Genomic DNA, 114,610 nt, shown 5'->3' on the forward strand with positions numbered 1-114,610 from the left:
GTCATACATGGAAAGAAGCACCTGCGCCGTCTTGCGTTCGGTCCAGGGCACCAGCTTGAGACTTTCCGGGATCGGCCAGCAGACGCCGTCCTTGTCACCCGTTTCCAGATGCATGCCGGTGGCTTCCACCTCACGTCCCCAGACGTCGAGACCGAACAGCGAATAGGGAAAGGCGACGCCCTGTTCGAAGACCTTTTTCAGGGCCTTGCCTGGCAGCCACTTGCCGCGCAGAACACCATTGGTGTCCGGCAAGACAACTTCGAGCGTGTCGAGATCGGAATGTTCAGCCAGAAAGGCGTCAAAATCCACCTTCCATCCGGGCTCCGCCGGATGTTCCAGTATCTGGTGGGGTAGTTCGTTCATCTAGCGCGCTTGTCGCCCCTGGGTTCAGCCGAGTTGCCCGGTCCCATCGTTTCACCCGGCTCTCAGCTTTCGTTTGCGTCCTTGCCAAAAATGTGATCACTTTCTGTGAGCCTGTCAAGGCGGATCGCTTGTGTTGAGAATTTGTAATGGTTGGGAGACCCTGTTGGCGGCCCGGTATTCTGCTCTGACAAACAGCCCGACGGGCAATGACACCGAGGCCCCTTCGACGCGCGGGGCAACACGCGGACAGGTGGACGCCGCGATCCGTTCCGGCCTGCTGACCGGGCAGTTCATTCCGGGAAAGGCCGTCACGATCCGCGGACTTGCCTCGGAACTCGGCGTCAGTCCGATGCCGGTGCGCGAAGTTCTCCAGAGGCTCGCGGCCGAAAACGCGCTGGAAGTGAAAAGCAACGGCCGCGTCCAGGTGCCGGACATGACGCCGGAGCGGTTTGACGAAGTCTTGAAAGCCAGGCTTCTGCTGGAGCCTGAACTCGCCGAACGCGCACTGTTCAGTCTGACAAAGCAGGACGTCAAGACACTCACCAGGATCGACGACGAGATCGACGCCTGTATCGTCAGCGGTGACGCGGAAGCCTACATGCAACTCAACCACGCCTTCCACTTTCACATCTACGCGGCGTCAGGTTCTCAGGTCCTGCTTCCGCTCATCGACAGTCTCTGGCTTCAGTTCGCTCCGTTCATGCGCACGGTCTACGGGCGCGTGGGCACGGTCAATCTCGTGGATCAGCACAAGGAAGCCATCCGCGCGATCGAGCAGAAGGATGCGTCGGCGCTGCGAGCTGCCATCTCCGGCGACATCACCGACGGGATGGGGCTGCTCGGCAAGGAAATCCTCCAGAACACGACAAGTGGTTGATCCGGCCTGCAGTCCGTGTCATTTTGTGATCACAAAATAGCCACGCCGTTGCAAACGGGACCTCAGCCAGCGTCCACTTTGCCGGTGTGAAAGTCCCGACCCAGGCCAACCTGCCAGACCTTGAAAAGACCCCGGAGCCTCTCGTGAGTGATCAGACGCCGACCAACACCCGTCCCAATGCAGCCGAGAGTTTGCGCGGCGTGCCAGACGGCGATGCGGCGCGCGAGTGGCTGCATGCGCGCAACATCGAGGATATCGAGTGCATCGTTCCCGATATCGCGGGCGTTGCGCGCGGAAAGATGATGCCGGTGGAGAAGTTCTTCTCCGGGCCCGTGATGACCATGCCCGCGTCCATCTTCGCGCAGACGATTTCCGGCGACTATCCGGACGACGACGACCGTTTCCAGCACAATCCGACCGACGGCGATCTCTATTTCCGGGCGGATTACAGCACGCTGACCTCGGTCCCGTGGGAGAGCGATCCGACCGCCCAGCTCATCCACGACGCCTATACGCGCCAGGGTGCCCCGGTCGAGACTGCGCCCCGCAACGTTCTGAAACGCATTTTGAAGCTTTACGAAGACAAGGGCTGGAAACCGGTCATCGCACCTGAAATCGAGTTTTACCTGGTGCGGCCGAACACCGATCCGGACTACCCGCTCGAACCACCGACGGGCCGCTCGGGCCGCCCCGAAGTCGGACGCCAGTCCTATTCCATTTCCGCCCTGAACGAGTTCGACGAACTCATCGACGATATCTACGACCTGTCCGAACAACAGGGTCTGGAGATCGACACGCTGATCCACGAGGAAGGCGCCGCGCAGATGGAAATCAACCTGCGTCACGGCAATCCGCTCGCCCTCGCCGACCAGGTCTTCCTGTTCAAGCGCACGATCCGTGAAGCCGCCCTCCGGCACGACATGTACGCTACCTTCATGTCCAAGCCGATGTCGCACCAGCCGGGCTCGGCGATGCATATCCACCAGTCGGTGATCGACATGGAAACGGGGCAGAACATCTTCGCCGGCGAAAACGGTGAAGAGACCCCGGCGTTCCTGTCCTTCATCGCCGGGCATCAGGTCTACCTGCCCAAAGTGACCTGCATAATGGCACCTTTCGTGAACTCCTACCGCCGGTTTTCCAAGACATCGACATCGCCGGTGAATGTCTACTGGGGTTACGACAACAGGACCGTCGGCCTGCGGGTTCCCTATTCCAGTCCGGAGGCACGGCGGCTGGAGAACCGCATTCCGGGATCCGACGCCAATCCCTATCTCTCGATCGCCGCCAGCCTTGCCTGCGGATATCTCGGCATCGTCAACGAACTCAAACCGGACGCGCCTCGGAGCGATGACTGCACGGAGCTTGCCAAATCGCTGCCGCGCGGCCTGCCGGAAGCGGTTGCCCAGTTCGAGACTTCCGAAGAGATGATCGAGGTGTTCGGCGAGACCTTCGTCGCCACGTACCGCGCGATCAAATACGAAGAATTCGAAACCTTCATGTCCGTGATCAGCGCCTGGGAGCGGGAATATCTCCTGCTCAACGTCTGATCCGTTCCCCACTTTCCGGAGTTCATGCCATGACGGCCCATTCCAACATCTACCCGACAAAGGCCCTGCAGGAGATCGATGCCGCCCATCATTGGCACCCGTTCTCGGACATGAAGTCCCTGAACGCGGAAGGCAGCCGCATCGTCACGTCGGCCAATGGCGTCTGGATCACGGATTCCGACGGCAAGAAGATCCTCGACGGAATGGCAGGCCTGTGGTGCGTCCAGGTCGGCCACGGGCGGACCGAGATCGCCGATGCCGTCTATCGCCAGATGAACGAGCTTGCCTATTACAACACGTTCTTCAAGACGACGCACCCGCCGGCGATCGCGCTGTCGGAAAAGCTGGCGCGGCTCGCGCCCGACCACATCAACACCGTCTTCTATTGCTCGTCGGGTTCGGAAGCCAATGACACGGTTTTCCGCATGGTCCGCACGTACTGGGACAAGATGGGCAAGCCGGACAAGAAGGTGATCATCGGCCGCTGGAACGGCTATCACGGATCGACCCTTGCCGGTACGAGCCTGGGCGGCATGAAGGCGATGCATGCACAGGGCGACCTGCCGGTGGCGGGCGTCCATCACATCGACCAGCCCTACTGGTTCGGCGAAGGCCAGGACATGAGCCCGGAGGACTTCGGGCGCCAAGCGGCGCGCAAGCTGGAAGAGGCGATCGACGAAATCGGCGAGGACAATGTCGGCGCGTTCATCGCGGAACCGATCCAGGGCGCAGGCGGCGTAATCATTCCGCCGGACAGCTACTGGCCGGAAGTGCGCCGGATCCTGGACGAACGCGAGATCCTGTTTGTCTCCGACGAGGTCATCTGCGGCTTCGGACGCCTTGGTGAGTGGTTCGGATCTACCTATTTCGGCATGAAACCGGACCTGATGCCGATCGCGAAGGGCCTCACGTCCGGGTACCTGCCGATGGGCGGCGTTCTCGTGTCCGACCGCGTCGCGGAAGGTCTGATGAATGCGGGCGACGATTTCAACCACGGCTACACCTATTCCGGCCATCCGGTCTGTGCGGCAGCCGCCCTTGCCAATCTTGAAATCATCGAACGCGAGGGCCTCGTTGAGCGCGTAAAGTCAGATATCGGACCCTATCTTCAGGAGCGCTGGCGCAGGCTTGGCGAGCATCCGCTTGTCGGTGAAGCCCGCATGACCGGACTGATGGGCGCCCTGGAACTCGTGCCGGACAAGACCGATCTGAAAAAGGCGTTCCCGGACGTGGGCACGGTCGGCACGATCTGCCGCGACATCTCGTTCCAGAACGGCATGGTGATGCGCGCTGTCCGCGACAGCATGATCATTTCGCCGCCTCTGGTGCTCAGCCACGAGGAAGCCGACGTCCTCGTCAAGACGGCGGAAAAGACCCTTGATGATACCTATCAGGCCCTGAAGAAGGATGGCTGGCTCTCCTGAGCCAGCTTTGCGGCAGTGCGGTCAAGCAGGTCCGAAGGACATGATTCGCTCGATCAGCCAGAAGCTTGAGAGACTGCCGATCGCGTAGGCCATCATCAGGCTGACAGGCCGGTAGGCCAGCAGCGGCCCTTTCAGGAGCAGTCTGGAAATCAGCGTCAGCACGGCCAGGGCCGCCACGACGAATGCAAGCTGGCCTGCTTCCACACCGACATTGAAGGCAAGCAGGGCGAGCGGGATGTCCGACTGCGGCAGCCCGATCTCCTTCAAGGCGCCCGCGAAACCGAGGCCGTGCAGGAGACCGAAGGCAAAGGTCACCAGCCAGGGAGCCGATTGGGACAGCCGTGCCCGGCCATCGCCGCTGAGCGCGATTTCGCTCGCCAGGAAGACGATCGACAGGGCAATCACCGCCTCGACCGGCGCGGGCGGCAAGGCAATCCAGCCGAGCGTCGCCGCCGCAAGCGTCAGGCTGTGCGCGACGGTGAACGCGGTCACGGCACCGACCATTCGCCAGAAGTCACGGATAAGCACCAGCAACGCAAACAGGAACAACAGGTGGTCCCATCCTTCGAGGATGTGCTCGAAACCGAGGCCGACATAGGCGGTAAAGACGTCAAGCGAACTCGGATTTGCGGGCACGATCGCGGCGGGTTCGGCGGCAGTCAGGCGAAGCGAGACCGTCGTGCTTTCCATGGGCGAAATCCGCACGAGAACATCCGTCCGGGTTTTCTCAAGCCCCGGAATGGATACGGTGCCGCCTGCGAATGGCCCATCGCAAACAGCGGTCCACCATGCCTCCCAGGCCCCTTCCCGCGCGGTTGCGAGAGGTCCCGTCTGCGGCGCACATCCGGCGGGAAGCGACAGATCAATCGGCATGGGCCGCCCGGAGACGTCGGGTTTGCGCCAATAGACCTGCCAGGTGTTGTCACCAACCTGTTCCAGCGACGCGTAGCCGGGCTGGAGGGCATGGCCGTAGGCAGCATCTTGCGCGCCGAGGCAAGCGAAAAACAGAGAAAGGACCAGGGAGATCCGCCGGATCATCGTTCAGCCTCCGGCAGGACAACACGATACCGTTGCCGCATGGCTTCAAGCGCGTCCGCCCTGATGTCCTGGGCCCTCTTCTGCGTCCAGTCGGTCACGACATCTTCCCTGACGGTGTCGAAGGAAAGCAGTTCCGGCGGCTGGTACTCGGTGACGCGCACCAGATGCGCGCCATATCCGGATTTGACCGGACCCTGCCACCCGTTGCGCGGCAGCCCCTCCAACCGTTCGAAAGCCCCCTCGCCGAGGAGACCCTCGATCCGCGCCTTATCGGAAAGGCGCACCCGGAACGGCAACAGCGTGCGTTTGCCCAGCCGTTCCGGGTTCGCGCCTGTGCGCAGGCTCTCCCGGAGTTCGTCAACGAGTTCTTCATCCACGGCCGGACCGAGAAAAACCTGTTCAAAGGCGATGCGTCCGGGCCGGCGGTAATAGGCCTCGTTGGCCGCGTAGAAGTCCTTCAGATCCTGTTCCGCCGGTTGCTGCGAACGGGCGGCGGAAGTCGCCAGGAAGTCCATTTTCTGCGCAAGGCGACGGCGAATGACCGTATCTCCCTGGTCCAGACCCAGCCGGAGCGCTTCGCGAACCAGGATTTCCTCGCGGATGTATCCGTCGATAAGCGCCTCTTTCTCCTCAGGCCCCGGTGGGCGCTGCCATGTGGCGTGGTATTCCTCAATCAGCCGATCAAGCTGCTGCTGCGTCACAATAATGTCTTCACCTGGCTGTTCGGGCTCGGTCTCCGAGCCCGGTGCAACAAGGCCATAGGCGGCGAAGATGAGCGCGCCAAGCAGCATAAAGTGCAGCAGCGGCTGACGAAAGAACTGACGAAGACCGGACATCACTGAACTTTCACCAACCCCATCTGTCTCATTGCACCGGCGATTTGCCCGATTCCGTTTGTCTGTGGTTCACGCGCGCCTGCGCAACATAGGCCGCCACGACCAGCTTGCCGCCCGATGACAGGTTTCCGCCGGTTTCAAGGAAGGCCTCGAGGCTGGCGCCGAACGCCCAGTTCCGCCTTTGCGAAAACTGCCGGGCGATCAGAACGGACCCGCCCGGTCGATTTCCGGCAAATTCGGTCAGGACATCGAACACCGCTTCCCGGATGGCGGGCGAACCGGCACCGTGATGTATCGCCATTGCCTCGACGATGGATTCCAGCTTTTCCAATGGCTGCCCGGGGTCGGTCAGAAACGGTTCGAGCCTGGCAATTCCGTTTACGCCTTCCTGTTCTATCAGCGCTGTCGCGAACGGTCCCAAGTGTTCCGCCCATTGCCAATCGAGGGAGCGGTCGACAAAGTCGCGGATGAAAGCTTGCGCTTCGGCCGACCTGTGCAGCCCAAGAAGAAGGGCGACAATGGGCCGGTAGGCATAGGCCTCGCGCGAGCGCAGCAGGTCCGTCAGATACGCGACCGGAACCTGTGGGTTTAGCCGGCGAAGGAGCGCATAGGGTGCGCGGTCGATCTCAAGCAGGGCCAGCTTGCTCAGCTCGGGATCCGGATGTCCGAGATATGCCGAAAAACGCTCGATCCGTTCAGGATGGTAGTCCTGGTCGCGCCATGCCCGCGCTTTGGCAACAACCTCGTCGAGCGCCGTCCGATAGTCTTCCTTCACATAGGCGATCCGGACCCAGGACCCGGTCGCGTTCAGCCCGAAAAGAACGGTGTCATTCCGGTTTTGAACCAGCTTCGCACGCGTGGCGCTGTCGATCAGAAACGGTGGGGCCTCTATTCCGGCATCCCCGCGCAAAACCTGCGTGACCTTGTAGGAAAACCGGTTTTCAGGATCGGGCCGTGCAAGCACCGCAGCCTGTCCGGTCAATACCCAGTCCACCGCCGTCCGGGCCGGAACGTAATTGTGGAAGGAGCATGCAGCGGCGCTGCCCGCCCAGAAGACCGCGACCCACGTGGCTGCCACGCAGTTGAACAGGACCGACCCTCTTTCAAATCGCCGAAGCGGACGAAATCGCATGATCGCGTGGCGCATTCAGGTCACCTTCGTGGGCTGGCCGACTCACGGCCCTTTTTTCTTGACGCTGTCCAGAAACACCAGCGCGAGGTTGAAGACGCCGAAAACAAGGATGGCACCGAAGACGAGGACACCGAGCTGCTTCGTCCCCATTCCGACCGGAAGATTGAACGCCATCACGATCATGCCGAACAGCGCCAGGAGCATGATCACCGGGAAAATCGTGTCTTTGAGTTTCATGCAGGGGCTCTCCTGTCTGTGACCGGGTCTGGCGGGGTCGAAACGGCCCAGCCGGTCTCATCATACCCCGAGCAAAATGCGCCGCAACGACATGCCTCAAGGAGAGCCCGGCCCGCCTTCTGCATGATCACGATTCCGGCGTGAACCAGATCGGAGAGGTGTAGGCCCGTTCCTGCTGCGCCGTCGGTGCGCCTTCGGGGATGCCGACACCGTAGCGGAATGCATCATAGACGTACCAGGGCGGTGTCGGGATCTCCAGGACACGCGCATAGTAGAAGGCGCGCTCGGCCGGATCGAAATCCGGATCGGTCCAGATCGTCGCCAATTCCGAGGCCCCGATCGAGTTGGTCCAGCTTGCGCTCGCGACGTCGACGGTGTTGCCGACGGCAGGCAGCTTGCCGTCGCTTCCCGGCTGGCGGCCATCGGACCAAGCCACGTCATAGACCTTTTCCTGCGTGTTGCCGTCGGCATCCAGCCAGCCTTTGACGATCTGGATCCGGTCGAGGTTCGCCCCGACCGCGTCGCGCAGCGCGTAGACCATGAAGGACGGTGCCTCGGCCGCGTCCGGTTTCGGCATCAGGTCGCCGCCCATGGGCACGCCCTTGCGATATCCGAGCAAGGCCGGATTGCGGGTCTGCATGTCCTGGTCGGTGAATTCCCAGCCGCCGAACAAACGCACCATGATGCGCGGGCCGGTCGTCGCATAGACTTCCTTGCGCTGCATCGCGTCGAAAATGGATTCGCGCGTGTTCTCTTCCGCCCACACGCCCGTAATGCCGGACGATACCATCTGCCAGGCAAAAAGCTCCCCGTTCTCGGTCTTCACGAACGGATGGGTCAGCCGCTCCGGCGAGGGTTCGTAACCGGTGTGCTTGCCGAAGAAGTTTTCCTCCTCGAACGTTGCCAGTCCCGTGTGACTGTCGGTGGCGCCGGAAAAGCCGAACTTGTAAGGGTTCGTGCCGAATTTTTCCTCCAGCAGGAAGCCGTTCTTGAGTGCTTCGCGCGCGTATTCGCCCGCAAGCATGTCGTTGGTCTTGGCGGTGGTCAGGTCGAGATTGCCGGCATCCCAGTTGTAGTAGTCCGCAAACTCGTCATTCGGGGACAGGAACGGATGCGCCTCACCATCCCCCTTGATCTGGGTGATCTCGTAAAGCGGTTCCCACTTGGCGCGCTTTTCAACATAGTCCTGGTCCAGCGCCTTGCCCGTGAATTGCTTGTCGATCGGGAACATGACGCCGTTGGAGAGGTTGCCGTTATGCGCCAGCGCAAGCACGGCACCATTGGTCCTGTCCTCGTAAGTCTGCATCCACTCGTAGAGGTCGAGCGGATCGGGGCTTCCGAAGGGCGGGGTCATGGTGAAGGGCACGACCTGCCCGGCCCTTTCCGCGCCATCGCGGAAAATCACGTTGCGGTGCAGGTTGTTGCCCTTGTCGAGCGACGTCCATTCGAACCCGATCAGTGCCGTGAACCGCCCCGGTTCGTTGAAGGCGTCCGCCGTTCTGACATTGTCCGACCAGATTGATGCGAACCGGCGCGCGCCCGGCTGGTACTGGGCGAAAAGCTCCGGGTTGACTTGCCCCTGGCTGAACTGCGTGATCAGGTCGATCGTCGCGGCCACCGCTTCCTGTCCGCCGGCCCTGTAGCCCTCCGACCACTTTCGGCCCTGCTCGTATTTGGTCACGCCGGGAGCGGCATCCAGAATGTCGGTGATCAGCCCCATCCCGTCCGAGTGTTCGGTAATCACGAGCCAGTCCAGAGGCCTGTAAAGGCGCACAGGCTGCCCGGACGACGCGGTGATTTCCTCGCCGCGCGCGAAGCGCCACGCCTGTTCTTGCGTCAGCCTCGCACCGAACCCGCCCGCATCCATGGACTGTCCGGTATGCAGATGCGTGTCGCCCCACAGCGGATGCTCCGGAAAGTTGCGGCCCGCATATGGCGAATAGGCTTCGCCGGGGTAAACGTCCTGGAGCTGGTCCTCGTTGACGTCGAACTCCTGCGCCGAGGGCACTGAAGCCACGGAAAAGCAGGCCAGAATTGCAAGGGTAGCGGTACGCATCAAAGTTCTCCCACAAAGAACGCCGCGGAAAGTAATGCATATTCCTTGGGGCTGGAGAACCTTGCCAATTTTAGCGATGTAATTGAGTAACATCGCTTTTTTCGTTTTTGCTGGCCAGATTTCCCTCGCCATGCCCCACGCAATTTTCTTAATTGCCTGGTGTCGGATATGCTCGGGCCGGAACGTTCCTCGGTCATCGATCCCGTAAACCCGGAGACCAAAAAGATGCTGTTTTCCGTGCTGATATATGCCAGCGAAGATATCATGGATGCCGTTTCGCCGGAGGAGCATGCCGAGATCATGAGCCACCATCGCGCCTTTCACGAACACACCAAGACAAGCAAGAGCTTTGCAGCCGCGACCAAGCTGATGTCGACCGGGACCGCCGTGACCGTCAACAAGGAGAACGACGGCTACCTGGTGACCGACGGCCCGTTCGCGGAGACAAAGGAGCAATTCATGGGATTTTATCTCATCGATTGCGCGTCGCTCGAAGACGCCATCGACACGGTGAAGCTGCTGCCTCTCGAATATGGTCGGGTCGAGGTGCGTCCGGTGGAATATTTCGAGGGAGCCGATTTCAAGAATGGCGAACGCCTGGTTATCGACGCATCTTAGGGCGGCCCGCCCGCGTGCGCTGGCGGCCCTGAACCGGGTGCTTGGCGATATCGATCTTGCAGAAGACGCCTTTCAGGAGGCCTCGCTCAAGGCACACAGAACGTGGCAGCGGGACGCGCTCCCCAAGGATCCGACCGCGTGGCTGATCGTTGCCGGCCGGAATGCCGGCATAGATGCCCTTCGCAAGAAGCGGCGCGAAACGCTGGCGTCGCCGGAAGACCTAGAGGCTCACTTCGACAATACAAACCCGGAAGAAGAGTTGACGACGTCGCTGGACCGTTCGGTTTACAGGGATGAGTTCCTGAGGCTGCTGTTTACCTGCTGCCACCCTGTTTTAAGGCGGGACCAACAGATCGCTCTTGCTTTGAAGATCGTTGCCGGACTGTCGGTCGACGAGATCGCACGGGCCTTTCTCATACAGCCCAAGACGATGGAGCAGCGGATCACGCGTGCGAAAAAACGTCTGCAAGCTGCAAAACTCCGTTACGAGGAACCGGATGAAAAAGGCCGCGCCGAGCGGTTTTCAGCCGTCGCCAACGCAATCTATCTTCTGTTCAACGAGGGCTACTCTGCCTCGAAGGGGTCTTCGCTCATTCGGGTCACCTTGTGCGAGGAAGCCATTCGCCTTTCACGCCTTCTCGTCCGCCTCTATCCGGAAGAACCCGAGTTGCGCGGGCTTCTGGCGCTCTGCCTCATCCAGCATTCCCGCCGGCACGCGCGCGTGTCAGATGACGGGGCGGCGATCACGCTCGAACATCAGGACCGGACCAAGTGGGATCGACGAAACATCGCCGAAGGCACGGTTCTCCTTGAAGCCGCCCTGCGCAAGGGAACCCCCGGCCCTCTCCAGATCGAAGCCGCCATTGCGGCAACCCACACGCGGGCCGAGGCCTATGCCGATACGGACTGGGCCGAGCTCAACAGGCTCTATCTTGCGCTTGAACATATCCGCCCATCACCGATCGTGTCATTGAACAGGGCGGTTGTCGTTGCAAAACTGAAGGGTCCGAGAGAAGCGCTTGATCTATTGGAACTCCTCTCTGCCCCGCTGGAACGATATAGCAGTTTTCACGCGACAAAAGCTGCCTTTCAGACAGATATTTTGCTAAATCTGGAAGCATTGAAGTCTTATAACCTTGCACTTCGCCAAGCAGGAACCGAGATTGAGCGTAAATACATAAGATCAAAAATTCAAAAATTAAAAGAAAGTCTTTAGATTGAAAATTTTTTTACAACACCTATATTAATATTGTGACTAAAAGAATTCATGTGGGAGATAATATAGTGGAGACGATTGAAAAACTTCTTTCTATTCCTCTGCCCGTCTGGATCGGGCTCCTGGTGGGCGTCACGCTTCTGGTCATGTTCCTGAGGGCAACAAGCCTGAGCAACGTGAAAGGCGACTACAAAGTCTCCAAGCCGGAAAGACCTTTGGCCAACGGATCGCCGCATGGACACGGTCGGGACATGCATTTCGATGGGCTTGAGTTTCCAGGAAGAGTCCGGGAGAACCCGGCAGACAGAAAATCCCACTGAAACAAGGCGTTGTTGCATCCATCGTTTCTTTGGAACCGCCCGGAAGCGGCTCCTCTCGGCAGCGCATCAGACCGACCGCGTGATGCCGCCATCGACGCGGATGTTCTGGCCCGTGATGTAGCCGGCGCCATCCGATGCGAGAAAGGCGACGACCGATGCAATCTCTTCTAACGACTTTCCGTAGCGCCCCATCGGTATCCGCACGCGAAACTCCTCCTTTTCCGGCAAGCTGTCGATAAAGCCCGGCAGGACGTTGTTCATGCGGATGTTGTCAGCGGCGTATCTGTCGGAAAACAGTTTGGCATAAGCCGCCAGGCCGGCCCGGAAAACGCCTGATGTCGGGAAAACCGGGTCCGGTTCGAACGCTGCGAAGGTGGAAATGTTGATGATTGCGCCGGACTTCTGCTTCTGCATGACAGGTGCAACAAGGCGCGTCGGACGGACGACATTCATGAAATAGACGTCCAGCCCCGTGTGCCAGTCTTCATCGCTCAGGTCCAGAACCGGTGCACGCGGACCATGACCCGCGCTGTTGACCAGCACGTCCACCCGGCCCCATCGCTCCAGTGTCAGATCCACGAGCCGCTTGAGATCGTCGTTGGATTGATTGGACCCGGACACGCCGATGCCGCCCAGTTCGGCGGCAAGCGCCTCCCCCTTTCCGGACGAGGAGAGAATGGCGACCTCATGGCCGTCCCGTGCCAGCTTGCGCGCACTGTCGGCTCCCATGCCGCTGCCGCCGGCCGTCACGATCGCCACCTTTGTTTCCGTCATCACCAACCTCCAGGTTCTGAAAAATTCTGATACGAAGCTAGACGCGCCGGACCGGCTTGACCAATCATTTCCGAACCGCTTAGACTATAGAAAAACTACTGTCTTGACACCAATGCGCGCACCGAAACTCCAACACATCAAGATGTTTGATGCCGCGGCCCGGCATCTGAATTTTCGGCTTGCCGCTGAAGAACTCAATCTCACGCAGGGCGCCGTGGCACAGGCTGTCCGTTCGCTGGAAGCTGATCTCGGCGTCATGCTGTTCGACCGCAGAGCCCGCGGACTATCGTTCACGGAAGCGGGCAGACGCTACCACGGCGATACGTCAAAAGGCCTTGAAATCATCAACGAGGCTACAAGAAACTTACTACCTTCCATCAACAGGGTCTCCATCAGTGTGCCGCCGTCCTTTGCCTCGAAATGGCTGGTGCCGCGGCTGCCGCAATTCATGGAGATCAACCCGGATATCGATGTCAGGATCATTGCCAGCGAACACCTGACGGATTTTCAAACGCAAGATGTCGATATTGCGGTCCGGCAGGGACGACGCCCATTGGACCGGAAACTTGCCATCCACCTCCTGGCACCGATCGACCTGGGCGCCTATTGCGGCCCGGCGATCGACCTGCCTCGTGGTGCACCGCGCACCCTTGCGGATTTGACCGGCCTGCCGCTGATACAGGATGGGCACAGGTACTGGGAACACTTGCTGGCGGAACACGACCTTCCTTGCCCGCAGCCGGTCCTCCAGTTCAATCAGACGTCGCTGGCACTGGACGCGGCGGCAAACGGGCAAGGCATGGCGGTCGCGCCCAAGCTCATCGCGCGTGCCGACGTGAAATCCGGGCGCCTGCAAGAAGTCTGGCATGACGACAGCGAGAGGGACCTCGGTTTCTGGTTGCTTCGTCCCGCGGGCAAATCGGCCAATCAAGACGCTTCGACAGCGCTGACCGACTGGATCCTCAACGAGATCCGCTGACACTGCGGGCTGACCTACACTGCCTTGCCCCCCAAAAAAACTTTCACACCTGTCGGATCTGACAAGTCTCCCGCGTCCTCCGATCACCTGGCCCGCCCAGGCAGATCATGAACCTTGAGGATGGAAAACATGAGCAACCCGATGCAAACCCATGGTGCGTTCAGCTGGATGGAACTTCACAGCGGTGACGGCGCAAAGGCGAAGGAATTTTACACCGGTCTCCTCGGCTGGGGCCTGGAAGACATGGAAATGCCGGGCATGACCTACACGGTTATTGCGAACGGCGATGACAAGATCGGCGGATTTCCGCCCATGGCGGCCGAGGCGCCGCGCTGGTTGCCCTATGTCACCGTGGATGATGTGGATGCACGGGTGGAAAAGGCCAAGGCACTGGGCGCGACCATTGCCGGCGACCCCATGACCGTTCCCGGTGTCGGGCGCATGGCAACGCTGATCGATCCGGTCGGCGGGGTCATCGCGCTCATAACCTATGAAGCACCGGCCGAGAGCTGATCCCCGACAACATCTCTTCAGACCGCCGGCGGTGCGCCTGCGTTCCGCAACCGCCGGCCGTATCCTCCGATGCTCCAGAAATGGGAGAGCCCAACAATGGAAATCCTTTCCGCGCTGCCCGTCACAATCGTTTTCGTTGCCGTTTTCGCGCTGATACAGATCCCGATGACAGTCGCCGTCGGACTTCGCAGGCTCCAGACCGACGTCCAGTTCATGGACGGCGGCGACAGCGTCCTGCTTCAGCGGATGCGCGCGCATGGCAATTTCACCGAGACCGTGCCGATCGCCCTGCTCGCGATGGCGGCAGCGGAACTTGCCGGTGCACCCCAGGTACTGCTGTGGGCCGGCGGGACCGCGCTTCTGCTCGGACGTCTCATCCACTATGCAACGATCGTCACCACGGGGTTCGGCATAGGGCGTGCAATCGGCATGCTTCTGACCCTGTCGTCGCTCGTCCTGTTTCCGGGCTTCGTGCTGCTCAAGACCACCGGCCTTGCCACCTGAACACCGCGTTGCAGGCAGCCGGTGCCGGAACGGGATCCGGCACCGGCTGCCTGCAATCCCGGCATGACAGTCCGCGATGCCGAAACTGCGCAAAATCTGCACAGCGACTGATACCGGGCTGCAAGGGTCTCCGGCAAAAGGGCTAGGGTACGGACTCATAAATGAGACTGAAATGGCATGGGAAATGGCGAGATCCCGTTTGGAAGGGTGCGCGGAGCGGGCTTTCTGCCCGGTCAAGCACGCTGACGACACGGGGTGAAGCCATTTCCGCCTCATTTATGGGTCCGTACCCTAGAGTCCCGCTTGTCAGGAGAACAGTTCAGATGCCTTTCCTTATGCGTTACTTACCAGCCAGGATCAGCCGGTTAATGCGAAAGCCACCGGATATCGTCCGCAAGCCTTGCCGCAACACGCTTTTGTTCATGACGGCTAGGGTTGACACCTCGCTCCCCCGTTCGTTGCGCAGGGACGGCTGGTGGCTGGAAACATGAAACGGCCCCGGTTGTTTTTTAACTCCCTGCGTTGATAGTCATATGCGCAGACACATCCGCATGCTGTGCGGGAACTCTCATGTCCGGACCGGTCCATTGCAGTCAAAAACCATTCTTGTCGTCGACGATGATCCGAATATCCGCGAGGTGATCTGCTTCGCGCTCCAAAAGGCATCCTATCGCCACGAGATCGCGACCGACGGCAAGGACGCGCTCGACAAGGCAGCACTTCATGCGCCTGCACTGATCATCCTGGATATCGGCCTGCCGGAGATGGACGGCCTGGACGTTTGCCGGGAGCTCAGGAAAAGATCCGAAGTGCCGATCCTGTTCCTGTCGGCGCGCGACGATGAAATCGACCGGATCATCGGGCTCGAACTCGGAGCCGACGACTACGTCACCAAACCTTTCAGCCCGAGGGAACTGATTGCAAGGGTGGGCGTCATTCTGAAGCGGTACGGGGCGCCGCAGACCGCCCAGGCAGCGGAGCCCCCCCTGCGTCAACACGGCCTGCTTGCGCTGGAAAAGGAAGAACGGCAGGTGAGGGTCCAGGACACCGAGATCAGTCTGACGGCCATCGAATTTGAAATCCTGTCCGCGCTGATGGACCGGCCCAAGATCGTCTATACGCGGGAACGTATTCTGGAGAAGGCCTACAAGGACAATATTCACGTTTCGGATCGTACGATCGACAGTCATATTCGCAACATCCGCGCCAAGCTTGCCGCGGCCGGATGCAGCGATGCCATCGAGACGGTGCACGGTGTCGGTTTCCGGCTCGGCCCCTGTGAAGACACCAGCTGACCCTGAAACCGGATGAAAATTTCCAGCTCATTCCGCGATCGTTGGCGCCCCTCCATCAGCTTGGTCATAGCGATGGTGCTCGCAATCATGCTGCTGGTCCCTCTCGCGGGGATCGTGTTTTTCCGTGTCTACGAAAATCAGCTGATCCAGACCACGGAAGGCGAGCTCATCGCCCAGTCTGCCGCGATCGCGGCGATCACGGCGCAATATCTGAAGCAGCATGACGGCGACACGCTTCCCCTGGGCCCGGTTGCCCGTCCCCCCTCGCCCTATTCGACGGACCCGCTGTCCCTGGCGGTCAGCAGAAGATACGACACGAAGCCTGCGGGAGACTGGACACCGCAATTGCCGGTTCTCGATCTCAACAAGACCGCCGTGCTGCCGTCCCGTCCCGATCCGCGCACGTCCGAGCATGACATCCATCCGGCCCATGCAGCGGCGGGAACGGCCATCGGGCAGGTGCTGAAGGACACACAGAAACTGACGCTTGCCGGTTTCAGGGTGCTCGATCCGAACGGGACAATCATTGCCGGACGGGACGATACCGGGCTTTCGCTTGCGCATGTTGCGGAGGTCAAGAACGCAATGGCCGGCCGGTATTCCAGCGTCCTGCGCGAACGCGTTGTCCAGAACCCGCAGCCGATCTATTCCATCAGTCGGGGCACCAGCGTGCGCGTGTTTGCCGCTCTGCCGATCCTGATCGACAACCGGGTCGCGGGTATCGTCTACGCCTCGCGCACACCGAGCAATATCCTCAGGGAAATGTTCCTCAAATGGGAAACCGTGGTTCTGGTTCTGGCATTCGTGCTAAGCGCGACATTCGTGGTCGGTTTCATTTTCGCACGCGGGATCGCGGGCCCGATCAAGGCGCTCACGGACCGCTCCCTGAAAATCGGCCGCGGTGACCGCGACGCCCTGAAACCGCTGCGCATCCACGGCAACCGGGAGATCCATGCGCTGTCGACCAGCATGCTGGAAACCTCACGGAAACTGTTTGACCGGAACGAATATATCAACACCTTCGCCAACCACGTGACCCATGAACTGAAGACCCCGCTGACCGCGATCCAGGGCGCGGCGGAACTGCTCCGGGACGGCGGGAACGAGCTGGACGTCACCGAACGGGAAAGGTTCCTTCGAAACATTCTGGCGGATACCGAGCGCGCCTCCAGGCTGCTGAACCGCCTCAGGGAACTGGCGCGGGCGGACAGCGTGGAAATCGGAGGAACGAGCCGGCTATCGGAGGTTCTGGACGAGATCCGAAGCCGGTTCAGGCGGATAACGATAGAAGCGGATGGCGACTGCGCGATCCCCATGTCCGCGGAAAACGCCCGGATCGTCTTCGAAAACATGATCGACAATTCCGTCCGGCACGGTGCCGACCGGGTCATGTTTTCAGCCCAGGGGACGGCAAACGGCCTGTCTCTGATGATTTCGGACAATGGAGACGGCATCTCGGAAGGAAACCGGGACCAGATATTCGACCTCTTCTTCACGACGCGCCGGGACAGCGGCGGCACGGGGATGGGTCTCGGCATCATCCAGGCTCTGCTCAAGGCCCACAACGCGTCGATCGCACTGGTTCCGCGCGATGGCGGTGCCTGCTTCGAAATCGACTTTCCGCACACGCGGACGTGACTGATACGGCGCATGTTTCCTTATTCTTAAGCACGTCTTTTATGCGTTGCTTAACTCGACCTTCGTAGTCTCCACCCGGGTATCTTAGGGGAAAGACACGATGCAGCAGACGCAGCAAACTTCGCTCCCGGCGAACGAAGGTGGTCAATTCGGCGTTGCCATTCCGGTTCTGCAGGTTTTTGCGGGCACACTTTTCCTGAGCGCTTTCCTGCTGTTTTCGGTCCAGCCGTTCTTTTCCAAGCTGGTCCTGCCAAAGCTTGGCGGGTCTCCCGGCGTCTGGTCCGTGGCCATGGTCTTTTTCCAGAGCGTTCTGCTCCTCGGATACACCTATGCGCATTTGCTGACCCGTTACCTCAAGACAAAGCATGCGATCCTCGTGCACACGCTGGTGCTGCTGTCCGCCTGCCTGTTCCTGCCGCTGGGTATTGCCAGCGGCTGGGATACACCGCCCGCCGAATACCAGGAGATCTGGCTGCTGGGCCTGTTCGCCGTTTCCGTCGGCCTGCCATTTTTCGCGGTCTCCGCAAATGCGCCCCTGCTGCAGGCCTGGTTCACGCAAACCGGCCACAAGCACGCATCCGATCCGTACTTCCTCTATGGTGCAAGCAATATAGGCAGTTTCGCCTCGCTCTATCTCTACATCCTCGTATTGGAACCGGCTCTCAAGCTCGGCACCCAGTCCCTGTTGTGGACGGCGGGATATTTCGGCCTCGTGATCGCGATCCTGCTGTGTGCTGCCGCGGTCCTTCGCCGTCCGCAGGCCGAAGCGGCCGGTCAGTCGGGTGACAACGACAGGGAAGAGCCGTCCCCGGCGACACCGATTTCGGCGAAGCAGATTTTCGTCTATCTCGGCCTCGCTGCCGTTCCCTCAGCCCTGACGATCGCGCTTACTGCACATATCGCGGTGGACATCGCCTCCGCACCCTTCATGTGGGTGGTGCCGCTGTCGCTGTTTCTGCTGACCTTCGTCATCGCGTTCAAAACCAAGCCGCTGATTTCCGTCGAGTTTCTGTCGAACATCCTGCCGTTTGCGGCGATCCTGGCCACCGCCGTGATCTTCCTGCCCAAGATCCTGCCGCTGACATTCGGACTGGGCGCCAACCTGCTGATCTATTTCATAACGGTGCTCTACTGCCATGCCCGGCTCTATCAGCTGCGCCCGCCTGCGAGCCAGTTGACCGCGTTCTATCTGTGGATGTCGGTCGGGGGCGTTCTCGGCGGCATCTTCGCAGGCCTGATTGCACCGAACGTCTTCAACTGGGTTGCCGAATATCCGATGCTGATGCTGACAGCGCTCTTCCTGCTGCCGCTCAAGAACGGTGCCACGGCCAATTCCGTGTTGAAGACCATCCTCTTCGGTGCCGCACTGACCCTCCTGTTCTGGATCGGCCTCACGCGCGGCTGGATTCCCGAGGTCGAAGGTCATGAAGTCGTCATGGTGTCGATCATCGCCCTTGTGGCGCTTGCCGCACTGGCTCAGCTGAAGTGGCAGTCCATCTCGCATGTCCTCCTGATCCTGACCGTCCCGCTGGTGCTGGTGCTTCAACTTCACCCGAGCGTCGTTCACACCGAGCGGTCGTTCTTCGGCGTGGTGAAGGTCAAGGACACGGATGACGGCACGTATCGCCGCATGGTGCACGGCACGACCGTGCACGGCAGCATCGCAATGAGCGCCTTCGAGCCGGAAATCGGCGAAGGCTCGCCGGAACCGCTCGCCTACTATCATGAAACGGGCGAGATGGCGGCGACGCTTTTCGCTGCACGCGCATCTGCCGGCGGCGATCTCGGCCATGTCGGCGTTGTCGGCCTCGGCACCGGCAGCTTCCTGTGCCACCGCGCCCCCGGCGAAACCTGGACAGTCTACGAGATCGACAAGTCGGTGATCGATGTCGCTTCAAATCCGTCCTATTTCCGGTTCATCTCCGACTGCGGGCCCGACACGAAGATGGTCCTGGGGGATGCCCGGCTCACGCTGGAAGCGGAACCGGACAGCAAGTTCGACTACCTCCTGATCGATGCATTCTCGTCCGACTCCATCCCGGTGCACCTGATGACCCGCGAGGCCATCGATCTGTTCTTCTCGAAAATCGGGGAAAACGGCCTGCTGGCAATGCATATCTCCAACAGGTACCTGGAACTGGCGAGCGTCCTGGCCGCCATCGCGGAGCTGGACGGATACGAGATCCGGTTCGCCTCCTACAAGCCGGGAGACCGCCAGGAGAGGCCTGATCAGGTCTTCGCCTCGAATGTCATGGTGTTTGCTCGGAACGACGCCGACCTCGGACCGCTGCTCGACAACGAAAGATGGGAAACGGTTGCCTCGGACGGAACTGCACCGTGGACGGACGATTATTCCAATATCGTCGGCGCCATCATCAGACACGAATTCAACAAGGACTGACGCACAAAAGGCCCGGCCACAGCGAGCTGCAACCGGGCCTTCCACCAGATAAAGCCGGCGAAGGAAACGGGACGCGTTGTTTCCGCAACGCCGGGCTCTTGGGTCCTGACCCTAGACCGACGCCTACTCGGCTGCGACGGCGACGTCTCTGAAGGAGCGGCGAGCCCAGGGGCGCGTGCCGACCGGTATTTCGTCAACCGTGCCGACAGGCTGAAGATACTTGGTCACTTCCGGCCATTCGCCGGCCTTGAGCGCTTTCAACACTTCCGGCTTGGAAATCTCGAACGAAGACACACCGCATCGGCGCGCCAGCGGCACCTGGTCGAGAATGTATTTTCCGGCGGCGCGAATGTCGCCCTGGTACCCGATCTGCTCACGCAGGACACGCGCTGCCGAAAATCCGCGCCCATCCGCGAAACTCGGAAAGTCCACGGCAACATAGGCCAACCGGCCGAGATACGGCGCGATCTGTTCCACGTCGTCGCCGGCTTCGACAAGAACGGCCGTTTCGGCGTCGCGGCTCAGATAGTCTTCCACCGCTTCCAGAAACAGGCTCTGCGGTACCAGCGCGTCGCCGGCAACAGCGGTGCCGGTCTCGGCATCCGCCCTGGTCCAGTTCTCTTCGACGAATTCGCCGTCCTTAAAAATCGTGGTCATGTTCTGCGTCCTCATTTGCGTTAAGTGCAGCGGTCAGATGCCGCTGCCGTCGATTTCCTTGCCATGGGTCGGCCAGTGAATGCCGCATTCGGTCTTGTCCTGACCGCGCCAGCGGCCGGCCCGCGGATCCTCGCCCGCGGCCACCTTGCTCGTGCAGGGCAGGCAGCCGATGGACGGATAGCCCTGCGCGACGAGTGGATGGGGCGGCAATTCATGGGTCCGGGCGTAGTCGAGCACCTCGGCGGCAGACCAGTCGGCCAGCGGGTTGACCTTCACCCGCCCGGCTTCGATCTCGAAGTGTTCCAGACCTGCCCGTGTCGAACTCTGGTGGCGCTTGCGGCCGGAGATCCAGGCCTCGAACCCACCAAGGGCCCGTTCCAGCGGCACGACCTTGCGGATGTGGCAGCAGGCGTCCGTATCGGACATCCACAACATTCCCGCAGGGTCCTTTTCGGCGAGGTCTTCCCGGGTCGGCTTGAAGGTGCGCACGTCGGTCAGGCCAAGCTTTTCGATCAGCTCTTCGCGATACAGCAGCGTTGCCGGGAAAAGCTTCACCGTGTCGATGAAGAGCACGGGCGTCGACGGATCAATCTGAGCGACCATGTGCAGAAGCACGGCCGAGTCGGCACCAAAGCTGGAGACCATGGCGATGTCACCGGCAAACTGGTGCCGGATCGCTCCCATCAGGATCTCCTGCGCCGAGGTATCCTCGTATTGAGAATTCAGAGCGGCAACTTCCGCCTGCAGTCCCAGTTCAGGATCCACGCCCAGAGAGAAGGTCTCATGCAGCGCCATAAAGGGCCTCCTTGAACGGCGCCTCCCCAACCCGGCGATACGCCTCCAGGAAGGTTTCCTCGTTCCCGGACCGCAGTCCGAGATAGGTGTCGACAAGGTTCTCGATCGCGTCGACAACTTCTTCGGATGAAAATCCGCGCCCGACGATTTCGCCGATGGACGCGTTTTCGTTGGCCGAACCGCCGAGGGTCACCTGGTAGAATTCCTCGCCCTTCTTCTCCAGGCCGAGGATGCCGATATGGCCGACGTGGTGATGGCCGCAGGCGTTGATGCAGCCGGAGATCTTGATCTTCAGCTCGCCGATTTCCGCCTGACGTTCCGCCGTGCCGAAACGTTCCGAAATACGCTGAGCGACGGGGATGGAGCGCGCGGTGGCCAGAGCGCAATAGTCCATTCCCGGACATGCGATGATGTCGGTGATGAGACCGGCATTGCCTTCGGCGATCTCCGCGGCCGCGAGCCTGTCGTAGATTGCGGGCACATCCTCCAGCTTCACATGGGGCAGAATGACGTTCTGTTCGTGGCTGATACGGATTTCGTCGTGGCCGTACTGTTCGGCAAGGTCTGCGATCACTTCCATCTGTGCATCGGATGCATCTCCCGGGATACCGCCGATCGGCTTCATGGACAGCGTCACGGACGTATAGCCCGGTACCCGGTGCGGGTTCAGGTTATGCTTCAGGAACTGGGCGAAGGCGGCATCGGTTTCACGGCGCGCTTCAACCGCGGCCGAGACAACCGGGCCGACCTCAAGCGGTGGCGGTGCAAAATATGTCTCGATACGCCGGACTTCCTCGTCCGGAAGACGCAGGACGCCGAAGCGGATCTTTTCAAATTCCGCCTCGATATCCGCCTTCAGTTCCTCAAGACCCGTTTCGTGCACGAGGATCTTGATCCGCGCCTTGTACTTGTTGTCGCGCCGGCCGTAGCGGTTGTAGACCCGCAGGATCGCTTCGGAATAGGCCAGCAGGTCTTCTTCGGGCAGGAAGTCACGCACCTTGCGGCCGATCATGGGCGTGCGGCCGAGGCCACCGCCGACATAGACGACGAAACCGATCTCGCCGTCATCGTTGCGAGCCAGCTGCAGACCGATGTCATGCACCTGCACCGCGGCACGGTCATTCGGCGCGCCGGTGATCGCGATCTTGAACTTGCGCGGCAGGAACGAGAATTCCGGATGCAGCGACGACCACTGCCGCAGGATCTCGGCATAGGGACGCGGGTCGGCAATCTCGTCCGCCGCTGCCCCGGCAAAATGATCCGCCGTGACGTTGCGGATGCAGTTTCCGGACGTCTGAATGGCGTGCATCTCGACTTCCGCAAGCTCTTCCAGGATCTTTGGCGTATCTTCGAGCTTCGGCCAGTTGAACTGGATGTTCTGGCGCGTCGTGAAGTGGCCATAGCCCTTGTCATAGGTGCGGGCAATATGGGCCAGCTTGCGCATCTGACGGCCGTTCAGTGTTCCATAGGGGATTGCGACCCGGAGCATGTAGGCATGAAGCTGGAGATAGAGCCCGTTCATCAGCCGGAGCGGCTTGAACTCTTCCTCGGACAGCTCGCCTGCCAGACGGCGGCGGACCTGGTCCTTGAACTGTTCGGTGCGCTGATTGACAAAGCTCGCGTCAAATTCGTCGTAGCGGTACATCGGTCTTCTCTCCTGTCGGGCGCTGCCGGTATGCTTCCTGCCGGCGCTGCCCTGATCGCTTTTCCGTTCAGGCGGAAACCGCCTGGGCCTGTTTGCCGAAGTGCGGATGGGTGGTCGGTCCGGCGGCACGAATGCGCTCACGCAGGCGGACGGGAACAAGCACGCCGTCTTCCAGCGTCACGTCCGTCTCGTAGACGCCGACGACTTCCTGGTCCTTTTCGGCCTGCTGCCCGATCGCAAGCCCTTCGGCGACCTGATCCTTGCCCTCGAAAGTGCGGGCCAGCGTGACGCGCTCGACCCAGTTGCCGTTTTCTCCGAGCCAGACAACGTCGCCGTTCAAGAGACGATTGGCGGTGATGACCTTCATTTCGACTACTCTCTTTCGTCAGGCGACCGCCGCATGCGCAACTTCAAGCGGCGCCAGCGGTTCAGCCTTGTTCAGGGCGGCGTGGCCGACGGCCTCGCCAACGACTATGAGGACCGGGCCCTCGATTTCCGCCCGGTTCGACAGGACAGCGAGTTCGGAAAGGGATCCGGCAAACAGGCGTTCGTCGGCATGCGCCGCATTTTCGACCACCGCGACCGGGGTCTCGGGACGAAGCCCCGCGCCGATCATCTTGTCGGCAACGGCAGCGGCAACAGTCCGGCCCATGTAGACGGCAACGGTCGCGCCCTTGAGGGCAAGCCCGGCCCAATCGGGCAGTGTTTCGGACTTGGCGTTGTGCCCGGTCGCAAAGACGAGGTTGGAGGCAACGCCGCGCAGGGTCAGCGGGATCTGGGCCGAGGCCGCGGCGGCGAAGGCTGCAGTCACGCCCGGCACGATCTCGAATCCGATCCCGCCCGCGCGGAGTGCCTCCATTTCCTCTGCTGCCCGGCCGAAGATCATCGGATCTCCCGCCTTGAGACGCACGACTTTCAAACCCTTGCCGCCCAGTTCCACAAGCAGCTCGCAGATCTCGGATTGCGGCACGGAGTGTGCGCCCTTGCGCTTGCCCACCGAAATGCGTTCCGCGTCGCGCCGGCCCATGGCGACAACGCTCGCGGGAACGAGGGCGTCGTGTACGATGACATCCGCTTCCTGGAGAAGACGCTGTGCCCGCAAGGTCAGGAGATCTTCGGCTCCGGGACCGGCGCCGACCAGCCAGACAAATCCCGGCTCGTCCGCCATGCCGTTCAGGAGGCGTTGCGCCTCGGCACGTGCGATCTCCGGCTTGCCGGCATAAAGGTTCGTTGCAACCGACCCGGAGAAAAACCGCGCCCAGAAATTCCGGCGCAGGGCGCCGTCGGAGATCACCTTGGTCGCCGCATCGCGGAAGCTCTCCGCAAGCCGCGCCAGTTGACCGGTCGCGCGCGGCAGCATTGCCTCGATACGCGCCCGGATATGCCGGGACAGGACCGGGCCGACGCCGGTCGAGGTGATGGCGACGGCTATCGGCGCTCGGTTTACCAGCGCGCCGGTGTAGAAGTCGCAGAGCTCGGGTTTGTCGACGGCATTGACGGGCACACCCATGATCCGGGCCGCATCGACAACGGCCTTGTCGAGATCCCAGTCCTCGCGTGCCGAAAAGACCAGGGCGGCACCCGTCAGGTGCGCCGGCCGGAAGTCCTCGGCGACGTGCTCTGCCTGGAACAGCTCGATTGCTTCGCCCAGGTCGGGCTCAATCTCCTTGCCGATGACGACGATTGCCGCATTGGTCTCGCCGAGCAGACGCACCTTTGCCGCTGCTTCGCCGCCATGCCCGACCACAAGCACGCGCCGTCCCGCGACTTTCACGAATGCGGGAAATACATCGAGCCGGTCTTCGGGCTTTTTCAGCGTTTTCACAATGTCACCGCGGCGGCTGGCCATCCTGCAGGGTCTCCAATCCCAGTTTGATGGCTCTAATGTAATTTGCCGATCCGAGAAGTTCCGGGCACCTGTTTTCAAAGCTCAGCACGGATGAGGAATAGTTTTTTGCAGACGCGCCGAATGACCGATTCCGGTTCCGGCCGGGGTGCAATTTACGGTATCCATTGAAAAAAACGCCTTCAGGCCGCATCATGGCACATCGACTCGTCGTGGGGGACCTGTCACCGGCAGTCTTGATTGCCTGAGCGCCAGACGCACAGACAAATGAAGGCCTCATGACTTCCCTGAAGCAATCCCTTCCGGCTGCATTCCTTTTCTGCCTGCTCGGCTTTTCCGTTTCTGCGACCGCACAGGACGCGGCCCAAAAATCAGACAAGGATGTCCTCTGGCAAACGCGCTGCGTTGGAGCATCCAGAACGTCCGACGCCCTGATCTGCGAATCCTCACAGAGCGTCCGGGCCCAGGAAAACGGCCGGCTGCTCCTCAAGGTCGACATCATCTACCCGGCAAACAAGGCGGCCCCGGTTCTTCAGATGGTGCTGCCGCTCGGAATTCACATTCCCGGGCAGGTCAAGCTGTCGGTCGATGGCACAGCCATGGGCGATTTTGCGGTCGGCAGCTGCAACACGCAGGGGTGTTTTCTTTCTGCGCCGGCGTCACCCGGCATGATCGATGCCATGAAGGCGGGAGCGAAACTCAAGGTGGACTATGCACCGATGGCGGGAAAGCGGCAGGCGATCGAGATTCCCCTCACCGGGTTCAGCCGCGCGATGGCGGCAATCCAGTAGAGCGGCAGGTGTTGGAAGGCGGTTCGTCACGCTGTCCGGGCTTTGACCCGGGCCGGCGTGACGCAGCTTTTCAGTTCCCGTTTCTGTAGGCCCTGATCGTGTCCAGGAGGCGGTGACTGTCGGTTTTCAGGCACCAGGCCGCGATCAGGACATGGGTTGGTCCCGCAGACTTTCGCGATGCCTTGAGCGCCTTTTGGGAGAGGGAGAACGGGTAGGACCTGGCGTATTTCCTGCGCAGGGTCAGCGACACATACTCCCCCTTGCGCACGACGTTGCTGATCTCGCTCCACGGAATCCAGACGTTTCCGGCCCGAAAATCGGCAAAGCCTTCCGCGTTTATCCGCACGGGCGGCCCCCAGGGAACGAAGCACCTGTAGAGAACGAAAACAGACAATACCGAAAAAACGGGCAGCATGATGAAAGAGGCGTTTCGAAAACGCCGGTCATAGTAACCATCCGGTTCCGTCAGCACGCCGTAGAGGGACGCGGCAACGATCCCGACGCAAATGACAAGCAGTGCGAGCGTTCGCCCCCAATCCCGCCTGATGTGTGTCTCACCGTTTGCCGGCAGTGCCTCGTCGTTACCCGTCTGCTCGGTCATCTACTGCAACGGCTTCTTGTCTGTGCGTTGGTTCCTCATCTCCGATACGCTGGCATGTTCCGTACAACTTTCCAACACGCAATAAAGAGTGGGTCGGCTTTGGTCCGCTTCGCAAGGAAGCCGGGTCTTGCGCGGCGCCCTCGTCCGGTTGCACTTGCCATCCTGGCTGGAGCGCGGCTGAAGGCCGGAAAACAGCAAATGCTTGCTTCCCGTTTTCAACCTGATCAGACCGAGCACCGGGCTCTCCGGTCCCGGCCCGCGCTGCGCATGGCCGGGATGACGATGGCGAGGGTGTACCAGGATCTCACGGTGTTCACGCGGGGTGGCGGCGGATGTTGTTACGTTCACCCGTCGTCATTCCAGACAAGTGAGGCGGAGCCGAACGCCGATCTGGAATCTAGAGATCTGCGTGAGCGCAGCGAACACTCTTCCCGATGCCGCTATGATAAGCCGCGCCTTCGGTGCGAAATACTTCTGGTTCCGGATCGGCGCGCAGCTTGCGCTGCACGGGTCCGGAATGACGGTTTCTTCCAGCCTTCGCCATCCCGGACGCAGCGACGCGGAGATCCGGGATCGGAGAGGCACAGAGTTGGTGGTCAATCCGGGAAACAGTCTCGTGGCCCGGTTTGGAACAAGACAAAAAAGCCGGCGGAAGCCGCCGGCTCTTTCGTTGGAGGTCTTTCAGTGCCTAGCGCATGGCCTGCATGACCGAAACGAAGTTGGCAACCGCGGCGCCGCCCATGTTGAAGATGCCGCCGATTTCCGCGTCCTTGACCTGGATGTCGCCGGCCGAGCCGGTGAGCTGCATGGCGGTCAGGACATGCATGGAAACGCCGGTTGCGCCAATCGGATGACCCTTTGATTTCAGGCCGCCGGACGGGTTGACCGGGAGCTTGCCGTCCATCTCGGTCCAGCCTTCCAGAATGGCCCTGGCGCCCTCGCCTTCCGCCGTCAGACCCATGGCTTCGTATTCGAGCAGTTCGGCGATGGTGAAACAGTCATGGGTCTCGACGAAAGACAGATCGTCGAGGGCCAGATTGGCATCGCCCAGCGCTTCGCCCCAGGCCTTCGAGCAGCCTTCGAATTTCAGAATATCCCGGCGCGACATCGGCAGGAAATCCTGCACATGCGCCATGCCGCGGAAGGCAACCGCCTTTTTCATGCCGAGCGCCGTTGCCGGATCGGTCAGGACAAGTGCCGCCGCACCGTCGGACACGAGCGAGCAGTCCGTCCGTTTCAGCGGACCGGCCACGAACGGGTTCTTTTCGCTTTCCGCCCGGCAGAACTCGAAGCCGAGGTCCTTGCGCATCTGGGCGTAGGGGTTGCCGGTGCCGTTCTTGTGGTTCTTTGCGGCAATCTTGGCAAGGGCGTCGGACTGGTCACCGAATTTCTGGAAATAGGCGTCGGCGATCTTGCCGAAGACACCGGCGAAACCCGCCGGGATGTCGCCCTCTTCCTTCAGATAGGAGGCTTTCAGAAGGTTCTTGCCGATCTCGGGACCGGGCGTTGTGGTCATCTGCTCCACGCCGACGACAAGGACAATGCGCGCATCGCCGGAGGCAATCGCGCGGACACCCTGATGAACGGCGGCCGAGCCCGTCGCGCAGGCATTTTCGACACGCGTCGCCGGCTTGAAGCGCAGAGCCGGATCGGCCTGAAGTACCAGTGAAGCCGTGAAGTCCTGGGCCGAGAAGCCTGCATTGAAGTGACCAAGCAGGATTTCGTCGACGTCTTCGGGTCCGATGCCCGCGTCGTGAATGGCATCGACCGCCACCTTGACGATCATGCTTTCAACGGTTTCTTCCGCATGCTTGCCGAAGGGCATATGCGCCCACCCAACCATTGCCGCCGTCATGAGATTTCCTCCAAATGCATCCTGTGGCAAAGAAACGCGTCCCGCAGCCGTTTCAAGCGCGGCAAACAGCCTTTCCCTTACCATATGGGAACTTCGCTGCACCGGACACTCCCAGCTTCAAACACGTATTGCAACAGGAAATTGACCTAAACGTCATTGTTTTTATTTTTCATCATAAATTTCAATATCTTGAAGTTTCAAAAATCTAATCTCTTGCCCAGCAAGCTCTCCTTCCTGTCAAAACGGCAGTTTTTTAATATTTTGTTCACGCGACTGTCATGCCGATCGCTTAGCAGTGCCTTTGTTCAAAACAATTTCTTCTTTTGAGGCAATTACGTCGCGTTTCGCCGGTCCTGGTAACAGGGCCGGTTTTTTCTTTTCAACCGCGTCAGGCGGCTCAAGACGCAGAATCTTGTCCCCTGAACACGACTTTTCGTGCGTTGTAACTTGACCTCGCGATCCGCGGCATATAGCCATTCAAAGCGCTTTGAATTCACATCCCGCAAGACGCGGAACGGAGACCGGCAATGTTTGAAGAAGCCGAAACCGGCCAGGAGGCCGTCATGCCCGAGGAAACGATCGGAGATCGGGACTGGTGGCGGGGTGCGGTGATCTACCAGATCTATCCGCGCTCCTTCAACGATTCCAACAATGACGGTATCGGCGATCTCAACGGCGTCACCGAACGCATGGATTACATCGCCTCGCTCGGGGTCGATGCCATCTGGCTGTCGCCGTTCTTCACTTCTCCCATGGACGATTTCGGGTATGACGTCTCCGACTATGAAGATGTCGATCCGATGTTCGGATCGCTCGCCGATTTCGACCGCATGACCCGCGCCGCACATGAACGCGGGCTGAAGGTCATGATCGACCTTGTCATCTCGCACACGTCCGATCAGCACGCGTGGTTCAAGGAAAGCCGGTCTTCGAAGGACAATGCCAAGGCGGACTGGTATGTCTGGGCCGACAGCAAGCCCGACGGGACACCGCCCAACAACTGGCTTTCGCTGTTCGGCGGACCGGCCTGGGAATGGGACAGCCGCCGCTGCCAGTTCTACATGCATAATTTTCTGACCAGCCAGCCTGATCTCAACTTCCACAACAGGGACGTTCAGGACGCGGTTCTGGATGTGGCCCGGTTCTGGCTCGATCGCGGCGTGGACGGCTTCCGCCTGGACACGGTGAACTTCTATTTTCACGACGCGGAATTGCGGGACAACCCGCCGCTCAGCTCAGACGAGACACCATCCACCGTGGATCCGACCAACCCCTACGGGTTTCAGAACCACATCTACGACAAGACCCGGCCGGAAAACCTCGCCTTTCTCGAACGGTTCCGGGCGCTGCTCGACAGGTATCCGGGTGCAACATCCGTTGGCGAGATCGGCGCGGACGGTCAGGCCGTGGAACTGACGGCGTCCTACACGGAAGAGAACAAGCGCATTCACATGGCCTACAGCTTCGATCTGCTGACGCCGCAGCACTCGGCGGCCTATATCCGTCGGATCGTCGAGGAAATGAATGCCGGGATCGGCTCGGGCTGGGCCAGCTGGGCGCTGTCCAATCACGATGTCCAGAGGGTCGCCAGCCGCTGGGGAGACGGCAAGGACCTTGCCAGGTTCGCACCCCTGGGAGCGGCGCTCTGCGCAAGCCTGCGCGGCACGCCCTGTCTCTACCAGGGCGAAGAGCTTGGCCTGCCTCAGGTCGAGGTGCCGTTTGAACAGCTGCAGGACCCCTACGGCATCCGCTTCTGGCCGGAATACAAGGGCCGCGACGGCTGCCGCACGCCGATGCCATGGGTGAACAACAACGCCAATGGCGGGTTTTCCGAGGCCGACCCCTGGTTGCCGGTCGCCAGCGAACATCTGCAGCTGGCCGCCTCCGAGCAGGACAAAGACGCAGGCTCGATCCTGAACCGGAACCGTGCCTTTTTTGCCTGGCGGCAGAACAGGATGCCGCTCAAGAAGGGCGACATGGTCTTCCTGGAAAGCCCGGACGACACGCTGGTCTTCACCCGGAGCTTCAAGGACGAGACCACCCTGTGCGCCTTCAATCTGTCGGCAGACCCGGCGACCATCACGCTGGACGGACTTGCCCTTGAAAACCTCGAAGCGCCCGGTTTCACCGGAACCGCCGAAGGCGGCATGATCTCGCTCGGCGGACTGGATGCATGCTTTGCTAGGGTGAAATCCTGAAATCCCTGCTTCAAATCGCCTTCCGGTGCGGCTAAAAAGGCGCACCGGACATCCTCCGGCCCCTGTCGACACCTTGCCGGACCCTGAATGACCGACCGCCTGCCCCTGTCCGCGTTCATCATTTCCAAGAACGAAGCCGACCGGATCAGCCGGCCGATCCGGAGCGTCGTCGACTGGGTGGACGAGGTGATCGTCGTCGACAGCGGCTCCACGGACGACACTGTGGCCGTTGCCGAAAAGCTTGGTGCGCGGGTGGTGCACCATGACTGGAAGGGATACGGCCCGCAAAAACGCTACGGCGAAGAGCAATGCCGTAACGACTGGCTGCTCAACCTCGACGCGGACGAGGAAGTCACGCCGGAGCTTGCAGACGAAATCAAGTCGAAATTCGCCGACGGCAGCTACGGGACGGCCGACGGCTGGCGGATCATGATCCGGGACATGTATGCCCACGAAGAGGCCCCCGCGCCCTGGGCCTACGGCTATCACCAGATCCGCCTTTACGACCGCCGGAAGGGGCGTTTTTCCGCATCGACCGTTCACGATACGGTGCGCCCCGAAGACGGTGCAACGATCGACAACCTGGCCGGGATCATGGCGCATCGGTCCATCCGCTCGCTCGATTTTCAGGTCGGCAAGTACAACCGCTATTCGGGCATGCAGGTGGAAGACATGCGCGCACGCGGGCGCAAACTGCCCCGGAGCCGCCTGCTGACGGAGTTTCCGGTGAGTTTCTTCAAGGCGTATTTCGTGCGCAAGTACCGTAAATACGGCTGGTGGGGGTTCATCCTGTCCGTGAATTACGCGCACGCGCGGTTTCTGCGCGTCGCGAAAGCGTACGAAGCAGAATTGCTGGAGAAGCAGGGAGAGTAGACTTTGCGCAGGCGGCCCGGACGCCTTCTGTCTCCAGACCGTGCCCAGCCCTACCCCGTCGCGCCCAGTGCCTCCTTTGGCACCGCATGCCGTTCGACCCGGATCGGCTGGCGCACGCCCGTGGTGTGGTGGAAGTGTTCCAGGCGGCGGATGGTCGTCGGTGTCAGGGTGTGATCGCGGGACAGGACAAGTTCGTGGCTGGTCTCCGTAAGCACATCATCGACCAGAATATCGCCGGGCCGGAGCGAGTGGATGTTGCACTCCGAAATCTGCCCGCTGCGGTCCTCCAGCCCCTCTTCCAGAAGGACCTTTCTGGCGATTTCCAGAAGCTTCTGGTCATATTTGGTCCGCTTGATCGCCAGCGCCTCGAAGGCAGCGGCATCCGGCCCGCCTTCCGGACTGGCATACCACAGGTCCGTCAGCAGCTTCAGGATGCGCGAGATCATGGGAATGTCCTCGCCCGTGGGACCGTCTTTCGGGAAGCCGGACCCGTCGAAGCCGCGCGCGGACAGGTAGAGAAACTCCGATACCTTCTCCAGATGCGGAATGTTCTGCAACAGGTCACGGGTCTGCACGGGCGAGCGGTCCAGCACGTCGCGTTCCTGCTCCGTCAGGCCGCGCGCGGCGCGGTAACGGGCCAGGATCTGTTTCGGCAGAAGGGCTTCCCCCAGCGGTGACAGCATGACCGCCATCTCCAGTTCCCAGGTTTTGCGGATGCCGACTTCCTGCGCGATCTTGAGCGCCTGTTTGCGCACGATCCCGGTGCGCCGGAACGCTTCGGGATGGAACAGCGCCAGCATGTCGATCAGCAGCTTGACCGACCCAGCAAGGGTGCGTTCCAGGAGCAGCCGGTCCTTCGCCTGCTGCCTGTGATGGGCCAATGCGGTTTCAAGCGCGCTGGCAAGCTCTTCCTGCGGACAGGGCTTTTCAAGATAGATGAAGGCATGCGCCTCGTTGAGCGCCTTTTTGATGGCCTCCGCGGACGTCTCGCGTGTCAGCATGACACGCGCCGCCTGTGGAACAATCATTTCCGATGCGCGCAGGAAGGCCGTCCCGCCCCGGCCCGGCAGGTGGTAGCAGGAAAAGATCACGCAGGTGGCCGGATTCTGCTTGAGAAAACGCAGAGCTTCCTCGGATTCGGCAAAGCAGGCCACCTTGTGATGGTCGCCGAAAAGGCGTTCGAAGCCACGCCTGACGGCTTCGTCATGATCTGCAACGACAATCAGGTCGCCTGGCTCATCCATGAAACACTCTTTCGCCGGTGCCCGGCCGGTCGCCCGCCGGGCTCTGGTTGTTTCCCGTTTCATGGTCTCACGAGAGGGATAACAAAAACTTGCCGGGCCGTGCCGAAACGGTGCGGCTGCGGGTGCGAAAGGTGATGAGCGGTTTGCAAGGCCATTCAGGTGTGGCGTTGTGAACGCAAGTCGCCCTATAAGGCGGCATGCTTGATGTCCTCGTCATCGGAGCCGGACCGGCCGGCCTTTACGCGGCCGACCGTTTGGCGGCCGCGGGCCTTAAGGTTGAGATCATCGACCGGATGCCGTCGCCTGCGCGAAAGTTCCTGATGGCCGGGCGCGGCGGGCTCAACATCACCCACAGCGAAGACCTGGACACGTTTGTTGACCGTTACCGCGAGGCAGCGCCGTTTCTCGCCCCCCTGATCGAGGCGTTTCCGCCCAAGGCCCTGACTGACTGGTGCCACGGGCTCGGGCAGGACACGTTTGTCGGTTCAAGCGGCCGCGTCTTTCCCGTCGCGATGAAAGCGTCCCCCCTGTTGCGCGCCCTCCTCAGACAGCTTCAGGATCGCGGCGTTTCACTCAAGACCCGGCAGTCGCTCACAGGACTGTCCGCGTCAAACATGGCAATCGTTCAATCGGAAAACGGAGAGACATGCGAAATCGGAGCACGCGCCATCTTGCTCGCCCTGGGCGGCGCCAGCTGGCCGAAACTCGGATCGACGGCGGCCTGGGTGCCGCTGCTTGAGAAACGCGGCGTGAAGGTGACGCCGTTCCAAGCGGCGAATTGCGGCTTCGAGATTGCCTGGAGCCCGTTTCTGAAAGACAGGTTTTCCGGCTCTCCGCTAAAACGGATCGGCCTGTGCCTTGCCGGCCACCACGTGCTTGGCGAAGCCATTCTTTCCGAAAAGGGGCTGGAGGGCGGTGCAGTCTATGCCCTGTCCGCCGAAATCCGGGATACCATCAACCGTCTCGGTTCGGCGGAACTTGAAATCGACCTGCGTCCCGGACTGTCAGCCGGCCAGCTTGCGGAAAAACTTGCCCGTCCCCGGGGAAAACAGACATGGTCCACGTTCCTGAAAAAGGCACTCAGACTGAAGCCCGTCGAAATTGCCCTGCTGCATGAAACCGGTCCGCTGCCGGATGATCCTGCGTCCCTTTCAGATCGAATCAAGCGCGTGAAACTGACCAGCAAGGCCCCCTATCCGATCGATCGCGCGATTTCCTCGGCGGGTGGTATCGCGCTTGACGAGCTTGAGGACACACTGATGCTCAAGAAGATCCCCGGTGTCTTTGCGGCCGGGGAAATGCTCGATTGGGAAGCACCGACCGGCGGTTATCTGCTGCAGGCCTGTTTTGCAACGGCGCATCGCGCGGCTTCGGCAATCACGACCTATCTGAAAACAGACAAAGCAGGACACAAGCCATGACGGTCCTTTTCGTGGACGCGGATGCCTGCCCGGTGAAGGACGAAGCCGTCCGGGTCGGCGAGCGGCACAAGGTCGAAATAAAATTCGTTTCAAACAGCTGGATGCGGCTGCCGGAAGGCGACCTTATCGAGCGGGTCGTCGTCCCCGAAGGACCGGACGAGGCCGACAACTGGATCGCCGAACGGGCGAAAGAAGGCGATGTCGTGGTGACGGCGGACGTGCCGCTTGCGGCGCGTTGCGTCAAGGCGGGGGCCCTGGTGATCGGTCCGACCGGGAAACCATTCCGGGAAGACGGTATCGGCATGCGCCTCGCCATGCGCGATCTCAACACGCATCTGAGGGAAACCGGCGAAATCCGCGAAGGCGGTCCGTCTTTCACCAAGGCCGACCGGTCAAGGTTTCTGAATCAGCTTGAAACCATCATGCGCGCTGCCAGGCGCATCTCCGGGGCAAAATAAAAACTCCCTGCAAGGTTGGGAGGAGACCTTGCAGGGAGACGCCGGGGGGCACTTTGTGCCGCATCTGAACCGGCTGAGTCGCATTGTCCTTGTTCGGCGGGAGCCGGCGATCCGGCTCCGCAACCTTCAAAACCTTAGCGGCAGAACTTGTACTGACCGGAATAGGCCAGGAAGTAGCCAGTGTTCGGGTTGAACGAACGATATTTCGCGTGGCAGTAGTTGTACCAAGCCGGGGTCCACGGAGCCGGACGGTAAGTGACGACCGGAGCCGGTGCCGGGTAGTAGGCCGGCGGCGGAGCAACGTAGGTCGGCGGTGCGTAACGGGGCCGCGCCAGGGCGGAACCGATGATGGCGCCAGCGGCGATACCGCCTGCAATGCCTGCACCGACGCGCCAGCCGTTTCCAGCTTCGGCAGTGGTTGTCTGAGAGGTAAGAACAACACCGGCAACGAGAGCGAGGGCGGTGGTGGTGGTAGCGATTTTCTTAAACATTCTAAAGTCCCTTCATGGTTGCGAGGCCCTGAATGTTTCCCTGCCTCAGCTCATGAAAAGACCATAGCGCTGACCCTCGACCAGCTCTGTGACCGGGGTCACAAGGTGTCACATTTGCCTTTTTTCCGGTTTCAGGGCCGGAATCCTGCGTCCGGGAGGCACTCCGCAGATGTCATTTGTCCAGGCATGCATCGAATCGGGACCATGAGACCGCCAGCACACCGCGCGGTCGACGTGCCGCTGGGGCATCGAGACCTCATCCGTATCATTGTCAGGACCCATGGTCTGAGCGCTGACCGGAACGCGGAATTTGGAATTCGCGGAGCTTCGGCGAAAACTCACACTAGTTTCACTTGCCACGCCCTTGGCTCAGACCTACATTGTCGAGCATCGGCGCGCGTTGCGCCGTACGGGACATGACGAAAGACCCGGTGAGACTGATTTCGGTGGCGCTTCTGAAGCGTTGCTCTGAATAGCCAAGCTTTCCGTTTCTTATTGACTTCTCGTATATCCGCGCTCTGCTGGTCCTCCCGCAGGCGCACAAACAACGGAAAGGTTTCTCCATGCGCGAGAACGGCACCATCAAGTTCTTCAACCACGACCGTGGTTTCGGTTTCATCACGCCGGATAGCGGCGGCAAGGACGTCTTCGTCCATGTGACAGCATTCGAACAGGCAGGCATCGGTGCGCCGGTCGAAGGCGCGAAGATCTCCTTCGTCGCAGAAGACGATCGCCGCGGTCGCGGCAAACAGGCTGCACAGCTCGAGCTTCTCTAAGGCTCATGGGTTCGTTTCGAACCCGGAAAACTGCCAAATTGAAAACGGGGCCGTGCGGCCCCGTTTTTGTTTCCGGATTTATCGCCTGTTCTTTCGGATGCTGACCGGCGTCAGCTCGCAGTTTAAAATTTTCTCTCCCAATCACCGGAGACCCTGATGATGCCAGAGCTACCGCAATCACCGCTCATACTTCAGATTGCGGCTGCGCTGCTTACGATGGGCAGTGTTGCCGGTTTCCTGATATGTTTCTGCGTTATCATCCGTCTCTTCCTCAGATACAATTTTTCCGAAGACTATCGTGACGCGTCCAGCGAAGTCGCAAGGTCCAACAAAGCCATGAATGACTTTCTGCTGTCGGCAAAGTTTAGCCGCGAACGCCGTATCCTGTACTGGACCTTTCCGGCAATCGTGCTTTGCATGCTTCTCCTGCTCCTGCTGAGCACCTTCTACGGACCGATTTCGATCGGGTAAGGCCACGCGCTCGGCCTTGTCAGTTTGTCTCGGGAGGTGTTTTTTTGGGCCCTCCAAGGGATGAGACCCGGGGATTGAAAACCGGTGTTTCCGCCGAAGCGGTTACCTCTCCCATCGGGAGAGGGTAGTTTTTGGAAAGTTGGCGCCGCGAAGACATGCTTGCCTCAAGACTGTGCTTTCGCACTTCCTCAGGATGAGGTCACCGGATCTGGTGATGACCTGAATAGCCCCGCCATCGTCATCCCGGCCAAGCGTCAGCGCGTGTCGGGACCGGGGAGCCCGTGACTGCGGATCTGCCAAGGGTCAGCAACCGGCGCCGTGGCTCACCGATCCCGGATCACCGCTGCGCTGCGTCCGGGATAACGGCGCTAAGTTGGAGAGAGGGTCGAGGGCAGTGTTGCCCTCGGCTCATTTCAGCATGCAGTCGAGCAGTTCGCCGTCGCCGATGACACCGACGATGGCGCCGTCTTTCTGCACCACGACGGGCTCGGTGCTGGACCGCTTCAGTCTGGCGACCTCGCGTACCGGTGTTCCCACTTCGCAGGTCAGCCCGCTCGCCAGGGATCCCGGCAGACTGCCGGGCGGAACCATGATGTCACGTGCCCTGAGCACATTGAGCGGGTTCATGTGGCTGACGAAGTCGGCGACATAACCGTCTTCCGGGTTCTTGACGATTTCCTGCGGCGTTCCGAGCTGGATGATCCGGCCGCCTTCCATGATGGCGATGCGCGAGCCGATCTTGGCCGCCTCGTCCAGATCGTGGCTGACGAAGATGATCGTCCGGTTGAGTTCCTTCTGAAGATCCAGGAGTTCATCCTGCAACTTGTCGCGGATGAGCGGATCGAGCGCTGAGAACGGCTCGTCCATCAACAGGATCGGGGCGTCCGTAGCGAAGGCGCGGGCGAGGCCGACGCGCTGCTGCATGCCGCCGGACAGCTCGTGAACGTATTTCTCGCCCCAGCCGGACAGGCCGACGAGCTTCAGCTGTTCCTCCACCTTGGACGCGCGGTCCTTGGGAGTCATGCCGGCGAGCTCAAGGCCAAAACCGACATTTTCCGAAACGGTGCGCCAGGGCAGGAGACCGAATTGCTGGAAGACCATGGCAATGCGGCTGCGGCGCAGTTCGCGCAGATCGTTCGCGGAGCAGGTTTCCGGATTCACGTAGCTGTTGCCGTCGTGAACCTGGACCTCGCCCCGGATCACCGGATTGAGGCCGTTGACAGCACGCAGCAAGGTGGATTTTCCGGAGCCGGACAGACCCATCAGGACCAGAACCTCGCCCTCGTGGATGTCGAGACTCGCGCCGGCAACGCCCAGGATCTGGCCCGTCTCCGCCTGGATTTCCTGCCGGGTCTTGCCGGTGTCGATCATCGGCAAGGCCGATTTGGGGTCGTCTCCAAAAACGATGTCGACATCGCGGAAGGAGACGATCGGGGATGTGGCTGTTTCCGTCATCGCTTGCCTCCTTCTTCTTTCCTGAAGAACCTGTCGAGCACGATCGCGATCAGAACGATGCAGACGCCGACCTCGAAACCCTGGGCGATATTCACGGTGTTCAGTGCCCGGAGCGTCGGCACCCCGAGGCCATCGGCACCGACCAGAGCCGCGATGACGACCATGGAGAGCGACAGCATGATGGTCTGGGTGAGACCGGCCATGATCTGCGGCAGCGCATAGGGAAGCTCGACCTTCCAGAGGAGCTGCGATTTCGTCGCGCCAAACGCCTCGCCCGCTTCCAGCAGCGCTTTCGGTGTGGAAGAAACGCCAAGCTGCGTCAACCGGATCGGCGCGGGAATGGCGAAAATGACTGTCGCGATCAGGCCGGGCACCATGCCGAGACCGAACAGGATCAGCGCCGGGATCAGGTAGACGAAGGTGGGGATGGTCTGCATGAGATCGAGCACGGGCCGGATCGCGGCATAAAAACGTGGATTGTGCGCGCCCAGAACACCAATCGGAACACCGGCGACCATGCAGACAACCGCGGCCGCCAGCACCAGCGCGAGCGTTTCGGTGGTCTCTTCCCAATAACCCTGGTTGATCGTCAGAAGCAGCGCCAGAATGACAAAGGCGGTGAATGCAATTGTGCGGTGAACGGCGTAGCCGATGCCTGCGGCGATGGCGACGATGACCAGCGGGTGCGGGGTTTGCAGCAACCACAGGATCCCGTCGATCAGGGACTCCAGAAAGATGGAGATGCCGTCAAAGATCCAGGCGGCATTCACGGTCAGCCAGTCAAAAAAGGCTTTCGCCCATTTCCCGATCGGCAATTTGTACTCTGTAAGCCAGTCCAAGCCGCTGCTCCGCTTCGTCTCAGTTCAAAAAAAATGCGCCGGGCGGAAGGTCCGCACCGGCGCTGTGTCAGGCCCTATTCGACGCCAAGGGCACCCTTGACCGCGGCGAAGCTGTCACCGCCGTCGAAGGTCTTGACCCCGACAAGCCAGCTTTCGAACGTGGCCGGATGAACCTTGAGCCAGGCGGCGGCCGCCTTGTTCGGGTCTTCGCCGTCATTCAGGATCGCACCCATGATCTCGTTTTCCATCGCGAGCGAGAATTCGAGATTTTCCAGAAGCTTGCCGACATTCGGGCATTCGCCGACGTAACCGGCACGGACATTGGTGTAGACGGTGGCGCCACCGAAGTCCGGGCCGAAGATGTCATCGCCGCCTTCCAGGTAGGCCATTTCGAAATTGGCGTTCATCGGGTGCGGTTCCCAGCCGAGGAACACGATGTCGTTTTCACGCTTACCGGCCCGGGCCACCTGCGCGAGCATGCCCTGTTCGGAGGACTCGACAACCTCGAACCCTTCCAGATCGAAGAGGTTCTGGTCGATCATGCCGATGATCAGACGGTTGCCGTCGTTGCCCGGCTCGATGCCGTAGATCTTGCCGTCGAGATCGTCGCGGAACTTGGCAATGTCCGCAAAGCTCTTGAGGCCCTTGTCATAGGTGTATTTCGGCACGGCGAGCGTGTATTTCGCACCTTCCAGATTGGCGCGCACGGTCTCGACGGACCCGTCTTCGCGATAGGCCTTGATGTCGCCTTCCATGGTCGGCATCCAGTTGCCGAGGAAGACGTCGATGTCCTTGTTCTTCAGGGACGCGTAGGTCACCGGAACCGAGAGGATCTTGACCTCGGGCTCGTATCCGAGCGCTTCGAGCACGACCGACGTCGCAGCGGTGGTCGCCGTGATGTCCGTCCAGCCGACATCCGAGAAACGCACCGTCTTGCAGGCCTCCGGTTCGCTGGCCATTGCCGTGCCGGACAGCATGACAGCCAATGCAAGGCCTCCAGCGAGTTTCGCTGCAATGTTCATGAGTAAACCTCCTTTGGAAAGCAAATTATCGTTTGTGCAGGGAGCAAAGTCCCGCCCGAGGCGTAAACTTCGACCACCAGATCTCAAGGGCGCAGTCTGAAACGTGCGCGATCGGTCTGCCAACCCCTGTCCCGCCGCAATCCAAGCATCCGTAGCGACATTTTGCAAGTTTTCATTGATTGATTGATCAATTAAAAATAAGAATCGGAAAAGTCCGGAGATCAGGATGCCCAAAGTCGGAATGGAAGCACAGCGCCGGCGGAGCCTCATCGATGCCACCGTGGATGCGATACACGAACGCGGTTACAGCGACGTAACGATGGCCCAGATCGCCAAGCGTGCAGGCGTTTCCGGCGGTCTAGTGCACCACTATTTCGGCTCGAAAGATCAATTACTTGCCGCAACGATGCGGCACCTGTTGACCGAGCTCGGGCGCGCCATACGCGAGAACCTCGCCAAGGCGGAAACACCACGCGAGCGCATCTCCGCGATCATTGCGGGCAACTTCGCCGTGGACCAGTTTCAACCTGCGGTGATCGCCGCCTGGCTGGCGTTCTACGTGCAATCCAGAACCACCGAAAGTAACAACCGCCTGCTGCGGATCTATGCCGCAAGGCTTGCCTCCAACCTGACCTACAATCTCCGTTTCTTCCTTCCAAGGAGCGAAGCGCGCCGGATTGCGGAAGGCACTGCGTCCATGATCGACGGGGTCTGGATCCGGCAGGCCCTGAGCGACGCGCAGACCGACAGGCATGCAGCCATCGCGATGGTCGAGGACTATGTCGAAAACCAGATTGCCGCTCATGCGGACCGCAGCAAGGACCACTGAGCCGGAGTTTCGCAATGACCGACGAATTTGATTTCATCATCGTAGGGGCCGGGTCCGCCGGTTGCGCGATGGCCAGCCGGCTCTCCGAGGACCCGAAAAACCGGGTTCTCGTGCTGGAATTCGGCGGCACGGATGTCGGGCCGCTGATCCAGATGCCCGCCGCCCTCTCCTATCCCATGAACATGCCGATCTACGACTGGGGCTATGAAAGCGAGCCGGAACCGCATCTCGGCGGCCGCCGCCTCGCGACGCCGCGCGGCAAGGTGATCGGCGGCTCGTCGTCGATCAACGGCATGGTCTATGTGCGCGGCCATGCCTGTGACTTCGACACCTGGGAAGAAATGGGCGCAAGCGGCTGGGGCTACCGGCACGTGCTGCCCTATTACAAGCGGCAGGAACAGAACCCGCAGGGCCAGGCCGGGTGGCGCGGTGAAAACGGTCCGCTGCACGTGCAACGGGGTACCAAGTGGAACCCCCTGTTTCACGCGTTCCGCGATGCCGGCCGCCAGGCGGGGTACGAGATCACCGAGGACTACAACGGCGAGAAGCAGGAAGGCTTCGGCGACATGGAAATGACGGTCCACAAGGGCCGCCGCTGGTCAGCCGCAAACGCCTATCTCAAGCCGGCCCTGAAGCGTGGCAACCTGGATCTCATCAAGGGTGCCCTTGTCCGCAAGGTCCTGATCGAGAACAACCGGGCCGTTGGTGTTGAATTCGAGATCGGCGGCGAAATCCGGGAAGCCAGGGCCACACGCGAGGTCATCCTCGCCGCTTCGTCGATCAATTCGCCGAAGATCCTGATGCTGTCGGGCATCGGCCCGGCAGACAAACTGTCCGAACTCGGCATCGATGTCGTTGCCGATCGCCCCGGTGTCGGCGCCAACCTGCAGGATCACCTGGAGCTTTATATCCAGCAGGCCTGTTCGCAGCCGATCACGCTCTACAAGCACTGGAACCTCTTTTCCAAGGCCTTGATCGGTGCGCAATGGCTGTTCTTCAAGAATGGCCTGGGCGCATCCAACCAGTTCGAGAGCTGCGCCTTCATCCGCAGCAAGGCCGGCGTCAAGTATCCCGACATCCAGTACCACTTCCTGCCCTTCGCGGTCCGCTATGACGGGCAGGCCGCAGCCGAAGGGCACGGTTTCCAGGCGCATGTCGGACCGATGCGGTCGAAATCGCGCGGACAGGTGTCCCTGACGTCCTCCGACCCGAAGGCCAAGCCTTCGATCCTGTTCAACTACATGTCACACGATGAAGACTGGGAAGACTTCAGGACCTGCATCAGGCTCACGCGGGAAATCTTCGGCCAGGACGCCTTCGCCGACTATCGCGGCAAGGAAATCCAGCCGGGCGACAAGGTACAGAGCGACGAAGAGCTCAACGATTTCATCCGTGAGCACGTGGAAAGCGCCTACCATCCATGCGGCACCTGCAGGATGGGCGCCAAAAGCGATCCGCTGGCTGTGGTCGATCCGGAGTGCCGCGTCATCGGTGTCGATGGCCTTCGGGTCGCCGACAGTTCCATCTTTCCGCTGATCACAAACGGAAACCTGAACGGGCCCTCCATCATGGTGGGTGAGAAAGCCTCCGACCACATTCTCGGCAAGGACCCGCTTCCGGCCTCCAATCAACAGCCCTGGATCCACCCGGACTGGGAAAACAGTCAACGCTGAATTCTGGCCGGGCCGCCGGTCACACCTTTTGCAGGAGCACTTCAATGCGCGCCCAACCGAATGCCTCACACTTCGTCGGCGGATCCTATCTGGAAAGCCAGTCGGGAACACCGTTCGACAGCGTCTATCCCGCGACCGGCGAGGCAATTGCCCGCATCACACCGGCCGACGATGCCGTCATCGAGGCCGCGATCTCGGCCGCCAGGAAGGGCCAGAAGGTCTGGGCAGAGACGCCCCCGGCCGAGCGGGGGCGCGTGCTGCGCCGGGCAGCCGACATTCTCAGGGAGAAGAACCGCGAACTGTCGATCCTGGAGACCCTCGACACAGGCAAGCCGTTGCAGGAAACGCTTGTCGCGGATGCCGCTTCGGGAGCGGACTGCCTGGAATATTACGGTGGCCTTGCCGCTACGCTTACCGGCGAACATATCGACCTTGGCGGCTCGTTCGCCTACACGAAGCGCGAACCACTGGGGATCTGCTTCGGCATCGGCGCCTGGAACTACCCGATCCAGATCGCCTGCTGGAAGGCCGCTCCCGCGCTTGTCTGCGGCAACGCCATGATTTTCAAGCCGTCCGAGGTGACGCCGCTGAGCGCGCTCAAGCTCGCCGAAGCCCTGAGCGAAGCCGGGCTGCCGGACGGCGTCTTCAACGTGATCCAGGGATTTGGCGATGTCGGCGCAAAAATGGTGGCGCATCCCGACATTGCCAAGGTGTCGCTGACGGGCTCCGTCCCGACCGGCGCCAAGGTGGCAGCCCTCGCAGGCGAACACCTGAAGAAGACGACGCTCGAACTTGGCGGCAAATCCCCGCTGATCATCTTTGACGACGCGGATATCGAGAACGCGGTGTCCGCCGCGATCAACGCCAATTTCTATTCGACCGGGCAGATCTGCTCGAACGGAACACGGGTCTTCGTTCAAGCAGCCATCAAGGACCGGTTCCTCGCACGCCTTTCCGAGCGAACGGCGAATGCCGTGCTCGGCGATCCGCTCGACGAGGCGACCAGTATCGGCCCGCTTGTCTCCAAGGCACAGTTCGACAAGGTGCTGAACTATCTGAAGATCGGACAAGACGAAGGCGCCCGCCTCGTGTGCGGCGGCGGCGCGGCCGAGGTGGCGCGTTTCCCGGAAGGTCTCTTCGTGCAGCCGACCGTATTCGCCGATGTCACGGACACCATGACAATCGCGCGGGAAGAGATCTTCGGCCCCGTTCTGAGCGTGCTCGATTTCGACGATGAGGACGATGTCGTCGCCCGAGCGAACGATACCGAATTCGGCCTGGCGGCCGGGGTTTTCACGAACGACATTCAGCGCGCGCACCGCGTAATCGGCCGGCTGCAGGCCGGCACCTGCTGGATCAACACCTACAATCTCACGCCAATCGAAATGCCTTTTGGCGGCTACAAGAAATCCGGGATCGGCCGGGAGAATGGTCACGCGGCGATCGAATATTACAGCCAGCTGAAAAGCGTCTATGTCGAAATGGACGGCGTTGAAGCTGCATTCTGACCGCGCTGGTTGCGATTTCACAGACAAGCCCTGGCCTCAGGCCGGGGTTTTTTTGTCGTCCAGGAGACCGTAACAGATTGAAGTTTCTCCGCAGCAAACCAGATTAACGTCAACACAGCTTCGTCAGGAGACCGTATGACCCGCACCGTGCTTGATCCCGCACCGCGCAGTTACGCACCGCATGTTTACGTTCTCAACCGGTCACAACGCGGACCGGCCTGCGCACCCGAGCACCAGAGCATCCAAGACCTGCACAACTGGCTGTTGCACGAGGCGACGCGGATCGACAACGTGATGCTGATGTTCGAGGAATTCATGTGGCGCTGCAAGGCGGCCGACCTCGGCATTGACCGCTGCACACTTCACATGGGCACCCTGCACCCCCGGGTGATCGGGTTTTCCTGGTTCTGGAGCCGTCTTGACGAGTTATGCGACGAGATCGCTGCCGACGCGGGTGCCGTCAATGAAGCCGCGTTCACGCGCAATCCGCTCTACAAGGTGATCATGGAAGGCCAGATGATAAGGGTCGACCTGGAAACCGAAGACGGCCGGACGTCCTCCCCGCTGATGCAGGAACTCGCCGACCAGGGTTTCACGTCCTATGTCGCGCTTCCGCTGAGTGCATCGGGCAAGACCTTCAACGCGATGACATTTGGAACGACGCGGCCGGGCGGGTTCGGAACCTCGGACAAGGACGAAATCCGCCGGCTGATCGACCTTCTGGCTCTCCATGTAGAGCGGCACATCGTCCAGCGCATCGCGCGCAACGTCGCCGACACCTACCTCGGTCCGATCGCGGGACGGCGCGTCCTTGACGGGGAGATCCGGCGCGGCGACGGCGAGGCCATTCAGGCCGTCGTCTTCATGGCCGACATGCGCGGCTTCACCCAGCTTGCCGACCGTCTCAGCGGTCCTGAGGTAACGGCCATCCTGAATGCATATTTCGACCGGATCTCCGGCGCCATCCTGAGCCATGGCGGCGACATTCTGAAATTCATGGGCGACGGCGTGCTTGCCGTTTTCGACCAGAAGGCCCTTGGCGAAGGGGCAGCGGCAACCGCTGCCGTCAAGGCCGCGCGGACCGCGCTTGATGCCATCGAGGCCCTGAACGAGACACCGCCCGACGACCTGCCGGATCCCGATCTCTGGCATCCGCTGAAAATCGGCATCGGACTGCACAGAGGCGAGGTCTTTTTCGGCAATGTCGGTGGCGAGGAGCGTCTCGATTTCACGGTGATCGGACGTGCCGTGAACGAGACCAGCCGGGTGGAATCTCTCTGCAAACCCTTGGGCCGGGAACTTCTCCTGACCGAACCGGTGCGCAACGCACTGGCAGGGGATCTCAAAACCAGCCTGAACGAAATGGGCGAACATGCCCTTCGCGGTGTCGGCAAACCTGTTGCGATCTATTCGGCCTGAGTTTGATTGCCAATCCCGGAACTGCGACCGGGACCGGCGGGAAAGGGAATGTCCCCTTCCCCCAAAGTGGGTCGGGGGAAGGGGCAGGGAGACCGCGTGACCCGAAGAGGCCTCGGCGATCGCCCTTCGCGGAGCCGCCCGCACCTAGGGTACGGACGGCGCATCGGATGTATTTCGGTGTCACTTCGTGAGGATCAGTTTTCCCTGCTTGGTAATGGAGAGACGATAAGTGTCCTCGTTATGCTGAATCTGGATCTGCCTCAGACCGCTGAAGAGCTCACGCGAATCGAATTCCGATTTCTGTTCGCGCGCCGGCTTGCCCGCCCAGGCGGATCTTGAGCTGCCCGCGGACGAAATTGAGAGGCGTCGCTTCTGGCTGTTGGCGGTGAGTGTCATGGCACTATCGGTCCCTGGCCTATGCTGTTTTGCCGGATCAAGGGAGGCTCAACCCGGCGTCCAATTCAGAACGATTAAAAGGTGAGTTTCTTACTCAACTTTATACTTGACACTCATACTCAACTTTTCCTATCAAGGCAATGCCTGATCGAGACGGAACTGGAAATCGCGTCCTCCGGTTTTGAACGAGACAGGGTCCGCGGGAAACCGCGGACGAAAAATGCCAGGCCAGCCAACCGCCCTCTCCTCTCCCTCAGCGGCTAGCCAGCCCGGCCTTTTCTCCAAAACCTGCCTGATCGAAAAGGGTGCCGGTGCGCTCCGCGCGGGCCGTCACGCAACAAAAAAGCGCCAACCGGATGGTGGCGCTTCTGGTCAACACAACGAAGTGGCGTGTTCAGGCATTTGCCGCGATCGGTGCGTCCGTCACGTCGATCTTCAAGAGATCACGCATGCCGAACCTGTCCTCGGACAAGTCAGCAATCGACTTGGTATCCAGCACTGCCATGAAGGCTTCAAGCGCCTCATGCAAAAGACCGTTGAAGCCACAGGACATGATCAGCGGGCAATCCTTGCGCCCCGAATCGAAGCACTCGGCAAGAAGAAAGCTTTCCTCTGCCGCGCGCACGACCTCGCCCACCGAAATCTGCTCCGCCGGCCGGCCCAGCATGACACCTCCGTTCCGCCCGCGAATGGTCTTGATCAGATTGGCATCGACCAGGACCTTCATGATCTTGAACAGGTGGGTTTCCGACATGTCGAAGCTGGCAGCGATATCGGCAACCTTGCTCGGCTTGTCCGGGTTGACGGCGCAGTACATGAGGGCACGCACAGCGTAGTTTGTTTGTTGTGTCAGTCGCATGCCCTAGATATGCGGTGCGGCGTCTCAAAGGTCAACGAAAAAATCTGAGTGTAATATGTCACTTTCTGCGCGATTTCGGCGTTAAACCGCTTCGGGCAGATTGTCCTTCAGAAAAATATCGATGCCGATGCGTTCCTGGCCCTCAATGATGGGTTTCTTGTCGCACAGCGCCTTCAATACCCGCACGGCACTTCTGATCTCGTGCCCCGGATCCTGCGCAATGACCGCGTCCATGATGCCGGCCTGCAAGGCGTCCCGCGTGTAAGGGGTCAATTCGTGACCGACAAAGACAATCTCTTTGCGTTGATGTCCTTCGGAAAGCGCGGCGATGATGCCCCTGTTTCCCGCACCGATGTTGTAGAGCCCCGCCAGGTCTGCATGATCCTGGAGCAGACGCTCCACAAGATCTGCATTCCTGGCGTTGTCATCGCGTCCCTCGCGAACCTTCAGAAGCTGAAGATGCGGAAAATCCGTCTCCAGGATGGTCTTGCAGCCCGCGAACCTTTCGGCATGGTCTCTCAGCCCCAGAGAGCCGGCGATCAGGCCGATCTTTGCGTCTTTCTCGGGTAGAAACCGTCCGAGGAGCCTGCCTGCGGTGCGGCCGGCCGCCGTGTTGTCGATGCCGACAAAATGCTGGCGCGCGGAGACCGGGTGATCGGACACGAGGGTCACGACGGGAACCCCGCGGTCCTGCAGCCGGTCGATGGCCGCCCGAACCTCGGGAAACGCTGGCGCCACCACCGCAACGCCGTCGCACACGGACCGGTCCAGGACCGCAAGCGTGCCCGCAACCCGGTGGCCGTCAAAGGCGTCGATCGGCTCAACGTGAACCGTGACACGGTCGCTGCTCAGGGTCTCCGCGTGTGCCCTCGCTTCGCGCGTGAGATCCTCCATGAAGGCATTCGGACCGTCGGGAATGAGAAAATGAAGTCTGTAAACACGCTTCTTGGCAAGACCGGCGGCAAAGACATCCGGTTTGTAGTTCAGCCCGTCGGCAGCCGACCTGACCTTATCAATGGTTGCCTTGCGCACGCCCGGGCGACCGTTCATCACCCTGTCGACCGTCGCCAGGCTCACGCCCGCAGCTTCAGCCACATCATGAATGGTCACACGCTTCATTCGTTCCTCTTTTTCCGCGAGTATACAGCTCAATGAGGAACGGTCATCAAAAAATGCTGCAGCGCATGATCAGGTGATAATTTCCGTCCGTTCAAACGAATTGCCCGGCCGCGTGGCCTGACGACCAGGCCCACTGGAAATTGAAACCGCCAAGGTGTCCGGTGACGTCAACGACCTCGCCGATGAAATAAAGGCCGGGCACCCTGGAGCTTTCCATCGTCTTGGAGGACAGTTCCTTCGTGCTGACGCCGCCGAGCGTAACCTCCGCCGTCCGGTAACCTTCCGTCCCGACCGGCGTGAGCTGCCAGCGGTTGAGCTGGTCCGAGGCCCGCCGCAGCACCTTGTCGGACTGGTCGGCCAGGCGGCCACCCAGAGAAAACGCTTTCGCCAGCTCCTCGGCGAGCCGGTTGGGCAGCAATTGCGTGAGGGATGTCCTCAGGTCCTGTTTCGGATTGTCGCGGCGCGCGTTGCGAAGGGCGTCGAACACATCTGTCTGCGGCAGCAGGTCGACAGATATCGGATTGCCTTCTTTCCAGTAGGACGAGATCTGGAGGATCGACGGCCCCGACAGGCCGCGATGGGTGAACAGCAGTCCCTCGCGAAAAATGGTCTTGCCGAAGGAGACGCAGGCATCGACCGAAATGCCGGACAAGCGCGCGCACAGATCCTTGTTGGCATCTGAGAAGGTCAGCGGCACCAGCGCGGCGCGCGGCGGAACCACATCCAGCCCGAATTGCCTGGCGAGATCATAGCCGAAGCCGGTCGCCCCCATTTTCGGGATCGACGGTCCCCCCGTTGCCACGACCAGCGATTTCGCCTTGAGCGGCCCCTTGGACGTTGCCACCGAAAACCACGCGTCGGGTTTTTCAACCGCTTTTATGCCGGTTTCCAGTTGAAGCGTTCCGCCGGCCGCCTCGAGTTCGTCCAGGAGCATGCGGATGATGTCCTTGGCGCTGTTGTCGCAGAAGAGCTGGCCGAGGGTTTTCTCGTGCCAGGCAATGCGGTGCTTTTCGACAAGCGCCAAAAAGTCCTGCTGGGTGTAGCGCTTGAGCGCCGAAACGCAGAAGCGCGGGTTCTGCGACAGAAAATTCGCGGGCGTGCAGTGCAGGTTGGTGAAATTGCAGCGGCCGCCACCCGAGATCCGGATCTTGTCCGCCGGCCGTTTCGCATGGTCTATGACCAGCACCTTGCGACCGCGTTTGGCGGCCTCAATTCCACACATCAGACCGGCCGCACCGCCGCCAAGCACAAGAACATCCAGATCACGCATGCGCGCGCTTATAGCGGGTTTGGATCGTGTGAGTAAGGGTGCCCGGCCTTTTGATTTCCGAGCGCAGGTAACCTCTCCCACTGGGAGAGGTCGGCGCGCATGCGCCGGGTGAGGGCTCAAACCGCGGTCAGACATGCAAACGTCTGATCCCTCACCCTGACCCTCTCCCACCGGGAGAGGGAACTTTGGCTTCGACCGTGCTCCTCAGGATGAGGAGGACGTGCAAGAAGCGATCGACCAGCTCAAAGAAAAACCGGCGGCTCTTTCGAACCGCCGGCTTTCTGAAATGCTTTTTTTGAAAAAAGCTTATTTCATTTCGGTGATGGTCTCGAAGCCGTTGGAGCCGACCTCGAAGAGGGCGTAGGTGCCCGGAACGTCGCCCTTGGCATCGAAGTTGTGATCACCGGCTGCGCCCTTGTAGTCGATGGCGGTACCCGCCGCGATCAGTTCCTTGGCCTTCTTCCATTCACCCGGAAGAATGGCCTCGCCTTCGCCGTTGGAGACTTCAACGACGGCTGCTGCAACGTCTTCTTTCTTGCCGCCGGCCTTTTCAACGGCCAGCGCCAGCAGGAAGGCAGCGTCATAGGAGGTGTTGGCGAAGATCGCATCCGGATCGCCGCCGACGCCCTTGAAGGCTTCGTTGAACATGTCCAGCGACTTGGAGGCTTCACCGACCGGCGAGGACGCGACGAAGGTCGACAGGTTTTCCGCGCCGAGTTCGTTGATCACGGCGTCGGACTTCATGCCGTCTCCGCCGACGAACTTGTCGAAGAAACCGTTTTCCAGCGCCTGCCGCAGGATGGTCAGGCCGGTGCCGTCGCCGTAGTCGAAGATCACGAGCGTATCCGCGCCGCCCTTGGCGAGTTCCGCAAGGTTGGAGCGATAGGAGGCCTTGCCTTCCTCATGTGCGGCGAACTGGGTGATGTCACCGCCGAGCTCATCGACATATTCGGCCTTGAATGCATTGGCGAGACCGGTGCCGTAGTCGTTGTTGAGATAGGCGACAGCGACCTTGCCGTAGCCCATGTCCTTCATGGTGCGGGCGAGCGCACGGCCCTGATAGTCATCGGACGGCACGGTGCGGAACACGGTGCCCTTGTCTTCCAGGCCGGAGATTTCCGGAGATGTGCCGGACGGCGTGATCAGCGCGATGCCCGCCGGGATCGTGACCGATCCGGCGGCGGCCAGAACAGCGCCCGAGCAATGCGGGCCGACGATGCCGACGACACCTTCGATGTTGACGGCCTTGGTGGCCGCGTCCGTTCCACCCTGCGGGTTGCAGGCGCTGTCGCCGACGACGCCGACAAGCGTCTCACCGTCGCCGATTCCACCCTGCTCGTTCACCTGCTGAACGGCCAGCTGGGCCGCGTCGATCATGGCCGGAGCCATGGCCGCGATCGGGCCGGACACGCCGCCGATCAGACCGATCTTCACGTCGGCCTGGGCCGGCACGGATGCCAGCGCGGTTGCCGCCATCATGCCGGCTGCAAGTGCAAGAAACTTGGTTTTCATCAAGAGTACCTCCTCAATGGTCCGGTCTTTGCCGGGTCTTTAGGAACCTTGGCTCCCGCGCCCTTGAAACCAGGGCGACGGGACCCACGGAACGGGCCTAATTCTGGTCCGCCCCGGATTTCGTTACCCGTTGGTCTCCCCTCAATGGCTCGGGGAGCAGCCCCTCCGGCCGGAAGCGCAACACGAGCTGCAGCATGAGGCCGATCAGGAACAGACGGATGTATTTTGCCTGGACCGCATATTCAGTCGGAAGGCGGTCGGTTGCAATCTCTGAAACGGACCAAATGATCCAGACGACGGCCGCGCCGAGTATCGCGCCGCGATTGTTACCGGATCCGCCGAGGATCAACATGATCCAGATCAGGAATGTCGCCACCATCGGATCGATGGCCTCCGGCGTGATCGAGCGGTTGAAGTGGGCAAACAGCGCACCACCGAGCCCCATCAGCGCCGCACCGAATATGAAGGCTTCCAGGCGGCGGAACTCGACATTCTTGCCCATTGCCTTGGCCGCGTCTTCATTGTCGCGGATGGCGCGCATCATGCGGCCCCAGGGCGCATTGAACTGGCGCTCAACCAGGAAATAGGCCGCGATCAGAACCGCGAGCACGATGACCAGATAAGCGATCTGGGACTCCATGTAAGCCAGGTCGCCCGCCGGACGGGGAATGCTGGAAATCCCGCGTGCGCCATTGGTCAGGGCGGGCTCGGACTTGATCACCAGCCGGATGATCTCGGCAATGCCGATGGTTGCGATCGCCAGATAGTCGGACCGGAAGCGCAGACAGATCTTGCCGATCGGCCAGGCCACAAGCGCTGCGGCCAGCATGGCCGCGATCCAGCCGACAACGAAGTGAAGGTCGAAGCCGCCAATTCGGCCATCTGCCGGTGGCGTCGAAATGATCGCGGACGTGTAGGCTCCGACGGCGAAGAAACCGGCGATCCCGGCATTGAACAGGCCCGCAAACCCCCACTGGATGTTGAGGCCAAGGGCCAGCAGGGCATAAATGCAGATGAAGATCGCCATGAAGAGGGCGTAGTTGACGAGACCCAGAAGTTCCATCCTGCTCCCTCCCCTTAAAGCACTTTGCCCTTGAGCAGCCCGGTCGGGCGCACAAGCAACATGAACAGCAAGATCGCAAAGGCCATGGCGGCTTTGTACTCGCTTGGAATGAACAGCACCGAGACCTCTTCGGCAACACCGACGATCAGACCGCCAAGCACGGCGCCTTCCACCCGCCCGACGCCGCCCAGAATGGCGGCGGCGAACATGGGCAGCAGCATGTGCCAGCCCATCATGGCCTTCAGCTCTGTGTTGATCCCGAGGAAAAAGCCGGATGCGGCACAGAGGCCGCCGGCAATCACCCAGGTCAGCATGACCACTTTCTTGTTGTCGATGCCGGACAAGAGGGCGAGGTTCGGATTGTCGGACATGGCCCGCATGGCCTTGCCCCATTTTGATCTTGTCAGGAAGATCTGCAGGACGCCGACGAGAACCACCATTGCCAGGATCGTGTAAATTTCCCGGTCGCGGACCCGGATACCGAAATAATCTTCGGGGCGGACGATGCCGCGGGAATAGGTCTGCGTGTCGACACCCCAGACGACCTGCACAACAGCGCGGATCATCAGCGCGATGCCGAGCGAGGCCATCACGGTCACGATCTTGGGCCGCTCGCGCAGGTGCTCGTAGAAGACCTTGTCGATCCCGACGGCGACTGCCGCCGTTCCGATGATGGCGACAGGCAGCGCGGCATAGGGCGAGACGCCAAATCCGGTGACGACAGCGAGCGCCAGGAACGCCCCGAGGGTCGCCAGATCGCCGTGCGCGAGATGGGCATAGCGCAGGATGCCGAAAATCAGGGTGATCCCGACCGCACCCAGGGCATAGATGGATCCGAGCACGACGCCCGGCACGATGTAGAAATTCAGAAGCTCAAATAGGTCCATGCCTATCACCCACCCAGGAACATTTCGGCGACTTCACGGTCGGCCAGGAGATCCGCACCGGTGCCTTCGTGCCGGTTCTTGCCGGCTGCCAGAACATATCCCCGGTCGGCAAAGGCGAGCGCCTGCTTGGCATGCTGCTCGACAAGCAGGATGGCAACGCCGGTGTCGCGCACATCGCGGCAGATCTGGAAAATCTGTTCCATGTATTTCGGCGACAGACCCGCCGTCGGTTCATCCAGCAGAAGCAGCTTGGGGTCGAGCATCAGGGCGCGCCCCATGGCGACCATCTGGCGCTGACCGCCGGACAGGCTTCCGGCAAGCGTCTTGCGGCGTTCCTTCAGATCGGGGAACAGTTCATACACCCTGTCATAGGCCGCCGACAGATCGCCGGTCTTGAGAAAGCCGCCCATTTCCAGATTTTCCTGGATCGACATTTCCCGGAAGATGTTGTCCACCTGCGGCACGTAGCAGATCCCACGCTGAACGATGCGGTTCGGTGCCCAGCCGGTGATATCATCGCCGTCGAACAGCATCTTGCCGCCGCGAATGGTCAGCAATCCGAAGACGGACTTCATGGCCGTGGACTTGCCGGCACCATTCGGGCCGACAATGACGACAATCTCGTCCTGGGAAACGGACAGGGAGACATCCTGCAGGATATCGGCCTCACCGTAACCGCCGGTGAGGTGTTCCATCGACAGAAGCGCAGTCATGCGGCATCTCCCGTGGTTTCGCCCAGATACGCTTCCAGGACCTGCGGGTCGGAGCGAACGGTCTGGAAATCGCCCTGGATCAGCACCCGGCCTTCCGCCATGCACACGACCGGGTCGCAGAGCTTCTCGATCATTTCCATATCGTGTTCGATCAGGATGAAGGTGTAGCCGCGGTCCTTATTCAGGATCTCGATCTTGGTTTCCAGCTTGCGCAACAGGGTCCGGTTGACGCCGGCTGCAGGCTCGTCCAGCAGAACCAGTTTCGCGTCGGTCATCATGGTGCGGCCCAGTTCAAGCAGCTTCTTCTGGCCGCCCGACAGGTTGCCTGCGCGTTCATGGGCAACATGGCTCAATTCCAGAAACTCGAGCGTTTCATAGGCCTTGTGCTCCACGTCGTGCTCAGAGGACTTGACCCGCCCCCACGCGAGCCAGTTCGCGAACAGGCTCTCGCCGGGCTGGGACGGCGGCACCATCATCAGATTTTCGAGCGCGGTCAGTTTGTGAAACTCGTGCGGGATCTGGAACGTGCGCACGAGGCCCTTGTGAAACAGCTGATGGCTGGCAAGGCTCGTGACGTCTTCCCCCAGGAACCGGATGCTGCCGCTCGTCGGCTGCAGCGCCCCGGCAATGAGGTTGAAGAGTGTCGTCTTTCCCGCCCCGTTGGGGCCGATCAGTCCGGTGATGCTGTTTTCTTCGACGCGGAACGAGCAGCCGTTGACAGCCTTGAATCCACTGAAGTCCATGACGAGCTGGTCAAGCTCAAGCATTCAAGCTCCTTGCCGCCCCCCTGAAGCGGTCTTTCTTTTTTCGTTTCGCTGTGCCCCACCTTTTGGCGTTGGTTGTTCGGTCCGCACAAGACAGCCCGTCACAGCGTTCAGACCTTCTAACTTTATTGACGGCGCAATCAACCGGTAATCACCGGCTTTTGCGTCAGAAAGGGCAAGATTTTTCAAAAAAACCGAACCAGCGGAATGAGCTATTCGCCAGTCGCGGTGATCTCCCCGGCATTTGTTCCCTCAAGCGGCGGAATCCGGAGTCTACAAAGTCGAATTTCACGTGTACAATCTCCAGAACTCTCGCCAAACGCGAAGTTGAACCATCCGGGAGCGGAAGCAAAAATGCGTCCAACAAAGAATTCGCCCATCATTCACTACGTAAATTTGACGATAACGCGACGACTTTTCCTCAGCGAATTCAATTTGAAACATTATTCTTAGGCCGGCTTCAGGAATTCTCGATTACTGTTTCGGGACGCCTGCGGCAATCGCAAGCGGACCGGACCGAAAAACAAGAAGACTAAGTGACATCAGGCTGAACCGGTATGCGGCCGAAGTCGTGGTTGCTCGTTGGAGGGAAAACTGTCGAACCGCGCGGAATTGTTCGTAAATGACGTAGAAGGTGAAAGCGCTGTCCAGATCGACATAGCCGAGGGCAAAGTCGATCAGAGCATCCTTCTGGAGCTTTACGACCGTCTCGACTCGGCTGTCTGGATTTTCGATTTCGACCACAAGCGCTACCTGTGGGCCAACCGCAAGACGCTGGAAATCACGGACGCTCTGTCCCTGGCGGAACTGCAATCGCGCGACCTCGGCGCGGACATGTCGCCCGCCGTGGAACAGCGCCTGCGGCAATATCAGCAGGACTTCTGCACAAGCGACGTCAGTTTTTCGGAGATCTGGACTCTTTATCCGAAGGGCAAGCCCAAGGTCCTGCAGATCGCGATGAGCGGCATCCGCCTGCGCGACGGCCGGATGGCACTCCTGTGCGAAGGCCGCGAGCACCACGAGCAGCAACCGGAAACGCTTCGCAGCGCGGAAGCGCTTCTGCACACCACCGTGATGATCTCGCTGTTCTCCAAGGAAGGCACGTCGCTCTACAGGAACACGGCCTCACGTGCGGCCTCACCCACGCTTGACACACCTTTTCTCGAACAGTTCGTGCATGCCGAGGACGCGACCGACCTGTTCGAGATCGTCGAACGCGAACGCACGCACAAATTCGTCGCCCGCGTCAAAACGAGATCGGGACCGCGTTGGCATGAACTGACGGTTCGCGCCTGCCACGATGCCGTGACCGGCCAGCCCGCCTACCTTGTCAGCGAGACCGATGTCACGGAGCTTCACGAGACCAAGGAACGCGCGCAGTATCTTGCAAGCCACGATACGCTGACAGGCCTGGCCAACCGGACCTACCTTCAGGAGCGGCTCACGCTGATCCTGCATGCGGCGAAGCGGAACAACCAGACCGCTTCCTTCTATCTTCTGGATCTCGACGACTTCAAACTGGTCAACGATTCCCTCGGACATGCGGCGGGCGACACGCTCCTGCAGATCGTCGCTGACGAACTCAAGTCCCTCGCCCGTCCGGAAGACGTGATTGCCCGGCATGGCGGCGACGAGTTTCTGATCTGTACGCTGGAAGGCAGGGATGGCACGGAACCGGGCCGTTTCGGCCACGCCTTGCTGCAGTCCTTTGCCAGGCCAAGGGTCATCGAGGGCAAACAGAGGAAAGTCGGCCTCAGTATCGGCTTTGCCTGTTTCCCGCAAGATGGCGACACGGTCGATGAACTCATGAGACATGCGGATCTGGCGCTTTACCAGGCCAAGTCCGATGCCAACAACAAATGCGTCCGGTTCGACGCCTACATGCGCCGGCTGCGCGACGAACACAGGGCCATCAAGAAGGACCTTGAACGTGCGCTGAAAGAGGATGAATTCATCCTTCACTACCAACCGATCGCCTGCACGAGTTCCGACCGGGTTGTCTCCGGCGAGGCGCTGTTGCGCTGGCAGCATCCCGAAAGGGGCCTCATCGGACCGGATGATTTCGTGCACATCGCGGAAGAGGCCGGGCTCATTTCGGACATCGGCGCATGGGTCGCCCGGGAAGTCGCCAAGCTGCAGAAACGTCTGGACGAGCTTGGACACTGTATCCCGCTGACGCTCGCGCTCAATGTGTCACCGCGGCAACTGTCGGACAGCGGGTTTCTCGGTTTCATGAAGGCCTTGCCCGGCCAGACCGGCTGCGCACCTGACAGGATTTCCCTGGAAATCACCGAATCCGTGATCCTCGGTGACATACCCAACGCCCGCGAGACACTGGCGACCCTCAAGGAATGCGGCTACCAGATCGTCATTGACGATTTCGGCACCGGTTATTCCAACCTCGCCTATCTTCACAACTACCCGATCGACGGCATCAAGATCGACCGCGTGTTCATGGAGGACATCGATGCGGGCGGGGAGATCGTAAAACTCATCCTGTCACTGGCCACGGCGCTCGGTGCGGATGTCGTCGCCGAAGGGGTCGAAACCATCGAACAACGGTCGTGGCTGTCCAGGAACGGTTGCGACCGGTACCAGGGCTACCTCTATTCCAGGCCGGTGCCCCTCGAGCGGTTCCTGTCCATGCTGGAAACGCAGCAACGGCTGGCCGCTATGTGACCTTGGCGCGCGTCTTGAACTCGGGCCGGTCCCAGCTGCCGGTATTCAGGATGTCCTCCAGGATCGTGACCGCGTCGATGATATCGCCGTGTGACAGGTAAAGGGGTGTGAACCCGAAGCGCATAACGTCCGGCGCGCGGAAATCGCCGATGACGCCGCGCGCGATCAGGGCCTGCATCACTGCATAGCCTTCCTCGAACCGGAACGAAACCTGGCTACCCCGCGCATCCGGGTCGCGCGGGCTCGCCAAGGTCAGTTGCGGGCATCTTGCCTCGACTTCCGCGATGAACAATTCGCTGAGCGAAACCGACTTGGCCCGGATCGCGGCCATGTCGACATCCTCGAACACATCCAGCGCCGCGTGAAGGCTGGAAAGCGCCAGGATCGCGGGCGTTCCAACCGTCATGCGGCTGATGCCCGAGACCGGCCTGTAGTCGAGATCGAATGCAAACGGGGCTTCGTGCCCCATCCAGCCGGTCAGGGGTGAGGTGACCTGATCGAGGTGCCTGGCCGCAACATAGAGGAAGGCCGGTGCGCCCGGGCCGCCATTGAGGTACTTGTAGCCGCAACCGATCGCGAAGTCGGCGTCGGCTCCCTCCAGATCGACCTCGATCGCTCCGGCCGAATGGGCAAGATCCCAGACCGCAAGCGCGCCGGCTTCGTGCGCTTTTCGGGTCAGCGCCTCCATGTCGTGAACGCGGCCCGTCCGGTAGTCGACCTGGGTCAGCATCATAACCGCCACCGTGTCGTCGATGGCGGTCCCGACTTCCTCCGGTGCAACGATCTTCAGTTCATGACCGCGCGCCAGAAGGTCCTTCAGACCGGAGGCCACGTAAAGATCGGTTGGGAAATTTCCGTTGTCGGACAGAATGACCTTGCGGCCGGGATTGAGCGACAAGGCGGCGGACAGCACCTTGAAGACGTTGACCGACGTGCTGTCGCAGGCGACCACCGTACCGCCCGGCGCTCCGATGAGACGGCCGATCCGGTCACCGGTCCGCTGGGGAAGGTCGATCCAGCTATGGGTGTTCCAGGCGCGGATCAGGCTCGTTCCCCACTCGGTACCGATAACATCGGCAATCCTGTCCGGAACGTGTTTCGGCAGCACTCCGAGCGAATTGCCGTCGAGATAGATCACGCCTTCAGGAATGGAAAAGGCGTCTTTCTTGCGGGCTAAGGTATCGGTCTCATCTAGCGGGTGCGGTGAGGTCATCAACGGCTCTTCTGGAACGGACGGTGGAGAGAAAGGCCGCACGCTATCAAAGCCCGGTCCGGCAAACAACCACATCCCGGCCGATGTCCGGGCAACGGCAAGAAACCTGCGGTCGCCATGCCGGATGTCGCAATCAGCACATATTTGCCCGTATGAGCATCGGACGCCGCAGACCGTTTTGGTAGCGTGTGCGGGCAAGTCACCAAGTCTGCAACACCTTGAAACACGGCAAGACCCCATGTTCATCAGCGTCTTCGACATCTTCAAGATCGGGATCGGTCCCTCCAGCTCACACACCGTCGGCCCGATGGTGGCCGTTGGCCGGTACCTGGACAGGGTGCGCGGCCTGGCCGGAGCCGAAGCAAAGGCGGCTCGCCTCACCGTGACCCTGCACGGCTCGCTTGCGTTCACGGGGAAAGGTCATGCGACCGACAAGGCAGTTTGCCTCGGCCTGTTGGGCGAGCGCCCCGACACGCTCGACCCGGACTGCGTCGAGCCGTTGCTGGATGCGCTTCAAAGGGACCGGAAGCTTCGCATTGCGGGTCTGCCCGAGCTTGATTTCGATCCCGCGCGGGATGTCGTTTTCGACTACGGCCCGCCGCTGCCATTGCATGCCAACGGCATGACTTTCCGGCTTCTGGGCGAGGCGGGTTCCGAGATCGACAGCTACGTCTACTATTCCATCGGCGGCGGCTTCGTCGTCAGCGAACCGGAACTCCGCAACACGACCAACGCACCGGTCGCTGACCTGTCGGCACAGAGCGTTCCTTTCCCGTTCGCGACGGCGAAGCAGATGCTCGAGATGGGCCGCGAGGCGGGTCTTTCGATCGCGGAGATGAAGCTGCACAACGAATGCGCCGGCAAGTCCGTCGAGGAGGTCGAGGCCGGGATCGACCGGCTCTGGTCGGCCATGGACGCCTGCATCAACCGGGGCATTACCCAGGCCGGCATTCTTCCCGGCGGCCTCAAGGTGAAAAGGCGTGCCGCCGACATCTATCAGCAGCTCATCCGCGAGGGCCGAAGCAATCCGCTGTTCGAACACAGCGTGGTCGACTGGCTCGGTGTCTACGCCATGGCGGTCAACGAGGAAAATGCCGCCGGAGGACGGGTGGTCACCGCACCGACCAACGGCGCGGCCGGCGTCATTCCCGCCGTCACGCGCTATTATCTCGACCACTGTCCCTCGGCCGATCAGGCCGGCGTGCGCGTGTTTCTCCTGACGGCTGCGGCCGTCGGAGGGATCATCAAGTCGAACGCATCGATCTCCGGCGCCGAGGTCGGCTGCCAGGGGGAAGTCGGGTCTGCATCTGCGATGGCGGCCGCCGGACTGTGCGCCGCGCTCGGCGGTACCAACGCGCAGATCGAAAACGCCGCGGAGATCGCGCTGGAGCATCACCTCGGCATGACCTGTGACCCCATTGCCGGCCTCGTTCAGGTTCCGTGCATCGAGCGCAACGCACTCGGCTCGGTCAAGGCGGTGACTGCCGCCTCGCTTGCCCTGCGCGGCGACGGAACGCATTTCGTTCCGCTGGACGGGTGCATCGAAACCATGCGCCAGACAGGCATGGACATGATGGAACAGTACAAGGAAACCTCGCAGGGCGGCCTCGCCGTTAACATCGTTGAATGTTAAAGCACTGACAGAAATAACAGTTTCGAAGAAATATTTGCCGTAGGCGACAAAACCGGCGATAGTCCGTCCCTGGGTTGGTGATTTTCTCCTTTGCACCAATCAAGGGAGGTATTTGATGGATGTCCTGACGTGGCTGGCGGCGCAGTCGTCGCTGATTTTCCTGTTCATAGCAGTCGCGCTTGGTTACTTTGCCGGCAAATTGAAGATCGGCAATTTCGTTCTCGGCGGCATCGCCGGGACCCTGATCATGGGCGTCGTCCTCGGGCAGGTCGGGGTCACGATCGACAGCGCGGTCAAGGACATTTTCTTTGCGCTGTTCATCTACGCGGTCGGTTACCAGGGCGGGCCGCAGTTCTTCCGGGCCCTGTCGCTGAAGTCGCTCAACCAGCTTCTGTCGGCCGCGGTCATGTGTATTCTCGGGCTGCTCACGGTGCTGGTGTTTGCGTGGAGCTTCGGCCTGGACCGGGGAACAGCAGCGGGTCTTGCCGCCGGTGGCCTGACTCAATCAGCGATCATCGGAACGGCTGGCGAGACGATCCAGAAGCTCAGTGTTTCAGCCGATCTGAAGCAGATCATGGAAACCAACATCGCGGTCGGCTACGCAGTCTGCTACATTTTCGGCTCCATCGGCCCGATCATCATGGTCACGTGGTTCTTTCCGACCGTCATGCGCTGGGACATCCGCAAGGAAGCGCTCAAGCTGGCCGAAAAAATGTCCGGCGGTGCGGCCGAGCTGGAACCGGGCCAGTTCAATGCCGCGCGGCGCATCGACACCCGCTTTTACCAACTCGGCAGCGAAGCGCCGTTTGTCGGCAGGTCGGCGCAGGAGCTCGACGCGTCCCTTGACGATGCCGCGGTTGAAGCCGTGCTGCGTTCCGGCCAGGAGATCCACCTGGAAGACGCACAATCGCTTCAAGCAGGCGACGTTGTTGCCGTGACCGGTCTCGTTTCCACCTTAGACAATCCGGCCAACGCACTTGGCACGGAGACCCAGGCGCCGGACGGTTACAGGCTTGTTCTTGAAAACCGGCACATCGTTCTGACGAATCCCGACTATGCCGGCAACAAGCTGCAGGGCATTCACGATCACACCCGATCGAACGCCCTGAACGATGTCTTCGTCACCGGTGTCAACCGCATGGGCCGTGATCTGCCCCTGCTGCCGGACCTTGAAATTCACAAGGGCGACGAACTGCAGCTGACCGGCAGTCCGCGGGATCTGAACGCCGTTCAGAAGTCCCTCGGCTATCCGATCACGTCCGCCGCGGTGACCGATTTCATTTTCTTCGGCATCGGCATGACGCTCGGACTGCTGCTCGGGCTCATCGAATTCAAGATCGGCGGCGTTCCGGTTTCGGTCGGCAGCGGCGGCGGCTGCCTGCTGTCGGGTCTCCTGTTCGGCTGGCTCAGGAGTACGCATCCACGCTATGCCGCGCTGCCCACCGGTGCCGTGAATTTCCTCAGGGATTTCGGCCTCGCCGTCTTCGTTGGCGTCGTCGGCATCAGCGCGGGTCCTCAGGTCCTGACAACGCTGCAGGAACAGGGCATGAGTATTTTCCTGTTCGGCATCGGCGTCACGCTGATCCCGCAGTTCATAGGATTTTTCTTCTCCTATTACGTGCTGCGGATCCAGAACCCGATCGAAGCACTTGCCTGTGTTGCCGGCGGCCGCAGTGCCAACCCCGCCTTCGCGGCCCTTCTGGGCAAGGCGCAGAACGCGACCCCGGTCGTCACCTTCACCGTTACCTACGCCGTCGCCAACGTGCTGCTGACCCTCTGGGGCCCGCTCATCGTCGGCCTCGTTTCCACCAATCCGGCCCAGTAAAAATCCGGGAGATTTCCGATGAGTGCACAAGACTATTCCCAGTATCAGGAACTCAGCCCGTTCGAACTCAAAGACAAGCTTATCGAGATTGCGTCCTCGGCGGCCCAGCGCATGATGCTGAATGCAGGCCGGGGCAATCCGAACTTTCTCGCAACGCATCCGCGCCGGGGCTTTCTGCGTCTCGGTGACTTCTCGGTCGAGGAAGCCGAGCGCTCCTACTCCTATCTCGACAGCGGCTTCGGGGGGCTGCCCGACAAGGAGGGCATGCTGCTCCGGTTTGAAAACTTCATCCATCGGCACGAGGACCGCGACGGCACCACGTTTCTGCGTGCCGCGCTTTCCTACGCCAAGGACCAGCTCGGCATTCACCGGCACGAGCTTCTTCACGAAATGGTCGAGGGATTTCTCGGCTGCAATTACCCGGTGCCCCCGCGCATGCTCACCCATGCGGAGCAGATCGTCGGCGCGTATCTCGCCAAGGAAATGTTCGGCAACGAGCCGCAGCAGGGCCCGTTTTCCGTCTTCGCGACCGAAGGCGGGACGGCGGCCATGACCTATATTTTCCAGACACTGAAAGCGAACGGACTGGTGAAGCCGGGAGACAAGGTCGCGCTCGGCACGCCGATCTTCTCGCCCTATCTCGAAATCCCGCCGCTGCCGGAATACGACATGCCCATTGTCGATATCCGGATGGAGGAAGGCGCCGACTGGCAATTCAGCGACGAAGAACTCGCCAAACTGGACGACCCGGATATCAAGGTGTTCTGCATCGTAAATCCGAGCAACCCGCCTTCCGTCAAGCTTTCTCCCGACGACCTCGACAGGGTTGCGGCGGTGATCAACGAAAGGCGGCCCGACCTTTTCGTGGTGACGGATGATGTCTACGGCACCTTTGCCGACGATTTCGTCTCGCTGTTCGCGAAGTGTCCGCGCAACACGCTGTGCGTCTATTCGTTCTCCAAATACTTCGGAGCGACGGGATGGCGGCTCGGCGTGATCGCCCTGCACGAGGACAATGTCTTCGACGAGGCGCTCGCCGCTCTTGCCGAAGACAAGAAAAAGGAACTCGACCGGCGCTATTCCTCGCTGACGACGACGCCGCGCGACATCAGGTTCATCGACAGGCTGGTTGCCGACAGCCGGGCCGTCGCGCTGAACCACACGGCGGGCGCATCGACTCCGCAGCAGATCCAGATGATGCTGTTCGCCCTCGCCGGTCTGCTGGACCGGGACGACCGCTACAAGGATGCGGCCAAGAGCCTGATCCGGAAACGCTTCAACACGCTTGAACTCAACATGGGCGTGACACCGCACCGCGAGCCCAACGACGTCAACTACTACACGCTGATCAATCTGCAGCATTTGAGCGGGCGACTTTACGGGGACGCCTTCGCGGACTGGTTCGTTGCCAACAAGAAGGGCTATGACTTCCTGTTCCGCCTGGCCGAGGAGACGAGCGTCGTTCTCCTGCCCGGAAAAGGCTTTGAAGTGGTCGACGCCTCCGCCCGCGTGTCGCTCGCCAACCTGACCGAAGCCGAATATGCGAAGATCGGCGCCTTTGCACGCAAGGTGATCTCGGAGTATCACGATGAGTACACAAAGCAGTAGTGCTGTTGGCTGACGAGGCCTCAGGCACCAACTGACAAGAACACGAGCTGAACCGGCCCCGCCGGTTCAGCGAATCGTTTACAGTCTGCCGGCGCGTGCCGGCGCTGAAAGACATACTTGCTGCCGGGTGCTGGAGAATATTGTGACCATCGTCATCACCCCTGTTGTCGCAAGCCTGTTGGCCCTGCTCTACGTCTTCTTGAGCATCCGGGTGATTGGCGCGCGCCGAACGGAAAGAATCAGTCTCGGTGACCGGGGCAACGATCTCATGCTGCGGCGCATGCGGGTCCACAGCAATTTCGCCGAATACACGCCCTTCGCGCTCCTGCTGCTTCTCATGCTGGAGCTACTTGGCGGTGCGCACTGGCTGCTCTACGGACTGGGTCTTTTCCTGCTCGTCGGCCGGAGCGTTCATGCCTATGGTGTCAGCAGTGACCCGGAACCCATGGCGTTCCGTGTCACGGGCATGCTGCTCACCTTCACGGTGATCGGTGTCACCGCGCTGGCCAATCTGGTCCTTTCAATCGACAAGCTCATGGCGGTGGGACGTCTCGGGCAACCGGCATTGTAACCCCCCGGCAAGAAGGGCATTTCCTGTCTCTTCAATCATCTGCCGCATGCGGGCCGTCTTGTAATCACACGCCACCTCGTGCAAGCAAAGTGTCTCTCTTGCAGCGGATCGAAGACACGTCTTCGCTGGCTGCGGGAGTGCCGCGTGCAACTGTCGACGGCATCGGGCACGGGCGACACCATGCAACAGGAACGTCTGAATGAACTTGACCTCAACCGCCCCGCGCCCAATGCGGGATTTCGGCCTGGAAGTGTTTTTTTCAAGGTGGGAATTCACCGCGCAACACCATATGACGGCTTCCGATCTTGAAAGCATGTCGCTGTCCGAGCTTCTTTCTCTCGCGTCCGACGAGGACCGTGCGGGTTTCGAGACCCTCTGGCTTGGATACACGGAAACCTGGGGAGCACCGGCGCTGCGCCGGGAGATTGCAGGCACCTATGACCGGCTTTCGGACAGCAACATCCTGTGTCTGGCAGGGGCCGGAGAAGGTCTTTACGCCATTCCGAATATTCTGCTGACGCGCGATGACCATGCCATCGTGCCAACGCCCAACTATCAGGGCTCGGAGACCATTCCCCTGTCCATCTGCGACGTGACCGGGGTACCGATGGACTATGCCCCTCCTTCGGTTTCAAACGGCGCTCAAGGCGGATGGCGTCTCGACCTCGACCGCCTGAAAGATGCCATCCGGCCGAATACGAAGCTGATCTCGCTGAATTTTCCGCACAACCCGACCGGTTTGCTCCTGTCCGGCGATGATCTCGAAGCCCTCGTATCGCTGGCCCGAACACACGGTATCTACATCCTGAGTGACGAGGTCTATCGCGGTGTCGAACTGGACGAGGCCAACCGGATGCCGCAGATGGCCGATATCTACGAGCATGGCATCTCCCTCAACGTGATGTCCAAGGCATACGGACTGCCGGGCCTGCGGATCGGCTGGATCGCGTCGCAGGACCGCGACCTCCTGCAAAAAACAGAGCGGTTCAAGCACTTCCTGTCGATCTGCAATTCCGGCCCGTCGGAGGTGCTGGCCCTAATCGCGCTGAAGGCAAGGCAGAAAATCCTGTCGCGCAACCGTTCGATCATGCTGGAAAATGCCGCCGCGCTCGAACGGGTCTTCAGCGCCTTTCCGGATCTCTTCGAGTGGCAACGTCCGATGGGCGGCTGTGTCGCCTTTCCGAGATATCGCGGCCCGGACGGCGTCGAGACCTTCACGCAACGTCTTATCGAGGAAAGCGGTGTCCTGCTCCTGCCCTCGTCCATTTATGCAAGCGATCTCGGCGACACGCCGCAAGATCACTTCCGCATCGGCATCGGCCGGGACCAGGTCTTCAAGGACGGCTTGACCGCGATGGAGGCGCATCTCGACAAGACCTACCCGCAATTCCGGAAGTAAGCGATACGCAAACGAGGACGATCCGTGCAGCAAGACCTGACCACCATCGACAGGGAAGCCTGGGACACGCTGGACGCGGCCGCCGCCGATGCCCGGCAGCCGTTCCGATACCTGACCCTGGCGTCGATTGGCCGTTGCCAGTTCCCCGAAGCGCGCACCGTCGTGCTTCGGTCCGTGAACGTCTCGAGCCGCGTCCTGGAGTTTCACACCGATACGCGTAGCCCGAAATGGCAGGAGTTGCAGGATAACGGCAATACGACGATCCTCGGTTATTCGGATGCCCTGAGGCTGCAGTTGCGACTGCGCGGAACTATAGAACTTGAACCTCCCGGTTCGCACGCGGCCGAGCAGGTCTGGAGCCGGTTGCCCCTGCACACCAGGGCCACCTACCAGGGAGGGCCTCCCGGGGACGAACTTCCGCCCGTGAATGGCCCCGTTTTTGATGCGCCTGTGTCCGGGATCGAAGAAACCGGCAAGGAGCGCTTTGGCGTTCTGTTCTTCAGGGCACTCTCCCTGGATTGGTGCCGGCTGGCGCGCGACAACAATTTGCGGGCCAGGTTTTCCTACGGCACCAGCGGAAGCCTCAAAAGCGCAAGCTGGATTGCGCCCTGAGGGCGCAACGGCAGCGCCTTTTCCGCGTTGCTCAGATCTGTTGCAGGCGGGTCTTGTGCGCGTGGGCGATGTGCAGGCGTGCGGCCGCCTCCGCCGCTTCGCTGTCACCCTTCGCAATCGCCTCCACGATAGCCGCATGTTCTTCAACCGCTGTTTCCCGGCGTTCCGGCGTATCCAGCGTGGTGCCGGCCATCAGGATCAGCGACAGGCGAAGGTGCTCGATCAGGTCGACCAGGTACCGGTTGTGCGAGGCCAGGCACAGGCGCCGGTGAAAGTCCCGGTTGGAGCGCACGAGGCTGTCCTTGTCGGCCATGCGCTGGCGGTCTTCCCGCACGAGATCCTGCAGAATTTCGACTTCCGGTGCAGAGGCGTGCTTGGCGGCAAGCCCGGCGGCCGTTCCCTCCAGCATCTCGCGCATGAAATAGACTTCGTTGATCTGGCCGTGATCGAGTGTCGGCACGACCATGCCCCGGTTGGGCTCGTGAACGGCCAGGCCCTGCGCCTCGAGCCGCTTCAGGCCTTCGCGGATCGGTGTCCGCGAGACGCCGAACTCTTCGGCAAGGTCGGCTTCCCGCAGGCGGTCGCCCGGCTTCAGCACCCTGTCCTCGATAAGACCGATAAGACGCTTGTAGATTTCAGATCCGTTCATTGGGTCTGGTTAGCGTCAAGACAGGATTTAAGCAAGGGAGAGTGCGGGGAAGGAAGTATTCCCCCTTCCCTCGCGCGGGTGTCAGACACCGACTTTCAGATCACTGAAGGCAAGTCCGTCCGCCCCTGCATCCGTTTCGAACACCCGCGATACGGTCCAGGACGCGGTATCGATTTCAGCGACCCGAGCGCCGTCCTGGGCACCGGTGAACAACGACGTGCCGTCCGGAGAGAACAACAGGGACGCGGGTCCATGCGCACCATGGGGTGCAAGGTCGATTTCGGCTTTCACCTTCAGGCTCTCGCCATCATAGACGACAACCCGGTCTCCGTTCAGGTCGGCAACGGCGGCCAGCGTGCCGGCAGGATTGAATTTCACCCGGATCGGCAGGAAACCGGTCTCGATCACGTGCCGGCGCTCCATCGTATCCGTGTCGAACACGATGATGGTCTCTGACTGGTTGTTGCCGACCCAAAGGGATTTTCCATCCGGGCTGACATCAACGGCTTCCGGACCGGTATCCGCTTTCACGGTGGTCACGGTCTCCATCGTCTTCACGTCGATCACCGAGACCTTGTCGGACCCCCGGCTGGTGACGAACGCGATATCGTCATCCGGTGACATGGCCAGCAAATGCGAGCCGATCAGCCCGGTTTCCGCTTGTCCCGTCACCTCGCCTTTCACCACATCGACGGTGATCACGTCCCTTGTTTCCTCGGTGGTCACGATCACGCTGTCGCTGTCGCCAAGCCAGGCAATGCCGTGCGGCGCCATATGGGGCGATATGTCGATTGTCTTCAGGTGCCCACCCGTCGCGACGTCGAACACATTGAGTTCGCGGCCGATGTAACCGTCTTCGAGATAGGACACGACCACGACCTTGTCGCCGTCCGGAGACACGGCCAGTTCATGAGGCGAGCCGCCCGCGATCGGCCGTTGCATCTCCTGCCCCGTATCCAGGTCGATGAAGCTGACGGTTCCGGCGTATTTGTTGCCGACCATCAGCGTTGCCGCGCTAGCGGAAAGGGCCGTTCCGGCGAGAAGACACATCGCCGTCGCGGCACTGGTGAATACTTTCGTGAAAGACATGTTCAACCTCCAGTCTGTTTCAGTCTTTGGACAGACACCCCTTGCCTTTTCAGATCAAAGAAACATCTTGGAGACTTATTTGATTCCGATTTCTGTATTTCCTAATTAAATTTCAGTAATAGCGCTCTGAATTACGGATAAATTCATCAAAATAAGGAAATACAGAACTCCTATATTTCATGACTACGATTTTTCAGCGTAAAACGAGACACTATACTGATGTCACAGGCGTTTACTTCGAAAGATCCTGCGCGAGCATGAGTGCGTTGCCGTCCGGGTCATAGAAGGTTGCAGTGCTGACCATGCCTTCAATGGTCTCCGTGTCGCCGTCGAATTTCACGCCTGCCTTCTCCAGGGCGGCGCGTGCGGACGAGATGTCGGCAATGCCGAATACCGGAACCATGTTGCCGGGTGCCGGTTCGACCTGTTCCCCAAGCCCCAGCGTGACCCCTTCTGTCAGGGTCTGCAGTTCGCTCCAGCCGGCTTCGTCCGCATGATAGAGAAGTTCGAAACCGAGATTGTCCGCATACCACTTCGCGCTGGCATGCCTGTCGCGCACCGAGAGGGCCAAAGTGATTGTGTTTTCCAGAGAAACGATGGGCATGACACTTTCCTATGTAGCAAAAATATATTAAATATACTTTATGGAATTAGACCTGCTTGTCAAGCTCACATCCAAAGCCTGGTCGCTGAAGATCCTGGCGCTTCTGAATGACGGCGTCCCGGGACGGCAGGCACCGCTGGTCGCGGCAACGGGCGCAAGCCGCACATCATTCGCCAACAGCCTCGAGCATCTGATCCGGCTCAAGATGATCGAGAGGAACCCGGGCCACGGGCATCCCTTGCGGCCGGAATTCCGCCTGACCGCGGAAGGTGCCGTCGTGGCTGCGATGGCAAGCCGGATCCTCAAAAGCGTGCCGGACGAGGACGCATTTTCGATTCTGAAACGAAGCTGGGCGGTCCCGATCCTTGCCCTTACCGAAACCCCGACACGGTTTTCGGCGATCAAGTCGGGGCTCGGACAGATCACGGACCGGGCGCTCTCCCAGTCCCTGTGTCTCCTGGAAGACCGGGAGTGGCTGAAGCGGGATATCGACGTCAGCCAGCGCGCACCCTATCCGACCTATCTGGCCGTGAATGCGGGCCGGAAGGTCAACCGGGCGATCGGACTCGGCGCCTGACGGCCCGGCAGAACGCGGCAGGTTTACGCGCCTTTGCGGTCACGTCCCGGGACGAAAGATCTTGCCGCCGACGACAGGTTGGCTTGCACCCGTCGTTTCCGGAAATGTCGTCGGCAAACCCGCCGTCAGCCGCGCGCCCAGAAAGGCCATCGCCTGTGCTTCAAGCGCGTCCCCGTCGATCCTGAAATCATCGGCAGACACGACGTCCCCGGAAAGACGGTCTCGCAGAGCCTGCATCAGAACCGGGTTCAGTCTGCCGCCGCCGCAGACGAGCCAGAGGCGCGGCTTGCGGGGCAGCAGGCCTTCGGCCTTCGCGATCACCTCGGCAGTGAAGGTCATGAGCGTCGCCGCCCCGTCCTCGAGCCCCATGCCGTCGACAAAGCTGCCTGAAAAGCTGTAGCGGTCCAGCGACTTCGGTCCGAGTTCGGACAGGAACGGGTGTTTCAAGGCCTCGGTCAAACGCGCTTCATCCACCGCGCCCTTGGCTGCAATTGCCCCTTCGGCATCGAAATCACCCGCGCCATGCCGTCTCACCCAGTCGTCAAGGAGCGCGTTGCCGGGACCGATATCGAAGGCGAGCAGGTCCTCGCCGTCGATGAAGGTCAGGTTGGAAACACCGCCTATGTTGAGAAAGCAGAGCGGTTCGCGGTCCGTGCCGACCAGCGTCTTGGCAAGTGCCCGGTGATAGACCGGCACAAGCGGCGCGCCCTCGCCGCCTGCTTCCATATCCGCGAGACGCACGTCGCCGATGACCGGCAGGCGAAGGTCATCCGCCAGCGCCTGCGGATCGCCGAGCTGGATGGTTTCACCGGCTTTCGGGTCATGCCAGACCGTCTGCCCATGAAACACGATCGCGTCCGGCGTGAGCGCATGCCGGCCGATGAAGGCGCGAATGGCGGCGACATGGTCCTCGGTTACATTCCGCGCGATCTGCGGCCAGTGCTGGCGGCCCTCGCCCTTCAGTCCGGCGGCTTCCAGGACGCGTTCGCGCGTTGCCGGCCGGTACCCGGTTGTCTCCGACGGACCGAAGCGGTCGATCGTATCTCCGTCCGTGCTGATTTCCGCCAGATCGATGCCGTCTGCGGACGTCCCGCTGATGGTGCCGACGACCGACCAGCCGGTCATAGGGCGTCGGCCACTTTCTTCAGGCTCTGCTCGGCAATGTCGAACATCTCGTGCACCTGCTGCTCTGTGATGATCAGCGGCGGACAGAACGCCATGGCATCCAGCATCGCCCGCGAAATCAGGCCGTTTTCGTGGAAGATCACATTGGCTGCCGCACCGAGGGAACCCGGCGTGTCGGAATGGGCCGGATGATGCAGTTCCGCCGCACCGATCAGACCGATGCCCCGCGTCTCGACAACAAGCGGGTTCTCACCGAGACCCTTGAGCCGCGCCTGGAATGTCGGTGCGATGGTCTTTACGTGTCCGACCAGGTCGCGCTCCTCGATGATTTTCAGGTTTTCCAGGGCAACGGCCGCCGCGACCGGATGGCCGCTGCCGGTATAGCCGTGCCCCAGTACGCCGATGCGATGGGATTCGTCGGCAATCGGTTCATAGACGGTGTCGTTGATCAGAAGCGCGGAGATCGGCTGGTAGGAGGACGAGAGTGCCTTCGACAGCGTCATCATGTCCGGCTGCAGGTTGAAGGTCTCGGTGCCGAACATGTTGCCCGTGCGCCCGAACCCGCAGATCACCTCGTCGGCAACGAAGAGGATGCCGTATTTCTTCAGGATCGGCTGGACCGCTTCCCAGTAGCCTTCGGGCGGCACCACGACGCCGCCGGCGCCCATGACGGGTTCGGCAAAGAAGGCCGCGATGGTCTCCGGTCCTTCGGCAAGGATCAGGTCTTCCAGGTCCTGCGCGCAGCGTTGTGCGAACGCTGCCTCGCTCTCGCCGTCTTGTTTCATCGTGCGATAATGCGGGCTGGTCGTGTGCAGGATCTGCGGCAGCGGCAGGTCAAAGGACCGGTGATTGTTCGGCAGCCCGGTCAGGCTGGCGGAGGCAACCGTCACGCCGTGATAGCCGCGCATGCGCGAGATGATCTTCTTGCGCTCCGGCTGACCGAGGGCGTTGGAGCGGTACCAGATCAGCTTGACCGCGGTGTCGTTGGCTTCCGAACCCGAATTGGTGAAATAGACCTTGGACATGGGCACCGGCGCCATCTCGATCAGCTTTTCGGCAAGCTCGATGGAGGGACCGTGGGTCTTGTAGGTGAAGGTGTGATAGTAGGGCAGCTTTTCCATCTGGCGGGTCGCGGCCTCCACCAGCCGCTTTTCGCCGAACCCGACGGCAACGCTCCAGAGACCTGCCATGCCCTCGATGTAGCGCTTGCCGTTGATGTCTTCCACGTAGATCCCCTCGCCCTTGTCGATGACGAGCGATCCGGTGTCCTCCTGACGCCGGGCGTCGGCATAGGAATGAAGTTGAACAGCGATATCGCGGGCTTCGAGAGAATTCGGCAACTGCGCCATGAAACGCCTCTTGTGAACTGGCTGAGTGGAAGATGAACAGGCCGGCAGCCACATGTGCCGCGAACCGATAATCACCACGCTAGTGCCGTCCAGAGCGCAGTACAACGAGAATCTTTTGCCTTTGACCGGCGACATGGCACGGAAGAGAGGTTTTCGAGCCGCAAAAACAAAAAGACCGCGCCGAAGCGCGGTCAATGAGGCTCACGGCCGGCCGTGGCCGGGAACCACAGCCCGTTCGTCGCGGCCGATGGGGGGGGCAGAACAAGCGCGACGAACAACCGTATAGCCAGAGTAGGCAATCTTTCCGCGACGACCTTATAATTTACCGACGGTTTTTATCGTGCGGAATTTCTTTGTTTTATCAATACCGTCTGTACAATTGTTATTTGGGTGCGCAATCGCGCTTCCGATTGTCAGCGCCAGCCAATATGCTGTCATTTCGTGCCAAATAGCCTGGGGGAGGCCATTTTGAGCGAAGCCGAAGTCGACGCCGCATTGATCAGGGCCGCCGTGAAGGTGATGGAAAGCCGCGGCGCGGATCACGCCGACGCACTTGAGGCGGCCGGGCTGAACCCTGGGGACCTCGAAGGCTTCGACCGCCGGGTCCCGCTCAAGAAATCCGATGCGTTTCTGGAACAGGCGGCCAAGTATCTTGATGACGACCTGTTCGGTTTCGATGTCGGCAAGGCAACGCCCACCGGCACGTTCGGGGTGATCGCCTATCTCGGCATCTCGGCGGCAACGCTGGAACAGGCCATCCAGAACCACGTCAAATACGTCAACATCTTCGTCGACAGCTACCGGCTCTCGCTCGCCAAGACCGAGACCACCGCGAAACTCTCCTACCAGGAGGTGGATCGCAGTTCCTATTTCAAACGGCAGGCCAATGAGGCGGGCATGGCCGCGATCGTGTCGAACTACCGCTATGGAACCGGCAGGATCCTCAGACCGGCCGAGATCCATTTTCACCACCAGCGCACCGAAGCGCCTGCGGAGATGAAGCTCTTTTTCGGCTGCCCGATCTTTTTCGGCAGCGACATGCACGGGATCGTGTTTCACGCCTCGGATCTCACGACACCGCTGGTGCATTCCGACAAGGATCTGCTGGCGCTCATGTCCAATGTCGCCGACCGGATGCTGGAAGAGCGGCGCTCGGCCCCCAAGTCGTTTCTTGCCAATGTCGAGTTTCACGTGATCGACGGATTGCCGCGCGGCCAGAGTTCCGCGGGCACGGTGTCGGCCAAGCTGGGCATGACCGAGCGGACCTTCGCCCGGCGGCTTGCCGACGAAGGCACCACGTTTTCAGAAGTGCTCGAAGATGTCAGGCGCAACCTTTCCGAAGAGTACCTGCACAAGAGCGATCTCTCCCTGCCGGAAATCGCCTACCTGCTGGGCTACTCGGATTCCCCCGCCTTCATCCGCGCCTACAAGCGCTGGTTCGGCGTCACCCCCGGCGCCCGCGCCTCCGAAGTGCGCGGCCTGAAAGCGGGTTAATGCTGTTCCCGCAACACTGGCAACGCTGCGGGTATCTATGAATCACAACGCGATTCTTCCTCGCAGCGAAAACACGCCCAGCAAATCGCTTGCCGGGTCCGTCGCCGGATCGACGATGACCTGAACGTCCGGTGTCAGCGCGAATTGCGGCGTCAGCTGCATGCGGTAGAACGCCTCCACCGCATATTGATTATCAAGCGCCGCGTTCCACGGATCTCCCCAGCTGACGCCGATGCCGATGACGTCCGCGTCGTAGCCGAAGACATTTTCGAAACCGGCGCCGATGCTCGCGAACTGCTTGAGGGTGGTCGCGCCGCCGTTCGAATAGCCGTAACGGGCATAAGGCACGACATTGCCGAAGCCCTTTTGCGCAGAAGCGGTAAAGCCCCAGCCCTCCGGACGGCCGATCTTCTCACGGGCGTCGGAATGCCAGACTGTCAGGTGGTAGTCGTCATTTCCGGGCCGGAAGTCCTTGCCCGGCTCCAGGCCGAAGACGAAATCCGGAGCCCAGCCGACCTCGGCGATGGAAAAGAGTTCGCCGTCTTCGAAAAGCGTGTCGAAGCCGGGCCGGATGGGCGAACCGTTGGCGTCGAACACGCCGCCGACGACATAGCCGCCATTGGTCAGCCGTGCTGCAGCACCGAAGCCGAGGGCAGACGGCGGGAATGGGATCGTCGGATTGAAATTCTGTGGCTGGCCGAGAAAGGCGACGCGCGGGCTCTTGTACTTGTAATAGTCGAACACGGTGAACGGCGCGATCTTGCCGAAGCGCAGCAGGACCCTGTCCCGGACCAGGTGCTGCTCGTACCAGAGTTGCGACAGGGACGGATCCTGTTCGCCATAGCCGATGGCGCCCGACCAGATCGACCCGGCAGCCGGTGCGACCGACTGAGGTGCGGTGGCGTTCAGAAGATTGAACCGGGTCTCGAACTTGCCGCCGATCAGGCCCTTCGGCCCAGTGCCACCACGCCCGAACAGCTCCCAGGTAAAATCGAACTCCGCCTGCGCCCCGGACCCGGTCTGCCATCGGCTGTCGCTGGACGCGGCCTGCAGCACCTGGGTGTAGGCGATGGAAAACTTGATTCCGGCGGCATCGTCGAGGCTCTTCTTGAAAGCGCCCCACCGCTCCATGAAGCTCTGCGAGACCGGCGGGTCAAGCCGGCTTTCCTTCGGTGTGTTGGCGCTTTCGATAATGTTGGGAATGTCATCCGCGCTGCGAAAGCCGTCGTCGTCCGGGACCACGGCTTGGGCAAACCCGTTCGTGGCAGCAAGCACGCTGAGCGCTGCCGCGAGCGCAACTGCCTGCACCTTCGTTTCACCCATCCCCAATGCCAAAGGCCATTTCATCTTCATCCGCCGTGAGCAACTCTCGGCCAACACGTATCACTCCACAAGGTGCGCTATGATTGCATAGAACGTGTTGAGATGGAGGCCGTCATAAGGGTCGCCGTTTGACGCAGGCTGAGAGGACAGTTTGACAATCGCAATGTCATTGTTGATGTCGAGATAAATCCACTGACCGTGAATACCGATCGCCGTGAAGGCTTCCTTGCCTGGCGTATGCTTCACCCACCATTGCGCCCGGTAGCTCCACTCACCGCCTGGATGGTTGCTGTCGGCATCCGGTCCGTTTGCAAAGGCGTCGAGATCGCCACCCGCAGCCAGTTTTTCGATGACGCTCCTTGCGACGACTTGCTGGCCATTGAAAACGCCATCATTGATCATCATCGTTGCGAAGCGGGCGAGGTTGTTCGGAGTCGCGTTCAGGCCGCCACCGGCAACCAGCGTCGCGTTCTTGTCGAGAAGAACATAAGTCTCCCCTTCCGTCCCTAGCTTCGACCAGAGTTGCTCATACATCGCGTCCTGGAAAGACTGACCATTCACACGGTTGGTAACCCAGTTCACCACGTCGGTCTTCGGTGTCTGGTAGTGGAAAATCTCGCCGTGTGCGTGGTCCTTGTCGATCGGCAAGGTCACGAGATAGTCATAGAGATTGGACTCATACTCGATATCAGGCAGCGGCTCGGTCCAGCCAAGTGTGGCCCCGTATTTGCGCACGCCCGACTGCGGATCGGCATAGTCCTCGGTGAAATCCATGGAGTTGGTCATGTCCAGAACCTGGCCAAAGGTTGCCTCGCCGAAGGCCCCGGACGCCTTCAGTTCCGGGACATGCTCGGTAACCGGATCGTCTTCGGAAAGTTTGCCGGCTTCGACCGCCATCAGACCGAGAAGGCCTCCGAAGGACTTGGTGACCGACATCATCTGATGCGGCTGGTCGGCATTCATGCCGTTGAAATACCGTTCGTAGACGACCTTGTTCCCCTCGATGACGAGAATTGCGTCCGTGAAACTCTGCTCCAGCGCATCGGCCATGCTCAGCATTTCACCGGTCTCGGGATGCTTCACATCAACCGCGTCGATGGAGCCGTTGATCCTGCGGTCAAGATGCACGGGATACTGGGCAGAGCCGATCGGCGCTGACGGATAGATCATGCGCATGTGCTGGTAGGACCACCGGTTGAAAGGAGGGGTAAGAAGGGCGTTTTCCTTGGTGACCTGTTTGTCCGGAGATGGGGGAAACCCTTCCATGAGGCCAAGCTCGTCAGCCGTTGCGTAAGGATTGTCTTCCGCGGCAGAAAGAGGAGACACAATCGACAAAACCAGGCATCCCGACACCAACCCCTTCAGGACCATGGTTTGATACTTGTCCCGTCTCATTTTTCACTCCCTTTTTTGTTGTCTTCTTGCGGTCTCGCTTGACGGGAACCTGCCTTCAATCGGCACTTTCACCAATCCGAACGCTGCACCGGTCGTGCTGCCCGTCCCCACGGCCACAATCACGTCCATTCCGGTCAATTGACGAAAGATTCGACCCTAACAGCGTTGAGCGCATAGCTCGCTTGTACACCGGTTGCCGCACCGTCATAAAAAAGAACATCGCTCTTGGTATTTTCTGCGGCCAGTTCCCCCTCGATCCAGAAGGCATCGAAGATCGATGAAAAGGCTATCCCTTCCGGGTAGCTCACATGGACGATCTGGTTCGGGGCCGGTGTCGGTGTGTGGACACACGCTCCCGCGACGGGCACGAACAGGAATTCCGTGACCGCCTGGTCATTGAAAGCCAGAGGCACCACGTAACCCGGCAAGCGGATAGTGGCTCCCAGGATGTCCGGATTCGCCCCACGTGCAATGCGTCCGTTGCGGGCGATGATCTTCCGGCGTTCGCGCATCAATCCTTCAACATCAATGTCATTCGCTTCGAGCAACGTGATTGCCGCGTTGTGTTCCGCGATGAAGGCTTCGTCCGAGCGGGCACTGCGCTTTGACGTTCTCCACCGGACATGCGTGCGCATGGCTTCCAGAAGCGGCTCCGGAAGGGAGGCAAACGGTGCCTCAAGCGACTTCGCGACCGGCCGCAGGTCGGTCCAGGCAATCGTGTTGCCGTCCGTCGCAGCGGGTGCTGCGGTTGCCATGGATCTGGCAAAGGGAAGCGAACCGGCAGCCGCTTGAGGCGTCGCGGCCCTTTCTCTCAAGGATCCGGTTTCGACCGCGACACCCGGTGCAGAAAGCAGGGCTGCCGTGAAACAGGAAAGCACAAAGACGGATATCCGGGACATCTTGCTTCTCCGTTTCGCACTCAAGGAAAGAACACCGACACGCCGAACTTGACCTGTGCGTCCGCGCCGCCGTTCGGATGCGCGGCAAGGGCGTATCCGCCGAGATTGGCATCAACGGCGAACCCGCCGTCCAGAAGGAAGGTCTTGCCGACTGTCAGGCCGACCGGCACCTGCCAGCGGTCGCCGGCGTTTGCCGTCCAGTTGTAGGTGATGGAATTGTTGTAGCCGATATAGGAGCCGCCCAGGAAATCGGTGTTGTAGAAGACGATCGGTTGAAGTGTCGTCAGGTTGAAATTGTCTTCGCCCCAATGGTGGCCGACGATACCGCCATAGGAGAGATTTCCGGCGAACCCAAAGGCGACGGCGGCAAGCCCCCCGCCCCAGCCCGGACCACCGACCGCATCATCGGTGCGGCTGCGCAGCGACACTTGAGGGCCGAAACCGAATTTGATCGGTGCGTTTTCGATCTGCGGGACGATGAAGCCCTGAAGGACTATGTCGGAAATGCCCCAGGTATAGCCGGTGCCGCCGATCTGGTCCGGTCCGAGTTTCGGAAAGGCCGCGCCGTTGTGGACGCCGACCACCGGAATGACGCCCCGCGCGATGAAATTGAAACCGTTTTCCGTCGGGATCGAATAGACCGGCTGGATCTGGAAGCCGTAACCGGTCTGTTCATCCGCGGTTCCAAAGGCGATGGTGTTATCGGTCATGATCGCCCGGACATCCGCCAGCGGATCCTGCGCATTGCGGAGCGCCTGGCACTCCGCATCACAGTCTTCGGCCATTGCGAATGGCGTCAGAAGGCCCGAGAACACCATCGCACCAATCAAGACAACAGGTTTCATTACGTCGTATCCCCGAAGAACGCTCACGTCAGTCTCCCAGCCTTCCCTGCGCTATGCCGCCAATCGGCGTTCCGATTTCCGCGCCCATGGCTTCAAATCCGGGGCGACTGGACTCGCTAACGTCTGTCAACGTGACGATTTTTTCAAACTCTGCGAGTTCCATCAGTTCCGGCAAAAACGGTTCGATCAGGGCCTGGTGCCGTTCATGGGCGGCATCGTCGGTGTAGCGCTCATAGCCGTAGACCGTCTCGCCTGTTCTGGCGAACTCGTAGATCAGCAATCCGTCATCAACTCTGGAAGCATCAAGCATCTTCTGCGCCAGTACATCGAAGGCGACCTGGTTGGCCTGCGACACCTTCAGGATGACCAGGAAGGCAACATCTGCCATGGCTGCCGTGCTACCACCCCCCGCAAGCCAGAAAACCGTGGCGCATACCGTCAAAAATCGAAGACCCATACCTCCCCCTCTTCCACCGGGCTGCCATGTCCTCCGGCGTTTGGTCTTCAAAGCCCTTCTCGATGCGTGAAGCGGCCGTCCATGACTGTTCCAAGGACCTTGATGTCGGAAATATCGCGCGGTGCAACGGTGGTGATGTCCGTGTCGAGCACGACGAGGTCAGCGTATTTGCCGACTTCAATTGAGCCGATCTTGTCCTGCATGTCCTGCTGCGCGGCCGGATAGATCGTCACGCCCTTCAACGACTGCATGAGCGTGGCGGGCTTCCGCGACAGCGGGAACGGTTTGCTGTCGGGATTCATCGGGTCCTGGAGCGTCATCGCGATTTCGACGTTCAGCAACGGGGCAATCAGGTCGATCGGCGAAGACGGCACGTCTGCGGACAATGACACGTTGTGATCAAGCGCCATCAAGGACGAATACCGCCCATAAGTCGCTTCGACGCGAGCCCGGCCCAGCAGGTCCAATGCGTTCACATCCTGCGATTCCCAATCGACGTGAAAGAGCGGTGTCGTGTTCACCATGATCTCATTGTCGATCACGGCCTGATGGTCTTCATCCGACACCCAGAAATAATGATGCAGCAGGTTGTTGGGAACGTCGTAGCCCGCACCACGGGACGTGAGGATTGCATTCACGGTGTTACGGACCGTCTGCGAGCCATCCACATGAGTGCCGACCGGCAAGCCATTTTTGTTTGCCTCCAGATAGACAGAGGTGATCATCGGCCCTTCGATGGCAGCAGCGCCCCGGGTGTTCGAGCCGTCTGCGTAGTCGGCAAGCATCCACGCTGTTTTGGAACTCCAGTTGCCTTCCGGGTGGATCTTGATCCCCCAGACACGCAGCATGTCGCTATCGTATTGCTCCCGAAGTTCGAGCGTATGCGAGACGATGTCTTCGGCATTGGCCGTCGGGTCCTTGAAGCCCGTGGCAACGAACGTGCGGATGGTCAGGTCGCCAGCTTTTTCGAGTTCGTGCAAATGCGCGAGCGCGAGTTTTTCGTCCTCCTTGACCAGAGGCAGGTCAGTGACGGTCGGCATCGCCAGAAGGGGCACATGCACGGCAGTGATCCCGGTCTTGACCGACTGTGCATAAAGATCGCGCTGAATATCCGGAATCTCGCCTGCAGGATCCCAAGCACCGGCCGCACGGAAGGCCGAAGCCCATTGGAATTCAATTCCAATCCCTGTCTGGTTCCCCTCTGCATCGCGCTGCCAGAACATCACGCCCGGCACCTGGTCCTCTTCATCAGGAGAAACCTCGCCGACTTCAAACGCTTTGGAGTTCATCCAGACATCGTGGATGGTAAAGTCAAGAATGAACACGGGGCGGTCCGGAACGACCTCGTCAAGGTCCTCCTTGGTCGGCCAACCGCCATAGCTGACCTGATTGAACCCGAAGCCCAGGATCAATTCCTCATCAGGGTTGGCGTCCGCATACTCTTTGACTGCGGCCTTGGCGTCTTCAAGAGATTCAATTCCCATCAAGCTGACGCCGCGAGACGTCCACCCCGAAGCGACGATGTGATCGTGCCCTGAGACAAATCCGGGCAGAAGCGTGTCGCCGCCAAGATCGAAAACCTCCGTGTTGTCCCCAACCAGCGCTTCGGCGCCCGCGGCATCGCCCACATAGGTGATCTGATTGCCGGTCACCGCGACCGCCTCGGCGGTCGGGTTGTCGTCGTTCATCGTGAGCACGCTCGCATTGGTGAAGACCATGTCCGCGGTCTGCGCGGCCGCGACGGACGCGGAGCAGGCAAGCAAGAGCGACAAGAGTGTTGGAGACAAAGTTCTGATCATGCGTTTCACCGGTTCCAAGTCATAAGTTGATGCAGCGTTCTGGTTGAAATTATCCGCCTGCCGGCCTTTCCCGGACAAGTTACAAAGGCCAAGGAACCTGCCGAAAGGACAAATCCTGCCAAAACGCGAGCGGGAACTGATCTCCACATAACTTGTTGTTTTAATTTCTCTAAATGTTACTTGCGCAAGAAAGTGTTCAAAAACGCCCTCGAAGTTTTGCCCGGCTGGCAGTGCAGCACCAAAGAACCAGGCGGGGAAAGTCTTGTCATTTTTGCCATCGCTTCAAATCACGTCGTTTGTTTGAAAAATCAGACGTGCCAGCACTCGGTGGAAACGACACTCACCGTTGCATTTGGCCGCGTCCGGGATATTCTTTCCGCAAGAATGAGAGAAGCTTGCGTTCCTGGGGAGACGGTTTGGAAATCCACCCTTTCATCAAGAGACTTGCGTGCGAAGATGTCGAGGACTACAGCGATCTCTTCGACGGCTGGACGCACACGATCACCCAGATGCAGGCGGGCCGTTTCGGGTACAAAGGCCTGTCGGTCACGCTTCCCGGTCTCAAAGTCTTCATCGACAGGCACACGCGCTCACTGCGCTGGTGCGAATATCCCCATATCCCCGTCACGGCGATTTTCATTCCGTTGCAAAGTTCCGGCGAGATCCGGTGGCGCGGCCGGGAAATGTCTCAGGAAGACATCGTGGTGCAGGGAACGGGAGAGGAGCAGCATTTTGTCACCGGTGCCCACATGCAGGCGGTTTACATCGATGTCAGCGAGCAGCTCATGCGTGACCTCGGCTGGAGCGAGTTGAAAAACGGGCATGTGAAAATTGCCGCCAGGCCGCGCCAAAGGCTCGTCCGATACTGCCTTGACCTCGTCGCCTCACAGCAAAATCAAGCCCTTGCGCGGAACGCCTTGTTTCATCGGAACGCCCTACTGCGGATCTTGCGCGAGATGCTCTTTCCGGCAATGGCTGTAGGCCAAGCCGATGAAGACATCCGGCTTGAAATGTCGGACTTCGAGGTCCTGCTCCTGTGTGAAGAAAACCTGCGCAAGACCGGCATGACAAATCAGGTGACCAACACCGAACTCGCGAGCCGGATCGGAATTTCGGAGCGTCAACTCTACCGGGCATTCGAAACCCAGATCGGGATGAGCCCGACCCGATATATGGAACTTCTTCGTCTTCATGCGCTCAGAAGACACCTTCAGTCCGACGGTCGCAGAGGCCAACGGATTGCAGACACGATGGCCGAATTCGGCTTCACCAATGCCGGCCGAACGGCGCGGCGGTATGCAGAACTCTTTCACGAATATCCAAAGGAGACGGTGTCTCGGGGCCAATTGAAGGTCTCGTGAGGCACCGTCAGCCAGAGGCGACCAGCGCGCCAACAGGCCTCAGTCGCCGCCGGACACATCCGGGATGGTCGCCCGTGTGACGGTTTTGGCCTGAAGCGTGTAGGCGGTCGTTGCCAGATGAGTCTTGCTTTGCTGAAGCCGCAGCACGCCGGTCACCCAGATGGGATCCGCGGTGACATCCAGCCCGTCCGGAAACTCGACGGCGATCACCTGGTCCGGCAGGGGCGGCGGCGGATGGTTGCAGTCCTGACGCAGCGGCGGGATCAGCAGGAAGGTCTTTACATCCCTGAATTCGAATTCCAGCGGGTGGGCGTATCCGGCGATCCGGACCGCGCGGCCGTCCAGGCTGTCGGTGCCCGGCGCGCAGGTTTCGTAGCGGCGCGACAGCAATCGCGCCGAGCCCGCCTGCTGCGCGCATTTCGGCTGGTTCAGGTAGTTGTTGAGAAACGCGGCACAGGCGTCAGGCCGGTTTGCGCGCAGATCCGCCCAGCTGACCGTCACCGGGTCCGCCGCGGCGGCCCCGGTCAAGAGCGCCGTAGCAACAAGGGCGCCGGCAACCAGCCGGTCAGTTCTTGTCCTGGCCATGGGTGACCGTCAGCGGGCTCAGGTAGTGCGGATCGGTCAATCCCTGCTTGCGCATGGCAATGCCGGTCAGACACTCGCGGATTACCCGGTTGGCATTGAGGGCGGAGACATAGGTCGGGTCCATCAGCGGCGCAAGTTCCACCAGTTCGAAACCGACCACGTTCGATTCCGCGCAGAGGCGGCGGATGATCGGAAAGACCTCGCGCGGCATCAGTCCGCCGGGCTCCGGCGTTCCCGTTCCCGGCACGAAGGCCGGATCGAGCGTGTCGATGTCGAACGAAACGAAGATGTATTCCGGCCCGTCATTGGCCTCCTCGATCACGTCCTCCATGACCGCGTCGAAGCCCCGGCGCTCGATCTCAGCCATGGTGTGATAGCGAAAGCCATTCTCGCGCATCCATTCGAAGGCCTTCTCATCCGGGTAATAGCCGCGCAGGGCCACCTGGATGAAATTGCGCCCGTCAACAAGCCCTTCCTCGATCAGGCGATAGACGGGCATGCCATGATTGATGAGGTGGCCGAAGCCGTATTTGCCGGCGTCGTAGTGGGCGTCGAAATGCACCACGCCGACATTGCCTTTGCCGTAGACATCGGTCAGCGCTGCGACATCGGGATACATCAGCGAATGATCGCCGCCGATGATGAAGGGGATCACGCGGCTGCCGTCTGCGCGCTGAACTTCCGCGACCTGGCGCACGAAGGAGCGCACTGCGTGAATGGTGCGTTCCGTGCTCATCATGTCGTTCGGCGCGTTGCCGTAGTCCACGACGGTCATGTCCTGGAGCGGATCGACCATGACATGCATATGCGGCTGGCGTGCGCCGTAGCCGAGATAGATCGATGAATTGCGCACCGCGTTCGGGCCGCGCGATGCGCCGCGTGCGCCGCTGCCCATGTCGGTGAAGGCGCCCATGATCGCGACATCGACGTCTGCGGCGGCGAGATCCTCGGGCGTGAACGCCAGCGGCTGGTGCAGGAAAGTCGGCAGTTGGGCGTATCCCTGGCCGTAGAACCGCGCCGGGTCCACCAGACCCGGCGTGCGGCCCTCTTTCTCACCCTCGTAACTGGGCAGCGGCGTGCGCCAGGCATTGTAGGTCGGGTCCTCGGTGTCGAGCGGCACAACAGGCTGTTCGCCCTCCCGGATCGGCGCCTGCGTGCCCTCATATTCGTGGCCGAAATACTGCGCCGATACCGCCGTGGACAGCAACAGGGCACAGGTTGCGGCCAGGGCCGGCAGCGCGGTTCTGATGTGGGCATTCTTGAGCATGTTTCCCCCCATGTATGTTTTTGAAAATAGGCTCACCCGTGAAGCGATCTGCCCCCTTCAGAAGAAGACTTTCAGAGCCTGGTCACTCGCGTGCTGCTGTGTCCTGGCTAGGTCGAACGAAAGCATTTCGTCAAAGCTCAGACCGTCCCGCCAGACGCCTTTCAGGGCATTGACGCTGGTGATCAGATCATAGCGCTCGATCTGGCGGAGACCGGCAGCCGGAACGAATTCCACGCCAGACTCGCGGCTGAAACGAATGACGGCAACCTCGTCCGCGAGCAGGATGGTCAGGGACTGCCCCGGCTCCAGCCTGCTTTCCACGGTCGGTTTCATTTCCTTCGCCAGATCCATGATCCAGGCCTTGGACCAGACATGATAGGCCTCGCCGGGCCTGGCGTCGTAGACCCTGGCCGTGATCAGGCCGTTCCCGCGTGCGGCGAGTTCGGCCTCGTAGACGACCCTGGCCTCCGGTACCTTGGCGAACAACATCGCCCAGAGCAGCGGATTGCCACAGGCGAAACCGGCCGACGTGCCGGTCACAAGAACAAGAGCTGCCAGAAGAATACGCATACCCGGCCTCCCCTAGTCTGCCGTGCTGTCATGGGTGAGCCGGCCACCCATCATGGTGTAAAGCACGTCGACCTCTGAAATGTCGTTCGGATCTATGTCGAGAAGGTTCTCGTTCAGCACCACGAGATCGGCTTTCTTGCCGACTTCCAGGCTGCCAATGTCGTCGGCCATGCCCATGCCGTGCGCCGCGTTGATCGTGTGGGCTCGAAGGGCTTGATCAAGTGTCAACCGCGCGCTCTCGCCACCAAGAGGCGGTACATCCTTGCGGCCGTCAAGCTGACGCAGGACAGCGGCCTCAATACTCGAAAGCGGGCGGTACTCGGAAACATAGCCCGAAACCGGCCAGTCCGACCCAAGCGAGAACGAACCGCCGGCGGCAATGACGTTCGCGGCCGGAAATGCGTTGTCCCTTCGCTCTTCACCGACACGGCTGTTTGCGATCGTTTGCATCAGCGGGTCCAGACTCATCCACGCTCCTGACGAATCGTAAGTCACGCCCAGCTCACCAAACCTTTCGAAGTCGTCCGGGTGAATGTAGACCCCGTGCGTGATCTTGTGATGCCGGTCTCGCGGAGGGTTGGCTTCGATCGCGGCTTCGATTGCATCGAGCACTTTCCGGACTGCGAGATCGCCGAAACAGTGGCATGTCACGTCGATCCCGGCGGCATCGGCGCGAATGACCGCATCTTCCATGATGTCGTAGGGGATGATGGGGTTCGGAATGTTGTCGGGTTCGTCAACATAAGGATCGACCATCAGGGCAGTCCACTTGTCGTCCCCACCGTCCATGTTGATCTTGAGATACTTGGCCTTAACAAGCTCGGAATTGTAGTTCTCACGCAGCTCCATTGTGCCCGGGATCGGATCGATCGACGGATCGTTCCAGTACCAGGATCCCACGACCCGAATGGGCAGCTTGCCCTCCCGTTCGAACTCCTGCAGCATCTGGAACCCTTCGTCCTGTCCGAGGCCCTGAATGCCGTGATCGTGCACAGCGGTGATACCGGATGCAGCAAACCGGCCCATCCACATTTCGACACCTTCGGCGATGAACGACGGTTCGATATCGAGCAGCGCGGACAGAACCTGAAGCTGTGCTGGAACCTCGACGATCCAGCCCGTCGGATTGCCCTCGTCGTCACGCTCGAAAAACGCAAATCCGGGCACCGTGTCCGGCGTGTCCTTGTCGATCTTGGCCATTTCCAGGGCCTTGGAGTTGACCCAGGCCGCGTGTCCGTCAATGGCCCAGAAGAACATCGGACGGTCGGATTCGATCTCGTCCAGCATGGCCGCCGTCGGGTTGCCATCCGTCCACGGGTTGAAGCGCACGCCATATCCTAGGATCAGGTCGTCATCGTTGCTCTGCACTTGTTCCCGGATGCGCGCGAAGAGTTCATCCTTGTCATCGGTCTGCAAATCGACACCGAGCATGATCAGGCCACCGGCGGCGGCATGAATATGCCCGTCAACGAAACCGGGCAGCACCATCCTGCCCTCCAGATCGATCACTTCCGTGCCGAGGCCGATGACGTCGCCGAGACCTGCCGCGTCGCCGACATAGACGATCTCGTCGCCTTCGATGGCGATCGCCTCGGCCACCGTGCCGTTTTCGTCCATCGTGTGGATCTGGCCGTTGATCAGGGCAAAGTCGGTCGACGGGTTTGCCCTCGGGTTCTGTGCGAACGTGAACGTGGACGCACTCACCAGAAGTGCCGCCGTCAAGGTGATCAAGCTTCCAAAACGCATGTATTTCTCTCCAGCGCGATGACCCGTCGACCGCAATATGTTATAAGATTACGCTTCGTTCCCAATGCCTTAGACAAGCCGAGCGTCACACATCCAAGAGCGATTGTCAGGGTGTCAATCCTGACAAGGTCCACGCCGATCTTTTCCGTTTGCCGGAGCGGCAGGCCACGCGCGGCTGAAAAAGCGAAGATTTCCGTTGCCGTTTGGGCTGGGGCCCTTCGGCCGGAAAGACTACTTGGGACCGGAGTTTTTCGGCAGGGTGCAGGGGCGTGCCTTTTCGTCGATCGGACCCGAGCCCCTGAAAATGTGGCTGACGAGGTTGAGCGGCAGCGACACGACCTCGCCGATGGCCCTGCCCGGCCCGGCATCCTTGACGGTGACATCAGGCTTGCCGAGCGTGCCGTGAACCTCGAACGGCGAGACGATTTCGACAAGCTGCTTGCGCTTGGCGCGGGGCGCAAAGGAAAGATCCAGCGCGCCGGATCTCAGGTTCACGGTGCCCGCACCGACAAGCTGGACATTTTCCGTTTCAACGATCATGCGCTTCGACGTCGCGACGCCGTTCCTGAAATGCAGCGGCAGCACCGCGCAGACGAGCTTGCTGGTGTGGTCCTTGTTGCTGGTCACCAGCCAGGTGAAGACGTTCAGCCCGGTCAGATCCAGCAGCCGGTTCGGCAGTGTTCCGCCCCAGAGCGACGCCGACACGTTGCCGGACAGCGTCTTCAGAAAGCCTGCCTCGGAGCGGGCATTGCCGGTGACATCGAAGCTGGCATAAACGGTGCTGGAAATCGGCGCCGTCAGGCCAATCTCGCGCATCAGGCTCCTGAGCGGAAATTTCTCCATGCGCCCGTGGGCGTGGGCCGGGTGGCTCTCCTTGCCGAGATCGACGCCGAAATCGCCGCTGACCGTGCCGCCGATATAGTCGAGCTTCAGCCCGGCCAGCTTGAGGTGATCGGCGTCATATTCCAGGGTTCCGGTCAGGTTGCCGGCGTGTTTCTTGCCCGAGACGATCTTCTTCACGTCCAGTTCGACACGCGCACTCAGGGCGGCGTCGAACTCCTTGGTCAGCTCTATGTCAGGGCCGTTTTCCTCGCCGGTCACGCTCAACTGCGCGAAGTCGGAGAGTGCGGCCAGATCGATAAAGTCCATCTCCTGCGACGAGATCGCTCCGGTCAGCATCCATTTGCCGTCTGTCTCCGCCGGGCCGATCTGAAGGTCCGCATTCACCTGCGTTGCGCCGGAGACCAGATCTCCCGTGAAGTTGGCTCCATCCGAGGAGAGTCCGCTGGAGCCGGAGAAACGAATTTCGGGAAAGGTCCTGTCGGTCTGGATGCCGAGTTCGGCCAGCGCCGCTTCCGGCTTCGGCAAGGTCAGTTCGGTCGAGAATTCCAGTTCGTTTAGCACGCGGAATTCCCGGATCGCGAGGGCAAAGCCCAGGTCCATGAGGTCCGTTCCAGCCGTTTTGCCGCGCAGCTCCTCAAGCCCGAGCGCCCCGGAGGTCTCCCCGACAACCACCGTTCCCCTGACCGTGCCGAGACCCGGCGCGTCGCCTGCGGGCCGGTTGAGCAGAACGGCTGTCGGCAGCTCGAATGTGCCTGACAGCGAGACACCCTTGAGTGCCAGGATGTCCTCGACGTCACCCTTCATGACCAAGTATGGCGCGCCTTCCGGCCCGTCGAGGATGGTTATGTCCTTTAGGCCGATCCGGTTGCCGTCGCCCTTGATGATGCGCCCGACCGAGATGGGCCCGATCTCGTCGAATTCCAGCAACACGGCGTTCGTCGTCACGATCGTCCGGTCGATGGAAAGCGCCTCCACCGGTCCGCTGACCCGTCCGGAAATCTCCTTCAGGTTGATCGAAAGCGAGGAGCTCGAGGCCGCTTCGGGCTGTGCAAGTGTCGACGTGAAGTCCAGGTCAAAGACAGATCCCCGAAACACGTCCGAGACCGTTCCCTGAACATGGATGACATCGCCGTCGTCGCCGTCGAAATCGAAGGTCAGCCCGGCAATGTCGAAGCCGTCGATCGGGCCGCTCGACTGCCATGCCAGCGTTGCCTTGCCTTCGACTGCGCTTTCAAGGCCGAGCGACGCCAGCAACTCCGTCACCGAGCCGGATGTTGCCGACAGGTCGCCGTCGATGCGCGCGACCTTCGCCGAGGTGTCGACCGTGCCGCTCAGACGGCTCTCGAGACCAGGAAAGGCGAGCGTCAGGTCGAACGGTCCGCGGCCGTTGTTGTCGCGCACCCAGACCGACGAGGGCACCACACCCGAAACACTCAGGGGCGTGCCGTTGACGGCTGCCTCGATACTGACTTCCGTCGACGGCGATGTGTCGGTTGTCACCAGCTTGAAAGTCTCGATCCTGAAAACCTCGTTCCAGCCGTCTGACTCGTCGATGAAGCGGAACTCGACATCGGTCAGTTCGAGATTGTCGAAGATAGGATTGTTGAGGAGGATCGACAGCAGTTCGAACGACCAGGTCTGCCGGCGTTCGCCGGACGGATCGGCGCGGTATTCGATATCCGCACCGCTCATGCGGAAGTTTCGGATACCGGACACGTCACCGCGCAAAAGACCATAGGGTGCGTCGAATTCCACGGTGTCGAAGACGCGCCCCTCTCCCTTGGCGGAACCGGATGATCTCTCGATGTAGGTGTCCTCGATCTTCACGCCGAGACGACGGCCTGGCGTGAGCACGACCTGCCCGCGCACCTCCACCGGGCGGTCGAAAATCCGGGTCAGGACCTGAGCAGCCTGCTCCTGGCGCACGGAGGAATAAAGGTCCAGGGTCGCAACCGCATAGGCACCGGCCAGACCGGCGACCAGGATCGTCACCAGTGCCACGGCGGAAATCCGCAGCAGCCGCATCAGCCCGCCCGTTCTGTCCTCACCCTTGCCGCTCAAACCGCCGACCCTTCCTCAAATCGTTCGCGGCGATGCCGCCGTTTACAGTCTACGCCGTTTCGGCGGCGAAGGAACGCGGCATTCGACAGGGCGGCATAAAATCCGCGTCAGGTCCACCGCTACCCCGGTTGCACGGGCGCGCTAACACCTTTAAGTCAATTTGAACAAGACCGGCATTCCCGCAGGCGCAATGTCACACGGCGTCCCGCAACGGACGGCGGGACCCTTTCGAAAGGCCGGCCATCACGAGACACAGGTTTGAACAACGAGGACTTTCAATGGCAAAGGTTGCATTTCTTGGGCTTGGCGTCATGGGCTACCCGATGGCCGGATACCTGCAAAAGGCCGGTCACGATGTGACGGTCTACAACCGCACAACGGCAAAGGCGGAAAAATGGGCGGCCGAATTTGGCGGCGGTTTCGCGGCTACCCCGCGCGAGGCGGCGGCCGGTGCCGCCTTCGTGATGGCCTGTGTCGGCAATGATGACGACCTGCGCTCAATCTGCCTCGGAGACGACGGCGCGTTCAAGGACATGGCGTCCGGCTCGATCTTCGTCGACCACACCACCGTTTCGGCCAAGGTCACGCGCGAGCTTTACGACGTTGCCAAAGCCCGCGGCATCTCCTTTGTCGACGCACCGGTTTCCGGCGGGCAGGCAGGCGCTGAAAATGGCCAGCTCGTGGTCATGTGCGGCGGAGACCAGGCGGCCTATGACGCGGCCGAACCCTTCATCGACGCCTATGCCAAGAAATGCGTCAGGCTCGGGGAAAGCGGTGCCGGTCAGCTGACCAAGATGGTCAACCAGATCTGCATCGCCGGTCTCGTCCAGGGGCTGTCGGAAGGCCTGCACTTTGCCGAAAAGGCAGGGCTTGACGGGCGCGCGGTCATCGACCTGATCGGCGGGGGCGCCGCCGGCAGCTGGCAGATGGTCAACCGCTATGAGACCATGCTCGACGATCACTTCGATCACGGTTTCGCCGTCGACTGGATGCGCAAGGACCTCGGCATCTGTCTCGCCACTGCCAATGAAAACGGCGCCAGCCTGCCTGTGACCGCTCTCGTTGACCAGTTCTACAAGGACGTTCAGAAAATGGGCGGCGGCCGCTGGGACACCTCGTCCCTCGTCAAACGCCTTCGCAAGTTGGACTGAGGCGCCAGCAAACGCCGAAGCGCGGCGCTGGACAGCGCCTCCGGTATCAGTAGGTCCATCCGCGTGAGGGATCACGCGGGTGGTTTCTTGTAAGGAGCGGTACCGGTCTCGGGTATTGACAGAAGCCTATCTTGCCTATTCCGCTTCCAATCCTTCGATCATTCCCTTCAATCGGGACATCTCGCTGAAGACGATCGACCCGTCGTCAGACGTTGCGGCCGAATGCGGGTCGTAACGCAGCACCGTCATTCGGGCCGCCTTCGCAGCCTGAACACCGACGTCACTGTCTTCCACGACGATGCAGGCCTCAGGTGCGTATCCCATGCTGCGGGCCGCGTGCAGAAAGAGGCCTGGCTCGGGTTTCCAGATGCCGACGACATAGGAGCTGAAGGTGTTCGGTCCGAAATGCGAAGCCAGGCCGCTCACCTTCAGCGAATGGGCGATTTTCTGCGGCGGCCCGCTGGAGGCGATGCATCTGGGCCGGTTCAGGCTCTCCAGCATGGCAGCGGCACCGGGCACCGGCTGCAGCCTTTCATCGAACAGCTGTGCCACACGTTCGCGGTAGGTCACCTCGAACGTTTCCGGAAGTGTCCTGCCGATCCGTTCTTCCAGATCAGCCAGGGTCAGGTCGAGCTTGATGCCGCGGTAGCGGCGCATCAACTGCTCTGCCGTTTCGCCCAGTTCCGGCAGAAGATCGACAAAGGCCTGGTTGCACAGGATCTCGCTGTCGACGAGCGTTCCGTCCAGATCGAAGATGACGCAAGTGTCTGCCATGTGCCCGCCGTCGGATCTCGCGCGTTGTATTGCTTCAGCCCTTGGTAACGCCAATAACTGCAAGATTCAAAGGGAGGTGTGATTATCAGCGCGCGGTTCTCGCTCCTCCAAACTGCATATGTCGTGACAAATGCCGGTTCAGCCCGGAAAGGGTTGCCATTTGAGACACCGTCCCGAAAGAGCGAACGCGGTGATCGCACACAACACGAGGAGCACGCCGGCCGCCCCCTGAAGAACGGCTAGAACGATCTTCTCGGAGCCGGCCAGATCGAGATGTCTTGCAAATCCGACATACATGGATACCGAGCAGACAATCCCCGTCAATACCACGATCTGGACAAGGCGTGTGCGACTTGGCCGGCCTGCCAAGGGCCAGAACAGCAGGCAAGGCAGAAGTGCCGAAGCAGAGAGCGCTGCATAGGCGAGGTTGCGGCTGATTTCGCCGTCACTGAGGAAAGCTCCGTAAGCGTACCCGCAAATCGGGGCAAGCACGGCATAGAACAGTCGCCACCCTACGCCCAGCCGCGGCAGAAACGTCGCGGCAATCCATGTCGCCCCCAGCATGATGAGCATGTCGGGCGCAAACTGGAGCCGGTCGAATGCAACCTCCCGGTTTCCTGCCGCAGGGTTCGGAAAGGCGGTGAACAGCAGAAATCCGGAAAACATCCGAAACAGCGCCCCGACAAGCGTTGCAATGACAAGGGCCAACGCAATCGTGGCAAGCAGCTTGAGGGGGCGGCCGTCCGGCGTTCCATTCAGAACCATGCTGGCAAAATACGGCAAAGGCAGCAAAAGCAGCCACAGAGCGAAGAAAAACAAAGCCTGGTGCACGACGAGTGGATCGGATGGTATTGGCTTGATCCAGAGAGCCTCGCCGATATTGATGAGTGCAGCCAGCGTTGCGGTTACCAATCCGGTGACGATGGCAATCGCATCCTGCTTTGCGACGTCGCGGAAACTCACCGTCAGGATAATGACAGCGGCGGTGCCGATCGCAAGGCCCGCCAGCGCGATTTCAAAAGCCGCCGAAGGTTTTGAGACACCTTTGTCATGCAGCCAGAGCCCCATCTGCGCGAGGATCAATGATTTTTCGCCCAGGAGAAACAGGATGGCCGCAAGCAGGATTGACCATGCATGCCCCTGTACATTCCGGCCCTGTCCGGACCCGGTGTTCGTCTCTGGAACAGGCCCGTTGCCGGCAAGGGCCTGTCCCGTTCCGTTTTCGGTCTCGAGCATCGCCTCACCTCACAGGATTGAAGCCGACGACGCGTATGTTGCCCGTCGTTGAAATCATCAACTCAATGGAAGACTCTTCCGGCAAAAGACGCAGATCGGAGACGTCCAGCTCGCCGCTTCCGGTCATTGTGAACTCCGGCGTCAGATCGCGGTTGAGAGCTGCATTCATTGCCCTTTTCAACGCAGCGATTTCCCTGTTCAGTTCGACGGAGTACGTGTCTGCCAAGAAAACCGTGGCAGCGCTCAGCATCGCCGACTTCGCGATACCTGAAAGTCCGGCGTCGACCGAGGTCAGTTCGATATCGGAGAACTGAATCTCCTCGCTGACACTGTCGAAAGACGGTTGCGCGGAGATGCGGACCGCTTCCTGTTCAAGGGTCAGCGGACCTCCTTCGGCGTCGGCCACGACATCCAGAGACAACCGCGTGCCGTCAATTTTCGCACGCACCTTATGCACGGTGACGGTCACACTTCCCTCTTCGCCAAGGGAAAAGGCTCTGGGCAGCGATTGCGCTGCAATCGCGTTCAGCGTTTTTGTGTGAAGGCGCACCGGTACTTTCAGGGCAACCCCGGCATCCTTCATCGCCGTCATGTTGGGGAGCCTTGTCCTTGACGGGCCGGTTGCCTCGCCGGTCACTTGCGCGGTCAGTGCAATGTCCAACCGCGCATGAAGTTCGCGGTTGTCGAATGATGGCCCCGTGAGCCCCACGGCGTGTGGTCTCAGATGCAGATAGAGTGCGTCGTTGCCCGGCAGCTCCAGACGATGCGGTTTCTGGACAGCCTGCCAAAGCCTGTCTGCGGCAGACCTCAGATCGATCCGCGCCAGTTCTGCCTGCAAGCCATTTTGTTTGAAGTCGCTGATCGCCCTGTCCAGGGGAGGACCCAGCGTGCTGCCCAGTGTTACGGGGAACAGGTTGAACAGCCTGAACTCCGGGCGCTGTAGCCACCTGTATGAGATGTCCAATTCGAGATCCGGGGTCCAGTCAGGCAGGACGCGCGGGCGTGCCGTGATGGTCATCTGCGCGCGCGCGCGAACGGTCTGCCGGATGTTCCTGCCGATGTCACCGCGTCCCCTGACGGTCCCGGAGCCATAAGCATCCTGCTGCAGGGTGATTTGTCCACCACTGCCAGAAAGACGCAACGGGCCTTCGCGCCGAACCGTTTCGGAAATGGTGCAATCGATCCGCGGTGTGACCTCGACGCAGCGGTTCTTCATGGTCACCTTGAAGCCGCGGAATTCGGGAACCTTCGTGCATGCCCGTTCCGGTTCGACGCAGGTTCTCCCGTATTCGTTCTGGTGGAGTGTCGATGGCAACCGGCCATTTGCGTATCCCTCAAGATCCGCAAGGCTGATCGTGACCGGGACCGAGATCCGGCTTTCAGGAAGATCACCCGATGATGCCAAAGTGGCAAAGCCGGTCAAGAAAACGAAGGGAAATGAGAAAAGCAATGTGCGTTTCATAAAAGTCTCCATGAATTTGAAGGCATTCCATGCGGTCCCGGGTATCAGGCGTGATCCCGCAACGGCGGCGATCCCGATCCCTCCGTGCGTCGAGCCCGGACCGCGTCGAGTGGCTTAGTGCAGCGGATCATCCGGAGGATGCCTGGCGCGTGAACATCGGAACGTCGTTTTCGCCGTTGCCGCCGAGACCGGTGCAGTGCGCTTCACCACGGTCCGCCGCCCAGTTTTCAAAAGGGCCGCAGCCTGTCCCGATCTTCAATACTGACCGGCTGTAGCTGGGCTGGTCGCGCAGTCACGCCAAGAGGCTGGGGACCTTCAAGACGGACGTTGTCATTGGCCGCGATATCACCGGCGACAATCGTCTGTGATCCAACCAGCGAAAACAGTAAGAACATTTCTCGCATCATGAACTCCTGCCTGTTTTGAGACCTAAAGAGCAGTGCAACGGAAGACTGGCAGATCGTCAGCGGGAGTTAGGTGGCAATTGCCACATTGAGGAAGATTTGTTCGAAGAAAAATCCAGTCAGAAATCATCCGATACCGGAAAGCCCAACGCCGCTCAAAAATCCTGGCGAACAGACATCAGCCGTCGTGACGTACGCACCGTAACCGGGCGTCTGTCATCGATCCCTTTTACCGATCTGACTAACGCGGGGTTGATTGTGGAGAGTATCTCGTGATCGGCTCGATATGGAATGCCTCGCCGAGTACGGCCGTCACGGCCTCAATGGCCTCGTCGGACGCCTCGACAACCAATCGACCGAACTTTGGTTCGCCGCAAACCTCCACACCCGCGACGGACTGAACCTGATCGATCCAGTCCGCACGAAGCTGATCACGAAACTCGCGTTTTGCAGCGATCACATATTGCATGATGCAATCTTGCCGATTTCGCCAGGGTTGATCAATATCTGGGTAGCCCGTTCCCTTGATTTGCCCGAGGCAATCCAATCGTTCGACAGATCTGAGCAAGGGCCGAGCGCGCCGTTTGAGCACGAGTCAAATCTCGCGGCAGGCTTGTGTACAATGTGTCATCAGCCAGCGCCCGCGCAAGCGTTCCCGTCGCAATCGGCGTTGCCATTGACGTTCCGTCCAGCGCCGCATAGGGAGTCGTCAACCCATGGCGCGCCGGCACCGCTGCAACGATCCCCACACCAGGCGCGATGGCGTCGACCTCCGGGCCGAAACAAGAGAAATCTGCGAAGTAAAGCTGGTCCCGGCCGAACAGTTCGGGATCGTCCGGCAATGTATCAGCCGAAACCGAACCCAGCGGTGCCGCGCCAATTTTACCCAATGCGGAGATCGCGACTGCTTCGGGAAACGCCGCCGGGAACTCGACAGGCCCTGAAGAGTTTGCCGCGGCGCAAATACACAGTGTCCCCCTCTCCTCGGCATCCTGAATGGCGTCTCTGATCAGATCGGAGCCAACAGGGGCACCGAGGCTCATGTTGATCAAATCGCATTGCCTGTCTCGTGAGAGAAAGTCGATTGCGTTGGCAATGTCGACGTTCGTGGCGCCAGCTCCGGCGGGAAACACGCGAACCGAAAACAGTGTCACGCCTGGTGCGACACCGGAGATCCGCAAGGCACCGCCCGCGTTCCCTGCAATTGTTCCGCAAACATGACTCCCATGTATGTCGACATCCGCTCCGGCGCTCGGATCAAACGTGTTGGCAATGAAGGCCCCTTCGTCCGTCCCGCCAAGGTCAGGGTGAGGGCCGAAACCGGTATCGATCACACCAACACGGATCCCTGACCCAGCCGTCTTGTCGAACGATCGAAAACCGGTTTCCCGGTGCCACCAGTCAAGGCGCTGATTGCTGGGCAACGGCGGACAATCGAATGTGGCGTTCCCCGTGAACAACGATTGAAGCGGCCAGAAATCCGCATAGGGAGACGCGATCACAAAAATGGGCTGGAAGAATGCAGACAGATCATAGGTCACTTCCCCAGAGCCGTCGGTGACCCGGTCCAGTCGCCTCACCCGTCCCGTAAGCTCTCGCACGAAGAGCATAACGGTCGCACTCGCAAGAGGCTTGCCACGCCCACGCACCGTGAACTTTACCTGGTTTCCGGTGCCCGTCGGGAAGCTGCTGGCCGGTGAGACGACATCGACTGCCCGGAAACTGCGAAAAAGTGCATTGCCGTGCTGATGTTCGATCAAAGGCTCGACAATCACGTCGCCGGGTGCGTCGCGCTTAGCAGTTTGATAGTCCGTTTCATTTCCTTCCATAACGACGGTTCTTCTCGCTTGCCTGTCGTCAGGTTCACGATCTTGAAGGATCGGCGGATGGTGTCCGCTTGTCATGGTGGACAAAAATGATTTGACCGCGTTTCGCGACGCCTCCTTGTCGGTTTCGCGGAACTTGCCGGCACGGCGGTTTGCTACAACGAATTTCATGTCCGTTTTCCTTATCTTCGATTGAATGTATGTCGCCTATCGTTGCGACCACGAAACCCGGATGTTCAGGCCGGTACCTTCTCCAGCGTGTTGATGGAAACATGCGGCCAGCGGATGAGGCCGGGCATGCCGTCTCGGCGCGGAAAGAAATCCAGCATGACGATTTGCGAATATTGCAGGCGTCTTTTGACCACGCCCGGGTGCTTCTCGTCGGTGACTTCGGAAATCCAGAAAGTGGATTTCATGTCCGCTGCGTTGGCCTGTTTCACGATGAACGGGATGTTCACGATGCCGCCGGTCCCAAGCGTCGTGTCGAACACCAGTTCAGTGGTGTCCGAAAATGTCAGACCCTTGTTGGCTTCTTCCAGAAGGTCATTCGGTGCGGCGGGATCGAACAATCCGTTGAAAGGCTGATCGATGAAGTGCTTGTACGGCGCCAGGTAAGGGTTGTTGTCGACATCGGTTGATACGCCAATCGGCAAACCGCTTATCGTGGGAATGGACGGAGCGCCCGCGTGCGCCCGCCAGCGGCCGAGTGCCAGGACGGAATCACCGTGAGGGATTGTCGCAAGCCGCGCGATGTCCAGACCGTCGGTGGTGCGGTTGAGCATTTGCAGAAGCAGACCAGGCTCGTGGTGGATTGCCAGCCCCGGTTTGCCGGCCAGTCCGCTGTCCGGAGAGTCTTCGGCGGAGATCTGCTCGATGGTTTGCTCATAGTCGATCGCGACCAGGAACTGGTCTGCCTCATCCGGCGGAACGCCGAGCGCCAGGCCCCGGTTGGGCACACCCTTGTCAACGAGGCTGAACTTGAGCGTCTCGTTGTACTGGTTCATCAACAGGCGGTACTTGAACGTGCCTTTTTCGAAGGGCAGCGCAATCATGTTCCAGCCGCGCCCCGGCAGGCTTTTCCACGTTCCCGGCAAGTGAGCAAAAGGCCCGAGATCCGCATCGCCATCTTGCGCAGGAGCGAGGGTGCGGCCGGCGGATTTCATCACCGAAAGTGCTTTCTGGTCAGCCATTTTTCTCTTCCTTGAAGTCGATTGAAATTATGCGTCACTGGTTGAATACGGCATCAGGATGCCGGCAAGAGCGCCGACCGAAGCGGATGCGGTGGCGATCAGGATGTCCGGGATCGAGGTGTTTTCACCCGGATAGAGGGCAATGATGATTGCGCCGGCCACGGATCCCAGAAGCGCCAGCCCCAACGAGCCGACCACCAGTCGATAGACCTGCGTGTCCGGGACCGCTGCGCTCTTGATTTCCTCGAGTGCGTTGATCGGATCACTCTTGATCTTGCTTTCAAGGTCCGGATCTTTTTTCAGAACGGAAAGCAACTGGTTGACCGATTTGATAGAATTACTTCCAGACATAGACATGTTCCTTTCCTGGGTTTCAGTTTCACTCCGGCCGCCGGTCCGCCGGGTCCGGCGCGGAAATCCCGGTCTGTCAACTTGGAAATCCGACGATCGCCTTGAGGATGGTTGCGGGAATGGAGATGCAGCCGAGGATTTCGCTGGGTTTGGTAATGTCGGCCTTTGTGAGAACACCGTCCTCAAAGGTCAGATCCGTGACCTTCTTCACGCAGGCGGCGCGGCGAACATCAAACGAACTGACCTGCTTGGTATTGACGACATCGACCGTCTGCCGGGATACGAGCGTCCCGCCGTTGGCCTTGATTTCCAAGATAATGGGGCGTGTGGTCCGGAAGCAGAAACTGCCTTCGCACTGCCGCGCGACGGTGACGTTTTCCCGGACTTCCGACAGCCGGCTGCCGGGAAAGAAGGTCGCCCTCGATCGTCTTCAGAAACAAATGAAACGTGCCGGCACTGGCGTAACTCAACTGGCGTGCGGAGTAGGCGACTTGCCTTGGGTCATCCGGATCGAAGACGAGGTCAATGCTGAATGGCGGGGGAGACCTATCGTCACTACCATCATCGTCTTGAGTTGAAATTGCCTTTCCCACCTCAGTGAGCAGCGATGTCGCGGAACTGATAATGTCAGCGGTCTTGTCTTCGTTGGTGATCTTGGCCGAGTTGAGAAGCCCGTCTGCGCCGACGGCCAGGGTAAACTGATCGTTGGCGGTCGGAAGCTGTTTCAGGTTCAACCGATAATGCGCATTCGGGTCCGCAACTCTTTTTTCCGTCGCTTTGCCAATTGTCACCTTGCCGTCTTTGTCGAGCGCAACATTGAGAGAAACGATCGACTTGGGCAGATGGTAGGCCACATAGGGGGCATGCGGTTGTTTGTTTGCCACAAAACTGGATTCAACTGACAACGCAGTGCAACCCGCCAGTAAAAACGGCAGAGACAGAGTGTAACACCACTTACTGCGCGAAGCTTTCGCTTTAATAATCACAGGAAGCAACATCAACACCCGGGCCTTTCATGAATGCGAACAGTCTTTCCGCATCATGAATGGCAGAGCATCTACGTTACTTAAGTGGGAAATCCCACATTGGGCGGAATTTGTTTTGAAATTCCTGTTTCAACTGCGATCACGCGCGCCCGCCTGGTTTACCTCGAAACAAGGAAGCCCTGTCGGGTGCAGGGAGGAGGTCACGGGTCCGGTATGACTGATGCGGCACGGCTGACAGACCCTCAGGCACGGACAGACCGACTGCCGGCATTCGCGGGAAACTGTCATCACGGGAGCGGGATCAGGAAGTGCCGCAAATCCAGATGGAAAACGTCACGCCAAATCGTCGCCCGACACCGCCCGCCTCAACCGCGGCAGGTCCGTGATCGTGATGCTGCGCCGCTCGAGCCTGGCTATTCCCTGCGAAACCAGACGGTTCAATTCCTTGGTGACGGCTTCCCGGTGCGTTGCAATCCGCGTGGCGAGTTCGTAGTGGGATGGCGCCGGCGAGATCGTGCAGACCTGCCCGTTCGCCGCTTCGGTGTCGCACAAGCGCAATATCTCGGCATGCAGTCTTTGGCGAACCGATAGAGCCCCATACTCGAAGACGCGCTGACTGAGACCCCTGGCCTTTGCCACGAGATGTTCCGCAAGCCGCAATCCGAATGCGCCGTCGGAGGCGATCAGCTTGCGGAAATCCTGCGCGCTCATGCTGGCGATCGTGGCGTCGGCCTTGGCTTCAATTGATGCGGATCGCGGTCTGCCGTCGATTGCAGCGAATTCACCAAAAATCCCGCCGGTGCTGATTTCCAAATATGAAACCTCCTTACCATCAATCGAGTAATCACGGACAGAAACAGTCCCGTCGATAATCAAGAACACGTCCGTCGTCTCGTCGTTCCGTTTGAGGATAGTTTCACCGGCGGTAACACGTGTGATCAAACACATGCGACTTATTTGAAATTCATCAAATTTATCAATGCCTTCAAACAACGGAATCGCCTGTTTGATTGACACCTTGTTTTGTGACGCCATGCGCAGCCCCCCCGCTCGCCTGCCAACAACACGCAGGAGTATAATGGAACCGGGCCGACAACCTAGTCTTATTGCTGTTCCTGACTGCAAAAAAGCAGCGAAACATCATCATTATCTGGTGAGGATTGCCGGTGTGTCACGCTTCCGCGGCGACAGGCCTTTCGAAGGTGTCAGTGACAGACCCTTCCCCCCGGCACCCGTCTGCCCGCGCTGCAACGTTTTCTACCGCTTCAGAACAAGATCGTCATTCGGGCTCTCCCGTGGTTGCCCGGCTTTGCGCAACCTTGCGAAAATCTTACACGAGCAGCGACTTGATAAAGGCGGCGTACGCGCTCGAACAGGATCCTGATCGGGAGCTGTTGAAGATACGGTTGCTTTGAGATATGGCGCACCCAAGATCAGAAAGTATGAACTCTCAGGTCAGGCCGCAAGGCGATCAGACTTCACCGTAAACATCATCAAACAGTGAGCCCAGTGAGGCAGGGTAGCACTCGCGGCAACAAAAATATTTCGTCTTACTTTACGGCTCTACAGGCCGGTGAAAACACTCTTTTGTGAAACAAAACTCTAAGGTGTTTCAATGCGAAGGAACGCTTTTTTGTCTTTTCTAGCCGTCGCAGGAAAGGCGTACAGCGGGAGTGGAAAGAGCAAGAAGCCGTAAGTCTTCGAGTTTTTGCTTGTAATCCATGCCCGTCAGTGAGAGCCCTTCGGGGCTCCATGTGTAGCGAAGTACCATCCCGTGCACGTCGCCTTTGCTCAATCGAAGGACCACCAAATGCTCAACCAGATCGTCCCCCAGTTCGGTCACCTGATAAACAGTGCCACCATTGAAGGCAACATCAGCTGCCAGTTTCGTCAGCGATTGAGCGGCTGCCGCTTTGCTTTCCGGCAGCCAGCTACTCGCGGCGTCGTTCAGCGACGACTCGATCGCATCGATGTTGTTGCTGCCCAATGCGTCAAGTAGGCCACAGGAGGTGTCGTGCGGGGTCGCCTGTGCGCTGGTTGCGGACAAGATAAAACCGAAGCACAGCCCAATGCACAAAGTCAGGCGATTGATCATTATTGCAGTCCTTGGCTCGAAGATTGTGTACAAAGAAGGGCGGCGCAATGCGCCGCCCTTTGTCACATTCATTCACTGGTCTCAGGCATTCGACCGGCGACGAGTAATCATGCCCACGCCGGCGACTGCCACCAGCAGCAACGGCAATGAAGCAGGAAGCGGTACGGTGGTCGGGTCGATGCCGCCACCGCCGGTGCTTGTGCCACCACCGAGACCTGTGATGAAGACACCAGAGTCGAACGCGGTATCGTTTGTGTCACCAATGGCGATCTTGATTGTATGAGTGGCAAGGTTCATGTCCAGAATGCCCGTAAGCGACAACGGCTGATAGATGCCGTCATACTCCAGAGCCGTTCCGCTTGCATCCTCGAACGGATCTGCCGAACCGAAATCATTATCGAAGAAAAGCCCGGCATTCGCCGATCCCAGGGTAAAGTTTACGAGATCGCCATTCGGAAAGAAGGCATAGTTGATGCCATCTACGAAGACGCCGAAGATGTCGGTCACAGACTGGTTCGGAAACTCATCGCTCGCGAACACGAAGTCCAGATCGATCGAGGTTATGCCGGGAGCAGCGGTAAAGTCGAACGAGAGGACGTTGGCGTCATTGGTCACAGTCTGCGCGGATATGGATTGCAGATCAGCGTCTGATCCGGCACCTGGATTGCTGCTGATAGCGGTACTATCATTGCCGGGAATATCTCCGACATCGCCCGATGTCAGGACAACGCCATCACCGAGTGTTATCGTGGTGGTGGAGTTCGACAGACTGAAACCGCTGTAGGTGCCGCCTTGGGTTGCACCGCCTTGGTAGGTTTCCGAACCGCCGACGATGCTGATGCCAGAGCCTGGTGAAACCAGTGCCGAAGCCAAGGCTGACGCGGACGAGTTGGAAACAACGGAAAGAGCGCTTGCAGGCGTGGCTGCCATTATTGCACACGACGCAAGAGCAAGTAGTTTAAGCTTCATATATTTGCCCCTTCAATAAAATAAGTAAGAAAAAACATGCTCAGCATGAATAAAAATATGAAGGCCACCCATGCCTTACATGCTTCTCACTTTCTACGAGGACCCGAGGGAAACCTCACAATTTTCCCCTGCGGTACTTTTTCAAACAACTAAACTCTATATTAACAGATAGTTAATGTCAAACTCGAACCGACGCTGGGGCAACCTAATTGACTTAACGGCAAGTGAACACGCGCAACATGCTGTAAAACTCGAAAATACCCCTACTACCTATGTTGCAACAGAGAATGCGAAAGCCACGCGAATCAATTCCGAAAGCCAAATTGGAAGGCGCATTTGACGATGCGTCAATGAAATTGGAATCCGTAGGGGAGATTCACGACTTGGCGATGGTGATGTTCAAGTTTGCGCACGCTAACAAACTAAGCAAACCCGAAGAAAACAGCAATCATTTAGAAGACTTATTAAGTATTCCAACAAGAAAATCGACCTGATCATAACCAGGATCGCTGACGCAAATGGCGAATTGAAAAACTAGAGAAGGAAAAGTCATTACTCAAGAGCAGATGAAAAACACCGGTAAACCTCAGCTAGGTTTTCAAGAGACATTTGAACACGCTCTCAATTTCCTCTCAAGCCTTTGATTTATATGTAATAATCATAACAATAAGTGAAACAGAACGGTGCTTCGGTCGATTTCTTCGGAGCCTGTTTCACACCGTCGAACCGACGGGCTTCGAACCCCTGAAACTTCGTTACCTTTCAAGGCGTTGAAGACGATCTGCGGGTCCAAATACAGAATGGCGCACCGGGGAGGATTCGAACCCCCGACCCCCAGATTCGTAGTCTGGGTTCTACTTATGTTATAATCCCTCGCACCTTCTCATTAGCACTATATATCAGCGGTTTAATCGACATTTGTTTTCGGTGACACTTTGTTTTTCGCATCGGTATGGTTGCTAACGGGTTGCTGTGTGCTAGCTTGAAGCCATGAGCAACACACGCAAACGCATCTCCAAGTCTGTCGTCGATAAACTCGAGCCGGGCGAACTGGTGTGGGACAGCGAGGTCCGTGGCTTTGGCGTCCGCTGCCAACGCAAGGCGAAGAAGTACGTTCTGAAAACTCGTGTCGACGGCAGGCAGCGCTGGTTCACGATCGGAGAGCACGGCTCTCCCTGGACTGCTGACACCGCCCGCAAGGAAGCACTTCGGCTATTGGGCAGCAAACACGCTGGCGCCAGCATCGACGAAATCAGGAAGCCCCGGTCAGCACAAGTTACCATGGCGGATCTCTGTGATCGCTTCATCGAGGACTACGCGCGGCAGCACAAAAAGGCCAGTAGCGTGTTGATGGATGAGATGAACATCCGTAACCATGTCCTTCCGCTTCTGGGCAAGAAGCTGGTCACTGAAATAACGCGTTCGGATATTGATACCTTCAAGCTTGCCGTCCGAAATGGCAAGACGGCTCCCAGGGACGGTCGCTCTCATGGAAGCGGCCACAAGGGAGGAGCGGTCGTCTCAGGTGGAGAGGGTGTTGCCAACAGATGTCTCGCTCTGCTCTCCAAGATGTTCAATCTCGCTGAGCGTTGGGAACTGAGGCCCGATGGATCCAATCCCGTCCGACATATCGAGAAGTACAGGGAGAACAAGGTCGAGCGCTACCTGACAAAGGAAGAGTTCGCGAGGCTTGCGAGCGTGCTTGAAGCTGCAGAAGAGCAGAAGCTTGAAGACCCTTTTGTTGTCGCCGCTATCAGGCTGCTGATCTTCACGGGCGCCAGGCTTGGTGAGATCCTGTCTCTGAAGTGGGAGTACGTTGACTATGAGGGTGCGCGCCTGTTGTTGCCGGACAGCAAGACGGGGAGGAAAACGCTATATCTCAACAGCCTTGCAAGCGAAGTCCTCACGACCTTACCCAGAATAGATGGCAATCCTTTTGTCATCGTTGGAAAGAAACCCGGCGAACATCTCGTCAACCTGAGAAAGCCTTGGTACCGGATCCGGAAACAGGCCGATATCGAAGATGTCCGCATTCATGATCTGCGCCATAGCTTTGCAAGCTTCGCAGTAGCAGAGGGTCTTAGCCTCCCGGTCATTGGAAAGTTGCTGGGCCACAAGAAAGCCTCAACGACTGAACGCTACGCGCACTTGGCGGACGATCCGATACGAAGCGCCAACGAACGGGTGGCAGAACAGCTAGCAGTATCGAAATGAGAAAATGGTCGAGATACGTAGAGCCGAAAAGCTCAGTATAGATCGGACTATCTCGGCCAGTGTTCATTTGCCAGAAACGTAAACTCATGCAGTCAGCAAAGCCTATTTTCGCCTACTTTAGAGCCAAGGGTTTAGCTCGCAACAGTATGAAATTACTTCAGGATGAATCACTCTGCCGAACTGTCGGGGCAGACCGACGCTAGATCCGGTGGTTAAGGTCCAATTCGGGCGGGAAACGGACGTTCGCTGCGGCGCGAACGAACAAACGGCCGAGAGACAAGCGGCACATTTCCATTCAGATTTTCAAAGATCACCCAATCTCGCGAAAACGCTGAACTTACATTGCGATTGCAGCTCTGATTGCATCGATATAGTCGGGCCCTAAATGCTACAGTCGAGGGGCGATCCTCGCGCGTTCCAGATCACTGCGAGAAGGTGACCCACAACGGCCAGTGATCGGATCCTGTTGCCTGATCGTCGATCGACGCCGCCGCCACTTGCGGTGCAAGCGATGCAGAGACGAAACAATGGTCAATTCGGGTCATGGCATTTGGGTGCGTGGACCCTGAGGTTTCGTCGTGTCCACCCAGAACCCAGGCGTCGAGGAGCCCTGCGCGGTTGGTGAGCCGGCCGTATCCCGGGGCAATCTCGCCAATCATTCTGGCATACTCTCTCGATCCGGGAGAAAAATTCAAATCCCCCAAGAGGACAAGCTCCGAAGGCATCGGAGGTTCGTGTTCCTCAAGCCAGTCGCTTTTCGGATCCGGATGCCCGCCGCACCATGCGCCCCCCTCTACGGGCGCGGAGGCCAGGATCTCGAGAATTCGATCGATCTGGGGCAACCTTGTCGCTTCGCACAAGTGACTGAGATGCACCGAATAAAAGCGAACAGGGCCGAACGGTGTCGCGATCACCGCCTCCAAGATCCCTTGCTGTATGGAGTGGTGTTGACGATCTCCCCATTTTGGCAACGGAAAATTGCGTGAAGACAGGATCGGCCAACGGCTTAATATCATCGTGCCAAACTGCTTGCGGCGCGAAATTTTGCGGCCATCCGCGATCCAGCCGGCGTTCATGTCCAAATTCGCGCCATAAACCCAATAATGATCCGGCAAATGATCCGAAAGAACCTGTGGGCTGTCGACCATGCCGCTTCTCTTCCAAAAGCGGTCAACTTCCTGAAGGGCGATCACGTCCGCGTCTTCGATTTCCCCTGCAATGCGGGCAAGGTCGTAGCGCCCATCGGCCCCGAGGCCGTACTGGATATTGTAGGAAACGACTTTCATGGGTTCTCTCCCAAGACTTTCAAAGCAACTTCAAGATGGTCAAGGTTGATGTAGTCAACATGCGTGTCAGCGAAGCACTTGAAGACGGCAGGTGTGCTGCTTTCGGAATACCCGATGATTTCAAGCCCCACGGCTCTTGCAGCGCGCACAACGGCATCCGTGCATTCTGCTTGTTCAAGCTCAATGAAGTCGGCGCGGTACAGCGAACGCGCGACGGAGACATTTCGCGCAACAGAAAGAAGAGTGCTGGTGCGCAGGTCCGGCGCGGCACTGGCAAGACCAATTGCCATCTCCGGTTTGTGGGCGAAAGCGAAAGAGTGTTCCATCATGCGCGTTTCGCGCAGAATTCCGGCCAGGGTGTCCGGGTTGCACCACTTTACTTCAACATACGCCCCCGCGCCCCGAGCGCGAAGGTTATCGAGAAAGGCGTCGAGCCGAGGAACCTTTGCACTGCAAAACTCCGGCGCAAACCAGCGCCCCGCATCCAAGGCGTCAATGTCCGCGGAATGCATAAGTTCCAGTAAACCGGCACCATCCGTGGTTCGGTCGACGGTGCGATCGTGCAGCACATAAAGGACACCGTCCGCGCTTTCGCGGACATCCAGTTCGATGATGTCGGCGCCCAGATCGAGAGCCGCATTCGCGGCCTCAAATGTGTTTTCCGGTGCGACGAGGGACGCGCCCCGGTGTGCGATAAGACGTGGTTTCAAGGCATGAACCGCGCAGTTACGAGTTCGTGATCCGACAGATAATCACCATGCGAGGAGATCGCCGGCACCGTCATCGGTTCGAGACTGTCGAGACCTCGCACGAAAAGCCAATCAAGCCGCTTCAAGGGATATTCGACAGGTTTTCCGGGGGCCGAACGTGTGGTCGGCTCGCCGTTGTTGGCAGTTTTCCAGCCGAAACCGTCAGCTTCGAATGCCCCGAAACAAGGTTCCCAGATTTGAGGTTTATTCAGACAGGAAAACACGGATCTACCTGCCAGGTCTGCCGTGTTCAGATCGCCGCCAATGATCATCGGGGCTGGTCCGTAAACTCTGCGCAATGCGGAAAGCATCGTTTCGGCTTGTTGAAGACGTTCCTGCGCATCGGACTCGCTTTCGAAATGGACAGCAACCAGGGTAATGGGGGCCGGGCCAACCTCCACATCTGCGGCGATCGCCATGCGACCGCCGACCCGTCGTTGCCCGTCGGACTTTGGAGATCCTGTGAACCACTGCCCCTGATCATCAAGCGGAATGACCCTGGGTCTATGCAACGGAAATCTCGACAGGATCGCGTTGCCATGCAGCCCGGCGAGATTAGCGACATCGGAAAAGAGACGGGTTTCGTAAGTGTCGCCGGTTCCAAGCTCGACAAACTCCACCCCGTACACATATCCAAACCCCAGCAGGCGGGCTAAATCCCTTGTCGTGTGCCGTTGCCCGGATCGGGCCATCCCGTAATCCATCTCGGTCGCAAGAACGATATCGACACCTGCGCGCCGGAGCAGATCAGCGCTGTCCTCGACGCGTTTGCAACGCTCCATGTTCCATGCGGCGATTTTCATCTCTGATGGATTGGAAAAGGCGGCTGGTGGCGGGGCCAGTTCGATGGTCTGCAAACAGCGCCAGTCAGCAAGGTAACGGCTGTGACGTTCCCCTGTCGCTTCGCCATGGGCGGCTTTAAGGCGTTCATCCGGAGCTGGGGGCAAGATTTCGAAGACGCACTCGCTGAGGATGTCACGCATTTTCCGCAACCAGTCTTGCGTGCCCATCCATGCGCCGGCCGTCTCGGTCGAAACAGACCGCGTCTGTTTCTTCGAATCGCAGAAACAGGTCCGCACCCGACTGCCAGCGTGTCGCAGACGAGGCTTCCAGAAAGCGGACATCACCCAATGTCGTTTCGCAGGTGATCAACGTCTCACGTCCCATCAATTCGACAGTATTTACCGTGGCTTTTAAACCCGCTCCTGCGGGCCGGATGTTTTCAGGGCGAACACCAATCTTTTTGGTGCCTTCGGGTGCATTGATTTCCACCCGTCCGGCCTCGAAGAAATTGATTGGCGGCGAGCCGATGAAACCTGCGACAAATGTGGTGTCCGGCCGCTGATAAAGATCGAGAGCGCTGCCGCGCTGTTCAATCTGCCCCGTATTCATGCAGACGATCCGATCCGCCATCGTGGTCGCTTCCAGTTGATCGTGCGTCACGAGAACCGTTGTCACCCCAAGTTCGCGAGTTATCCGCCGGATTTCCGCACGCATGGTCAGACGCAGGGTGGCGTCTAGATTGGAAAGTGGTTCGTCCAACAGGAGCAGGTTCGGGGCCTTGATCAATGCCCTGGCAAGGGCAACCCTCTGCTGCTGTCCGCCGGACAACTCCGAAGGGCGTCTGTTCAAAAGTCCATCCACCTGGACGAGTTCCGCCATTTCCCGCGCCTTTGCTTCCGGGTTGTCGATTTTTTGAAAGCGTGTCGGGAAGAGGATGTTCTGCAACACGTTCATATTCGGATAGAGCGCGTATGACTGAAAAACGATCCCGACATTGCGCAGGCGCGCTTCGACCTCATTGACCCTCGCGCCGTCGAAAAGAATCTCACCGGAGGTCGGCAGGTAGACGCCGGCCAGCATGAAAAGCGTGGTGGATTTACCGCATCCGGACGGACCGAGGATGGCAAGAAATTCACCGTCTTCGATCGTGAGTGAAATGTCGTCGACGGCGACCACATCCCCCCAGCTCTTCCGTAATTGGTTCAATGTAACCCTGGCCATCAGCCCTTGATGCCTCCCAGTGTCATTTGCGTAAGGTAGCGTTGGCAGAACAGATAAAGGGCAAGCGAAGGAATGATGTAGAATACGGAGACTGCAGCGACGAGGCCGTAGTCCACGCCCATGACATCCTCGGCCACGTAATAGAGATACGTGGACATGACCCAGTAGGATGTGCCCGTTCGAAGTGCGGTGACAAAAACGTATTCCTCCCAGCCCTGGATAAATCCAAGAACGGAGATCGCGATAAGCCCGGCGCGCACCTGGGGCAACACGACATACCAGAAGGCCTGCCGGCGCGAGGCACCGTCTGTCATTGCAGACATTTCGATGTCCCACGGCACCGCGTCGAAAAACCCTTTCATGATGAAAATGAAAAAGGGCAGTTGAATCGCCGTCAGCACCAGGATCGGTCCCGTCAGCGTGTTCAGCAATCCCACCCAGAAGATGACCAGGAAAATCGGGATTGCGAGCATCCATGGATGAAAGACTTCAATCAGCAGGAGGCCCTGCAGAAAGGCAGATCGGCCTGCAAACGCAAAGCGGCTGATGTAGTAGCCTGCCAAGGTCGCGACACTCACCTTCAGGGCCGTCGAGGATGCCGCAACCAAAAGCGAATTGCCGAAAGCTTCCCACACCCAGGGGAACTGACCGCCGGCCGTCGCAGAGCCCCGTATGTCCTCGATCAAATTCGGATTGATCAGGAAACGGTAGTTGTTGAGATGCAGCTCGCTGCCAACCGTTACCCATAGGCCGAGTATGGCTGCGCCCAGACACGCCAGAGCGGACCATATCCGGTGTCTCGGCAACGAAAGATGAAGTGCCACATAAGCCAGGGTTGCCGGCATGAGCACGGCGCAGGCCCGCCATAATACAGCGCTTTCCACTCCCCCCGTTCGAGCAGACAGCGAAATGACCAGCATCCAGAAGAACGGCAAAAGCACCGGCAGGGACACAATCGTCAGCAACACGATCAACGCGGCATTTTTCAGGGTTCTTTGGCGCTGCGATATCTTCGCCAACTTGTGCCAGTCGCTCATCAATGCACCTCGATTCGCGGTTTTGCGAGCAGGCGCTTCATGTTGGTCAGCCGCCAGAGGATCATGGCGACAGCCATGCCGATCACGATGAGGATCAATGTGATTGCAGCGCCGTAGGCGTATTGCCCGGAGCCAATGTCCGGGGCCAACGTCTTCGTGTACGCCAGCATGGACATTGTCATGGTCTGACGCGCCGGCCCCATGATCAGGAAAATGTATTCAAAGCTCACAAGGAGAGCGAGAGTTTGAAACACGGTGATGTAACTGAGCGGCCACCTCAAAGCGGGCAGGATAATGTGCCGGACGATTGAGAGGCTGCCGGCGCCGTCGGCGCGGGCGGCGTAGAAAAGGTGTTGCGGTATCGAGCGGATGGCAGATGTCAGGATGAGCATGCCGAGCGAAGCGCCAATGAACCCGTTTGCAAAGACAATTAGTGTGACCGGTGCATCCAGCTTCATGTTGACCGGGCCAAGGCCGACAACTCCGATGATCTGGTTCAGTAGCCCGCGTTCCGTTGGGTCGACGGTCCAAAGCCACAAAAGACCGTAAACGACAGAGGGTGACATCCGCGGGAGCAGCCAGATGGCACGGTAGAGCCCACCCAACCAATCCGGTAAAGCGGTGGTTGTAAGCGCCAGGATCAAGGCGAATGTCACGTTGAAGATCGCAAGGGTGAAGAACACGTAAATGGCCGAAAGAGACAGCGCACGATAGAATGATCCCCTGAACTCGAAGCCCCACCAACTGTCTTCGGAAGGCCGCGCCAGCTTTTCGAACTGGCTCGTTGTGAATTCGTTCACCTTGATCGTCTGGCTCATGTCGGTGAAGGCGACCACTAGGTCGACGACGATCGGCACCAGCAGGAGACAAAACAGAAACAGGCATGCCGGGCCCAGGAACACCAGCGCATTGACGGTTTGACGGGAGCTTGATGTGGACATGGCGAGGAGAAGACGGGGCAGCTAGTGCCGTCCCGTCAAAGACCCTTTAGTCAAGGATGATCACGTCGTCGCCGAGCTCGACTTCGAGCTCTTCAATGACCATTTCCGTCGCTTCGGCAGGGGTCATTTCACCCGTTTCAACAGCCTGCACTCCGGAATAGGTGATGGCGTTGTACTGACCTATCTTGGCGTGGTTCGGCATGAACTCGGCAAATTCAAGCATGGGTGTGCCGGCGATCAATGCCCAGCCCTCTTTCTGAAACTTCGGCATTGCGGTCTGACCGTACATGATAGGCGTGTGATTGGTCGTCACCGCGTGTTCGGTATTGGGAACGTGCTGCGAAGCCATCGCAACGAGCATTGCGGCAAGATCCTTGTTCTCCGTTTCGCCTACGATGTAGATGATCGGGTGACTGAGGTTTTTCGGCGCGCCGCCCTTTTCGGCAGGTGGAGAATGGATCCAGGTGATCTTGTTGAAGTAGTCTTCCGGACCCGACAAGTCGAAAGCCTCCATCTGTGCGCCGACATTCCAGATACCGTGGAATTTTCCAAGCGCGCTGCCACCGCGGAAAGCCGCGTGTGTGCTGTCCCAGCTGTAGGTCGTCATGTCCGCTGGCAAAGAACCGTTGTCGACACAATACTTCAGCCAGCCGTAATATTTTTCCAGGCCGGATTTCGTGATCTGGAGCTTGGCTTCGTCTTCATTGTAGATGTCGATGCCGAACGAGGCCATTGCCATCTGGAAATCGGGGCCGACATTCGGGCGATGCACCCAACCGATTTTCGCAGCGCCCTTGTTGACCGCGTCCGCCGCAAGGTCGCACCAGTCGTACATGGTGAACTCGCCGGCTTCCACTTTGCCCGGAAGCTCATCGATGAAGGTCTGGTCGTACCCGGCCGCGCGCAGGATATCGTTGTTCACGAAGAACATGCGGATCTCGGAATCCTGCGGAATACCGTAGCGCTCTCCCTTATACATGACCGAGTTCCACAAGGATGGAATCATGTCTGAGTACAACGCTTCATTCGCAGCAATATGGTCCTCAAGGTTGGCAGCTAGACCCGCTTCAACAAAGGACCCAATCCACTCATGCGCGGCCACGGCTATGTCGGGTGTGTCACCTACCGAATGGGCTTTCAGCAGATCGAGTGCGTCGGCGTCGAAACCCTTGGCATTGGTTTCGATGAGGTTCACCTCGACCCGGGTCTCCGAACCGGCAGCCTCGAACACCCGGTTGAGTTGCTCGGCCGCGGCAACGATGTTACCGGCGCGCAGCGGACCGGACCGATCAGCACGAGACCAAAGATCGATGGTGACGGTTTCAGCAATTGCAGGGGCAGCGACTGTCAGCGCGACAAGGCTCGCCGATATTGATTTCAAGATGTGCATGGTATCTCCCCAAAACTGGATGGCAGCTTTGGTTAACCAGCAAATTAACGTAACGAACAAATGTCGATATTATGAATTTATTAAAACGTCACGATTTTCAATTAGGCGCCTAATCTATTTTTCAAAGTAGTTGTATTGCTATGGATGAATTGGCACTTTGGAAAAACTTCGAGCGCATCGCTCGATTTTTATACCACTGCCTCCACCTGACACTACGACCGGCCCAGACAGGGGTAAGCCTTTCTATTACTATCGCCTGTCACCGGACCGCAAACGGGTCCTCTTCGGTGGAGGGGTTACCGGTTCAGGGACAGGTTCGGCATCTGACACATGAGTGTCGTGGGCTGCAAGGGATTGGTGATTTACGCGAGAGAGGCTTCAACGGCGACGAAACCAAACGTCCCGCCTGTCGGAGATGATCTGGCGGGTCTCGTTGTGCCAATGCCGGGAATGGCCATCGAGGGCGGAAAGCGGATATTCGCTGCGGCGTAAGACGAGTGCTTAAGCTCCAAATGCAACCAGGTTTGTAGCCCTTTGCCAGTCTGGAACCATCACTTTTCAATCAAGCGCCGTCCGGAATTGAAATCGTGTTCTCGAAGCCATCCACAAGCAGGATCGACATGACAAGTCGATTCTTTGCTTGACAATGACACCGGTGTCATGACATCGGTGTCATTGTATTTTGCTTCGACCGTTGGGAGGCGGACCGGTGGCAACGATTTACGATGTGGCCAAACGCGCGAATGTTTCGCCCAAGACCGTCAGCCGGGTTCTGAACGGCGATGCGCCCGTGTCCGAAAAGACCCGCAAGGCCGTGTCGGAGGCGATGGCCGCTCTTGGCTACGTTCCCTCTCACGCGGCGCGTTCCATCAAGTCAAACCGTTCCGGCCTGATCGGACTGATCACCGGCGCAATCAGCAATGCCGACGAAGTTGCCCGCGCGGCGGGTCTGCCGGAGCTGTTCATCGTGCAGGGGGCGCAGGCGGTCGTCGAGCAATCCAGGAAAACACTGCTGATCTCGGACACAGGTGGCCGGCTTGACCGGGTTCCGGACCTGATGCGCACGTTTCAGGAGCACCGCGTCGAGGGCATCCTTTATGTCGCAGACTTTCACAAGCCGCTGGATATTGCCCTGCCACAAACCGGCATCCGCACAGTGTTGATCAACTGCTACGATGAAGAGGGCACGCCTGCGGTCATTCCGGATGATGAAGCCGGGCAATTTGCGCTGACAAAGGCCGTGGCTACTGCCGGTCACGAGAAGATTGCTTATCTCACGCTGGCACCGGCTCTGCAGGTCACCCGATTGCGGCTGAACGGGTACCGGCGCGCGCTGACGGAGGCCGGGATCGACTATGACCCGAGCCTCGTGCAACCGGCGGACCTTTTCGGTGCGCCGGGCGAGCATCAACTGATCTGGGATGCGCTCGACAAGTTCTTTGCGATCGATGATCCGCCAACGGCAATCTGCTGCGGTAATGACCGTCTTGCACTCGCGGTATACGGAATCCTGCGAAAACGCGGTCTCGCGGTGCCGGAGGATGTCTCCGTTGTCGGATATGACGACCACCGCCTGATTTCCGAAACCCTTTATCCGGCCCTGACCACCGCGGAACTGCCCTATGGGGCGATGGGTGCACGCGGGGCCCAGCTTCTGCTTGACCTTCTGACCGACCCGATAGCTGCCGCTCCCAAGGAGCCGATGCTGGTTGGAGGCCAGCTTCAGATGCGCGGCTCATTGGTTGCGCCGCGTCAGAACGACAGAAACGTCATACGTCTCAAAGGGAGGACTGAGAAATGAACCGGACATTGATGCTGAGTTGCCTGATTGCTGGCAGCCTGGGTGCACCGGCCCTCGCCGAAACCGAGTTGAGCCTCTGGTACCACGGTGCTGGCAGCGCGAATGCCGAGGAAGCCCTGGTCAATCAACTGGTAGAGGAGTTCAATGCCAGCCAGTCCGACTGGAAGGTCGTGCTCGAGACATTTCCTCAACTTGCGTATAACGACGCCGTCGGTGCCGCCGCTCTCGCGGGCAAACTCCCGGACATACTCGACGTGGACGGACCGGTCATGCCGAACTGGGCCTGGGCCGGCTACATGCAGCCGCTCAGCATCGACGAGGCCAAGCTGGAGGGGTATCTGCCCGGTACGATCGGGCGCTGGAACGGTGAGGTCTATTCCGTTGGACTTTGGGACGCAGCGGTTGCTCTGACAACCCGGCGCTCAACCTTGGAGAAATACGGCATTAGGGTGCCGACGCTGGACACGCCCTGGTCGCTTGAGGAGTTCAATAGCGCCCTTGAGACGATCAAGGCATCCGGCGATTTCGAATATCCGCTCGATCTTGGTATGGCGTGGAAAGGGGAATGGTATCCATATGCCTTCTCTCCGTTCCTGCAGAGCTTTGGCGGCGACATTGTTGACCGGGGCACCTATCAGACGGCCGAAGGCATTCTGAATGGCGACGAGGCGATTGCGTTTGGCGACTGGTGGCAGTCGCTTTTCACAAACGGTTATGTGCCCGGGACCAGTCAGGACGCGGCAGACCGCGAAACCGGCCTGCTTGAAGGTAAGTATGCGATGTCCTGGAACGGCAACTGGGCGGCCTTGCCGGTGGTCGAGGCCTTCGGCGACGATGCACTGTTCTTGCCTGCTCCCGATTTTGGCAACGGATCGAAAATCGGCGCCGCATCGTGGCAGTTCGGTATCTCGGGCACGTCGGAACATCCGGAAGGTGCGCGCGCGTTCATTGAATTTGCCCTTCAGGACAAGTGGTTTGCTGCCTTCTCTGATGGTACGGGCCTCATTCCGGTAACGGCGAGTGCGGCCAAAGCGACCGAAAACTACAAGCCGGGTGGTTCCCTGGAAGCATTCTACGGGCTCTCGGAGGCGCAGGCCTTGGTGCGCCCGGTGACCCCGGGCTACATCGTCCAGGCCAAGGTGTTCGAAAAGGCGCTCGCCGACATCGCCAACGGTGCGGATGTTGCCGACACGCTTGATGCGGCCGCAGACGAGGTCAACGAAGACATCGAGAACAATAGCGGCTACGGCCATTGAATTGATGCTCTCTTTACCGCCCGGCAAACGGCTGGGCGGTCCCCAGCTTAAGGAGACGATCGCATGGCGTCGAAACTGACGCGGTCGAACCGCGCCGGCTGGCTCATGGCATCGCCAGGCGTTGCCCTCATCGCCGCCTTTATCATTCTTCCGTTTTTCCTGGCGTTCACGTTTTCACTGACAAACCAGCGCCTCGCCTCGCCGAATCCGACGAAGTATATCGGTTTCGAAAACTACAACGACCTGTTGGGTGTTGCGTTTTTCACGCTGGAACCGGAGCGGGACGATGCGGGCGCGGTTGTGCGCAGCGCCAACGGCGAGATCAAGTATCCGCGGCTGCGGGCCTTTACCCGCAACAATCCTGACTATCCCCATCTGCAGGGCAAGCGTGAATGGTTTAGCTGGCAGTCGGGCGAGTCCCGTAAGGTCGTGCTCGCCTCGGATGTCGTTTTCATGAAGTCGCTTGTCAACACGATTACATTCGTTCTTGTCGTCGCGCCTGTTCAGGCGGGACTGGCGCTCGTGCTGGCTCTTCTGATCAACCAGAAGCTCAAGGGCATCAGTCTGTTTCGCGCTGTATATTTCATGCCGGTCGTCGTTTCGATCGTGGTTGTCTCTCTCCTCTGGCGTTTCATCTATTCACCCGGCGACGGATTGTTGAACAATCTTCTGTCAGCAATGACATTCGGCGCGTTCCAACCAGTGGACTGGCTCGGCAACACGTCCACGGCGCTTGGTTCGATCATGGCCATGTCGGTCTGGCAAGGTGTCGGATTCCATATGGTCATATGGCTGTCGGGCCTGCAAACGATCTCGCCCACGCTGTACGAGGCCGCGCAAATCGAAGGGTCGTCTAAATGGCAGACTTTTCGGTATGTGACCTGGCCCGGTTTGCGAAATACGGCGGTGCTCATTCTGATCGTCATCACGATGCAGGCCTTTGCCCTGTTCGCTCAGGTTGCTGTCATGACCCAGGGTGGGCCGCTCGACAGCACGCAGGTTCTTGTTTTCCAGGCTTTCGAGCGAGGCTATGGCAAACAGGACATTTCGGGGGGGTCGACAATCTCCGTCATCCTGTTCCTGATCGTTCTCAGCGTCTCGCTGTTGCAACGCTGGCTGACACGGGAGAAAAGCTGATGGCTGCTGTTTCTGCTGAAAACCGTGGCCTGAGGCTGGCCGCACGCTACGCCGTGCTGGTCCTGGTCGCGATCATCTTTGTCTTTCCTCTGCTGTTCATGGCGATGTCGTCGTTGAAGCCCGATCAGCAGTTGTTGGCCGATACAGACAGCCTGAGGGCCTTTCTTCCGGTCGGCGACATTTCCTTCGACAACTATGTCGCCGCCTTTGAACGTGCCCCGATCGGCGTGTTTGTGTTCAACTCGGTGCTGGTAACCGGCATCACCGTCGTTCTGACGATCATCGTGTGTTCGCTTGCCGCGTTCGCTTTTGTCTTTCTTCACTGGACAGGGCGCGGGATAATCTTCTCAATCCTCCTGGCCACACTCATCATCCCGTACGAGACAATCTTCATCCCCTTGCTGCTGATGGCATCGCAATTGCCGTGGATCGGAACGCAAGGCCTCGAGATTGGCTGGCTCAACACATACCGGGTCCAGATCATCCCTTTCATTGCGGATGGCCTGTCGATCTTCCTGTTCGTTCAGTTTTTCAAGGACCTGCCGCGCGAACTGATAGAGGCGAGCCGCGTGGAGGGGGCAAGCTGGTGGTTCGTCTACCGCCGGATCGTCATGCCACTTTCAGGCCCGGTGATCGCGACAGCGGCAATTCTGAAGTTTCTTTTCATGTACAACCAGTATCTCTGGCCGCTTATGGTAGTGCAGGCCGAAGAGATACGTCCCGTCATGGTCGGTCTTGGTTATTTTACCGATCAGCTTAACGTTCCCTGGGGCGAGGTCATGGCCTACCTCACGGTCATCACGATACCTGTCCTGGCGTTCTATCTGTCGCTCCAACGTGTCTTCATCGCCTCGGTGGCATCCACGGGGGTCAAGGGCTGATGGTTCTGGCGCTCGACGACAAATGGGTCTGGGACAGCTGGTACGTCCGTGAGGGAAACCTCTGGCATTGTTTCTTTCTCCAGGCGCCGAAGTCGATCGGGGATCCGGATCTCCGTCATTGGCACGTGTCCTACGGACACGCGGTCAGCCGCGATCTCAAGTCATGGACCCAACTCGGAACCTGTTTTGCGCCTTCGGCCGGGCCCGCATGGGACGACAATACAACCTGGACCGGATCGGTTGTGCGTGGTGACGACGGCATCTGGCACCTGTTCTACACCGGAACCAGCAAGGCGGATGATGGCAAGCATCAGAAACTGGGCCACGCGGTTTCGAACGACCTGCACATGTGGCAACGCGTCGGCTCCGGGCTCATCCTGGACCGGGACGAACGCTACGAAGAATATTCACCCGGGCGATGGCACGACCGGGCTTTCCGAGATCCGTGGGTTCTGCGCGACCCGGAGGGGAGCGGCTGGCTTATGTATTTCACTGCGCGCAGTCCCGATGCAGCAAACACGCTGGAGGCCGGCGCGATCGGCCTTGCCACATCTCCTGACCTTTATGACTGGACCCTCGAAGATCCTGTGTTCACCGGCGGGTTCGGGGAGCTCGAGGTCCCTCAGGTCTTTGAAGTTTCCGGCCGCTGGTATTGTCTTTTTTGCACAGCC

The 114,610-nt window shown here is 59.8% G+C and carries 105 protein-coding genes (2 of these 105 cut by a window edge); 41 read left to right on the forward strand and 64 right to left on the reverse strand.

What is annotated here, in order from left to right; translation table 11 throughout:
* Positions 1-363: the 5' portion of a glutamine synthetase family protein gene (locus ACO08A_RS04760; protein ID WP_422040058.1), read on the reverse strand. It extends 1,026 nt beyond the left edge of the window; only the first 363 of its 1,389 coding nucleotides appear in the window; the start codon lies at positions 361-363; its stop codon lies beyond the left edge, outside the window.
* A 163-nt stretch (positions 364-526) separates the two neighbouring features.
* On the opposite strand from ACO08A_RS04760, the gene ACO08A_RS04765 reads away from it, so the two are divergent.
* The 3 genes from ACO08A_RS04765 (at position 527) to ACO08A_RS04775 (ending at position 4,214) form a co-directional block, all read left to right on the forward strand.
* Positions 527-1,240, forward strand: a complete 714-nt coding sequence (locus ACO08A_RS04765) for a GntR family transcriptional regulator (RefSeq protein WP_422040059.1) — start codon at positions 527-529, stop codon at positions 1,238-1,240.
* Between the two features lie 143 nt (positions 1,241-1,383).
* Positions 1,384-2,790 (forward strand): glutamine synthetase family protein, encoded by a 1,407-nt coding sequence (locus tag ACO08A_RS04770; protein WP_422040060.1) that lies wholly within the window; start codon positions 1,384-1,386, stop codon positions 2,788-2,790.
* Between the two features lie 29 nt (positions 2,791-2,819).
* Positions 2,820-4,214, forward strand: coding sequence for an aspartate aminotransferase family protein (locus ACO08A_RS04775; RefSeq protein ID WP_422040061.1), 1,395 nt, complete (start codon positions 2,820-2,822; stop codon positions 4,212-4,214).
* 21 nt (positions 4,215-4,235) lie between these two features.
* Here ACO08A_RS04775 and ACO08A_RS04780 read toward each other — a convergent pair whose 3' ends face one another.
* The 5 genes from ACO08A_RS04780 to ACO08A_RS04800 form a co-directional block, all read right to left on the reverse strand.
* Positions 4,236-5,252, reverse strand: a complete 1,017-nt coding sequence (locus ACO08A_RS04780; protein ID WP_422040062.1) for a HupE/UreJ family protein — start codon at positions 5,250-5,252, stop codon at positions 4,236-4,238.
* Positions 5,249-6,088 carry a peptidyl-prolyl cis-trans isomerase gene (locus ACO08A_RS04785; protein WP_422040063.1) on the reverse strand — a complete coding sequence of 280 codons (840 nt, stop codon included), beginning with the start codon at positions 6,086-6,088 and terminating at the stop codon, positions 5,249-5,251. The genes ACO08A_RS04780 and ACO08A_RS04785 overlap by 4 nt, the downstream gene beginning before the upstream one ends.
* A gap of 28 nt (positions 6,089-6,116) precedes the next feature.
* Positions 6,117-7,235: a hypothetical protein gene (locus ACO08A_RS04790; RefSeq protein ID WP_422040064.1), complete on the reverse strand. Its 1,119-nt coding sequence runs from the start codon at positions 7,233-7,235 to the stop codon at positions 6,117-6,119.
* A 27-nt stretch (positions 7,236-7,262) separates the two neighbouring features.
* Entirely contained in the window at positions 7,263-7,457 is a 195-nt protein-coding gene (locus ACO08A_RS04795) for a hypothetical protein (protein WP_421981504.1), read from the reverse strand.
* 127 nt (positions 7,458-7,584) lie between these two features.
* Positions 7,585-9,513, reverse strand: a complete 1,929-nt coding sequence (locus tag ACO08A_RS04800) for a DUF3604 domain-containing protein (protein WP_422040065.1) — start codon at positions 9,511-9,513, stop codon at positions 7,585-7,587.
* A gap of 168 nt (positions 9,514-9,681) precedes the next feature.
* Between ACO08A_RS04800 and ACO08A_RS04805 the strand changes: the two genes are divergently transcribed.
* The 3 genes from ACO08A_RS04805 to ACO08A_RS04815 all read left to right on the forward strand — a co-directional run bounded on the left by ACO08A_RS04805 (position 9,682) and on the right by ACO08A_RS04815 (position 11,667).
* Positions 9,682-10,131 (forward strand): YciI family protein, encoded by a 450-nt coding sequence (locus ACO08A_RS04805; RefSeq protein ID WP_422040066.1) that lies wholly within the window; start codon positions 9,682-9,684, stop codon positions 10,129-10,131.
* On the forward strand, positions 10,100-11,347 hold the full coding sequence (locus tag ACO08A_RS04810; protein ID WP_422040067.1) for an RNA polymerase sigma factor: 1,248 nt from the start codon (positions 10,100-10,102) through the stop codon (positions 11,345-11,347). The genes ACO08A_RS04805 and ACO08A_RS04810 overlap by 32 nt, the downstream gene beginning before the upstream one ends.
* Before the next feature lie 68 nt (positions 11,348-11,415).
* A complete protein-coding gene (locus ACO08A_RS04815) occupies positions 11,416-11,667 on the forward strand; it encodes a hypothetical protein (RefSeq protein ID WP_422040068.1) in 252 nt (83 codons plus the stop codon).
* A gap of 66 nt (positions 11,668-11,733) precedes the next feature.
* Here the strand turns inward: ACO08A_RS04815 and ACO08A_RS04820 are convergent, their stop codons facing one another.
* The gene (locus tag ACO08A_RS04820; RefSeq protein WP_422040069.1) at positions 11,734-12,441 is read right to left on the reverse strand and encodes an SDR family oxidoreductase; all 708 of its coding nucleotides are present in this window, start codon (positions 12,439-12,441) and stop codon (positions 11,734-11,736) included.
* Between ACO08A_RS04820 and ACO08A_RS04825 the strand changes: the two genes are divergently transcribed.
* The 6 genes from ACO08A_RS04825 to ACO08A_RS04850 all read left to right on the forward strand — a co-directional run bounded on the left by ACO08A_RS04825 (position 12,395) and on the right by ACO08A_RS04850 (position 19,771).
* Entirely contained in the window at positions 12,395-13,420 is a 1,026-nt protein-coding gene (locus ACO08A_RS04825) for a LysR substrate-binding domain-containing protein (protein WP_422040070.1), read from the forward strand. The two genes, ACO08A_RS04820 and ACO08A_RS04825, sit on opposite strands and share 47 nt — an antisense overlap.
* Positions 13,421-13,549: 129 nt before the next feature.
* Positions 13,550-13,933 (forward strand): VOC family protein, encoded by a 384-nt coding sequence (locus tag ACO08A_RS04830; protein WP_421981500.1) that lies wholly within the window; start codon positions 13,550-13,552, stop codon positions 13,931-13,933.
* Between the two features lie 96 nt (positions 13,934-14,029).
* The gene (locus tag ACO08A_RS04835; protein WP_422040071.1) at positions 14,030-14,437 is read left to right on the forward strand and encodes an MAPEG family protein; all 408 of its coding nucleotides are present in this window, start codon (positions 14,030-14,032) and stop codon (positions 14,435-14,437) included.
* Between the two features lie 587 nt (positions 14,438-15,024).
* Positions 15,025-15,732 (forward strand): response regulator, encoded by a 708-nt coding sequence (locus ACO08A_RS04840; protein WP_422040072.1) that lies wholly within the window; start codon positions 15,025-15,027, stop codon positions 15,730-15,732.
* A gap of 87 nt (positions 15,733-15,819) precedes the next feature.
* Positions 15,820-17,370 (forward strand): ATP-binding protein, encoded by a 1,551-nt coding sequence (locus ACO08A_RS04845; RefSeq protein WP_422040073.1) that lies wholly within the window; start codon positions 15,820-15,822, stop codon positions 17,368-17,370.
* A 100-nt stretch (positions 17,371-17,470) separates the two neighbouring features.
* The gene (locus ACO08A_RS04850) at positions 17,471-19,771 is read left to right on the forward strand and encodes a spermidine synthase (protein ID WP_422040074.1); all 2,301 of its coding nucleotides are present in this window, start codon (positions 17,471-17,473) and stop codon (positions 19,769-19,771) included.
* A gap of 123 nt (positions 19,772-19,894) precedes the next feature.
* Here the strand turns inward: ACO08A_RS04850 and ACO08A_RS04855 are convergent, their stop codons facing one another.
* From ACO08A_RS04855 to cysG, 5 genes are all read right to left on the reverse strand, one after another.
* Complete coding sequence (locus tag ACO08A_RS04855; RefSeq protein ID WP_422040075.1) at positions 19,895-20,428, reverse strand: DUF934 domain-containing protein; 534 nt, start codon at positions 20,426-20,428, stop codon at positions 19,895-19,897.
* Between the two features lie 33 nt (positions 20,429-20,461).
* Positions 20,462-21,223, reverse strand: coding sequence for a phosphoadenylyl-sulfate reductase (locus ACO08A_RS04860; RefSeq protein WP_421981494.1), 762 nt, complete (start codon positions 21,221-21,223; stop codon positions 20,462-20,464).
* The gene (locus ACO08A_RS04865; protein ID WP_421981493.1) at positions 21,210-22,868 is read right to left on the reverse strand and encodes a nitrite/sulfite reductase; all 1,659 of its coding nucleotides are present in this window, start codon (positions 22,866-22,868) and stop codon (positions 21,210-21,212) included. The genes ACO08A_RS04860 and ACO08A_RS04865 overlap by 14 nt, the downstream gene beginning before the upstream one ends.
* A gap of 67 nt (positions 22,869-22,935) precedes the next feature.
* Complete coding sequence (locus ACO08A_RS04870) at positions 22,936-23,235, reverse strand: DUF2849 domain-containing protein (protein WP_422040076.1); 300 nt, start codon at positions 23,233-23,235, stop codon at positions 22,936-22,938.
* Between the two features lie 18 nt (positions 23,236-23,253).
* Positions 23,254-24,717, reverse strand: a complete 1,464-nt coding sequence (gene cysG, locus ACO08A_RS04875) for a siroheme synthase CysG (RefSeq protein WP_422040077.1) — start codon at positions 24,715-24,717, stop codon at positions 23,254-23,256.
* A 275-nt stretch (positions 24,718-24,992) separates the two neighbouring features.
* Between cysG and ACO08A_RS04880 the strand changes: the two genes are divergently transcribed.
* On the forward strand, positions 24,993-25,505 hold the full coding sequence (locus ACO08A_RS04880) for an invasion associated locus B family protein (protein ID WP_422040078.1): 513 nt from the start codon (positions 24,993-24,995) through the stop codon (positions 25,503-25,505).
* A 70-nt stretch (positions 25,506-25,575) separates the two neighbouring features.
* Here the strand turns inward: ACO08A_RS04880 and ACO08A_RS04885 are convergent, their stop codons facing one another.
* Both ACO08A_RS04885 and ACO08A_RS04890 read right to left on the reverse strand, forming a co-directional pair.
* Positions 25,576-26,106: a hypothetical protein gene (locus ACO08A_RS04885; RefSeq protein ID WP_422040079.1), complete on the reverse strand. Its 531-nt coding sequence runs from the start codon at positions 26,104-26,106 to the stop codon at positions 25,576-25,578.
* 688 nt (positions 26,107-26,794) lie between these two features.
* Positions 26,795-27,961, reverse strand: coding sequence for an acetyl-CoA acetyltransferase (locus ACO08A_RS04890; RefSeq protein ID WP_422040080.1), 1,167 nt, complete (start codon positions 27,959-27,961; stop codon positions 26,795-26,797).
* A 527-nt stretch (positions 27,962-28,488) separates the two neighbouring features.
* Between ACO08A_RS04890 and ACO08A_RS04895 the strand changes: the two genes are divergently transcribed.
* Together ACO08A_RS04895 and ACO08A_RS04900 are read left to right on the forward strand one after the other, a co-directional pair.
* Positions 28,489-30,159 carry an alpha-glucosidase family protein gene (locus ACO08A_RS04895; RefSeq protein ID WP_422040081.1) on the forward strand — a complete coding sequence of 557 codons (1,671 nt, stop codon included), beginning with the start codon at positions 28,489-28,491 and terminating at the stop codon, positions 30,157-30,159.
* Between the two features lie 87 nt (positions 30,160-30,246).
* Positions 30,247-31,032 (forward strand): glycosyltransferase family 2 protein, encoded by a 786-nt coding sequence (locus ACO08A_RS04900; RefSeq protein WP_422040082.1) that lies wholly within the window; start codon positions 30,247-30,249, stop codon positions 31,030-31,032.
* A gap of 50 nt (positions 31,033-31,082) precedes the next feature.
* On the opposite strand, the gene ACO08A_RS04905 is transcribed toward ACO08A_RS04900, so the two are convergent.
* Positions 31,083-32,276 (reverse strand): HD domain-containing phosphohydrolase, encoded by a 1,194-nt coding sequence (locus ACO08A_RS04905; RefSeq protein ID WP_422040083.1) that lies wholly within the window; start codon positions 32,274-32,276, stop codon positions 31,083-31,085.
* A gap of 197 nt (positions 32,277-32,473) precedes the next feature.
* Between ACO08A_RS04905 and ACO08A_RS04910 the strand changes: the two genes are divergently transcribed.
* Positions 32,474-33,697 carry an NAD(P)/FAD-dependent oxidoreductase gene (locus ACO08A_RS04910; RefSeq protein ID WP_422040084.1) on the forward strand — a complete coding sequence of 408 codons (1,224 nt, stop codon included), beginning with the start codon at positions 32,474-32,476 and terminating at the stop codon, positions 33,695-33,697.
* Positions 33,694-34,155, forward strand: coding sequence for a YaiI/YqxD family protein (locus ACO08A_RS04915; RefSeq protein ID WP_422040085.1), 462 nt, complete (start codon positions 33,694-33,696; stop codon positions 34,153-34,155). The genes ACO08A_RS04910 and ACO08A_RS04915 overlap by 4 nt, the downstream gene beginning before the upstream one ends.
* 134 nt (positions 34,156-34,289) lie before the next feature.
* Here the strand turns inward: ACO08A_RS04915 and ACO08A_RS04920 are convergent, their stop codons facing one another.
* Positions 34,290-34,646: a BA14K family protein gene (locus ACO08A_RS04920; RefSeq protein WP_421981482.1), complete on the reverse strand. Its 357-nt coding sequence runs from the start codon at positions 34,644-34,646 to the stop codon at positions 34,290-34,292.
* A 563-nt stretch (positions 34,647-35,209) separates the two neighbouring features.
* On the opposite strand from ACO08A_RS04920, the gene ACO08A_RS04925 reads away from it, so the two are divergent.
* Both ACO08A_RS04925 and ACO08A_RS04930 read left to right on the forward strand, forming a co-directional pair.
* A complete protein-coding gene (locus ACO08A_RS04925; protein ID WP_422040086.1) occupies positions 35,210-35,422 on the forward strand; it encodes a cold-shock protein in 213 nt (70 codons plus the stop codon).
* Positions 35,423-35,578: 156 nt separating this feature from the next.
* Positions 35,579-35,893, forward strand: a complete 315-nt coding sequence (locus ACO08A_RS04930) for a hypothetical protein (RefSeq protein WP_422040087.1) — start codon at positions 35,579-35,581, stop codon at positions 35,891-35,893.
* A gap of 408 nt (positions 35,894-36,301) precedes the next feature.
* Here ACO08A_RS04930 and choV read toward each other — a convergent pair whose 3' ends face one another.
* From choV to ACO08A_RS04945, 3 genes are all read right to left on the reverse strand, one after another.
* Entirely contained in the window at positions 36,302-37,348 is a 1,047-nt protein-coding gene (gene choV, locus ACO08A_RS04935) for a choline ABC transporter ATP-binding protein (protein ID WP_422040088.1), read from the reverse strand.
* Positions 37,345-38,187: a choline ABC transporter permease subunit gene (gene choW, locus ACO08A_RS04940; protein ID WP_421981478.1), complete on the reverse strand. Its 843-nt coding sequence runs from the start codon at positions 38,185-38,187 to the stop codon at positions 37,345-37,347. The genes choV and choW overlap by 4 nt, the downstream gene beginning before the upstream one ends.
* 74 nt (positions 38,188-38,261) lie before the next feature.
* Positions 38,262-39,209: a choline ABC transporter substrate-binding protein gene (locus ACO08A_RS04945; protein ID WP_422040089.1), complete on the reverse strand. Its 948-nt coding sequence runs from the start codon at positions 39,207-39,209 to the stop codon at positions 38,262-38,264.
* A gap of 226 nt (positions 39,210-39,435) precedes the next feature.
* Between ACO08A_RS04945 and betI the strand changes: the two genes are divergently transcribed.
* The 4 genes from betI (at position 39,436) to ACO08A_RS04965 (ending at position 44,638) form a co-directional block, all read left to right on the forward strand.
* Positions 39,436-40,038: a transcriptional regulator BetI gene (betI, locus tag ACO08A_RS04950; RefSeq protein WP_422040090.1), complete on the forward strand. Its 603-nt coding sequence runs from the start codon at positions 39,436-39,438 to the stop codon at positions 40,036-40,038.
* A gap of 14 nt (positions 40,039-40,052) precedes the next feature.
* Positions 40,053-41,711: a choline dehydrogenase gene (gene betA, locus ACO08A_RS04955; RefSeq protein WP_422040091.1), complete on the forward strand. Its 1,659-nt coding sequence runs from the start codon at positions 40,053-40,055 to the stop codon at positions 41,709-41,711.
* Positions 41,712-41,755: 44 nt separating this feature from the next.
* The gene (betB, locus tag ACO08A_RS04960; RefSeq protein ID WP_422040092.1) at positions 41,756-43,219 is read left to right on the forward strand and encodes a betaine-aldehyde dehydrogenase; all 1,464 of its coding nucleotides are present in this window, start codon (positions 41,756-41,758) and stop codon (positions 43,217-43,219) included.
* 135 nt (positions 43,220-43,354) lie between these two features.
* A complete protein-coding gene (locus tag ACO08A_RS04965; protein ID WP_422040093.1) occupies positions 43,355-44,638 on the forward strand; it encodes an adenylate/guanylate cyclase domain-containing protein in 1,284 nt (427 codons plus the stop codon).
* Positions 44,639-44,818: 180 nt separating this feature from the next.
* On the opposite strand, the gene hemP is transcribed toward ACO08A_RS04965, so the two are convergent.
* The 9 genes from hemP to ACO08A_RS05010 all read right to left on the reverse strand — a co-directional run bounded on the left by hemP (position 44,819) and on the right by ACO08A_RS05010 (position 53,224).
* Positions 44,819-45,034 (reverse strand): hemin uptake protein HemP, encoded by a 216-nt coding sequence (gene hemP, locus ACO08A_RS04970; protein WP_422040094.1) that lies wholly within the window; start codon positions 45,032-45,034, stop codon positions 44,819-44,821.
* A 394-nt stretch (positions 45,035-45,428) separates the two neighbouring features.
* On the reverse strand, positions 45,429-45,893 hold the full coding sequence (rirA, locus tag ACO08A_RS04975; RefSeq protein WP_421981471.1) for an iron-responsive transcriptional regulator RirA: 465 nt from the start codon (positions 45,891-45,893) through the stop codon (positions 45,429-45,431).
* An 81-nt stretch (positions 45,894-45,974) separates the two neighbouring features.
* On the reverse strand, positions 45,975-47,012 hold the full coding sequence (locus tag ACO08A_RS04980; protein WP_422040095.1) for a LacI family DNA-binding transcriptional regulator: 1,038 nt from the start codon (positions 47,010-47,012) through the stop codon (positions 45,975-45,977).
* Between the two features lie 91 nt (positions 47,013-47,103).
* Entirely contained in the window at positions 47,104-48,282 is a 1,179-nt protein-coding gene (locus ACO08A_RS04985; RefSeq protein ID WP_422040096.1) for an NAD(P)/FAD-dependent oxidoreductase, read from the reverse strand.
* Positions 48,283-48,588: 306 nt separating this feature from the next.
* Positions 48,589-49,794 (reverse strand): ABC transporter substrate-binding protein, encoded by a 1,206-nt coding sequence (locus ACO08A_RS04990; RefSeq protein WP_422040097.1) that lies wholly within the window; start codon positions 49,792-49,794, stop codon positions 48,589-48,591.
* A gap of 97 nt (positions 49,795-49,891) precedes the next feature.
* A complete protein-coding gene (locus ACO08A_RS04995; RefSeq protein ID WP_422040098.1) occupies positions 49,892-50,857 on the reverse strand; it encodes a branched-chain amino acid ABC transporter permease in 966 nt (321 codons plus the stop codon).
* Between the two features lie 14 nt (positions 50,858-50,871).
* Positions 50,872-51,744: a branched-chain amino acid ABC transporter permease gene (locus ACO08A_RS05000; protein WP_422040099.1), complete on the reverse strand. Its 873-nt coding sequence runs from the start codon at positions 51,742-51,744 to the stop codon at positions 50,872-50,874.
* A 5-nt stretch (positions 51,745-51,749) separates the two neighbouring features.
* Entirely contained in the window at positions 51,750-52,457 is a 708-nt protein-coding gene (locus ACO08A_RS05005) for an ABC transporter ATP-binding protein (protein ID WP_422040100.1), read from the reverse strand.
* Positions 52,454-53,224, reverse strand: a complete 771-nt coding sequence (locus ACO08A_RS05010; protein WP_421981464.1) for an ABC transporter ATP-binding protein — start codon at positions 53,222-53,224, stop codon at positions 52,454-52,456. Before ACO08A_RS05010 ends, ACO08A_RS05005 begins: the two co-directional genes overlap by 4 nt.
* A 579-nt stretch (positions 53,225-53,803) precedes the next feature.
* Here ACO08A_RS05010 and ACO08A_RS05015 point away from each other — a divergent pair.
* A complete protein-coding gene (locus tag ACO08A_RS05015; RefSeq protein WP_422040101.1) occupies positions 53,804-55,900 on the forward strand; it encodes a putative bifunctional diguanylate cyclase/phosphodiesterase in 2,097 nt (698 codons plus the stop codon).
* On the opposite strand, the gene kynU is transcribed toward ACO08A_RS05015, so the two are convergent.
* Positions 55,893-57,113, reverse strand: coding sequence for a kynureninase (kynU, locus tag ACO08A_RS05020; RefSeq protein WP_422040102.1), 1,221 nt, complete (start codon positions 57,111-57,113; stop codon positions 55,893-55,895). The genes ACO08A_RS05015 and kynU overlap by 8 nt on opposite strands.
* 238 nt (positions 57,114-57,351) lie before the next feature.
* Here kynU and ACO08A_RS05025 point away from each other — a divergent pair, with 238 nt between their 5' ends.
* The 6 genes from ACO08A_RS05025 (at position 57,352) to ACO08A_RS05050 (ending at position 64,761) form a co-directional block, all read left to right on the forward strand.
* A complete protein-coding gene (locus tag ACO08A_RS05025) occupies positions 57,352-58,746 on the forward strand; it encodes an L-serine ammonia-lyase (protein ID WP_422040103.1) in 1,395 nt (464 codons plus the stop codon).
* Between the two features lie 115 nt (positions 58,747-58,861).
* The gene (aspT, locus tag ACO08A_RS05030; RefSeq protein WP_422040104.1) at positions 58,862-60,571 is read left to right on the forward strand and encodes an aspartate-alanine antiporter; all 1,710 of its coding nucleotides are present in this window, start codon (positions 58,862-58,864) and stop codon (positions 60,569-60,571) included.
* 18 nt (positions 60,572-60,589) lie between these two features.
* The gene (locus tag ACO08A_RS05035) at positions 60,590-62,179 is read left to right on the forward strand and encodes a bifunctional aspartate transaminase/aspartate 4-decarboxylase (protein WP_422040105.1); all 1,590 of its coding nucleotides are present in this window, start codon (positions 60,590-60,592) and stop codon (positions 62,177-62,179) included.
* A gap of 142 nt (positions 62,180-62,321) precedes the next feature.
* Complete coding sequence (locus tag ACO08A_RS05040) at positions 62,322-62,750, forward strand: MAPEG family protein (protein ID WP_422040106.1); 429 nt, start codon at positions 62,322-62,324, stop codon at positions 62,748-62,750.
* A 199-nt stretch (positions 62,751-62,949) separates the two neighbouring features.
* Entirely contained in the window at positions 62,950-64,149 is a 1,200-nt protein-coding gene (locus ACO08A_RS05045; RefSeq protein ID WP_422040107.1) for an aminotransferase class I/II-fold pyridoxal phosphate-dependent enzyme, read from the forward strand.
* A 24-nt stretch (positions 64,150-64,173) separates the two neighbouring features.
* Complete coding sequence (locus tag ACO08A_RS05050) at positions 64,174-64,761, forward strand: pyridoxamine 5'-phosphate oxidase family protein (protein WP_422040108.1); 588 nt, start codon at positions 64,174-64,176, stop codon at positions 64,759-64,761.
* A gap of 31 nt (positions 64,762-64,792) precedes the next feature.
* Here the strand turns inward: ACO08A_RS05050 and ACO08A_RS05055 are convergent, their stop codons facing one another.
* The 3 genes from ACO08A_RS05055 to ACO08A_RS05065 form a co-directional block, all read right to left on the reverse strand.
* Positions 64,793-65,410, reverse strand: coding sequence for a GntR family transcriptional regulator (locus ACO08A_RS05055; protein WP_421981455.1), 618 nt, complete (start codon positions 65,408-65,410; stop codon positions 64,793-64,795).
* Between the two features lie 81 nt (positions 65,411-65,491).
* Positions 65,492-66,499, reverse strand: coding sequence for a beta-propeller fold lactonase family protein (locus tag ACO08A_RS05060; RefSeq protein ID WP_422040109.1), 1,008 nt, complete (start codon positions 66,497-66,499; stop codon positions 65,492-65,494).
* Positions 66,500-66,731: 232 nt separating this feature from the next.
* Entirely contained in the window at positions 66,732-67,103 is a 372-nt protein-coding gene (locus ACO08A_RS05065; protein ID WP_422040110.1) for a VOC family protein, read from the reverse strand.
* A 40-nt stretch (positions 67,104-67,143) separates the two neighbouring features.
* On the opposite strand from ACO08A_RS05065, the gene ACO08A_RS05070 reads away from it, so the two are divergent.
* Positions 67,144-67,680, forward strand: coding sequence for a winged helix-turn-helix transcriptional regulator (locus ACO08A_RS05070; RefSeq protein ID WP_422040111.1), 537 nt, complete (start codon positions 67,144-67,146; stop codon positions 67,678-67,680).
* Between the two features lie 39 nt (positions 67,681-67,719).
* Here ACO08A_RS05070 and ACO08A_RS05075 read toward each other — a convergent pair whose 3' ends face one another.
* Together ACO08A_RS05075 and ACO08A_RS05080 are read right to left on the reverse strand one after the other, a co-directional pair.
* Entirely contained in the window at positions 67,720-68,805 is a 1,086-nt protein-coding gene (locus tag ACO08A_RS05075; RefSeq protein ID WP_422040112.1) for an anhydro-N-acetylmuramic acid kinase, read from the reverse strand.
* On the reverse strand, positions 68,802-70,154 hold the full coding sequence (locus ACO08A_RS05080) for an aspartate aminotransferase family protein (RefSeq protein WP_422040113.1): 1,353 nt from the start codon (positions 70,152-70,154) through the stop codon (positions 68,802-68,804). The genes ACO08A_RS05075 and ACO08A_RS05080 overlap by 4 nt, the downstream gene beginning before the upstream one ends.
* A gap of 468 nt (positions 70,155-70,622) precedes the next feature.
* On the opposite strand from ACO08A_RS05080, the gene ACO08A_RS05085 reads away from it, so the two are divergent.
* Complete coding sequence (locus tag ACO08A_RS05085; RefSeq protein WP_422040114.1) at positions 70,623-71,648, forward strand: AraC family transcriptional regulator; 1,026 nt, start codon at positions 70,623-70,625, stop codon at positions 71,646-71,648.
* Between the two features lie 42 nt (positions 71,649-71,690).
* Here ACO08A_RS05085 and ACO08A_RS05090 read toward each other — a convergent pair whose 3' ends face one another.
* The 6 genes from ACO08A_RS05090 to ACO08A_RS05115 all read right to left on the reverse strand — a co-directional run bounded on the left by ACO08A_RS05090 (position 71,691) and on the right by ACO08A_RS05115 (position 78,366).
* Positions 71,691-72,995 carry a carbohydrate porin gene (locus tag ACO08A_RS05090; protein ID WP_422040115.1) on the reverse strand — a complete coding sequence of 435 codons (1,305 nt, stop codon included), beginning with the start codon at positions 72,993-72,995 and terminating at the stop codon, positions 71,691-71,693.
* 36 nt (positions 72,996-73,031) lie between these two features.
* The gene (locus ACO08A_RS05095) at positions 73,032-74,366 is read right to left on the reverse strand and encodes a serine hydrolase domain-containing protein (protein WP_422040116.1); all 1,335 of its coding nucleotides are present in this window, start codon (positions 74,364-74,366) and stop codon (positions 73,032-73,034) included.
* A 134-nt stretch (positions 74,367-74,500) separates the two neighbouring features.
* Positions 74,501-75,265, reverse strand: coding sequence for a DUF3299 domain-containing protein (locus ACO08A_RS05100; protein ID WP_422040117.1), 765 nt, complete (start codon positions 75,263-75,265; stop codon positions 74,501-74,503).
* 20 nt (positions 75,266-75,285) lie between these two features.
* Positions 75,286-76,110, reverse strand: coding sequence for a hypothetical protein (locus ACO08A_RS05105; protein WP_422040118.1), 825 nt, complete (start codon positions 76,108-76,110; stop codon positions 75,286-75,288).
* A gap of 28 nt (positions 76,111-76,138) precedes the next feature.
* On the reverse strand, positions 76,139-76,498 hold the full coding sequence (locus tag ACO08A_RS05110; protein WP_422040119.1) for a putative quinol monooxygenase: 360 nt from the start codon (positions 76,496-76,498) through the stop codon (positions 76,139-76,141).
* Positions 76,499-76,614: 116 nt separating this feature from the next.
* Positions 76,615-78,366, reverse strand: coding sequence for an amidohydrolase (locus ACO08A_RS05115; protein WP_422040120.1), 1,752 nt, complete (start codon positions 78,364-78,366; stop codon positions 76,615-76,617).
* A 173-nt stretch (positions 78,367-78,539) separates the two neighbouring features.
* On the opposite strand from ACO08A_RS05115, the gene ACO08A_RS05120 reads away from it, so the two are divergent.
* On the forward strand, positions 78,540-79,727 hold the full coding sequence (locus tag ACO08A_RS05120; protein WP_422040121.1) for a helix-turn-helix domain-containing protein: 1,188 nt from the start codon (positions 78,540-78,542) through the stop codon (positions 79,725-79,727).
* 39 nt (positions 79,728-79,766) lie between these two features.
* On the opposite strand, the gene ACO08A_RS05125 is transcribed toward ACO08A_RS05120, so the two are convergent.
* From ACO08A_RS05125 to ACO08A_RS05145, 5 genes are all read right to left on the reverse strand, one after another.
* Complete coding sequence (locus ACO08A_RS05125; protein ID WP_422040122.1) at positions 79,767-80,312, reverse strand: DUF3299 domain-containing protein; 546 nt, start codon at positions 80,310-80,312, stop codon at positions 79,767-79,769.
* Positions 80,293-81,579, reverse strand: a complete 1,287-nt coding sequence (locus ACO08A_RS05130; RefSeq protein WP_422040123.1) for an agmatinase family protein — start codon at positions 81,577-81,579, stop codon at positions 80,293-80,295. The genes ACO08A_RS05125 and ACO08A_RS05130 overlap by 20 nt, the downstream gene beginning before the upstream one ends.
* 57 nt (positions 81,580-81,636) lie before the next feature.
* A complete protein-coding gene (locus tag ACO08A_RS05135; RefSeq protein WP_422040124.1) occupies positions 81,637-82,149 on the reverse strand; it encodes a hypothetical protein in 513 nt (170 codons plus the stop codon).
* Positions 82,150-82,161: 12 nt separating this feature from the next.
* Positions 82,162-83,895 carry an amidohydrolase gene (locus ACO08A_RS05140; RefSeq protein WP_422040125.1) on the reverse strand — a complete coding sequence of 578 codons (1,734 nt, stop codon included), beginning with the start codon at positions 83,893-83,895 and terminating at the stop codon, positions 82,162-82,164.
* 231 nt (positions 83,896-84,126) lie between these two features.
* On the reverse strand, positions 84,127-86,799 hold the full coding sequence (locus tag ACO08A_RS05145) for an AsmA-like C-terminal region-containing protein (protein ID WP_422040126.1): 2,673 nt from the start codon (positions 86,797-86,799) through the stop codon (positions 84,127-84,129).
* Between the two features lie 278 nt (positions 86,800-87,077).
* On the opposite strand from ACO08A_RS05145, the gene ACO08A_RS05150 reads away from it, so the two are divergent.
* Positions 87,078-87,950 (forward strand): NAD(P)-dependent oxidoreductase, encoded by an 873-nt coding sequence (locus ACO08A_RS05150; protein WP_422040127.1) that lies wholly within the window; start codon positions 87,078-87,080, stop codon positions 87,948-87,950.
* Between the two features lie 135 nt (positions 87,951-88,085).
* Here the strand turns inward: ACO08A_RS05150 and ACO08A_RS05155 are convergent, their stop codons facing one another.
* The 12 genes from ACO08A_RS05155 to ACO08A_RS05210 all read right to left on the reverse strand — a co-directional run bounded on the left by ACO08A_RS05155 (position 88,086) and on the right by ACO08A_RS05210 (position 99,243).
* On the reverse strand, positions 88,086-88,724 hold the full coding sequence (locus ACO08A_RS05155; protein ID WP_422040128.1) for an HAD-IA family hydrolase: 639 nt from the start codon (positions 88,722-88,724) through the stop codon (positions 88,086-88,088).
* Between the two features lie 138 nt (positions 88,725-88,862).
* Positions 88,863-89,960, reverse strand: coding sequence for a hypothetical protein (locus ACO08A_RS05160; protein ID WP_422040129.1), 1,098 nt, complete (start codon positions 89,958-89,960; stop codon positions 88,863-88,865).
* A 4-nt stretch (positions 89,961-89,964) separates the two neighbouring features.
* On the reverse strand, positions 89,965-91,422 hold the full coding sequence (locus ACO08A_RS05165) for a DUF4403 family protein (protein ID WP_422040130.1): 1,458 nt from the start codon (positions 91,420-91,422) through the stop codon (positions 89,965-89,967).
* 645 nt (positions 91,423-92,067) lie between these two features.
* Positions 92,068-92,295 carry a hypothetical protein gene (locus ACO08A_RS05170; protein ID WP_422040131.1) on the reverse strand — a complete coding sequence of 76 codons (228 nt, stop codon included), beginning with the start codon at positions 92,293-92,295 and terminating at the stop codon, positions 92,068-92,070.
* Between the two features lie 31 nt (positions 92,296-92,326).
* A complete protein-coding gene (locus ACO08A_RS05175) occupies positions 92,327-93,823 on the reverse strand; it encodes a S8 family peptidase (protein WP_422040132.1) in 1,497 nt (498 codons plus the stop codon).
* A 65-nt stretch (positions 93,824-93,888) separates the two neighbouring features.
* Complete coding sequence (locus ACO08A_RS05180; RefSeq protein WP_422040133.1) at positions 93,889-94,842, reverse strand: heme-binding protein; 954 nt, start codon at positions 94,840-94,842, stop codon at positions 93,889-93,891.
* A 27-nt stretch (positions 94,843-94,869) separates the two neighbouring features.
* Positions 94,870-95,193, reverse strand: a complete 324-nt coding sequence (locus tag ACO08A_RS05185) for a hypothetical protein (RefSeq protein ID WP_421981439.1) — start codon at positions 95,191-95,193, stop codon at positions 94,870-94,872.
* 76 nt (positions 95,194-95,269) lie between these two features.
* Entirely contained in the window at positions 95,270-95,404 is a 135-nt protein-coding gene (locus ACO08A_RS05190; RefSeq protein ID WP_422040134.1) for a hypothetical protein, read from the reverse strand.
* Positions 95,405-95,423: 19 nt separating this feature from the next.
* Positions 95,424-96,191 (reverse strand): hypothetical protein, encoded by a 768-nt coding sequence (locus tag ACO08A_RS05195; RefSeq protein ID WP_422040135.1) that lies wholly within the window; start codon positions 96,189-96,191, stop codon positions 95,424-95,426.
* A 321-nt stretch (positions 96,192-96,512) separates the two neighbouring features.
* A complete protein-coding gene (locus tag ACO08A_RS05200) occupies positions 96,513-97,214 on the reverse strand; it encodes a Crp/Fnr family transcriptional regulator (protein WP_422040136.1) in 702 nt (233 codons plus the stop codon).
* Between the two features lie 607 nt (positions 97,215-97,821).
* A complete protein-coding gene (locus ACO08A_RS05205) occupies positions 97,822-98,274 on the reverse strand; it encodes a hypothetical protein (RefSeq protein ID WP_422040137.1) in 453 nt (150 codons plus the stop codon).
* 81 nt (positions 98,275-98,355) lie between these two features.
* Positions 98,356-99,243, reverse strand: a complete 888-nt coding sequence (locus ACO08A_RS05210) for a choice-of-anchor L domain-containing protein (RefSeq protein WP_422040138.1) — start codon at positions 99,241-99,243, stop codon at positions 98,356-98,358.
* A 287-nt stretch (positions 99,244-99,530) separates the two neighbouring features.
* Between ACO08A_RS05210 and ACO08A_RS05215 the strand changes: the two genes are divergently transcribed.
* Together ACO08A_RS05215 and ACO08A_RS05220 are read left to right on the forward strand one after the other, a co-directional pair.
* Complete coding sequence (locus ACO08A_RS05215) at positions 99,531-99,737, forward strand: hypothetical protein (RefSeq protein ID WP_422040139.1); 207 nt, start codon at positions 99,531-99,533, stop codon at positions 99,735-99,737.
* 496 nt (positions 99,738-100,233) lie between these two features.
* On the forward strand, positions 100,234-101,457 hold the full coding sequence (locus ACO08A_RS05220) for a tyrosine-type recombinase/integrase (protein WP_422040140.1): 1,224 nt from the start codon (positions 100,234-100,236) through the stop codon (positions 101,455-101,457).
* Between the two features lie 422 nt (positions 101,458-101,879).
* Here the strand turns inward: ACO08A_RS05220 and ACO08A_RS05225 are convergent, their stop codons facing one another.
* From ACO08A_RS05225 to ACO08A_RS05255, 7 genes are read right to left on the reverse strand one after another with little or no spacing between them, the layout of a single operon-like run.
* Entirely contained in the window at positions 101,880-102,743 is an 864-nt protein-coding gene (locus ACO08A_RS05225) for an endonuclease/exonuclease/phosphatase family protein (RefSeq protein ID WP_422040141.1), read from the reverse strand.
* Positions 102,740-103,453, reverse strand: coding sequence for a glycerophosphodiester phosphodiesterase (locus tag ACO08A_RS05230; RefSeq protein WP_422040142.1), 714 nt, complete (start codon positions 103,451-103,453; stop codon positions 102,740-102,742). Before ACO08A_RS05230 ends, ACO08A_RS05225 begins: the two co-directional genes overlap by 4 nt.
* A complete protein-coding gene (locus tag ACO08A_RS05235; RefSeq protein ID WP_422040143.1) occupies positions 103,450-104,475 on the reverse strand; it encodes an endonuclease/exonuclease/phosphatase family protein in 1,026 nt (341 codons plus the stop codon). The genes ACO08A_RS05230 and ACO08A_RS05235 overlap by 4 nt, the downstream gene beginning before the upstream one ends.
* On the reverse strand, positions 104,468-105,496 hold the full coding sequence (locus ACO08A_RS05240; RefSeq protein ID WP_422040144.1) for an ABC transporter ATP-binding protein: 1,029 nt from the start codon (positions 105,494-105,496) through the stop codon (positions 104,468-104,470). The genes ACO08A_RS05235 and ACO08A_RS05240 overlap by 8 nt, the downstream gene beginning before the upstream one ends.
* Positions 105,496-106,533 (reverse strand): carbohydrate ABC transporter permease, encoded by a 1,038-nt coding sequence (locus ACO08A_RS05245; protein WP_422040145.1) that lies wholly within the window; start codon positions 106,531-106,533, stop codon positions 105,496-105,498. Before ACO08A_RS05245 ends, ACO08A_RS05240 begins: the two co-directional genes overlap by 1 nt.
* On the reverse strand, positions 106,533-107,474 hold the full coding sequence (locus ACO08A_RS05250) for a carbohydrate ABC transporter permease (protein WP_422040146.1): 942 nt from the start codon (positions 107,472-107,474) through the stop codon (positions 106,533-106,535). Before ACO08A_RS05250 ends, ACO08A_RS05245 begins: the two co-directional genes overlap by 1 nt.
* A 46-nt stretch (positions 107,475-107,520) precedes the next feature.
* Positions 107,521-108,864, reverse strand: a complete 1,344-nt coding sequence (locus ACO08A_RS05255) for an ABC transporter substrate-binding protein (RefSeq protein WP_422040147.1) — start codon at positions 108,862-108,864, stop codon at positions 107,521-107,523.
* A gap of 709 nt (positions 108,865-109,573) precedes the next feature.
* Here ACO08A_RS05255 and ACO08A_RS05260 point away from each other — a divergent pair.
* From ACO08A_RS05260 to ACO08A_RS05280, 5 genes are all read left to right on the forward strand, one after another.
* Positions 109,574-110,665 (forward strand): LacI family DNA-binding transcriptional regulator, encoded by a 1,092-nt coding sequence (locus tag ACO08A_RS05260; RefSeq protein WP_422040148.1) that lies wholly within the window; start codon positions 109,574-109,576, stop codon positions 110,663-110,665.
* Positions 110,662-111,921, forward strand: coding sequence for an ABC transporter substrate-binding protein (locus ACO08A_RS05265; protein ID WP_422040149.1), 1,260 nt, complete (start codon positions 110,662-110,664; stop codon positions 111,919-111,921). Before ACO08A_RS05260 ends, ACO08A_RS05265 begins: the two co-directional genes overlap by 4 nt.
* Before the next feature lie 63 nt (positions 111,922-111,984).
* A complete protein-coding gene (locus ACO08A_RS05270) occupies positions 111,985-113,058 on the forward strand; it encodes a carbohydrate ABC transporter permease (protein WP_422040150.1) in 1,074 nt (357 codons plus the stop codon).
* Positions 113,058-113,939 (forward strand): carbohydrate ABC transporter permease, encoded by an 882-nt coding sequence (locus ACO08A_RS05275; protein ID WP_422040151.1) that lies wholly within the window; start codon positions 113,058-113,060, stop codon positions 113,937-113,939. The genes ACO08A_RS05270 and ACO08A_RS05275 overlap by 1 nt, the downstream gene beginning before the upstream one ends.
* A protein-coding gene (locus tag ACO08A_RS05280) for a hypothetical protein (protein WP_422040152.1) crosses the window boundary here: on the forward strand, positions 113,939-114,610 show its 5' portion. The gene runs 288 nt beyond the window's last position; 672 of the gene's 960 nt are visible here — the first part of the coding sequence; the start codon lies at positions 113,939-113,941; its stop codon lies beyond the right edge, outside the window. The genes ACO08A_RS05275 and ACO08A_RS05280 overlap by 1 nt, the downstream gene beginning before the upstream one ends.

Source organism: Roseibium sp. (assembly GCF_965232425.1).
Classification (GTDB): domain Bacteria; phylum Pseudomonadota; class Alphaproteobacteria; order Rhizobiales; family Stappiaceae; genus Roseibium.

Bases quoted from the DNA above. Each gene is read 5' to 3' on its own strand.
- ACO08A_RS04890 (WP_422040080.1), bottom strand. From the start codon at position 27,961: ATGACGGCGGCAATGGTTGGGTGGGCGCATATGCCCTTCGGCAAGCAT.
- ACO08A_RS04785 (WP_422040063.1), bottom strand. From the start codon at position 6,088: ATGTCCGGTCTTCGTCAGTTCTTTCGTCAGCCGCTGCTGCACTTTATG.
- ACO08A_RS04990 (WP_422040097.1), bottom strand. From the start codon at position 49,794: ATGAAAACCAAGTTTCTTGCACTTGCAGCCGGCATGATGGCGGCAACC.
- ACO08A_RS05000 (WP_422040099.1), bottom strand. From the start codon at position 51,744: ATGGACCTATTTGAGCTTCTGAATTTCTACATCGTGCCGGGCGTCGTG.
- ACO08A_RS05045 (WP_422040107.1), top strand. From the start codon at position 62,950: ATGAACTTGACCTCAACCGCCCCGCGCCCAATGCGGGATTTCGGCCTG.
- ACO08A_RS04965 (WP_422040093.1), top strand. From the start codon at position 43,355: ATGACCCGCACCGTGCTTGATCCCGCACCGCGCAGTTACGCACCGCAT.
- ACO08A_RS04810 (WP_422040067.1), top strand. From the start codon at position 10,100: ATGGCGAACGCCTGGTTATCGACGCATCTTAGGGCGGCCCGCCCGCGT.
- ACO08A_RS05210 (WP_422040138.1), bottom strand. From the start codon at position 99,243: ATGAAGCTTAAACTACTTGCTCTTGCGTCGTGTGCAATAATGGCAGCC.
- rirA (WP_421981471.1), bottom strand. From the start codon at position 45,893: ATGCGACTGACACAACAAACAAACTACGCTGTGCGTGCCCTCATGTAC.
- ACO08A_RS04855 (WP_422040075.1), bottom strand. From the start codon at position 20,428: ATGACCACGATTTTTAAGGACGGCGAATTCGTCGAAGAGAACTGGACC.
- ACO08A_RS04835 (WP_422040071.1), top strand. From the start codon at position 14,030: ATGGAAATCCTTTCCGCGCTGCCCGTCACAATCGTTTTCGTTGCCGTT.
- ACO08A_RS04820 (WP_422040069.1), bottom strand. From the start codon at position 12,441: ATGACGGAAACAAAGGTGGCGATCGTGACGGCCGGCGGCAGCGGCATG.
- ACO08A_RS04895 (WP_422040081.1), top strand. From the start codon at position 28,489: ATGTTTGAAGAAGCCGAAACCGGCCAGGAGGCCGTCATGCCCGAGGAA.
- ACO08A_RS04775 (WP_422040061.1), top strand. From the start codon at position 2,820: ATGACGGCCCATTCCAACATCTACCCGACAAAGGCCCTGCAGGAGATC.
- ACO08A_RS05075 (WP_422040112.1), bottom strand. From the start codon at position 68,805: ATGACCGGCTGGTCGGTCGTCGGCACCATCAGCGGGACGTCCGCAGAC.
- ACO08A_RS05110 (WP_422040119.1), bottom strand. From the start codon at position 76,498: ATGGCAGATGTTGCCTTCCTGGTCATCCTGAAGGTGTCGCAGGCCAAC.
- ACO08A_RS04800 (WP_422040065.1), bottom strand. From the start codon at position 9,513: ATGCGTACCGCTACCCTTGCAATTCTGGCCTGCTTTTCCGTGGCTTCA.
- ACO08A_RS05175 (WP_422040132.1), bottom strand. From the start codon at position 93,823: ATGAAATTCGTTGTAGCAAACCGCCGTGCCGGCAAGTTCCGCGAAACC.
- kynU (WP_422040102.1), bottom strand. From the start codon at position 57,113: ATGACCTCACCGCACCCGCTAGATGAGACCGATACCTTAGCCCGCAAG.
- ACO08A_RS05215 (WP_422040139.1), top strand. From the start codon at position 99,531: ATGCGAAAGCCACGCGAATCAATTCCGAAAGCCAAATTGGAAGGCGCA.
- ACO08A_RS05005 (WP_422040100.1), bottom strand. From the start codon at position 52,457: ATGACTGCGCTTCTGTCGATGGAACACCTCACCGGCGGTTACGGTGAG.
- ACO08A_RS04780 (WP_422040062.1), bottom strand. From the start codon at position 5,252: ATGATCCGGCGGATCTCCCTGGTCCTTTCTCTGTTTTTCGCTTGCCTC.
- ACO08A_RS05115 (WP_422040120.1), bottom strand. From the start codon at position 78,366: ATGATCAGAACTTTGTCTCCAACACTCTTGTCGCTCTTGCTTGCCTGC.
- ACO08A_RS05035 (WP_422040105.1), top strand. From the start codon at position 60,590: ATGAGTGCACAAGACTATTCCCAGTATCAGGAACTCAGCCCGTTCGAA.
- hemP (WP_422040094.1), bottom strand. From the start codon at position 45,034: ATGACACTCACCGCCAACAGCCAGAAGCGACGCCTCTCAATTTCGTCC.
- ACO08A_RS05140 (WP_422040125.1), bottom strand. From the start codon at position 83,895: ATGCGTTTTGGAAGCTTGATCACCTTGACGGCGGCACTTCTGGTGAGT.
- ACO08A_RS05060 (WP_422040109.1), bottom strand. From the start codon at position 66,499: ATGTCTTTCACGAAAGTATTCACCAGTGCCGCGACGGCGATGTGTCTT.
- ACO08A_RS04905 (WP_422040083.1), bottom strand. From the start codon at position 32,276: ATGGATGAGCCAGGCGACCTGATTGTCGTTGCAGATCATGACGAAGCC.
- aspT (WP_422040104.1), top strand. From the start codon at position 58,862: ATGGATGTCCTGACGTGGCTGGCGGCGCAGTCGTCGCTGATTTTCCTG.
- ACO08A_RS04995 (WP_422040098.1), bottom strand. From the start codon at position 50,857: ATGGAACTTCTGGGTCTCGTCAACTACGCCCTCTTCATGGCGATCTTC.
- ACO08A_RS05065 (WP_422040110.1), bottom strand. From the start codon at position 67,103: ATGCCCATCGTTTCTCTGGAAAACACAATCACTTTGGCCCTCTCGGTG.
- ACO08A_RS05250 (WP_422040146.1), bottom strand. From the start codon at position 107,474: ATGTCCACATCAAGCTCCCGTCAAACCGTCAATGCGCTGGTGTTCCTG.
- betB (WP_422040092.1), top strand. From the start codon at position 41,756: ATGCGCGCCCAACCGAATGCCTCACACTTCGTCGGCGGATCCTATCTG.
- ACO08A_RS05135 (WP_422040124.1), bottom strand. From the start codon at position 82,149: ATGCGTATTCTTCTGGCAGCTCTTGTTCTTGTGACCGGCACGTCGGCC.
- ACO08A_RS05025 (WP_422040103.1), top strand. From the start codon at position 57,352: ATGTTCATCAGCGTCTTCGACATCTTCAAGATCGGGATCGGTCCCTCC.
- ACO08A_RS05245 (WP_422040145.1), bottom strand. From the start codon at position 106,533: ATGAGCGACTGGCACAAGTTGGCGAAGATATCGCAGCGCCAAAGAACC.
- ACO08A_RS04900 (WP_422040082.1), top strand. From the start codon at position 30,247: ATGACCGACCGCCTGCCCCTGTCCGCGTTCATCATTTCCAAGAACGAA.
- ACO08A_RS04830 (WP_421981500.1), top strand. From the start codon at position 13,550: ATGAGCAACCCGATGCAAACCCATGGTGCGTTCAGCTGGATGGAACTT.
- ACO08A_RS05125 (WP_422040122.1), bottom strand. From the start codon at position 80,312: ATGGCCAGGACAAGAACTGACCGGCTGGTTGCCGGCGCCCTTGTTGCT.
- ACO08A_RS05235 (WP_422040143.1), bottom strand. From the start codon at position 104,475: ATGCGTGACATCCTCAGCGAGTGCGTCTTCGAAATCTTGCCCCCAGCT.
- ACO08A_RS04885 (WP_422040079.1), bottom strand. From the start codon at position 26,106: ATGACCGAGCAGACGGGTAACGACGAGGCACTGCCGGCAAACGGTGAG.
- cysG (WP_422040077.1), bottom strand. From the start codon at position 24,717: ATGGCCAGCCGCCGCGGTGACATTGTGAAAACGCTGAAAAAGCCCGAA.
- ACO08A_RS04880 (WP_422040078.1), top strand. From the start codon at position 24,993: ATGACTTCCCTGAAGCAATCCCTTCCGGCTGCATTCCTTTTCTGCCTG.
- ACO08A_RS05090 (WP_422040115.1), bottom strand. From the start codon at position 72,995: ATGAAATGGCCTTTGGCATTGGGGATGGGTGAAACGAAGGTGCAGGCA.
- ACO08A_RS04865 (WP_421981493.1), bottom strand. From the start codon at position 22,868: ATGTACCGCTACGACGAATTTGACGCGAGCTTTGTCAATCAGCGCACC.
- ACO08A_RS05150 (WP_422040127.1), top strand. From the start codon at position 87,078: ATGGCAAAGGTTGCATTTCTTGGGCTTGGCGTCATGGGCTACCCGATG.
- ACO08A_RS04925 (WP_422040086.1), top strand. From the start codon at position 35,210: ATGCGCGAGAACGGCACCATCAAGTTCTTCAACCACGACCGTGGTTTC.
- ACO08A_RS05055 (WP_421981455.1), bottom strand. From the start codon at position 65,410: ATGAACGGATCTGAAATCTACAAGCGTCTTATCGGTCTTATCGAGGAC.
- ACO08A_RS05170 (WP_422040131.1), bottom strand. From the start codon at position 92,295: ATGCAATATGTGATCGCTGCAAAACGCGAGTTTCGTGATCAGCTTCGT.
- ACO08A_RS04825 (WP_422040070.1), top strand. From the start codon at position 12,395: ATGCCGCTGCCGCCGGCCGTCACGATCGCCACCTTTGTTTCCGTCATC.
- ACO08A_RS05010 (WP_421981464.1), bottom strand. From the start codon at position 53,224: ATGCTTGAGCTTGACCAGCTCGTCATGGACTTCAGTGGATTCAAGGCT.
- ACO08A_RS05180 (WP_422040133.1), bottom strand. From the start codon at position 94,842: ATGGCTGACCAGAAAGCACTTTCGGTGATGAAATCCGCCGGCCGCACC.
- ACO08A_RS04930 (WP_422040087.1), top strand. From the start codon at position 35,579: ATGATGCCAGAGCTACCGCAATCACCGCTCATACTTCAGATTGCGGCT.
- ACO08A_RS04805 (WP_422040066.1), top strand. From the start codon at position 9,682: ATGCTCGGGCCGGAACGTTCCTCGGTCATCGATCCCGTAAACCCGGAG.
- ACO08A_RS04790 (WP_422040064.1), bottom strand. From the start codon at position 7,235: ATGCGCCACGCGATCATGCGATTTCGTCCGCTTCGGCGATTTGAAAGA.
- ACO08A_RS04945 (WP_422040089.1), bottom strand. From the start codon at position 39,209: ATGAACATTGCAGCGAAACTCGCTGGAGGCCTTGCATTGGCTGTCATG.
- ACO08A_RS05095 (WP_422040116.1), bottom strand. From the start codon at position 74,366: ATGAGACGGGACAAGTATCAAACCATGGTCCTGAAGGGGTTGGTGTCG.
- ACO08A_RS04860 (WP_421981494.1), bottom strand. From the start codon at position 21,223: ATGGCGCTGCATGAGACCTTCTCTCTGGGCGTGGATCCTGAACTGGGA.
- ACO08A_RS05195 (WP_422040135.1), bottom strand. From the start codon at position 96,191: ATGTTGCTTCCTGTGATTATTAAAGCGAAAGCTTCGCGCAGTAAGTGG.
- ACO08A_RS04870 (WP_422040076.1), bottom strand. From the start codon at position 23,235: ATGAAGGTCATCACCGCCAATCGTCTCTTGAACGGCGACGTTGTCTGG.
- choV (WP_422040088.1), bottom strand. From the start codon at position 37,348: ATGACGGAAACAGCCACATCCCCGATCGTCTCCTTCCGCGATGTCGAC.
- ACO08A_RS04920 (WP_421981482.1), bottom strand. From the start codon at position 34,646: ATGTTTAAGAAAATCGCTACCACCACCACCGCCCTCGCTCTCGTTGCC.
- ACO08A_RS04910 (WP_422040084.1), top strand. From the start codon at position 32,474: ATGCTTGATGTCCTCGTCATCGGAGCCGGACCGGCCGGCCTTTACGCG.
- ACO08A_RS05130 (WP_422040123.1), bottom strand. From the start codon at position 81,579: ATGCTCAAGAATGCCCACATCAGAACCGCGCTGCCGGCCCTGGCCGCA.
- ACO08A_RS05105 (WP_422040118.1), bottom strand. From the start codon at position 76,110: ATGAAACCTGTTGTCTTGATTGGTGCGATGGTGTTCTCGGGCCTTCTG.
- ACO08A_RS05100 (WP_422040117.1), bottom strand. From the start codon at position 75,265: ATGTCCCGGATATCCGTCTTTGTGCTTTCCTGTTTCACGGCAGCCCTG.
- ACO08A_RS05120 (WP_422040121.1), top strand. From the start codon at position 78,540: ATGTTACTTGCGCAAGAAAGTGTTCAAAAACGCCCTCGAAGTTTTGCC.
- ACO08A_RS05155 (WP_422040128.1), bottom strand. From the start codon at position 88,724: ATGGCAGACACTTGCGTCATCTTCGATCTGGACGGAACGCTCGTCGAC.
- ACO08A_RS05225 (WP_422040141.1), bottom strand. From the start codon at position 102,743: ATGAAAGTCGTTTCCTACAATATCCAGTACGGCCTCGGGGCCGATGGG.
- ACO08A_RS05275 (WP_422040151.1), top strand. From the start codon at position 113,058: ATGGCTGCTGTTTCTGCTGAAAACCGTGGCCTGAGGCTGGCCGCACGC.
- ACO08A_RS05200 (WP_422040136.1), bottom strand. From the start codon at position 97,214: ATGGCGTCACAAAACAAGGTGTCAATCAAACAGGCGATTCCGTTGTTT.
- ACO08A_RS04980 (WP_422040095.1), bottom strand. From the start codon at position 47,012: ATGAAGCGTGTGACCATTCATGATGTGGCTGAAGCTGCGGGCGTGAGC.
- betA (WP_422040091.1), top strand. From the start codon at position 40,053: ATGACCGACGAATTTGATTTCATCATCGTAGGGGCCGGGTCCGCCGGT.
- ACO08A_RS04795 (WP_421981504.1), bottom strand. From the start codon at position 7,457: ATGAAACTCAAAGACACGATTTTCCCGGTGATCATGCTCCTGGCGCTG.
- ACO08A_RS04915 (WP_422040085.1), top strand. From the start codon at position 33,694: ATGACGGTCCTTTTCGTGGACGCGGATGCCTGCCCGGTGAAGGACGAA.
- ACO08A_RS05165 (WP_422040130.1), bottom strand. From the start codon at position 91,422: ATGAAACGCACATTGCTTTTCTCATTTCCCTTCGTTTTCTTGACCGGC.
- ACO08A_RS05185 (WP_421981439.1), bottom strand. From the start codon at position 95,193: ATGTCTGGAAGTAATTCTATCAAATCGGTCAACCAGTTGCTTTCCGTT.
- ACO08A_RS05160 (WP_422040129.1), bottom strand. From the start codon at position 89,960: ATGCTCGAGACCGAAAACGGAACGGGACAGGCCCTTGCCGGCAACGGG.
- ACO08A_RS05255 (WP_422040147.1), bottom strand. From the start codon at position 108,864: ATGCACATCTTGAAATCAATATCGGCGAGCCTTGTCGCGCTGACAGTC.
- ACO08A_RS05070 (WP_422040111.1), top strand. From the start codon at position 67,144: ATGGAATTAGACCTGCTTGTCAAGCTCACATCCAAAGCCTGGTCGCTG.
- ACO08A_RS05220 (WP_422040140.1), top strand. From the start codon at position 100,234: ATGAGCAACACACGCAAACGCATCTCCAAGTCTGTCGTCGATAAACTC.
- ACO08A_RS04985 (WP_422040096.1), bottom strand. From the start codon at position 48,282: ATGCGTGATCTGGATGTTCTTGTGCTTGGCGGCGGTGCGGCCGGTCTG.
- ACO08A_RS04850 (WP_422040074.1), top strand. From the start codon at position 17,471: ATGCAGCAGACGCAGCAAACTTCGCTCCCGGCGAACGAAGGTGGTCAA.
- ACO08A_RS05205 (WP_422040137.1), bottom strand. From the start codon at position 98,274: ATGATCAATCGCCTGACTTTGTGCATTGGGCTGTGCTTCGGTTTTATC.
- betI (WP_422040090.1), top strand. From the start codon at position 39,436: ATGCCCAAAGTCGGAATGGAAGCACAGCGCCGGCGGAGCCTCATCGAT.
- ACO08A_RS05240 (WP_422040144.1), bottom strand. From the start codon at position 105,496: ATGGCCAGGGTTACATTGAACCAATTACGGAAGAGCTGGGGGGATGTG.
- ACO08A_RS05265 (WP_422040149.1), top strand. From the start codon at position 110,662: ATGAACCGGACATTGATGCTGAGTTGCCTGATTGCTGGCAGCCTGGGT.
- ACO08A_RS05270 (WP_422040150.1), top strand. From the start codon at position 111,985: ATGGCGTCGAAACTGACGCGGTCGAACCGCGCCGGCTGGCTCATGGCA.
- ACO08A_RS05080 (WP_422040113.1), bottom strand. From the start codon at position 70,154: ATGGCGCAGTTGCCGAATTCTCTCGAAGCCCGCGATATCGCTGTTCAA.
- ACO08A_RS04845 (WP_422040073.1), top strand. From the start codon at position 15,820: ATGCTGCTGGTCCCTCTCGCGGGGATCGTGTTTTTCCGTGTCTACGAA.